This window comes from Streptomyces sp. NPDC029836, assembly GCF_055574495.1.
In genome coordinates this window covers 849,331-964,673 of record NZ_JBVHZI010000001.1, presented here as the reverse complement: position 1 = coordinate 964,673, position 115,343 = coordinate 849,331, and the positions used below count along the sequence as shown (strand labels likewise).

At 71.6% G+C, this 115,343-nt stretch carries 90 protein-coding genes (1 of these 90 running past the window's edge); 54 read left to right on the top strand and 36 right to left on the bottom strand.

Going from position 1 to position 115,343, the window contains the following annotated elements; genetic code table 11:
* Positions 1-702: the 5' portion of a YndJ family protein gene (locus ACZ4XJ_RS04425; protein ID WP_468495279.1), read on the bottom strand. 234 nt of this gene lie to the left of the window's left edge; the window shows 702 of its 936 coding nt (coding positions 1-702); its start codon is at positions 700-702; its stop codon lies beyond the left edge, outside the window.
* A gap of 182 nt (positions 703-884) precedes the next feature.
* Between ACZ4XJ_RS04425 and ACZ4XJ_RS04420 the strand changes: the two genes are divergently transcribed.
* From ACZ4XJ_RS04420 to ACZ4XJ_RS04405, 4 genes are all read left to right on the top strand, one after another.
* Entirely contained in the window at positions 885-2,684 is a 1,800-nt protein-coding gene (locus tag ACZ4XJ_RS04420) for a DUF6777 domain-containing protein (RefSeq protein ID WP_468495278.1), read from the top strand.
* A 7-nt stretch (positions 2,685-2,691) separates the two neighbouring features.
* Entirely contained in the window at positions 2,692-4,755 is a 2,064-nt protein-coding gene (locus ACZ4XJ_RS04415; RefSeq protein ID WP_468495454.1) for a SpoIIE family protein phosphatase, read from the top strand.
* Between the two features lie 76 nt (positions 4,756-4,831).
* The gene (locus ACZ4XJ_RS04410; protein WP_362877017.1) at positions 4,832-5,692 is read left to right on the top strand and encodes an Fpg/Nei family DNA glycosylase; all 861 of its coding nucleotides are present in this window, start codon (positions 4,832-4,834) and stop codon (positions 5,690-5,692) included.
* Between the two features lie 59 nt (positions 5,693-5,751).
* Positions 5,752-6,132: a hypothetical protein gene (locus tag ACZ4XJ_RS04405; RefSeq protein WP_362877018.1), complete on the top strand. Its 381-nt coding sequence runs from the start codon at positions 5,752-5,754 to the stop codon at positions 6,130-6,132.
* Between the two features lie 39 nt (positions 6,133-6,171).
* Here the strand turns inward: ACZ4XJ_RS04405 and ACZ4XJ_RS04400 are convergent, their stop codons facing one another.
* Positions 6,172-6,636: a hypothetical protein gene (locus ACZ4XJ_RS04400; RefSeq protein ID WP_468495453.1), complete on the bottom strand. Its 465-nt coding sequence runs from the start codon at positions 6,634-6,636 to the stop codon at positions 6,172-6,174.
* 255 nt (positions 6,637-6,891) lie between these two features.
* Positions 6,892-7,425 (bottom strand): sigma-70 family RNA polymerase sigma factor, encoded by a 534-nt coding sequence (locus tag ACZ4XJ_RS04395; protein ID WP_468495277.1) that lies wholly within the window; start codon positions 7,423-7,425, stop codon positions 6,892-6,894.
* A gap of 348 nt (positions 7,426-7,773) precedes the next feature.
* Here ACZ4XJ_RS04395 and ACZ4XJ_RS04390 point away from each other — a divergent pair, with 348 nt between their 5' ends.
* The gene (locus tag ACZ4XJ_RS04390; RefSeq protein WP_362877020.1) at positions 7,774-8,988 is read left to right on the top strand and encodes a CapA family protein; all 1,215 of its coding nucleotides are present in this window, start codon (positions 7,774-7,776) and stop codon (positions 8,986-8,988) included.
* A 67-nt stretch (positions 8,989-9,055) separates the two neighbouring features.
* Here the strand turns inward: ACZ4XJ_RS04390 and ACZ4XJ_RS04385 are convergent, their stop codons facing one another.
* Entirely contained in the window at positions 9,056-9,517 is a 462-nt protein-coding gene (locus tag ACZ4XJ_RS04385) for a universal stress protein (RefSeq protein WP_362877021.1), read from the bottom strand.
* 61 nt (positions 9,518-9,578) lie between these two features.
* On the opposite strand from ACZ4XJ_RS04385, the gene lysX reads away from it, so the two are divergent.
* Positions 9,579-12,899, top strand: coding sequence for a bifunctional lysylphosphatidylglycerol synthetase/lysine--tRNA ligase LysX (gene lysX, locus ACZ4XJ_RS04380; RefSeq protein WP_468495276.1), 3,321 nt, complete (start codon positions 9,579-9,581; stop codon positions 12,897-12,899).
* Positions 12,900-12,969: 70 nt separating this feature from the next.
* Positions 12,970-13,854, top strand: coding sequence for a polysaccharide deacetylase family protein (locus tag ACZ4XJ_RS04375; RefSeq protein WP_468495275.1), 885 nt, complete (start codon positions 12,970-12,972; stop codon positions 13,852-13,854).
* Between the two features lie 91 nt (positions 13,855-13,945).
* Here the strand turns inward: ACZ4XJ_RS04375 and ACZ4XJ_RS04370 are convergent, their stop codons facing one another.
* Complete coding sequence (locus ACZ4XJ_RS04370) at positions 13,946-14,611, bottom strand: class F sortase (RefSeq protein ID WP_362877024.1); 666 nt, start codon at positions 14,609-14,611, stop codon at positions 13,946-13,948.
* Between the two features lie 353 nt (positions 14,612-14,964).
* On the opposite strand from ACZ4XJ_RS04370, the gene ACZ4XJ_RS04365 reads away from it, so the two are divergent.
* Entirely contained in the window at positions 14,965-15,465 is a 501-nt protein-coding gene (locus tag ACZ4XJ_RS04365) for a hypothetical protein (RefSeq protein WP_362877025.1), read from the top strand.
* 193 nt (positions 15,466-15,658) lie between these two features.
* Here ACZ4XJ_RS04365 and ACZ4XJ_RS04360 read toward each other — a convergent pair whose 3' ends face one another.
* The 3 genes from ACZ4XJ_RS04360 to ACZ4XJ_RS04350 all read right to left on the bottom strand — a co-directional run bounded on the left by ACZ4XJ_RS04360 (position 15,659) and on the right by ACZ4XJ_RS04350 (position 18,009).
* The gene (locus ACZ4XJ_RS04360; RefSeq protein ID WP_362877026.1) at positions 15,659-16,420 is read right to left on the bottom strand and encodes a hypothetical protein; all 762 of its coding nucleotides are present in this window, start codon (positions 16,418-16,420) and stop codon (positions 15,659-15,661) included.
* 280 nt (positions 16,421-16,700) lie between these two features.
* Positions 16,701-17,471 carry a bestrophin-like domain gene (locus tag ACZ4XJ_RS04355; RefSeq protein WP_362877027.1) on the bottom strand — a complete coding sequence of 257 codons (771 nt, stop codon included), beginning with the start codon at positions 17,469-17,471 and terminating at the stop codon, positions 16,701-16,703.
* A 196-nt stretch (positions 17,472-17,667) separates the two neighbouring features.
* Positions 17,668-18,009, bottom strand: coding sequence for a hypothetical protein (locus tag ACZ4XJ_RS04350; protein WP_468495274.1), 342 nt, complete (start codon positions 18,007-18,009; stop codon positions 17,668-17,670).
* A gap of 611 nt (positions 18,010-18,620) precedes the next feature.
* On the opposite strand from ACZ4XJ_RS04350, the gene ACZ4XJ_RS04345 reads away from it, so the two are divergent.
* Together ACZ4XJ_RS04345 and ACZ4XJ_RS04340 are read left to right on the top strand one after the other, a co-directional pair.
* Positions 18,621-19,451 carry an SAM-dependent methyltransferase gene (locus tag ACZ4XJ_RS04345; RefSeq protein WP_468495452.1) on the top strand — a complete coding sequence of 277 codons (831 nt, stop codon included), beginning with the start codon at positions 18,621-18,623 and terminating at the stop codon, positions 19,449-19,451.
* A 131-nt stretch (positions 19,452-19,582) separates the two neighbouring features.
* Positions 19,583-21,742, top strand: a complete 2,160-nt coding sequence (locus ACZ4XJ_RS04340; protein ID WP_468495451.1) for a putative bifunctional diguanylate cyclase/phosphodiesterase — start codon at positions 19,583-19,585, stop codon at positions 21,740-21,742.
* 216 nt (positions 21,743-21,958) lie between these two features.
* Here the strand turns inward: ACZ4XJ_RS04340 and ACZ4XJ_RS04335 are convergent, their stop codons facing one another.
* Complete coding sequence (locus ACZ4XJ_RS04335) at positions 21,959-23,035, bottom strand: FAD-dependent monooxygenase (RefSeq protein ID WP_468495273.1); 1,077 nt, start codon at positions 23,033-23,035, stop codon at positions 21,959-21,961.
* Between the two features lie 106 nt (positions 23,036-23,141).
* Here ACZ4XJ_RS04335 and ACZ4XJ_RS04330 point away from each other — a divergent pair, with 106 nt between their 5' ends.
* Complete coding sequence (locus ACZ4XJ_RS04330) at positions 23,142-23,786, top strand: TetR/AcrR family transcriptional regulator (RefSeq protein WP_468495272.1); 645 nt, start codon at positions 23,142-23,144, stop codon at positions 23,784-23,786.
* A gap of 201 nt (positions 23,787-23,987) precedes the next feature.
* Here ACZ4XJ_RS04330 and ACZ4XJ_RS04325 read toward each other — a convergent pair whose 3' ends face one another.
* Positions 23,988-24,866 carry a LysR family transcriptional regulator gene (locus tag ACZ4XJ_RS04325; RefSeq protein WP_362877030.1) on the bottom strand — a complete coding sequence of 293 codons (879 nt, stop codon included), beginning with the start codon at positions 24,864-24,866 and terminating at the stop codon, positions 23,988-23,990.
* Positions 24,867-24,961: 95 nt separating this feature from the next.
* On the opposite strand from ACZ4XJ_RS04325, the gene ACZ4XJ_RS04320 reads away from it, so the two are divergent.
* The 4 genes from ACZ4XJ_RS04320 (at position 24,962) to ACZ4XJ_RS04305 (ending at position 29,320) form a co-directional block, all read left to right on the top strand.
* The gene (locus ACZ4XJ_RS04320; protein WP_468495271.1) at positions 24,962-25,666 is read left to right on the top strand and encodes a succinate dehydrogenase cytochrome b subunit; all 705 of its coding nucleotides are present in this window, start codon (positions 24,962-24,964) and stop codon (positions 25,664-25,666) included.
* A gap of 2 nt (positions 25,667-25,668) precedes the next feature.
* Positions 25,669-27,690 (top strand): fumarate reductase/succinate dehydrogenase flavoprotein subunit, encoded by a 2,022-nt coding sequence (locus tag ACZ4XJ_RS04315; RefSeq protein ID WP_468495270.1) that lies wholly within the window; start codon positions 25,669-25,671, stop codon positions 27,688-27,690.
* Positions 27,687-28,427, top strand: coding sequence for a succinate dehydrogenase/fumarate reductase iron-sulfur subunit (locus tag ACZ4XJ_RS04310; protein ID WP_468495269.1), 741 nt, complete (start codon positions 27,687-27,689; stop codon positions 28,425-28,427). Before ACZ4XJ_RS04315 ends, ACZ4XJ_RS04310 begins: the two co-directional genes overlap by 4 nt.
* A 242-nt stretch (positions 28,428-28,669) precedes the next feature.
* Complete coding sequence (locus tag ACZ4XJ_RS04305) at positions 28,670-29,320, top strand: hypothetical protein (RefSeq protein WP_468495268.1); 651 nt, start codon at positions 28,670-28,672, stop codon at positions 29,318-29,320.
* 23 nt (positions 29,321-29,343) lie between these two features.
* On the opposite strand, the gene ACZ4XJ_RS04300 is transcribed toward ACZ4XJ_RS04305, so the two are convergent.
* A complete protein-coding gene (locus ACZ4XJ_RS04300; protein ID WP_468495267.1) occupies positions 29,344-31,749 on the bottom strand; it encodes an excinuclease ABC subunit UvrA in 2,406 nt (801 codons plus the stop codon).
* A 10-nt stretch (positions 31,750-31,759) separates the two neighbouring features.
* Positions 31,760-32,755, bottom strand: coding sequence for an LLM class flavin-dependent oxidoreductase (locus ACZ4XJ_RS04295; protein ID WP_468495266.1), 996 nt, complete (start codon positions 32,753-32,755; stop codon positions 31,760-31,762).
* 149 nt (positions 32,756-32,904) lie between these two features.
* Here ACZ4XJ_RS04295 and ACZ4XJ_RS04290 point away from each other — a divergent pair, with 149 nt between their 5' ends.
* Positions 32,905-33,399, top strand: coding sequence for a phosphatase domain-containing protein (locus ACZ4XJ_RS04290; protein ID WP_362877037.1), 495 nt, complete (start codon positions 32,905-32,907; stop codon positions 33,397-33,399).
* A 111-nt stretch (positions 33,400-33,510) separates the two neighbouring features.
* Here the strand turns inward: ACZ4XJ_RS04290 and ACZ4XJ_RS04285 are convergent, their stop codons facing one another.
* Complete coding sequence (locus ACZ4XJ_RS04285) at positions 33,511-33,729, bottom strand: dodecin (protein WP_362877038.1); 219 nt, start codon at positions 33,727-33,729, stop codon at positions 33,511-33,513.
* A 161-nt stretch (positions 33,730-33,890) separates the two neighbouring features.
* Between ACZ4XJ_RS04285 and ACZ4XJ_RS04280 the strand changes: the two genes are divergently transcribed.
* From ACZ4XJ_RS04280 to ACZ4XJ_RS04270, 3 genes are all read left to right on the top strand, one after another.
* Positions 33,891-35,153 carry an extracellular solute-binding protein gene (locus tag ACZ4XJ_RS04280; protein WP_468495265.1) on the top strand — a complete coding sequence of 421 codons (1,263 nt, stop codon included), beginning with the start codon at positions 33,891-33,893 and terminating at the stop codon, positions 35,151-35,153.
* A gap of 195 nt (positions 35,154-35,348) precedes the next feature.
* Positions 35,349-36,125 carry a GNAT family N-acetyltransferase gene (locus tag ACZ4XJ_RS04275; RefSeq protein WP_468495264.1) on the top strand — a complete coding sequence of 259 codons (777 nt, stop codon included), beginning with the start codon at positions 35,349-35,351 and terminating at the stop codon, positions 36,123-36,125.
* Positions 36,122-37,234 carry a lysophospholipid acyltransferase family protein gene (locus ACZ4XJ_RS04270; RefSeq protein WP_468495263.1) on the top strand — a complete coding sequence of 371 codons (1,113 nt, stop codon included), beginning with the start codon at positions 36,122-36,124 and terminating at the stop codon, positions 37,232-37,234. The genes ACZ4XJ_RS04275 and ACZ4XJ_RS04270 overlap by 4 nt, the downstream gene beginning before the upstream one ends.
* Here ACZ4XJ_RS04270 and egtD read toward each other — a convergent pair.
* Genes egtD through egtA form a run of 4 tightly spaced genes read right to left on the bottom strand, consistent with a single transcriptional unit; the run spans position 37,117 to position 41,538 of the window.
* Entirely contained in the window at positions 37,117-38,091 is a 975-nt protein-coding gene (gene egtD / locus ACZ4XJ_RS04265; protein ID WP_468495262.1) for an L-histidine N(alpha)-methyltransferase, read from the bottom strand. The genes ACZ4XJ_RS04270 and egtD overlap by 118 nt on opposite strands.
* Positions 38,088-38,846 (bottom strand): ergothioneine biosynthesis protein EgtC, encoded by a 759-nt coding sequence (gene egtC, locus ACZ4XJ_RS04260; protein ID WP_468495261.1) that lies wholly within the window; start codon positions 38,844-38,846, stop codon positions 38,088-38,090. The genes egtD and egtC overlap by 4 nt, the downstream gene beginning before the upstream one ends.
* A complete protein-coding gene (gene egtB / locus ACZ4XJ_RS04255) occupies positions 38,846-40,213 on the bottom strand; it encodes an ergothioneine biosynthesis protein EgtB (RefSeq protein ID WP_468495260.1) in 1,368 nt (455 codons plus the stop codon). The genes egtC and egtB overlap by 1 nt, the downstream gene beginning before the upstream one ends.
* Entirely contained in the window at positions 40,210-41,538 is a 1,329-nt protein-coding gene (gene egtA / locus ACZ4XJ_RS04250; protein WP_468495259.1) for an ergothioneine biosynthesis glutamate--cysteine ligase EgtA, read from the bottom strand. Before egtA ends, egtB begins: the two co-directional genes overlap by 4 nt.
* A 107-nt stretch (positions 41,539-41,645) precedes the next feature.
* On the opposite strand from egtA, the gene ACZ4XJ_RS04245 reads away from it, so the two are divergent.
* Positions 41,646-42,479, top strand: coding sequence for a TIGR02452 family protein (locus ACZ4XJ_RS04245; protein ID WP_468495258.1), 834 nt, complete (start codon positions 41,646-41,648; stop codon positions 42,477-42,479).
* A 69-nt stretch (positions 42,480-42,548) separates the two neighbouring features.
* On the opposite strand, the gene ACZ4XJ_RS04240 is transcribed toward ACZ4XJ_RS04245, so the two are convergent.
* Together ACZ4XJ_RS04240 and ACZ4XJ_RS04235 are read right to left on the bottom strand one after the other, a co-directional pair.
* Complete coding sequence (locus ACZ4XJ_RS04240; RefSeq protein ID WP_362877047.1) at positions 42,549-43,013, bottom strand: type II toxin-antitoxin system PemK/MazF family toxin; 465 nt, start codon at positions 43,011-43,013, stop codon at positions 42,549-42,551.
* Positions 43,014-43,177: 164 nt separating this feature from the next.
* Positions 43,178-44,542, bottom strand: a complete 1,365-nt coding sequence (locus ACZ4XJ_RS04235; RefSeq protein ID WP_468495257.1) for an amidase — start codon at positions 44,540-44,542, stop codon at positions 43,178-43,180.
* Positions 44,543-44,758: 216 nt separating this feature from the next.
* On the opposite strand from ACZ4XJ_RS04235, the gene ACZ4XJ_RS04230 reads away from it, so the two are divergent.
* The 6 genes from ACZ4XJ_RS04230 (at position 44,759) to ACZ4XJ_RS04205 (ending at position 51,734) form a co-directional block, all read left to right on the top strand.
* Positions 44,759-45,766 (top strand): LacI family DNA-binding transcriptional regulator, encoded by a 1,008-nt coding sequence (locus ACZ4XJ_RS04230; RefSeq protein WP_468495256.1) that lies wholly within the window; start codon positions 44,759-44,761, stop codon positions 45,764-45,766.
* A gap of 174 nt (positions 45,767-45,940) precedes the next feature.
* Entirely contained in the window at positions 45,941-47,140 is a 1,200-nt protein-coding gene (locus ACZ4XJ_RS04225; protein ID WP_468495255.1) for a thiolase family protein, read from the top strand.
* Positions 47,141-47,305: 165 nt separating this feature from the next.
* Positions 47,306-48,748, top strand: coding sequence for an aldehyde dehydrogenase family protein (locus tag ACZ4XJ_RS04220; RefSeq protein WP_468495254.1), 1,443 nt, complete (start codon positions 47,306-47,308; stop codon positions 48,746-48,748).
* Positions 48,749-48,849: 101 nt separating this feature from the next.
* Positions 48,850-49,272 (top strand): thioredoxin family protein, encoded by a 423-nt coding sequence (locus ACZ4XJ_RS04215; protein ID WP_362877051.1) that lies wholly within the window; start codon positions 48,850-48,852, stop codon positions 49,270-49,272.
* 43 nt (positions 49,273-49,315) lie between these two features.
* On the top strand, positions 49,316-50,746 hold the full coding sequence (locus ACZ4XJ_RS04210) for a dihydrolipoyl dehydrogenase family protein (RefSeq protein WP_468495253.1): 1,431 nt from the start codon (positions 49,316-49,318) through the stop codon (positions 50,744-50,746).
* A 223-nt stretch (positions 50,747-50,969) separates the two neighbouring features.
* Positions 50,970-51,734: a metallophosphoesterase gene (locus tag ACZ4XJ_RS04205; protein ID WP_468495252.1), complete on the top strand. Its 765-nt coding sequence runs from the start codon at positions 50,970-50,972 to the stop codon at positions 51,732-51,734.
* On the opposite strand, the gene ACZ4XJ_RS04200 is transcribed toward ACZ4XJ_RS04205, so the two are convergent.
* From ACZ4XJ_RS04200 to ACZ4XJ_RS04170, 7 genes are all read right to left on the bottom strand, one after another.
* Positions 51,707-52,042 carry a DUF2087 domain-containing protein gene (locus ACZ4XJ_RS04200; protein WP_468495251.1) on the bottom strand — a complete coding sequence of 112 codons (336 nt, stop codon included), beginning with the start codon at positions 52,040-52,042 and terminating at the stop codon, positions 51,707-51,709. The genes ACZ4XJ_RS04205 and ACZ4XJ_RS04200 overlap by 28 nt on opposite strands.
* Positions 52,043-52,135: 93 nt before the next feature.
* Positions 52,136-52,786, bottom strand: coding sequence for a hypothetical protein (locus tag ACZ4XJ_RS04195; RefSeq protein WP_362877055.1), 651 nt, complete (start codon positions 52,784-52,786; stop codon positions 52,136-52,138).
* Positions 52,783-53,217 (bottom strand): DUF6114 domain-containing protein, encoded by a 435-nt coding sequence (locus ACZ4XJ_RS04190; protein WP_468495250.1) that lies wholly within the window; start codon positions 53,215-53,217, stop codon positions 52,783-52,785. Before ACZ4XJ_RS04190 ends, ACZ4XJ_RS04195 begins: the two co-directional genes overlap by 4 nt.
* Entirely contained in the window at positions 53,208-53,789 is a 582-nt protein-coding gene (locus tag ACZ4XJ_RS04185; protein ID WP_468495249.1) for a DUF6230 family protein, read from the bottom strand. Before ACZ4XJ_RS04185 ends, ACZ4XJ_RS04190 begins: the two co-directional genes overlap by 10 nt.
* 191 nt (positions 53,790-53,980) lie before the next feature.
* Complete coding sequence (locus ACZ4XJ_RS04180) at positions 53,981-54,763, bottom strand: MerR family transcriptional regulator (protein ID WP_468495248.1); 783 nt, start codon at positions 54,761-54,763, stop codon at positions 53,981-53,983.
* A gap of 28 nt (positions 54,764-54,791) precedes the next feature.
* A complete protein-coding gene (locus ACZ4XJ_RS04175; protein ID WP_468495450.1) occupies positions 54,792-55,985 on the bottom strand; it encodes a methyltransferase in 1,194 nt (397 codons plus the stop codon).
* Between the two features lie 200 nt (positions 55,986-56,185).
* Positions 56,186-56,536 (bottom strand): tetratricopeptide repeat protein, encoded by a 351-nt coding sequence (locus ACZ4XJ_RS04170; protein ID WP_362877060.1) that lies wholly within the window; start codon positions 56,534-56,536, stop codon positions 56,186-56,188.
* A gap of 117 nt (positions 56,537-56,653) precedes the next feature.
* Here ACZ4XJ_RS04170 and ACZ4XJ_RS04165 point away from each other — a divergent pair, with 117 nt between their 5' ends.
* From ACZ4XJ_RS04165 to ACZ4XJ_RS04150, 4 genes are all read left to right on the top strand, one after another.
* Positions 56,654-57,619 carry a pirin family protein gene (locus ACZ4XJ_RS04165; RefSeq protein ID WP_468495247.1) on the top strand — a complete coding sequence of 322 codons (966 nt, stop codon included), beginning with the start codon at positions 56,654-56,656 and terminating at the stop codon, positions 57,617-57,619.
* 377 nt (positions 57,620-57,996) lie between these two features.
* Positions 57,997-58,449 carry a hypothetical protein gene (locus tag ACZ4XJ_RS04160; RefSeq protein ID WP_468495246.1) on the top strand — a complete coding sequence of 151 codons (453 nt, stop codon included), beginning with the start codon at positions 57,997-57,999 and terminating at the stop codon, positions 58,447-58,449.
* Positions 58,422-58,793: a condensation domain-containing protein gene (locus ACZ4XJ_RS04155; RefSeq protein WP_468495245.1), complete on the top strand. Its 372-nt coding sequence runs from the start codon at positions 58,422-58,424 to the stop codon at positions 58,791-58,793. The genes ACZ4XJ_RS04160 and ACZ4XJ_RS04155 overlap by 28 nt, the downstream gene beginning before the upstream one ends.
* A complete protein-coding gene (locus ACZ4XJ_RS04150; RefSeq protein ID WP_468495449.1) occupies positions 58,790-59,434 on the top strand; it encodes a condensation domain-containing protein in 645 nt (214 codons plus the stop codon). The genes ACZ4XJ_RS04155 and ACZ4XJ_RS04150 overlap by 4 nt, the downstream gene beginning before the upstream one ends.
* Here the strand turns inward: ACZ4XJ_RS04150 and ACZ4XJ_RS04145 are convergent.
* The 3 genes from ACZ4XJ_RS04145 to ACZ4XJ_RS04135 all read right to left on the bottom strand — a co-directional run bounded on the left by ACZ4XJ_RS04145 (position 59,382) and on the right by ACZ4XJ_RS04135 (position 64,582).
* Positions 59,382-60,563, bottom strand: a complete 1,182-nt coding sequence (locus ACZ4XJ_RS04145) for a peptidogalycan biosysnthesis protein (protein ID WP_468495244.1) — start codon at positions 60,561-60,563, stop codon at positions 59,382-59,384. The genes ACZ4XJ_RS04150 and ACZ4XJ_RS04145 overlap by 53 nt on opposite strands.
* Positions 60,556-62,892, bottom strand: a complete 2,337-nt coding sequence (locus ACZ4XJ_RS04140) for an oxidoreductase (RefSeq protein ID WP_468495243.1) — start codon at positions 62,890-62,892, stop codon at positions 60,556-60,558. The genes ACZ4XJ_RS04145 and ACZ4XJ_RS04140 overlap by 8 nt, the downstream gene beginning before the upstream one ends.
* A 64-nt stretch (positions 62,893-62,956) precedes the next feature.
* Complete coding sequence (locus ACZ4XJ_RS04135) at positions 62,957-64,582, bottom strand: AMP-binding protein (RefSeq protein ID WP_468495242.1); 1,626 nt, start codon at positions 64,580-64,582, stop codon at positions 62,957-62,959.
* Between the two features lie 482 nt (positions 64,583-65,064).
* On the opposite strand from ACZ4XJ_RS04135, the gene ACZ4XJ_RS04130 reads away from it, so the two are divergent.
* From ACZ4XJ_RS04130 to ACZ4XJ_RS04115, 4 genes are read left to right on the top strand one after another with little or no spacing between them, the layout of a single operon-like run.
* The gene (locus ACZ4XJ_RS04130; protein WP_468495241.1) at positions 65,065-65,430 is read left to right on the top strand and encodes a hypothetical protein; all 366 of its coding nucleotides are present in this window, start codon (positions 65,065-65,067) and stop codon (positions 65,428-65,430) included.
* 5 nt (positions 65,431-65,435) lie between these two features.
* Positions 65,436-67,955 carry an aminopeptidase N gene (gene pepN / locus ACZ4XJ_RS04125; RefSeq protein ID WP_468495240.1) on the top strand — a complete coding sequence of 840 codons (2,520 nt, stop codon included), beginning with the start codon at positions 65,436-65,438 and terminating at the stop codon, positions 67,953-67,955.
* On the top strand, positions 67,952-68,434 hold the full coding sequence (locus ACZ4XJ_RS04120; RefSeq protein ID WP_468495239.1) for an NUDIX hydrolase: 483 nt from the start codon (positions 67,952-67,954) through the stop codon (positions 68,432-68,434). The genes pepN and ACZ4XJ_RS04120 overlap by 4 nt, the downstream gene beginning before the upstream one ends.
* A 47-nt stretch (positions 68,435-68,481) precedes the next feature.
* Positions 68,482-69,669 (top strand): serine hydrolase domain-containing protein, encoded by a 1,188-nt coding sequence (locus ACZ4XJ_RS04115; protein WP_468495238.1) that lies wholly within the window; start codon positions 68,482-68,484, stop codon positions 69,667-69,669.
* 117 nt (positions 69,670-69,786) lie between these two features.
* Here ACZ4XJ_RS04115 and ACZ4XJ_RS04110 read toward each other — a convergent pair whose 3' ends face one another.
* From ACZ4XJ_RS04110 to ACZ4XJ_RS04090, 5 genes are all read right to left on the bottom strand, one after another.
* Positions 69,787-70,800, bottom strand: coding sequence for a TolB family protein (locus ACZ4XJ_RS04110; protein ID WP_468495237.1), 1,014 nt, complete (start codon positions 70,798-70,800; stop codon positions 69,787-69,789).
* Positions 70,797-72,110, bottom strand: a complete 1,314-nt coding sequence (locus ACZ4XJ_RS04105; protein ID WP_468495236.1) for an MFS transporter — start codon at positions 72,108-72,110, stop codon at positions 70,797-70,799. Before ACZ4XJ_RS04105 ends, ACZ4XJ_RS04110 begins: the two co-directional genes overlap by 4 nt.
* A gap of 17 nt (positions 72,111-72,127) precedes the next feature.
* Positions 72,128-72,865, bottom strand: a complete 738-nt coding sequence (locus ACZ4XJ_RS04100; protein ID WP_468495235.1) for an alkaline phosphatase family protein — start codon at positions 72,863-72,865, stop codon at positions 72,128-72,130.
* Between the two features lie 145 nt (positions 72,866-73,010).
* On the bottom strand, positions 73,011-74,981 hold the full coding sequence (locus ACZ4XJ_RS04095; protein WP_468495234.1) for a prolyl oligopeptidase family serine peptidase: 1,971 nt from the start codon (positions 74,979-74,981) through the stop codon (positions 73,011-73,013).
* Entirely contained in the window at positions 74,971-75,249 is a 279-nt protein-coding gene (locus tag ACZ4XJ_RS04090) for an acyl carrier protein (RefSeq protein ID WP_468495233.1), read from the bottom strand. Before ACZ4XJ_RS04090 ends, ACZ4XJ_RS04095 begins: the two co-directional genes overlap by 11 nt.
* A 540-nt stretch (positions 75,250-75,789) precedes the next feature.
* On the opposite strand from ACZ4XJ_RS04090, the gene ACZ4XJ_RS04085 reads away from it, so the two are divergent.
* The 11 genes from ACZ4XJ_RS04085 to ACZ4XJ_RS04035 all read left to right on the top strand — a co-directional run bounded on the left by ACZ4XJ_RS04085 (position 75,790) and on the right by ACZ4XJ_RS04035 (position 101,780).
* Positions 75,790-76,752, top strand: coding sequence for an ABC transporter ATP-binding protein (locus ACZ4XJ_RS04085; RefSeq protein ID WP_468495232.1), 963 nt, complete (start codon positions 75,790-75,792; stop codon positions 76,750-76,752).
* Entirely contained in the window at positions 76,749-77,516 is a 768-nt protein-coding gene (locus tag ACZ4XJ_RS04080) for an ABC transporter permease (RefSeq protein ID WP_468495231.1), read from the top strand. Before ACZ4XJ_RS04085 ends, ACZ4XJ_RS04080 begins: the two co-directional genes overlap by 4 nt.
* Positions 77,513-78,313, top strand: coding sequence for an ABC transporter permease (locus ACZ4XJ_RS04075; RefSeq protein WP_468495230.1), 801 nt, complete (start codon positions 77,513-77,515; stop codon positions 78,311-78,313). Before ACZ4XJ_RS04080 ends, ACZ4XJ_RS04075 begins: the two co-directional genes overlap by 4 nt.
* 104 nt (positions 78,314-78,417) lie before the next feature.
* Positions 78,418-83,937 (top strand): SDR family NAD(P)-dependent oxidoreductase, encoded by a 5,520-nt coding sequence (locus tag ACZ4XJ_RS04070; protein ID WP_468495229.1) that lies wholly within the window; start codon positions 78,418-78,420, stop codon positions 83,935-83,937.
* On the top strand, positions 83,934-84,758 hold the full coding sequence (locus ACZ4XJ_RS04065; RefSeq protein ID WP_468495228.1) for an SDR family oxidoreductase: 825 nt from the start codon (positions 83,934-83,936) through the stop codon (positions 84,756-84,758). Before ACZ4XJ_RS04070 ends, ACZ4XJ_RS04065 begins: the two co-directional genes overlap by 4 nt.
* Positions 84,755-87,853 carry a non-ribosomal peptide synthetase gene (locus ACZ4XJ_RS04060; protein ID WP_468495227.1) on the top strand — a complete coding sequence of 1,033 codons (3,099 nt, stop codon included), beginning with the start codon at positions 84,755-84,757 and terminating at the stop codon, positions 87,851-87,853. The genes ACZ4XJ_RS04065 and ACZ4XJ_RS04060 overlap by 4 nt, the downstream gene beginning before the upstream one ends.
* Positions 87,850-92,946 (top strand): amino acid adenylation domain-containing protein, encoded by a 5,097-nt coding sequence (locus ACZ4XJ_RS04055; RefSeq protein WP_468495226.1) that lies wholly within the window; start codon positions 87,850-87,852, stop codon positions 92,944-92,946. Before ACZ4XJ_RS04060 ends, ACZ4XJ_RS04055 begins: the two co-directional genes overlap by 4 nt.
* Positions 92,947-92,955: 9 nt before the next feature.
* Positions 92,956-98,451 carry a type I polyketide synthase gene (locus ACZ4XJ_RS04050; protein WP_468495225.1) on the top strand — a complete coding sequence of 1,832 codons (5,496 nt, stop codon included), beginning with the start codon at positions 92,956-92,958 and terminating at the stop codon, positions 98,449-98,451.
* 2 nt (positions 98,452-98,453) lie between these two features.
* Positions 98,454-100,739, top strand: a complete 2,286-nt coding sequence (locus ACZ4XJ_RS04045; protein WP_468495224.1) for a lantibiotic dehydratase — start codon at positions 98,454-98,456, stop codon at positions 100,737-100,739.
* Positions 100,736-101,518 carry a thioesterase II family protein gene (locus ACZ4XJ_RS04040; protein ID WP_468495223.1) on the top strand — a complete coding sequence of 261 codons (783 nt, stop codon included), beginning with the start codon at positions 100,736-100,738 and terminating at the stop codon, positions 101,516-101,518. Before ACZ4XJ_RS04045 ends, ACZ4XJ_RS04040 begins: the two co-directional genes overlap by 4 nt.
* A 10-nt stretch (positions 101,519-101,528) precedes the next feature.
* The gene (locus tag ACZ4XJ_RS04035) at positions 101,529-101,780 is read left to right on the top strand and encodes a phosphopantetheine-binding protein (RefSeq protein WP_468495222.1); all 252 of its coding nucleotides are present in this window, start codon (positions 101,529-101,531) and stop codon (positions 101,778-101,780) included.
* A 50-nt stretch (positions 101,781-101,830) separates the two neighbouring features.
* On the opposite strand, the gene ACZ4XJ_RS04030 is transcribed toward ACZ4XJ_RS04035, so the two are convergent.
* Complete coding sequence (locus tag ACZ4XJ_RS04030) at positions 101,831-102,586, bottom strand: hypothetical protein (RefSeq protein WP_468495221.1); 756 nt, start codon at positions 102,584-102,586, stop codon at positions 101,831-101,833.
* A gap of 112 nt (positions 102,587-102,698) precedes the next feature.
* On the opposite strand from ACZ4XJ_RS04030, the gene ACZ4XJ_RS04025 reads away from it, so the two are divergent.
* The 9 genes from ACZ4XJ_RS04025 to ACZ4XJ_RS03985 all read left to right on the top strand — a co-directional run bounded on the left by ACZ4XJ_RS04025 (position 102,699) and on the right by ACZ4XJ_RS03985 (position 113,762).
* Complete coding sequence (locus ACZ4XJ_RS04025) at positions 102,699-105,863, top strand: non-ribosomal peptide synthetase (protein ID WP_468495220.1); 3,165 nt, start codon at positions 102,699-102,701, stop codon at positions 105,861-105,863.
* 81 nt (positions 105,864-105,944) lie between these two features.
* Complete coding sequence (locus tag ACZ4XJ_RS04020) at positions 105,945-107,324, top strand: glycosyltransferase family 4 protein (protein WP_468495219.1); 1,380 nt, start codon at positions 105,945-105,947, stop codon at positions 107,322-107,324.
* The gene (locus tag ACZ4XJ_RS04015) at positions 107,321-108,016 is read left to right on the top strand and encodes a PIG-L deacetylase family protein (protein WP_468495218.1); all 696 of its coding nucleotides are present in this window, start codon (positions 107,321-107,323) and stop codon (positions 108,014-108,016) included. The genes ACZ4XJ_RS04020 and ACZ4XJ_RS04015 overlap by 4 nt, the downstream gene beginning before the upstream one ends.
* A complete protein-coding gene (galE, locus tag ACZ4XJ_RS04010; protein WP_468495217.1) occupies positions 108,013-108,990 on the top strand; it encodes a UDP-glucose 4-epimerase GalE in 978 nt (325 codons plus the stop codon). Before ACZ4XJ_RS04015 ends, galE begins: the two co-directional genes overlap by 4 nt.
* 7 nt (positions 108,991-108,997) lie before the next feature.
* A complete protein-coding gene (locus tag ACZ4XJ_RS04005) occupies positions 108,998-109,588 on the top strand; it encodes a histidine phosphatase family protein (protein WP_468495216.1) in 591 nt (196 codons plus the stop codon).
* Between the two features lie 26 nt (positions 109,589-109,614).
* Complete coding sequence (locus ACZ4XJ_RS04000) at positions 109,615-111,168, top strand: alkaline phosphatase family protein (RefSeq protein ID WP_468495215.1); 1,554 nt, start codon at positions 109,615-109,617, stop codon at positions 111,166-111,168.
* A gap of 131 nt (positions 111,169-111,299) precedes the next feature.
* Positions 111,300-112,229: an NAD-dependent epimerase/dehydratase family protein gene (locus ACZ4XJ_RS03995; RefSeq protein ID WP_468495214.1), complete on the top strand. Its 930-nt coding sequence runs from the start codon at positions 111,300-111,302 to the stop codon at positions 112,227-112,229.
* Positions 112,226-113,248, top strand: coding sequence for a radical SAM protein (locus ACZ4XJ_RS03990; protein ID WP_468495213.1), 1,023 nt, complete (start codon positions 112,226-112,228; stop codon positions 113,246-113,248). Before ACZ4XJ_RS03995 ends, ACZ4XJ_RS03990 begins: the two co-directional genes overlap by 4 nt.
* A gap of 70 nt (positions 113,249-113,318) precedes the next feature.
* A complete protein-coding gene (locus ACZ4XJ_RS03985) occupies positions 113,319-113,762 on the top strand; it encodes a TIGR03618 family F420-dependent PPOX class oxidoreductase (protein WP_468495212.1) in 444 nt (147 codons plus the stop codon).
* 66 nt (positions 113,763-113,828) lie between these two features.
* Here the strand turns inward: ACZ4XJ_RS03985 and ACZ4XJ_RS03980 are convergent, their stop codons facing one another.
* Complete coding sequence (locus tag ACZ4XJ_RS03980) at positions 113,829-114,728, bottom strand: aminoglycoside phosphotransferase family protein (protein ID WP_468495211.1); 900 nt, start codon at positions 114,726-114,728, stop codon at positions 113,829-113,831.
* Between the last annotated feature and the right edge of the window lie 615 nt (positions 114,729-115,343).

Here is a 115,343-nt window from a genome sequence, read left to right as displayed (position 1 = left end):
GGCCTCGCCGACCGCCCACCACAGGGCGAGCAGCATCGTGGCGACCAGTACGGCCGCCGACACCGCCAACAGGGTGCCCGTGGTCCGGTCGCCGGCGACGGGTCGCAGATCGCGCCAGGTCACGAGCGCCACGGCCCACATTCCCGCCGTCAGCACCATCGCCCCCAGCAGTTCGGCCCAGTCGTCCACGAAATATCCGAGGAGTACCAGCAGCGTGCCGGCGGGCACGCTGTACGCCGCCCAGCGCGCCCACCGCCGCGCACCCGCCGACCGGCAGACCAGCCCGGCGACCAGCGCCGCCGTGAACCCGGCGAAGTGGAAGTGGGGGACGGTCAGGGCCAGGATGTCGAGGTCGAAGCCGAAGAGCCGGTATCCGGCCCGCTCGGCGACCAGGGCGATCCCGGCGACCGAGGGCGAGACCAGCGCCGTGAGCACCGCCACCTCGGCGGGGGCGAGCGAGCGGGTCCGTAGCAACCGGGCCGGTGCGTGGGCGGCCGGTGCCAGCGCCGCGCACGCGTACAACGCGGCGAGCGCCGTGGCGGCCGCGCCGCGCGGCAGCCACAGGCACAGCGCCCCGGGGAGGGCGGCGAGCGGCCACAGCCGGGCGGCGGTGCGCAGCCGGACGGGGTCGATGAGGAGCAGGCCCACGGGGACGACGTAGAACATGCCCAGGATGACGATCAGGTTGACGAGTACCGTCACGGCACTCTCCTTTGAACGTGTTCAAGTTATGGTCGTGACCCTACGGGGTTTGTTGAACATGTTCAAGACCCTGCGTTCGGGCGTCGGTGCCCCACTCGCGGCGCTCCACTTGCGGGGCTCCGGAACATGCGGCAGACAAGAGGTGACAACTCGGGGCGAATAGGGAGATCAGCGTGAAAGACGTGAACGACGCAACCGCACCGATGACACCCCGTCATACGTCGCGCCGTCACCTACCGACCTGCACAACCCTCTTCGCCCTCGTCGGACTGCTCGCCGCGGGATGCACGGGCTCGCCGCCCGAGGTGACGAAGGGCCCGGCCGCGGAGAGCAAGGAGGTGCAGCTCCAGCCCGTCGGCGCCGCCGGCGCCGCGCCCTTCACGGCATCGTTCGCCACCCGCGAGTCCGCCCCGGTGCAGCCCCCGCTGCCGAACCGCAGCGGCCGGGGCATCCGTACGATCGGCGCGGCCACCCCCGGCCTCTACGGCGGCACCCAGCGGTTCGGCAGCTGCGACGTGGAACGACAGGTCGGCTACCTCGTCGCCGACGAGGCCAGGGGCCGCGCCTTCGCCTCGGTCGCCGGAGTCGAACAGGCGAAGCTCCCCGAGTTCCTGCGCGGACTCACCCCGGTGGTGCTCCGCGCCGACACCCGGGTCACCAGCCACGGGTACAAGGGCGGCCACCCCGAGGACTTCCAGGCCGTGCTCCAGGCCGGCACGGCCGTGCTCGTCGACGAACACGGCATGCCGAGGGTCCGCTGCGGCTGCGGCAACCCGCTCGTCGCGCCGCGCTCCGCGAGCGGGAGCCCGGTGACCAAGGGCGACCCCTGGCAGGGCTACCAGGCCAACCAGGTCGTCGTCGTCGAACCGAGCGCCCGGCCCCTGGACAACCTGCTCATCGTCAACGTGGCCGACAACACCTGGATCGAGCGCAGGACCGGGGACGACGGCGCCCAGGACAAGACCCCCCGGGTGCTGCCGCCCTACGACCCGGCCGACGGGATTCCCGACGGGCCCGCCGTTCCGCCCGGCGCCGCCTCCGACCCCTGCACCGCGCCCGACCCCAACAGCCTGGAGCGGACCAGGCCACCGGTGTCCCCGACGGCGCCGCCGGCCGGACCTCCGTCCGACGTCACGGGGGGCCTGCCGGGGGACGGCCCGTACGACGCCCCGTCCGACGTGCCGTTCGACGTCACCGAGGGGGCTCCGGGGAGCCCGCCGTCCGACCCGGCGGCCGGGGCCGTTCCCGGGGAAGCCCCGTTCGACCCGTCCGCCGGTACGCCGCAGGCCGGTCCCGACGAGTTCACGGGCGGCTTCGCGGACGAACTCGCGGAGGACTTCAACGCCGGGCCGACCGGTTCGACCAGCGGTCTCATGCAAGACCCCGGCGCCGGTACGCTTGCCGGCCCCGGTCTCGCCGAGACCGACGACCTCACCGGCGACCCGTCCGCCGGCGCGTCCCTCGACCTGCCGCCGGCCCCGCCGGGCGCCGTCCCGGGCGCCCCCGGAGCCCCCGGCCCGCTCGCCGAAGGATCGTCCGGAGTTCCGGGCACCGCCCCCGGTGGCGTCCCCGGCGAGGCGTCGGCGGGCGTGCCCGCCGACCCGTTCACCGACCCGGCCGCCGGCCTCCCGCTCGCTGGACCGCAGGCGCAGCTGCCCGGCGCGGGCAACGCGACCCCGTGCCCGCCGGCCGCGGACACCCCGCCCGGCAAGCCCGCGCGGCCGCCCGTCACCCCGCAGGCGCCCGGGACCCCGTCGCCGGCCCGGCCCGCGGACCCCGCGCCGAACGCGCCCGGCGACGTACCGTCCGAGCCGTCGGAGCAGGGCCCGGACGACCCGGCCCTGCCCGGCCACCCACAGGACGACGCCCTGCCGGACATGCTCGACCCGTTCCTGCCCGACGCCCCGTACGACGCCCCGTACGACGTCCCGGACCCGCTGACCGAGGGCTCCGACGAGGCCCAGTACCTGGAGAGCGCCTGACCCCCGGCTGTGTCATGGTGGACCGGTGCCGAGCACCACATCGCTGCCGGACGATTGGCCCGCCCACGCGGACCGGTCGCTGTCGCTGAACCGGATGGGCAGTTTCGACTGGGACCTGGTCACCGGGCTCATGCACCTGGACTCAGCAGCTCTCGAAGTCTTCGACACTGCCCCCGACGCCTACGACGGTCACCCCGAATCCCTCTCCCCGCGCGTCCCGCCGGCCGAGGCCACCCGGCTGGACGCGCTGGTCTCCAGCGCCCTCAAGAGCGGCGTCGACAGCTACGGCGCCTACTTCCGGATCCGCTGCCGCGACGGCGAACCGCGCTGGACGCACACCCAGGGCCGCGTCATGCGGGACCCCGACGGGCGCCCGTACCGGATCATCGGCATCGTCCGCGACGCCACCGAGGAACTCAGCCACTCCGCCGAGCGCCTCGGCCTGGACGACGAGCGCCGCCGGCAGACCTCCGTGGTCGAGAGCACCACGGCGGCGCTCGCGCACGCCCGGACCGTGAAGGACGTCATCGACGCCCTCGGCGACGCCCACGGCCTGGAGCGCCTGGGTTCGATGGGCATGGTCATGGGCCTCGTCGAGGCCGGCCGCATCCACCTCGTGGCCGAAGGGCCCCAGGGCAGCTTCGTGCCCGGCACCCGCTACACCCGCATCGACGAGCCGTACCCGATGAGTGAGGTCGTGCGCTCGCTGCAACCGCGCTTCCTCGACTCGGCGGAGGAGTTCGCCCACGGCTATCCGGGGCTCTGGGCGAAGATCTCGCCCATGCGGATCTCCGCCGCCGCCTACCTCCCGCTGATCGCGCAGGCCCGCCCGATCGGCGCCATCGGACTCCTCTACCAGGACAAGGACGGCTTCACCCAGGACGAACGGAACCTGCTGGTCGCGCTGGGCAGCAGCATCGCCCAGAGCCTGCAACGGGCCATGCTGCTGGAGCAGGAGCACGACCTCGCCGAGGGACTCCAGCAGGCGATGCTGCCCCGGCGCATCCCGGCCGTCCCCGGCGCCCGGATCGCGGTCCGCTACCGGTCCGCGCGGATGGGGCAGGACATCGGCGGCGACTGGTACGACGTCATCCCGCTGCCGGGCGGCCGGGTGGGCGCCGTCATCGGCGACGTCCAGGGCCACGACACGCACGCGGCCGCCGTGATGGGGCAGCTGAGGATCGTCCTGCGCGCGTACGCCGCCGAGGGGCACTCGCCGGCCACGGTGATGGCGAGGGCCTCGGTCTTCCTGCACGAACTGGACACCGACCGCTTCGCGACCTGCACCTACGTGGAGGCCGACCTCTCGACCGGGGTCCTGCAACTGGTGCGCGCCGGCCACCTGGACCCGCTGCTGCGCACCCGCGACGGGGACTGCCAAAGGTTGCCGGTGGAAGGCGGGATGCCGCTGGGGCTGTCCGCCGAGTTCGGCCGCCTGGAGTACCCGGTCACCACCGTGGAACTGGATCCGGGAGAAACGCTCCTGCTGTGCACCGACGGACTGGTGGAACAGCCCGGCGCCGACCTCGACGACGGCATCCAGTTCCTCACCGCCCTGGTCCGCAACGGCCCGGCGGACCTTCAGCTCCTGGCCGACCGGCTCTGCGAAGTCGTCGACGACCGGGGCGGCGACGACGACATGGCGCTGCTCCTGCTGCGCCGGCTCGGCGAGGAGGCCCCGCAGGGCCGTGGCCGGCTCCAGCAGCACGTGGCCCCGGGGGACCCCGAAGCCCTCGTCGCGGCCCGGCACATGATCGGTGCGGCGGTCCGCGCGTGGGGCGCGCGCAACCGGGCCGACGAGATCGAACTGATCGCCGACGAACTCATCGTGAACGCCCTCATGCACACCGACGGTCCCGCCATCGTGACCCTGCGCGTTCTGACCGGCCCCGAGCGACGGCTGCGCGTGGAGGTGGCGGACCGCTCCAGCGCCCTCCCCAGACGCCGCGAGGCGGGCGAATCCGGCGTCTCGGGCCGCGGCCTGATGCTCGTCGACCGACTCGCGGACGTCTGGGGCGTGGAACCGCGGGGCAGCGGCAAATGCGTGTGGTGCGAGTTCGTCATGTCCTGACCCCCGGCACACCGACCGGGCCGGCGCCGGGTCGGGTCGGGTCGCGGTTCGGGTGGGGTGGCGGCAGGCTGGGAGGATGCCGGAGTTGCCCGAGGTCGAGGCCCTGCGGGAGTTCCTCGACGAGCACCTCGCCGGGCGGGTCGTGGAACGTGTCCTTCCGCTCGCCGTCAGCGTGCTCAAGACGTACGACCCGCCCCCGACCGCCCTGGAAGGGCGGACGGCCGGGGCCACCGCGCGCCACGGCAAGTTCCTCGCCCTGCCGATCGGCGACCTCCACCTCGTCACCCACCTGGCCCGCGCCGGTTGGCTGCACTGGCGCGACGCGTTCCCCGCCCAGCCGCCGCGGCCGGGCAAGGGGCCGCTCGCGCTGCGCGTCGCACTGGAGGAGGGCGGCGGCTTCGACCTCACCGAAGCGGGGACCCAAAAGCGCCTCGCGGTGTACGTCGTGCGCGACCCCCAGGAGGTCCCGGGCATCGCCCGGCTCGGGCCCGACCCGCTCGCGGAGGGCTTCGACCGCGATTCCTTCGCCGCACTCCTGACGGGGGAGCGCCGGCAGATCAAGGGGGTGCTCCGCGATCAGGGCGTGATCGCCGGGATCGGGAACGCGTACAGCGACGAGATCCTGCACGCGGCCCGCGTCTCGCCGTTCAAACTGGCGGCCTCCTTCGACGAGGACCAGATCACGCACCTCTACGAGGCCGTGCGGGACACCCTGCGCACCGCGGTCGAGCGTGCCCACGGCGTCGCGGCGGGGAAGCTCAAGGCGGAGAAGAAGAGCGGGCTGCGGGTCCACGGCCGCACGGGCGAACCCTGCCCGGTGTGCGGGGACACGGTCCGCTCCGTGTCGTTCGCGGACTCCTCGCTCCAGTACTGCCCCACCTGCCAGACCGGCGGCAAGCCCCTCGCGGACCGTCGGCTCTCCCGCCTCCTCAAGTAGCGGGGCAGGGCGAGGAACCGGGCGGTGCCGGGAGCGGGGCCCCGCGTAGACTCCGGCCCATGGCCGAGCCGCAGCACCCGCCCCGGCGGGAGACCGTCACCGGAGTGCCCCGCGGCACCCGCCGGCGGCCGCCCGCGCACGCCCCGGCCTGCTCCGAGATCTCCGAGCACACCACCCTCGGCACGACCTACGTACGGGCCCTGATGCGCAGCCAGCTGCGCGCCGGCCTGGGCGCGCTGACGGTGCTCGCGCTGCTGCTGGTCCCGCTGCCGCTGGCGTTCCTGCTGCCGCGGTCGACGGCCGGTCCACTGGTCTGGATCGCACTGGGTCTGGCCGCGTACCCGGTGATGTGGCTGATCGCCCGCTGGTACGTGACCCGGGCCGAGCGCAACGAGGCCGCTTTCACGGGCCTGGTGACCGACCCGTCCGAGACGGCGTAGCAGCCGGGCGGCGCAGGCGTCGGCCCGCACCGACCGGCCCTAGAACAGGTGCATCGCGAGGTGTCCGAGGGGGAGGCCGAGTTGCCAGGCCGGCGTCCAGACGCGGGCGTTCTCGTCCAGGGCCGGCGGGGTGTCGGTGTGCTCGTGGCGGCCCGGGCCGAGGTTGGTGGCGAACAGCTCGGTGTGGTCGAGCCAGCGCCAGGCCGCCCGCGCCAGTTCGAGGTCGGGGTCCTCCGCGTCGCCGCGCTCGCGGGCCTCCTCGCCCAGCGCGAGGAAGCGGGTGTGGACCCAGTCGCGCCAGGGGTGCCCGTACGCCGTCAGGGACATCCACTCGTCGAGCTGAGAGACCACCCGGATGCCGGAGAGTTCGCCCGCCGCGTCCGAGAGGTAGATCGTCAGCGCGAGCGTGTCGCGTCCGGCGCGGAACTCCAGGGTGCTGATCGGGATCAGCCGGCCCGTGCGCAGCAGCTCGTCGGCGATGTACTCCGCGTAGAGCCACGCCATGGGCACTGCCAGTCCGCCGTCACTGGTGCCGTTCGAACCCTCGGGCTGCACCGTTCCACCTCTCCCCGCGTCGAGCTTCCCGCCGTCACCCCCGAGCCTTCACCGCACGACTCGTGGAGCGGGGGATGTTTACTCAACTTGAACGCTCTGATGCCGCAATCGATGCGCTCCCTGTCCGGTTCGTGCGCATGACGGGCGATCCTTGAGAGTTTCTCCGGCGTCGTTCGAGGGGGGCGAGCGCGTCCGGGCCGACCGTCAGGCGCCGAGTCCGTATCCCTGGAGGCCCTTCCGGAGGGCGCGCAGGGCGTAGTACGTACGGGATTTGACCGTTCCGGCCGGAATGCCGAGCTCCGCGGCGGCCTCGGCCACCGAGCGGTCCTGGAAGTAGACCTGCACCAGCACGTCCCGGTGTTCCTGCCCGAGGCTGCCGACCGCCCGCCGGATGTCGATCGCGGTGACCGAGCCCGCCACCGCGTCCTGGGGCTCGGGCGCGTGCTCCAGGCCGTGCGGTTCCACCTCCAGCGGGCGGGCGAGGCGGGCCCGGCGGGCGTCGATCGCCAGCCGCCGCGCGACCGTGAACAGCCAGGGCCGCATGGACTCGTGGCTGCTGGCCAGCACCTCCGGGTGCTGCCAGGCCCGTACGAGGGTCTCCTGGACGAGGTCCTCGGCGCGCTGGGCGTCCCCTGCGGTGAGGCCGACCAGGAAACCGAACAGGGCCCGCCCGTGGTCGCGCTGGAGTTCGGCGAGGGCCTGGGGTTCGGTGTGCTGGAGGGTGGGGGAGGGCGGCACGGGTGGCTCCTTCCGGGGGTCGCTGGGGGTCTCGGGTCCCGCGTGGGGGGCCGACCCGCTCACCCTGACCTGCACGGAGCCCGGCCGGAACCGTCCGGCGTCCCCGGTGCGCCCAAGCATCCGGGTCGTCCGGTGGGCGGCCGAGCCGGACGACGAACGGTCGAACGGCGCGATGAACGGACGCCTCGACGCGCGGGCGGCGGGACGAACGCACGGGGGGCCGTCGGAGTGGGGGCCGTCGGAGTGGGACGGCTCAGGCGGACGGCACCGTTCCTTGACTTCGGGCGTCTTCTCCTATGGATTGCGGATCAGATGATCCGATAGTCATACAAAAAGGAGTCGGCGCAGATGAGCACACGTACCCGACGGGCACTCGCACTCCTCTGCGCCGTCCTGCTGCCGGCGGTCGCCGCAGGCTGCGCCGACGGCGGACCCGCCCCGGCCCGGCTCGGCACCGGCGCGGCCGGTCCGTCGTCCGCCACGCCCGCCCCGTCCGGAACCGCCGCCCCCGGCGCCGCCGAGAAGGGCTTCACCCTGGTGGCCAGCGGCGACGTACTACCGCACACCTCCGTCATCAAGCGGGCGGCGGAGGACGCCGGCGGCGACGGGTGGGACTTCCGCCCCATGTTCGCCGCCGTGAAACCCGTGGTCTCGGCGGCCGATCTCGCGCTCTGCCACATGGAGACCATCTACGGCGAGGACGGCGGACCGTTCAGCGGCTATCCGGCCTTCGTCTCCCCGCCCGAGGTCGCCGACGGACTCAAGGCCGCCGGCTACGACGGCTGTTCCACCGCCTCCAACCACACCCTCGACGACGGGGCGGACGGCATCCGGCGCACCCTCGACCGGTTCGACAAGGCCGGTCTCGGCCACGCGGGCTCCGCGCGCACGGCCGCCGAGGCGGCGAGGACGACGATGTACGAGGCGGGCCCCGCCAAGGTCGCGCACCTCGCCTACACCTACGACACCAACGGCTACCCGATGCCGGAGGGCCAACCGTGGGCCGTCAACGAGATGAAGCAGGACCGGATCGTCGCGGACGCCCGGGCGGCCCGCAAGGCCGGCGCGGACGTGGTCCTGGTCAGCCTGCACTGGGGCACGGAGTGGGAGACCGACCCCGACGGGACGCAGCTCTCGTTGGGGAAGGCGCTGACCGCCTCGCAGACCGGCGGCAGGCCCGACATCGACATGATCCTGGGCACCCACGCGCACGTCCCGCAGGCCTACGAGAAGGTCAACGGCACCTGGATCGTCTACGGAATGGGCGACCAGGTCGCCGGCGAGATGTTCAACCCCTCCGGCGCGCGCGACCTGCGCGGCAACTACGGCTCGATCGGCCGCTTCACCTTCGCCCCGCCCGCCGCGCCCGGGCAGCGCTGGCAGGTGACCAAGGCCGAGTTCATCCCGCAGATGATGGACCTCGGCCCCGGCCGGGTGGTCAACCTCCCGGCGGCCCTCGCCGAGGACCCCGGCCGGGACGACTACGAGGAAGCCCAGGAGGCCGTCACCGAGGCCGTCCTCAGCCGCGGCGCCGCCAAGGACGGCCTGGAAGCCGCCCGCTGACACCTGCTGCCGCCCGCTGACGATCCCGGCCACGGCCACGTACACGGCCGCCGCCACCGGCAGGGGGCTACGGCACCACCGTCACCGGCCAGCGGCCCGCCTTGACCAGGCGGACGGCGACCGAGCCGACGATCCGGTGACCCGCCCGCTCGGACGCGCCGACGACGACGGCGTCCGCCGTCAGCTCCTCGGCGGCGCTCACGAGCCCGGAGTACGGGTCCCCGCGGAAGGTGTGGAACTGCCAGCGGACGTCGAAGACGCCCTTCAGGCGTTCCGCGGAGTCACGGATCTCGGCGACGATGCCCTCCGCGATCTCCCCGGTGGTGTCGGCGACGGGCACGCCCATCGAGGCGCCGGCCGGGATGACGGGCTGGACGTACACGAGGGCGAGGAGTGCGTTCTGGCGGCGGGCGAGGCCGGCGGCGTACGCGGCGGCCCGCAAGGAGGAATCGGATCCGTCAACTCCGGCGAGGATGACCTTCGGTCCGTCGGTGCCGCGCTCGAATCCCGTGTTCACGTGCTCTGTCACCCTTCCGAGGGTATGCCGTCTCGCCGCGCGGACCCGCGCGGCCCTCCTTACAGTGCGAACCATGAGTGCCACAGTGGAGGAGACCGGTGGGACCCGTGAGAGCCGTACGACGCACCGCCGGTTCCTGAGCCGGGTCCCGGACGCCTTCGGCGCGTTCTTCGGAACGCTCGGACTGCTGTGCGCCCTGCTGGCCCTCTCCCCGACGCTGAGACGGCTGCTGAGGCCCGTCGTCCGCTTCCTGGACCAGTTCGTGGTGCCCGTCAGCGAGAACCTCGCCTACGCCGTGTTCCTCTTCCTGCTGGCCGCCGCCCTCGGCACCCGCAAGAAGATCGCCTGGTGGATCGTCGTCACCTATCTGGCCCTGCTGATCCTGGTCGACGTCCTGATCATCGCCGACCGGGACTACTGGATCGGCGGCCCGTCCATGGCCGTGGCCGTCGCCGCGATGGTCATCCTGATCGCGGCGCGCGGCGAGTTCTACGCCGCCTCCCGGCACGGCGCCGTCTGGCGGGCCCTGCTCGTGCTCGGCCTCGGACTGCTCGCCGCGGTCCTCGTCGGGTGGGGGCTCGTCGCCCTGTTCCCGGGGACCCTGCCCAAGGGGCAGTGGCTCGACTGGGCCGCGAAGCAGGTGTTCGGCGGGCTCTTCTCCGCCCGGCAGTTCGACGGGCGGCCGCCCCGCCCGCTGTACTTCCTCCTCGGCCTCTTCGGCGCCCTCGCCCTGCTGAACGCGGCCACGACCCTGTTCCGCTCCCAACGGCTGACCGCCGCCCTGCACGGGGACGAGGAACCCCGCATCCGGGCGCTCCTCGGCGCGTACGGCCGCAACGACTCCCTCGGCTACTTCGCGACCCGCCGCGACAAGGCCGTGGTCTTCGCCCCGAACGGCAAGGCGGGCGTGACGTACCGGGTGGAGGCCGGGGTGTGCCTGGCCAGCGGTGACCCGGTGGGCGACCCCGCCGCCTGGACGCCCGCCGTGGACGCCTGGCTGGCCGTGGCCCGCCGCTACGGATGGCAGCCGGCCGTCATGGGCGCCTCCGAGGACGGCGCGACCGCCTACGCCCGGTCCGGGCTCAGCGCGCTCCAGCTCGGCGACGAGGCGATCCTGCAGGTCGCCCACTTCGACCTCGACGGTCGCGACATGCGGGTCACCCGGCAGGCCGTCAACCGGGTCCGGCGGACGGGGGCCACCACCCTCATCCGCCGCCACTCGGCGCTGTCCGAGGACGAGATGCAGATGATCGTCGAGCGGGCCGACCGCTGGCGCGACACCGAGACGGAACGCGGCTTCTCCATGGCCCTCGACCGGTTGGGGGACCGTGCCGACGGCGACTGCCTGCTGGTCGAGGCCTTCGACGAGAAGGGCGAGCTGATCGCCCTGCTGTCCTTCGTCCCCTGGGGCAGGGACGGCATCTCCCTCGACCTGATGCGCCGGGACCGGTCCGCCCCGAACGGCGTCATGGAGTTCATGGTCGCGCAGCTGTGCGCCGCCGCCCCCGGCCTGGGCGTACGGCGGATCTCCCTGAACTTCGCGGTGTTCCGTTCGGCCTTCGAGGAGGGTGGCCGGATCGGCGCCGGCCCGGTCCTGAAGCTGTGGCGCAAGCTCCTGCTGTTCTTCTCCCGCTGGTGGCAGCTGGAGGCGCTGTACCGCTCGAACGTCAAGTACGGCCCCGAGTGGTACCCCCGCTTCCTCTGCTACCAGGACGCCGGATCGCTCGCCCGGGTCAGCCTCGCCTCCGGCATCGCGGAGGGCTTCGTCTCCGTACCGAGCCTGCGCACCCTGTGGGGCAACGGCCACCCCAGGGGCCTCACCAACCCCGCCACCACCGAGGGCCTGCCGTCCATCGACTCGATGGGCCTGGACCTCGTCGGGCAGGACGGGGAACAGGCGCAGGTCGAGCGGCTGCCCGACCAGGTCCGGGTCCGGCACGCCAAGATGGAACGGATCCGGGCGAGCGGCACCGACCCCTACCCCGTCGGGATCCGGCAGCGCACCCACACCGTCGCCCAGCTGAAGGCCGCCCACCCCGGTTACCCGCCGGGCGCCCGCACCGGCGAACAGGTCACCCTCGCCGGCCGGGTGATGGTCGTGCGCGACCTCGGCGGCGTGGTCTTCGCCGTGCTCCGCGACTGGACCGGCGACACCCAGCTGATGTTCACCCGGGACGAGGCCGGGCCCGGCGCGCTGGAGTCCTTCACCGCGCAGGTCGACTTCGGGGACCACGTGGTGGCGAGCGGTGAGGTCGGCACCAGCAGGTCGGGCGAACTGTCCGTGGTCGTCTCGGACTGGCAGCTCACCGGCAAGTGCCTGCGCCCCCTCCCGGACAAGCGCAAGGGACTCGCCGACCCCGAGGCCCGCGTCCGGCGCCGCTACCTCGACCTGGTCGCGAGCCCCGACGCGCGCGACGTCGTACGGGCCCGCTCCAGCGCGGTGCAGGCCCTGCGGCAGGGGCTGCTGGACCGCGGCTACCTGGAGGTCGAGACGCCGATGCTCCAGCAGATCCACGGCGGTGCGAACGCCAGGCCGTTCCGCACGCACATCAACGCCTACGACCTCGACCTGTACCTGCGCATCGCACCCGAGCTGTACCTCAAGCGGCTGTGCGTCGGTGGCATGGAGAAGGTCTTCGAGATGGGCCGCACCTTCCGCAACGAGGGCGTCTCCTACAAGCACAACCCCGAGTTCACGATGCTGGAGGCCTACCAGGCCTTCGCCGACTACGACGTGATGCTCGACCTCACCCGAGAACTCGTCCAGGGCGCCGCGACCGCCGCCTACGGCTCACCGATCGCCCACAAGGCGGGCCCCGACGGCAAGCTCGTCGTCCACGACATCTCCGGTGCCTGGCCCGTCAAGACCATGTACGGGGCGATCAGCGAGGCCCTGGGCGAGGAGGTCGACGCGGACACCGAGGAGGACGTGCTGCGCCGGCTCTGCGACCGGGCCAAGGTGCCGCACGCGCCGGAGGACACCCGCGGCGACGTCGTCCTGGAGATGTACGAGCGGTTGGTGGAGGAGCGGACCAAGCTGCCCACCTTCTACAAGGACTTCCCGACCGACGTCTCGCCGCTCACCCGCCAGCACCGCAAGGACCCGCGGCTGGCCGAACGGTGGGACCTGGTGGCCTTCGGCACCGAACTGGGCACCGCCTACTCGGAGCTGACCGATCCCGTCGAGCAGCGCCGACGCCTCACCGCGCAGTCCCTGCTCGCGGCGGGCGGCGATCCCGAGGCGATGGAACTCGACAACGACTTCCTGGACGCCCTGGAGTACGCCATGCCGCCGACCGGCGGCCTGGGCATCGGAGTCGACCGTCTGGTCATGTTCCTGACGGGCCTGACGATCCGGGAGACGCTCCCGTTCCCCTTGGTGCGGCGCGGCTGAACGAGTGAGCGAACGGGGGCGCGTCCGTGCCTCTCGACAGCTGCCGGGATGTCGTTGATACGTAGTAATAATGAAAAATGACGAGCCGACAGTAGGGCGACGCGTGCTCCTGCGTACCGCCGTCTTCCTCGGAATCGCCGCCGCGTCCACCCTGGTCACCGCGGGCGAGTCACAGCCCCCGATCCCCGGCGCCACCGGTCCCGCCCCGGCCGGGGGACCGCCGCCCGCCGGCGCCGCCGGAGCCCCCGGACTGCGGGCCGCGGGACCGCCCGAAAAGTCCTACCGGCTCCGGCCGATGACCGCCGAGGCACCCGTACGGCCGCCCCTCGCGAAGCCGGCGGTCCGGGCCCGACCCATCCTCGGACTGCCCGACGACGTCGCGCACGCCAGCGCCATGGCCCTCACCTTCGACGACGGCCCCGACCCCCGCTACACCCCGGCCATCCTCGACACCCTCGCCCGGTACCAGGTCCGCGCCACGTTCTTCGTCTGCGGGGAGATGGCCACCGACAACCGCGACCTGCTGCGCCGAATGGTCACCGAAGGTCACGTCATCGGCAACCACACCTGGACCCACCCGCTCATCCCCAAGCTCGGCCGGCCCGCCCTGCTCTCCGAGATCGGCCGCACCAGCGAGGTCGTCCAGCAGACCATCGGCGAGGCGCCCCAGTGGTTCAGGGCCCCGTACGGTGCCTGGAACCGGGCCGCCTTCGAGATCGGCGCCGACCTGGGGATGGAGCCGCTCGCCTGGACCCTGGACACCCTCGACTGGAAGGAACCCGGGACCTCCGCCATCGTCTCCCGCGTGCAGGCGGGCGCCGGACCGGGGGTGATCGTGCTCAACCACGACGCCGGCGGCAACCGCGCGCAGAGCGTCCAGGCCCTCGCCACCTACCTGCCCCAACTCCTCGCGCGCGGCTACCGGATGACCCTGCCCACGCTGCCGCCCCGCTGAGGAGAACCCCCTCGGCGGGGCGGGCGGCGGGCCGGACGTCGGCCGGTCGACGGGGCGGCCGGCGGCCTGTCGGCGGCCGGCTGCGGGTCCGTCAGCGGGAGGCCACCATCCGGGCGAAGACGACCACGTTCCCGTCGTAGCCCTTGTCCTTCGAGTAGCCGCCGCCACAGGTGATCACCCGCAGCTCCGGGTGCCCGGTGTCCCCGTACACGCGGGCACCGGGGAAGGACTCCTTCGAGAACACCTCCACGCCGTACACCTCGAACACGGCCGTACGCCCGTCGTAGCGCTCCACCTCGATCCGGCTGCCCGGCTTCGTCGACCCGAGGCCGTAGAAGACGGCCGGGCCCTGCGCGTTGTCCACGTGCCCCACGATCACCGACGACCCCTGCTGGCCCGGCGAGATGCCGTTGAGGTACCAGCCGGCGAGGTTGCGGTCCTGCGGCGGAGGGGCGTCGATCCACCCCTGCGCGTCCAGCCCGACCGTCATCACCGGCGCGTCCACGCTGATCGACGGAATCCGGATGCGCTGCACCGACGAGTGGTCCAGCACCTCCATGTCCGACGGCGGCGTCGGCGGGTTCGCCGGCAGCTGGTCCGGACGCACGGCGACCGCCGCGGCCGCGGTGGGCTGCGGCGGCCCGCCCTCGATGTTCGCGCCGTTGCGCATCATGGCGAGGCCGCTGAGCATGACCAGCGCGAGCACGCCCCAGGGGGAACGTCTCCTCGGCCGCTGCTCACTCTCGTCCTCGGTCATGGCTCTCCCTTCCCGACGCGGGGGTCCCGACCCGCGTTCCAGTCCCACCCCTGTACGCCCTGCTTCACGCACGCTAAGGGCGCTCGGTCGGGACGGCGATCGGGGAGGGGCGAACGGGTGGTGGGGCCGGAAGGGGTGCGCCCATCCAGGTAATCGTCACATAAATGCCTGACACCTCGTGACCTGCGGATCCGTCAGATCCATTCCGCGATCTTCGGCGTGTCGCTCAACCGGCCGGCCCAAAGGTGGACATGCGCCGGTTGCGGACCGGCCCGAGGGTTCGTCATGGGAGGCGTTCTCGTCGATCTGCCCGGAGCCACCGCTCCGGGGCGCTTTCCGCTGGAGGTTCCACCATGCGTGTTTTCCGCGCTCTCACCGTGACCGCGGCTGCTTGCGCCGCGATCGGTCTCAGTGTCACGTCCGCTCAAGCGAACCCGCAGGGCGGCGGCACCGGGCCCAGCAACGTCACGGTCAACCCGTACTCCGTGCACCAGGGCGCCTCGATGCAGGTCAGCGCGGCCGGTTGCCGCAACGGCGGCACCGTCTGGTCGCACGGCAACTTTCCGCAGACGAACCTTTCGTCGGGCCCCATCGGCTTCGCGACCGTCCGGATCTTCAACCACGCCTCGCCGGGCCACCACACGCTGTCGGTCAAGTGCCACGACAACAACCTGGTCGCCACGCACCGCTTCACCATCCTTCCGGGCCGCGGTGCCCAGGGCGGCATCGGCGGGTCCTTCGGCCCGTCCACCGCCGAGACGGCCATGGGCGCGGGTCTGATCGGTGCCGCGGCACTCGGCGCGGGCGTGCACGTGATGCGCCGCCGTCGTAACGTCCCGGCGGGCCGGGCCTGACCGGCCGAGCGGGCCGGTAGCCCGCCCTGACGATCCGCCGGTCGCCCCGGGCCCGCACGGGCCTCGGGGCCACCGGCGGTTCGCGGGCGGGAAGAGGAACGTCGGTCGCGCGCGGGCGCGCGGGGTGAGGGTCGTACGGGGTCGGCCGTTCGGGTCGGACGGCCCCGGGGTGCCCGCGGCGCGGGCCGTCGGGTCAGTGCCCGTGGGACGTCCGGCGCCGGTACAGGGCGTACGCGGCGCCACCGGAGGCCAGCAGGAAGAGGGCCGCGCCCGCGCCCAGTTCCAGCGGGTCCATCCCGGCGACGCTGCCGCCGAGCCCGCCCCGGACGCCGAGGATGGCACCGGCCGTGGCCGTGGGATTGCCCGTCACGGTACCCGTCGTGGCGCGCGGGGGCGGCGCCGCCGTCGTACGGGGCGCCGGGGGAGCGGTGGTGCGCGGGGGGACGACGGCGGCCGTCGTACGCGGCGGGGACACGACCGCGGCGGGGGATGACGCCGCAGGGGCGACGGGGGCGACGGGGGCGGCGGTGGATGCCGAGGGTGAGGCGTTCGCGCGGGGGCCCGTGGTCGAACTCGTGGTGGGCGTGCTCGTGGCGCCCGCGACCATCACATCGGCCGAGCCGGTCTCACCGTTGCAGGTGAAGGAGACGGAGTACTGGGCTCCGCGGCGGGCGTCGCGGTCCACGGTGACCCGGACGGTCTGGCCGCGCCCGATGCTCACGGTGTCGAAGATCCCGGAGGAGGCGGTGGCGAAGGCCGCGTCACAGCCGGTGACCGACAGCACCGTCTGCCCGCCGGGGGCCACCGTCGAGGGGGTGATGGCGAAGCCGAACGAGGTGATGGGCGCTGCCTCCGCCGCGAGGGCGACGGGCGCGCCGAGGGCGCCGAGTGCGAGGGCCGCGCCCGTGGCGCCGGCGCTGAACAGGGTGGTGACGGAGCTGCGTATCGCACCCATGGCTGGTTCTCCGGATCCCCGAGGAGCAGCCGCGCAGCGTTTCCGCACGTGAGGGGTCGTGCACCTCGATGTCCGCCACGCTAGGTGCGGGGCCGGTCACCCGCGATCAGGAACGGGCGAATGGGGCACACCGGTAGGCCGAACCGGGGACGTGGGGCCCGTTCCCGGTTTGTCCCCGACCGGTCTCCGGCCGTCTCCGGGTGTCTCCGGGGGTCTGCTGATCCCCGTCGTCCCGTCGTCCGCACCGGGCGCCCGTTCGCCGGGCGCCCGGCACGGACGTTCAGTCGCCCAGTCCGAGGTGCGGGAACTGCGCGAGGAAGGGTTCGGCGGTCGCGGAGATGCCCCGCCCGAAGGGGGCGTCGAAGTCCCAGATCAGGAACAGCAGGAAGGCGATCAGCGCGCTGAACAGGCCTGCGAGCAGCATTTCGCGGAACGACCGCCGGATCTGGAGGGTGAAGATCAGCCCCACCGTCACCAGCGCTCCCGCGATCAGCCCGAACCACACCACCCCGGGCATGGTGGCCCCGGCGCTCTGCCCGCGTGAGTTGCGGGCGTCGTCCACCATCGCCGCCTGGTCGACCAGCGGCTGGTAGGCCTGACCCTCGTGGTCGGTCTGCGGTTCGTAGTCCGTCACGTCACGGCGGATACGTTCCAGCAGCTCGCCGCCGCGGTCGGTCAGTTCGCCGTTGTCGGCCATCTCCTTCCACTCGGTGTCCACCACGTACGTCACGTACGCGTCGACGTCCGAGCGGATCTTCTTGCGGACCTCGGCCGGGTAGACCTCGGAGCGGACGCTGATCTCGTGCAGGGCCTGGGCCTCTTGGCGGACGTACTCCTGGGCGGCCCCTCTGCCTTCCCAGACGCCGGCGATGGCGAGACCGAGCACGATGGCGTAGATCACCCCGATCATCATCGTCATGTACTCGATGACGTCCGGGGTTTCGTTCGGATCGTCGTCCTCGCCGATCCTGCGGTGGTTGAAGAAGGCGATGGAAAGGACCACGGCGCACGCCGCGGCCATCGCGAGGGACAGGACGAGCCATTCCGACAAGATGACTCCCAATCGGTGGTCACAGGGGAAGAGGAGAGGGAGCGCGCAGCCGCTGCGGTGAGCCGCCGCTCCGTCGCGCGGGTGTGCCCGGCACGGTCGGTCGGCCTCGCGCGGTCAGCGCGGGCGCAGCGCGACGATCGCGAGCACGGCGGGAGCCGCGGTCATGAGCGTGAAGGTGACCGGTGAGATGTGACGTTCAGCCGGTTTGCGGGTCGGTGCGTGGTAGCTGGGGCGAGCCACCGGCTTGGGGGCGGGCGGCGGGGTCCCCACTGGGGGAGGCGTCGGCTGCGGCGCGGGCTTGGGCGGCGGCGGAGCGGGCGCCGGGTACACCCGGGGCGGTGGCGGCGCCGCCACGGGCGGCTTCGGCACCGGTACGGGGGCCGGCTTGGGCGGAGCGGGAGCCGGTGGAGCGGGCTTCGGGGGCGGCGGTGTGGGCGTCGGGGTCGGGGGCTTCGGAGTCGGCGTGGGGGTGGGCGTCGGGGTGGGCGTGGGGGTCGGCTTCGGTGGGGTCGGGGTCGGGGTCGGCTTCGGCGGGCACGGCGGCGGAGGCGGTGGGCAGTGGTGTCCACCGTGCCCGCCGTGATGCCCTCCGCCGGAGTGTCCGCCGCGGCCCTTGCAGTGCCCCCTGCCGTGATGTCCGCCACCTCGCATGGCCACGCCCACGCCGCCGCCGGCGGTGGCGGACACCGTGAGGGACGCTCCGCCGTCGCCGGATTCGAAGGTCGCGTATGCGCGGCTATCGGCCACGGCCGGCGTGACGGCCAGCGCCGCCCACAGCAGGACCGGGACCGCCAGCAGGCGCCTGGCACAGGCTCTGTTCACCCGGGGAGCATGGGCCCGCGCGCGCCCGCGCACGTGGGGGACGAGCTCGGTTCGCCTGAACGGGCGGAGTTGGGACCATAGAGGTTTGAGCCAGTCGGTGACCGTGTCTGATCAGCCGCTGTTCAATTCCCAAAAGGTATTTGTCGGATTCAGAGACACCCCTGTCCGGACCCGCTCGAACCTTTGGTGTGTGACCAAGAACGGACCGCCAATTTCCGCTTTTACTCGCTCGGTTGGGCAATGATCAGTACATTCGGCTCGGACAGGAGTCCGACCCCCGTCCCGCCCCCGGACGGACCACGGCACGACTACGGCTTGGAGACCCCGATGGAGCGCCCCGCCTGGGCCCCGGCAGGCATCGACATATCGGTGCCGAGCGTGTCCCGCATCTACGATTACTACCTGGGCGGCTCCCACAATTTCGAGGTCGACCGCCAGGCGGCCCGCCGCGCCATGGAATTCATGCCGGGGCTCCCCAAGGTCATGCAGGCCAACCGGGCATTCATGCGCCGCGCCGTCCGGCACGCCGTCGCCGAGGGCATCACGCAGTTCCTCGACATCGGCTCCGGCATCCCGACCTTCGGCAACGTCCACGAGATCGCCCACGCGGCGAGCACCGAAGCGAACGTGGTCTACGTCGACCACGACCCGGTGGCCGTGGCGCACAGCCGCGCCGTCCTCGACGGCGACGAACGCACCGGTGTCGTCGCGGCCGACCTGCGCAAGCCGCAGGAGATCCTCGCCGCCCCCGAGGTCGGCCGACTGCTGGACCTGAACCGGCCCGTCGCGCTGCTGCTCGTCGCGGTCCTGCACTTCATCGAGGACGCGGACGACCCGTACGCCGCCGTCGCCGAGCTGCGCGACGCGCTGGCCCCGGGCAGCCTGCTCGTCCTCACGCACGCCTCGTTCGAGGGGATCCCGCTCACCCAGGAGGTGGCGGGCGGCGTCGTCACCGTCTACCGGGACATCCGCAACCCCCTCGTCATGCGCACCCGGGAGCAGGTCGGCGGCTTCTTCGACGGCTTCGACCTGCTCGAACCCGGTCTCGTGTCCATGCCGGACTGGCGCCCGGACCGCGCCGAGGCGCTCGCCGAGGGCGACGAGCCGGAGGACCCGTACGCCTTCTCGGGCTTCGGCGGCGTGGGACGCAAGGCGTGAGACTTCCCGCTCCCACACCGCCGCCCGCGCCTACCGGTCGGGCCTTCCCGCAGGCCGTCGCCTTCGGTACCGCCCCGGGCCCGCCCGGCGCCTCCGCGCAGCCGACCGGCCCCGTCCCGGGGCGGGAGCCACTGCGCGAGCCGCGCAGCGGGCTGGAGGACCGGATCGGGCGCTTCGCGACCATCTGGGGGCGGGCGATCTTCCCCGTCACGGCCACTTCGCTGACCCGGCCCGAGTTCGAACTGCACCTCGTACCGCTCACCCGCACCCTCACCGAGGCCCTGCACGCCCGGCCCTTCGACGCCTCGGTCGCCCAGCGGGTGGGCGCCGAACTCGTCGCCGTGCACTGCACCGACCCCGAAGCCCTGGCCGGCACTCTCGGCGTGGTCGAGTCCTACCTCGTGCTCTACTGCGGGCCCGACGGCTCCGGGACGGAGGGCACCGAGGAGTACCGGTCCCGGTGTGCCCGCCTCCAGCACGGCATCGCGGCCGGATTCGCCCGCGCGCTGCGCGAGCGGACCCTGAAGGAGCAGGAGGCCATCGCCCGCTCCGCGCTCACGGCCCGCAGCGACGCCCAGCAGGCCCTCCACGCCAGCGAGGAACGCTTCCGGGCGGTCTTCGAGGGGGCGGCCATCGGGATCGGAATCGCCGACCTGGAGGGCAACGTCCTGGAGGTCAACGACACCCTGCTGCAGATGTTCGGCGGTTTGGAGGGGCACGTCCGGGGCCGCAACGTCAGCGAGTGGGGACACCCCGACGACACCCCGCACGTGTGGCGCATGTACGGGGAGCTGGTGCGCGGGGAGCGCGAGCACTACCGGGTGGAGAAGCCGTACTACCGGCACGACGGCACCGTCCTGTGGACCAACCTGACGGTGTCCCTGCTGCGCGACACCGACGGCACCCCGCAGTACCAGCTGGCCCTGATGGAGGACACCACCGAACGCCGGCTGCTGAACCTGCGGCTGCGCTACGAGGCGACCCACGACGCGCTGACCGGGCTGCCCAACCGGACGCTCTTCTTCGAGCGGCTGGAGAAGGCCTTGAGCGCGGGCGGGGCGAGCAGCTTCGGCCTGTGCTACCTCGACCTCGACGGGTTCAAGGCGGTCAACGACAGCCTGGGCCACTCGGCGGGCGACCGGCTCCTGGTGGAGGTCGCCGACCGACTGCAGAGCTGCGCGACCGGACCGGGCGAGGTGGTGGCCCGGCTGGGCGGGGACGAGTTCGTGGCCCTGACCACCGGACCCGCCGCCGACAACGAGGAGAAGGGGACGGACCTGGCGGTGCGGATCCTCTCCGCCCTGTCCACGCCGATCCGGCTGGAGGGCCGGGAGCTGACCGTGCGGGGCAGCATCGGCATCGTCGAGGGCCGGGCCGGCGCACGGACCGCGGCGGAGGTGCTGCGCAGCGCCGACATCACCATGTACCGGGCCAAGGCGGCGGGCGGGAACCGCTTCGAGTTCGCCGACGAGGAGGCCGACGCCCGCGCGATCACCCGGCACGGCCTGACCAACGCGCTGCCCGCCGCGCTGGAACGCGGTGAGTTCTTCATCGAGTACCAGCCCCTGGTGCACATGCACGACGGCAGCGTGCGGGGCGCGGAGGCGCTGGTGCGCTGGTCGCACCCCCAGTACGGGGTCCTCGGCCCCGACCGGTTCATCCCGCTCGCCGAACGGACCGGGCTCATCGTGCCGCTCGGCCGCTGGGTCCTGGAGGAGTCCGTCCGGCAGGCCCGGCGCTGGCAGCTCCAGCACGGCGGCTCCAGCCTGCGCGTCAACGTCAACCTGTCCCCGACCCAGCTCCACCACCCCGGCCTGGTCGCCGACACGGTACGGGTCCTGGAGAGCTCGGGCCTGGCTCCGGGCGCGCTGTGCCTGGAAGTCACCGAGTCGGCGTTGATAGGGGCCGACGACGAGCTCCTCGAACCGCTGCGGCGGCTCGCCGCCCTGGGCGTGGACATCGCCCTGGACGACTTCGGCACCGGCTACTCGAACCTCGCCAACCTGCGCCGCCTCCCCGTCAGCGTCCTGAAGTTGGACCGCTCCTTCACGCAGGGGATGCAGCAGCAGCCGGCCAACCCCGTCGACGTCAAGATCGTGGAGGGCATCGTCGCGCTGGCCCACAGCCTCGAACTGGCCGTGACGGTCGAGGGCGTGGAGACCGGGGTCCAGGCCGCCCAGCTCCGCGACCTCGGCTGCGACACGGCCCAGGGCTGGTACTACGCCCGGCCCGGCTCCCCGGACCGTATCCACACCCTCTCCCTCTCCGACGCGGTCCCCACCCCCACCTGACCGGCACCCCACCTGGCCGGCGCCCTCACGTGGCCGGCTCCATTCCGGCCGAGGCCTGGCGCGGCCCCGGTGCACCGCCGCCCCCGAGGAGCCGAGGGGCGGACGGCCGTTGGCGTGGTGGTCAGCAAGGGTGTTGGGGGTGGCCGGTGGGTTCGGCGTCCCGACGGCCGCCGTCCGTGCTATCCGGGGCACGGTCGGCTTCGCCTTCGGTATCGGTCAGCGCAGAGCCGCCTCCGTTCCCCGGCCCGGCTCGCGCACCGCCGCGAGGACCCGCTCCAGCCGTTCCGTCGTGTCGGCCAGCAGCTCGGCCGCAACCGGTAGCCGCTCCGCCTCGTACCGGGCCAGGAACTCCTCCCGTACCGTTCCGGACGGCGCGCTCAGGCCGGCGGTCAGGGCCCGGCCGAGGGCCGCCGCGTCCTCCACCCCGGTGTTCATGCCCCGCCCGCCGGCGATGGGATGGACGTGCCCCGCGTCCCCGGCGAGGAAGACCCGGCCCTGCCGCAGCCGCGCGGCCACGCGGACGTTGACCCTCCAGGTCGACATCCAGGTGGGATCCGCCAGTTCGACCCCCGGCATCCGGGCGTGCCGGTCGAACAGCCGCTGGAAGCTTTCGAGGAAGGGCGGCAACGGCTCCCCGTCGGGGTCGAGCTCCCGCGAGGCCTGGAGCTGGAAGGAGTCGGTCCCCGGTATCGGACAGAGCAGCATGGCCGCGCCGTCCGAAGTGAACCACTGGTGCCAGTACTCGCGGCTCAGCCCGGGGGCGCTCACGTCACCGAGGACCATCATCGACTGCTCCTCGGTGCTGCCCTCGAAGGGGATGCCGAGCAGCTTGCGCGTCGTGCTGCGGCCGCCGTCGCACCCCGCGAGGTAGCGGCTCCGGAGGGCCGGGCCGCCGGCCGGTTGCGCCGTCACCCCGTCCGCGTCCTGGTGGATCCCGGTGATCCCGGTCCCGTACTCGACCCGCACGCCGAGTTCCGCGAGCCGCTCCCGCAGTACCTCCTCGATCTGCCATTGCCCCAGGAACAGGGCGTCGGTGAAGGGGGTATCGCTGATGTGGGCACCGTCGAAGTACTTGCGGAACACCAGGTCCGCCGTGCCGATGGCCGTCATCCTCGCGGCGACCCCCAGCTGTTCGAGGACCCGCAGGCTGCTCGAATTGAGGCTCTTTCCCCGGGACTCACGGTGCGGGCCGGGGCGTTGGTCGACGACGCGCACGTCAACGCCGTTGAGGGCCAGCCCGCAGGCCAGGGTCAGTCCCGTCGGGCCGGAGCCCACGATCAGTACGTCGGTCATCGGTCGTCCTCTCGTTGTCGCCGGGTTCCAGGAAAGCGCGCCGACGGAGAAAAAGCAACCGGGTAAGGAAAGTTACTTGGTCAATATTTCGTGCTACGGTGTGGGCATGGAAAACACGACGGGTCTGCGCGAGAGCAAAAAACTGCGTACGCGCCGCCAGCTGGCGGCCACGGCGCTGGAACTCTTCCTGGAGCGGGGCTTCGATGCCGTATCGGTGGCCGATGTCGCCGCGGCGGCGGAGGTGTCCAAACCCACCCTGTTCCGGTACTTCCCCAGCAAGGAGGACCTGGTTCTCGACCGGTTCGCCGACCATCAGGACGAGGCGGCACGGATCGTGCGCGAACGGTCCGCCGACCGCAGTCCGGTCGGGGCGGTCCACGCGCACTTCCTGGCCGCCCTCGCCGAGCGGGACCCGATCACCGGGCTCTGCGACCACCCGAACGTCCTCGCCTTCCAAGGGCTCCTCTACAGCACTCCCAGCCTGGAGCTGCGGCTGTCGCACTACTCGGACCGGGAGGTGGAACTCCTCGCCGAAGCCTTGGAATCGGAGGCCGTGGCGCCGCTCACCGCGCGGCTGGCGGCCGTGCACCTGGTCGCGGTGCGTCACGAGCTGGGTCGGGAGAACTGGCGTCGGCTCGCCGCCGGTCAGAGCGCCGACGAGGCCTACCCGGCCGCGGTGGCCGACGCGGACCGCGCGTTCACGATGCTCGCCCACGGCCTCGATTCCGCCCTGCCGATACGCCCGGCCTGACGCGGCAACGGGGCACCTGACGCGGCACCGGGGAACAGCGAGGGCGGAGGGGGTGAGGGCTACCCTGCGCGGCGGGAGGTCGACTGTGGACCCACTTCGGTGGCGGCCGGCCGCAACGGTCCTGGTGTCCGGGGTGGCCCCGAGGACGCCGGCTGGTCTCGGGCGCGGCCCCGGCGCCCGGTTGCCTCGGCCGGGGGGGCGTCAGCCCAGGAGGAGGCGTTTCAGCTCGCGGGCCGCACGCGGGGGTGCGACGTCCGTGCGGTGGGCCAGGGCGATCGTGCGGCGCAGGGGTGAGCCCGCGAGGCGGGTCGCGCGCAGGCCCGGGCCGCCGTGTTCGACGACCATGGCCGGGACCACCGCGATCCCGAGCCCGGCGCGGACGAAGCCGAGGATCGCGTCCATCTCGCCACCCTCCACCGTGAACGTCGGCTCGAAGCCTGCCGCCCGACAGGCGCCCACGGTGAGGTCCCGCAGGTCGTAGCCGTGGCGGAACATCACCATCGGCTCGTCCCGCAGATCGGCGATGGTCAGCTCGCCCCCGCCCGCCGGGGGCGGGAGGTCCGCCGAGGAAACCACCAGCAAGTCCTCGGTGAGCAACTCCACCGTGGTCAGGGCGGGCGCCGACGGCGGCAGCGGCAGGGTGATCAGGGCCAGGTCCAGAAGCCCGCGCGCGAGCTCCCGTACGAGGTCCAGCGAACCACTCTCCTCGATCAACAGCTCGATGCCCGGGTGTGCGGTGTGGAAGGCGCGCAGCGCGGCGGGCAGCATGCCCGTGCACACGCTCGGGGTGGCTCCCAGCCGGACCCGTCCGCGGCGCAGCTGCGCCAACTCCTGCACCTCCAGCCGTGCCGTATCCGCGTCGGCCAGGATCCGGCGGGCCAGCGGAAGCAGGGCCTCGCCCGCGTCGGTGAGGGCGATGTTGCCCCGTACCCGGCTGAAGAGCTCGGCCCCCAGCTCCCGTTCCAAAGCCTTGATCTGCTGCGACAGGGAGGGCTGGGCCACGTGCTCCCGTTCGGCGGCCCGGGTGAAGTGCCGGGTCTCGGCGACGGCCACGAAGTACACGAGCTGTTGGAACTGCATGTCGCCAGACTAGCCCCGTCGATAGGCAATGCCTATCGCGATCAGCTCCACCATGTCTTGGACCTTTCGGGACTTAAGTCCTTACCGTCGACGTCATGGCTCTGGCAACGCGGACGGATCAACGGCCGTCCACCACGCGCACGCTCTGGGACTCCACCGTCGGCAAGAAGTCCGTAATGGCGGCATCGGGCCTGATCATGCTCGGCTACCTCGTCGTGCACATGCTCGGCAACCTCAAGATCTTCTTCGGGGCGGACGAGTTCAACGGCTACGCCCACTGGCTCCGCACCCTCGGGTCCCCCTTCTTGCACCACGAGTGGGCGCTGTGGATCGTCCGCGTGGTGCTCGTCGCCGCGGTCGTCGCCCACGCCGTCTGCGCGTACCAGCTCAGCCGCCGCGACATCAAGGCGCGCCCGGTGAAGTACGCCCACAAGCGCCGGCGGGCGAGCTACGCCACCCGCACCATGCGCTGGGGCGGCGTCATCCTGGCCCTCTTCATCGTCTGGCACCTCCTCGACCTGACCACGCTCACGGTCAACGAGCGCGCCTGGGCCGGCCACCCGTACGAGAACGTCCTCGCCACCTTCTCCACCTGGTACGGCAACACGATCTACCTGGTCGCGATGGCCGCGCTCGGGATGCACGTCCGCCACGGCTTCTGGAGCGCCGCCCAGACCCTCGGCGCGGGCAACGCCCGGCGCGACCGGACCCTGAAGTTCCTGGCCAATGCCCTGGCCCTCGTCCTCTTCGCGGGCTTCGTGTCCGTCCCCGTCGCCGTCATGACCGGAGTGGTGAGCTGACCATGAGCGCACACGAGACCCCCGCGCACACCGGACCCCACGGGTCCCACGACCCCAACGGATCCCACGACCCGCACACGTCGTACGCGGACTACGCCACCGGCGAGCCGATCGCCGACACCAAGGCCCCCGAGGGCCCCATCGCCGAGCGCTGGGACCGGCGCCGCTTCGAGGCCAAGCTGGTCAACCCGGCGAACCGGCGCAAGCACCGGATCATCGTCGTAGGCACCGGCCTGGCCGGCGGCGCGGCCGGCGCCACCCTCGCCGAGCAGGGTTACCACGTCGTCCAGTTCTGCTTCTCCGACTCCCCGCGCCGCGCCCACTCCATCGCCGCGCAGGGCGGCATCAACGCCGCGAAGAACTACCGCAACGACGGCGACTCCGTACACCGCCTCTTCTACGACACCGTCAAGGGCGGCGACTTCCGCGCCCGCGAGTCCAACGTCCACCGCCTCGCGCAGATCTCCGTCGAGATCATCGACCAGTGCGTGGCGCAGGGCGTCCCCTTCGCCCGCGAGTACGGCGGCCTCCTCGACACCCGTTCCTTCGGCGGCGTCCAGGTCTCCCGCACCTTCTACGCCCGCGGCCAGACCGGCCAGCAGCTCCTGCTCGGCGCCTACCAGGCCCTGTCCCGGCAGATCGCCGCCGGCAACGTGGAGATGCACGCCCGCACCGAGATGCTCGACCTGATCACGGTGGACGGCGTCGCCCGCGGCATCGTGGCGCGCGACCTGATCACCGGGAAGATCTCCACGTACTACGCGGACGCGGTGGTCCTCGCGAGCGGCGGCTACGGCAACGTCTTCTACCTCTCCACCAACGCCATGAACTCCAACGCGACCGCCATCTGGCGGGCGCACCGGCGCGGCGCCCACTTCGCCAACCCCTGTTTCACCCAGATCCACCCCACCTGCATCCCGCGCACCGGCGACCACCAGTCCAAACTCACCCTGATGAGCGAGTCCCTCCGCAACGACGGCCGGATCTGGGTCCCCAAGGCCCAGGGCGACACCCGTCCCGCCGTCGAGATCCCCGAGGCGGAGCGCGACTACTACCTGGAGCGGATCTACCCCTCCTTCGGCAACCTCGTCCCCCGCGACATCGCCTCCCGCGCCGCGAAGAACGTCTGCGACGAGGGGCGCGGCGTCGGACCGGGCGGCCAGGGCGTGTACCTGGACTTCGCCGACGCCATCCGCCGCATGGGCAAGGACAAGGTGGCCGAGAAGTACGGCAACCTCTTCGAGATGTACGAGCGGATCACCGCGGAGAACCCGTACGAGGTCCCCATGCGGATCTACCCGGCGGTCCACTACACGATGGGCGGACTGTGGGTGGACTACGACCTCCAGACCACCGTCCCGGGCCTGTTCGCGATCGGCGAGGCCAACTTCTCCGACCACGGCGCCAACCGCCTCGGGGCCTCCGCGCTCATGCAGGGCCTCGGTGACGGCTACTTCGTGCTGCCGTCCACCATCAACGACTACCTGGCCCGGCACCCGCACCACGACGAGGTCGACGACGGCCACCCGGAGGCGGCGGCCGCCGTCCGCGAGACCCGCGACTGCCTCGCCAAGCTGCTCGCCGTCGACGGCGACCGCACCCCCGACTCCTTCCACCGCGAGATCGGTGAACTCATGTGGGAGTACTGCGGGATGGCCCGAACGGAAGAAGGACTGCGCAAGGCGCTCGCCCGGATCCCCGAGATCCGCGAGGAGTTCTGGCGGCGCATCAAGGTTCCCGGGAGCGGCGAGGAGTTCAACCAGTCGCTGGAGAAGGCCAACCGGGTCGTCGACTACCTGGAACTCGCCGAGCTGATGTGCCTCGACGCCCTCCACCGCGCCGAGTCCTGCGGCGGTCACTTCCGCGTCGAGTCCCAGACCCCGGACGGCGAAGCGGCCCGCCGCGACGAGGAGTTCGGCTACGCGGCCGCCTGGGAGTACCGGGGCACCGGAGCCGCACCCGTCCTGCACAAGGAAGACCTCGTCTTCGAGTACGTCCACCCCACACAGCGGAGCTACGCATGAAGCTCACCCTGCGCGTCTGGCGCCAGCGCAACGCCGACGCCCCCGGCGCGATGGCCTCCTACGAGGTCGACGGCATCTCGAAGGACATGTCCTTCCTGGAGATGCTCGACACCCTCAACGAGGAACTCATCCTGCGCGGTGAGGACCCGGTCGCCTTCGACCACGACTGCCGCGAGGGCATCTGCGGCGCGTGCAGCCTCGTCATCAACGGTGACGCCCACGGCCCCGAGCGCACCACCACCTGCCAGCTCCACATGCGGTCCTTCGCCGACGGCGACACCATCGACGTCGAGCCGTGGCGGGCGTCGGCCTTCCCGGTGGTCAAGGACCTCGTCGTCGACCGCAGCGCCTTCGACCGCATCATCCAGGCCGGCGGCTACATCACGGCGCCGACCGGCGCGGCCCCCGAGGCGCACGCCACCGCCGTGCCCAAGCCCGACGCCGACTTCGCCTTCGAGCACGCCGAGTGCATCGGTTGCGGAGCCTGCGTGGCGGCCTGCCCCAACGGGTCGGCGATGCTGTTCACCTCCGCCAAGGTCAACCACCTCAACGTGCTCCCGCAGGGCTCTCCGGAGCGCGAGACCCGGGTGCTGGACATGGTGGCTCGGATGGACGACGAGGGCTTCGGCGGCTGCACCCTGACCGGCGAATGCGCCACGGCCTGCCCCAAGGGCATCCCGCTGCCGTCGATCGCCGCGATGAACAAGGAGTGGCTCCGGGCGATCCGCAAGACCTGACCGCCGTCGCCGTCGCCGTCGCCGTCGCCGTCGCCGTCGGCCCCGCGCCGGCGCGGGGGCCCCGCCCCCGTGTGCCCCACCCCGTGCGGCCCCCGACCCGCCCGCGCCCCATGCCCCCGTACGGGCGCCCGGACCCCCGTTCTGGGCCGATCGGCCGAGCCGATCGCCCGACCGGGCGCTCGTACGGGCCGTACGCCGCGCCGCGCCGCGGCCGTGCCCGGCCGGTCGGCGACAGTGGCCCCATGCCACAAGCCCCCGCCGGGACCGGACCGCGCCGTCGCACCGTACTGGCCGCCGCCCTCGCCCCCCTCGCGGTGGCCGGGTGCTCCGCGCGGGACGAGCCGGCCCCGCCGGCCCCCGGACCGCCGTCCTCCGCGAAGGACGCCCTCGTCATGGTGATCCGGCACGCGGAGAAGCCCTATGCCGGGGACACCGGTGAGGACGACGAGGGCAACGAGGACCCCGGCTTCCTCGCCGGCCGCGGCCGGCGCCGCGCCGAGGAACTGCCCCGCCTCTTCGCGCCGGCCCCGAGGGCCTCGCTGCCCCGGCCCGGCGCCCTGTTCGCGACCGGCGGTCCGGCGACCGCGCCCGCCCGCTGCCGCCAGACCCTGGCGCCGCTCGCCACCGCGCTGAAGACCCCCGTGCGCTCCGGGTTCGCCCTCGGCACGGAACAGGCCCTGATCCACGCCGCGTTGGCCGCCCCGATGCCCGTACTCATCTGCTGGGAACACACCGGACTGCCCGCCCTGATCCGCGGCCTCGGCGCGCAACACGTCCTCGGTGTCCCCGCGACCTGGCCCGACCGCTACGACCTCGTCTGGGTGTTCACCCGCAGTCGTGGCGCCTGGTCCTTCCGCGAGCACCCGCAACACCTGCTCCCGGGCGACGTGTAGCGGCTGCCCCGCGCGGACGTTCCCTACCGGCCCAGGGCGCGCGCCAGGTAGGGGCCGGTCCGGCCGGTGGGGGAGTCGGCCACCTCCGACGGAGTACCCGCCGCGACGATCCGGCCGCCCTCCGCGCCACCGCCCGGGCCCAGGTCGACGACCCAGTCCGCGCCCGCCACCACCTCCATGTCGTGCTCCACGACCACCACCGAATGCCCGGCGTCCACCAGCCCGTGCAACTGCCGCAACAGCACCCGCACATCGGCCGGATGCAGCCCCGTCGTCGGCTCGTCCAGCAGGTAGAGGGTGTGGTCGCGGCGCGACCGCTGGAGTTCCGTGGCGAGTTTGATGCGCTGCGCCTCGCCGCCCGACAGTTCCGTCGCGGGCTGGCCCAGCCGCAGGTACCCCAACCCGATGTTTTCCAGGGCCCGCAGGGCGCGCGCCGCCGCCGGTACCTCCGCGAAGAACGTCCCCGCCGACTCCACGGTCAGGCCCAACACCTCGGCGATGTTCAGACCGCCGTAACGGACCTCCAGCGTCTCGGAGTTGTAGCGGGCACCCGCGCACTGCGGGCACGGGGCATAGGTACTGGGCAGGAACAGCAGCTCCACCGATACGAAGCCCTCGCCCTGGCAGGTCTCACAGCGACCTCCCGTCACGTTGAAGGAGAACCGGCCCGCCTTCCACCCCCGCGCCCGCGCCTCTGGGGCGGCGGTGAACAGCTTGCGCACCACGTCGAACAGGCCGGTGTACGTGGCCAGGTTGGACCGCGGGGTACGTCCGATCGGCTTCTGGTCCACCTCCACCAGCCGCCGGACCGGGAAGTCCGGCTCCGCCAGTCGCCCGGCCACCTCTTCGGCCAGAGCCCGTCCGACCAGCGTCGACTTGCCCGACCCGGACACCCCGGTCACCGCCGTGAAGACGCCGAGCGGGAACTCCGCGTCCACGCCCCGCAGGTTGTGCCGGTCCACGCCCGTCAGCCGTACGGTCCCGGTCGCCGTCCGTACCGGCCGGGGCTCGGCGGGCCCGCGTTCGGCGAACAGGTGCCGGGCCGTCGCCGAGTCGCGCACCCCGGCCAGCTCCCGCGGCGGGCCGCTGTGGAGCACCTGCCCGCCGTGTTCCCCGGCGAGCGGCCCGACGTCCACCAGCCAGTCCGCGTGCCGCACCACGTCCATGCTGTGCTCCACCACGAAGACGGTGTTCCCGGCCGCCTTGAGCCGGTCCAGCACGGTCAGCAGCGCCTCGGTGTCGGCCGGGTGCAGCCCCGCCGACGGCTCGTCCAGGACGTACACCACCCCGAACAGCCCCGACCGCAGTTGCGTGGCGAGCCGCAGCCGCTGGAGTTCGCCCGCCGAGAGCGAGGGCGCGGTCCGGTCCAGGCTCAGGTAGCCGAGACCGAGCTCGGTGACCGGGGCGATGCGCGAGCGCAGGTCCTCGGCGAGCACCCGCGCCGCCTCGTCGCGCAGATCGGCGCCGGCCAGGACGCCGTCCAGCTCGGTCAGTGCCAGCGCCGCCAACTCCGCGATGGTCCGGCCCGCGAACGTCACCGCCAGCGCCTCCGGCCGCAGCCGGCGACCCGCGCACACCGGGCACGGCGAGTCGGTGAGGAACCTCTCGGCGCGCGCCCGCAGGGTGGCGCTCCTGGTGTCGGAGAAGGTCCGCATCACGTAGCGGCGGGCACTCATGTAGGTGCCCTGGTAGGGCCGCTGGATCCGGTCGGCGTCCCGCACCGGGTGCACCGTGACCACCGGCTGCTCCTCGGTGAACAGGATCCACTCACGGTCCCGCTCCGGCAGTGCCCGCCACGGCACGTCCACGTCGTACCCGAGCGCGTCCAGGATGTCCCGCAGGTTCTTGCCCTGCCAAGCACCCGGCCACGCGGCGATGGCCCCTTGACGAATCGACAGATCGGGGTCAGGCACGAGGAGTTCCGCGCGGGTGTGGTGGACGCGGCCGAGCCCCTGACAGGAAGGGCAGGCCCCGACGGCCGTGTTGGGGGAGAAGGAGTCCGAGTCGAGCCGCGGCGCCCCCGGCGGATAGGCGCCCGCCCGCGAGTACAGCATCCGCAGGGAGTTCGACAACAGGGTCACCGTCCCCACCGAGGAACGCGAACCCGGCGAGGAACGCCGCTGCTCAAGCGAGACGGCCGGCGGTAGCCCGGTCACGGAGTCCACCTTCGGGGCGCCGATCTGGTGGATCAGCCTGCGCGCGTACGGGGCCACGGACTCGAAGTAGCGACGCTGCGCCTCCGCGTACAGGGTGCCGAAGGCCAGCGAGCTCTTGCCGGAGCCGGACACGCCGGTGAAGACGGTCAGGGTGTCGCGCGGGATGTCCACGTCGACCCCGCGCAGGTTGTGCTCGCGGGCGCCCCGCACCCGTACGCAGGGGTCGGGCGCGTCCGGCGTCGTACGGGTCTCGGGATCGGGGGAGTGGTGCATTCGCCCCAGTTTAGAGGCCCGCGATCCGGGCCAGCCTGTCGAAGGTGTCCAGCAGGGCGGTGCGGTCGTGGGTGGAGGTGGTGACCAGCAGCTCATCGGCGCCCGTCTGCTCGGCGACCAGGACCAACTCGGCGGCGACCTGCTCCTCCGTACCGGCGATGTGCCCTACGAGGGCACCCTCGTACAGCTCCCGCTCCTTCGGGGTCATCTCCAGCGCTTCCACCTCCTCCGCGGGCCGCAGGGGCGGGAAACTGCCCCGGGTCCGCGAATGGGCCACGGCCCACGCCTCCGGGAGCAGGACGCGCCGCGCGGCCTCCTCCGTGGCGGCGACCGCCACCGTCCCGGAGACCACGACGTACGGCTCGCCGCCAAGGGCGGACGGCCGGAACTCCTCGCGGTACCGCTCGACGGTCTCCACGAGCCGCTCCCGCCCGCGCAGGTCTCCCGCCACCATCGGCAACCCGGCCCGGGCCGCGATGCCGGCGCCCTCACCGGTGGCCAGGACGAAGGCCGGGATCCGCAGCCCTTCGGCCGGTCGGGCGTGCACCGCGGGGTGGGCCCGCTGCGTGCCGTCGATCCAGCCGAGCAGCTCGGCCAGCTGCTCCTCGAAGCGGTCGGCGTCGGTGGTGTCGCGGCCCAGGGCCCGGCGGATCCCGTTGGTGAAGCCGACGGAACGGCCGAGGCCCATGTCGATCCGACCGGGGAACAGGGCCTCCAGCACCCCGAACTGCTCGGCGACCACCAGCGGCTGGTGGTTGGGCAGCATGACCCCGCCGGTACCGACGCGGATGCGGCGGGTGGAGGCGGCCACGGCGGCGGCCAGGACGGTCGGCGCGGAGCCCGCCACCCCGGGCACGCTGTGGTGCTCCGACACCCAGAACCGGTGGTAGCCGAGCCGTTCCGCGGTGCGGGCGAGTTCCACGGTGTCGCGCAGGGCCTGCGGGGCGGGATGCCCCTCGCGGGTGCGGGACCGGTCGAGTATCGAGATTCTTCGGATCACACCCATCTCAACACCGGGCGGCGGCGAGGATTCCCCGGCCCGCGCGCCCGCCTTCCCGGCCCGCGCGCCCGCCTCCCCGGCCCCCCGGTGGCCGCGACGCCCCGGCTGCCGCGAGGGCCTCCTCGGGTGTCGTAGGGGCGGCCTAGGCTGCGGTCATGACCGAGAACGCGTCCCACCGCCCGCTGGCCGTCTTCGACCTCGACAACACCCTCGCTGACACCGCGCACCGGCAGCACTTCCTGGAGGGCCGGCCCCGGAACTGGGACGGGTTCTTCGGCGCCGCTCCGGCCGATCCGCCGCTCGCCCGCGGGGTGGCGCTGGCCGTGGAGAGCGCGACGGACTGCGAGGTCGTGTACCTGACCGGCCGGCCGGAACGCTGCCGGGCCGACACCGTCGCCTGGCTGGCCCGACACGGGCTGCCCGAGGGCCGGTTGTGGATGCGCGGGAACCAGGACCGCCGCCCGGCGCGGCAGACCAAGCTGGAGGTGCTGAAGCGGATCGCGCGCGGCCGCGAGGTGCGGATGCTGGTCGATGACGACGAGCTGGTCTGCCAGGCGGCCCGCGCCGCCGGGTTCCGGGTCGTCCTCGCGAACTGGGCGGCGGACGCGCCGGAGCTGAAGGCCGCCCAGGAGGGCGAGGGCCGCACCTGAGCGGGCCGGGGTACCGCCGCGTACCCCCCCGGCCCGTACCTGAGCGGCCCGCCAGGCTCCGGCGTACGGCCGCCCGCGGGCCCGCTCCTCAGCCCAGCCCCCCGCGCGCGCTCACGCCTCCTCGTCGTCGAGGCGGAAGCCGACCTTCAGGCCGACCTGGTAGTGCGCCACCTCGCCGTTCTCGATGTGCCCGCGCATCTGCGTGACCTCGAACCAGTCGAGGTTGCGCAGCGTCCGGCCCGCGCGCGAGACGCCGTTCCGGATGGCCTGATCGATGCCCTCGGTGGAGGTGCCGACGATTTCGGTCACCCGGTAGGTGTGGTTGGACATGGATTCTCCCGCCGGTCGTCGTGATGCCTTGTTCCAAGGTGCCCCAGTACGGGCAGGTCCGCGAACTTTGCGTGAACAATCCCGGGTGAAAGGCCCTTGACCCACCCATTGGTCTATGCCAATTTCAAGCCATCTGAGAACAATCCCCAGAAGGTGACCCCTTGAAGATGCGCTTCCTTGCCGTGTGCACGGCCCTCGCGGCCGCGACCGCCCTTACCGGCTGCAGTCTGGTGGGAGGGTCGGCCGAAGGGTCCGAGAAGGTGACGCTCTGGCTGATGAAGGGCAGCGCCTCGGAGGACTTCATCGCGAAGTTCACCGCCGATTTCGAGAAGGGGCACCCCGGCGTCGACCTGGAAGTGAAGATCCAGGAGTGGACCGGGATCGGCGAGAAGGTCAACGCCGTGCTCGCCGGCAAGGGCAAGGAGAGCGCCGACGTCATCGAGGTCGGCAACACCCAGGTCGCCCAGTACGTCGAGACCGGCGGCCTCTCCGAGGTGACCCTGGAAGGCCTGCGCGCATGGGGCAGCAAGGACTGGCTCAAGGGCCTTTCCGACCCCGGCAGCGTCAACGGCGCCCAGTACGGGGTGCCCTGGTACGCGGCGAACCGGGTGGTGATCTACCACAAGGACCTCTTCGCGACCGCCGGGATCAAGACCACCCCCAAGAACCGCCAGGAGTGGATCTCCGCCACCCAGAAGCTCGACAAGGGCGACCAGCAGGGCATCTACCTGCCCGGTCAGAACTGGTACGTCCTCGCCGGGTTCATCTGGGACGAGGGCGGCGAGCTCGCCGTCGAGACCAGCGGCCAGTGGATCGGCGCCCTCGACGACGAGAAGGCGCTGGCCGGGATGGAGTTCTACAAGCAGCTCCAAGGGCTCGGCGACGGTCCCAAGGACGCCGACGAGGAGACGCCCCCGCAGTCCGACGTCTTCGCCCGCGGCCAGGTGGCCCAGATCATCGGCCCGCCCGGTCAGGCCGCCCGGATCGAAGCCGCCAACCCGGAGCTCAAGGGCAAGCTCGGCTTCTTCCCGATACCCGGCAAGACCTCGGACAAGGCCGGCGCGGTCCTCACCGGCGGATCCGACCTGATCATCCCGGAGCGGACGAAGAACCGCACCCGCGCCGTGGACCTGATCACCGCCCTGGTCAGCGAGAAGTGGCAGACCGAGCTCGCCCGCAGCATGAGCTACGTACCGAACAAGACCACCCTCGCGCACCTCGTCGACGGCAACGAGGGCGCCGCGAACATGGCCCCCGGCGCCGCCCAGGGCCGGGCCACCCCCAAGTCCGCCCGATGGGCCGAGCTGGAGGCCAAGAACCCGATCAAGCCGTACATGACGGCCGTGCTCACCGGCCAGGACCCCAAGGAGGCGGCGAGGAACGCCTCCGACACGATCAGCCAGGTGCTCAGCTCCGACCGCTGAGCCCCGGCCGGGCGCTCCGGCCGAGCCCTCCCGCCGAGCCTTGCCGTCGCTCACCGTCGTCGAGCGCCGAGTTCAGCGTCCGCACATCCAAGGGCCGCTGAGCGGTCATGTCGAATCCAGCCGGTCACGGAAGAAGTAGAGGAGCCGGGTCCGCCACCTGCGGCCCGGCACCCCGTGCCCGGATCAGGAGCAGCCATGACCATCGCCCCCCTGTCCCCGTCCCCCCTCGCACCCACCGCCGGCGCCCCGCGCTACACCGTCCGCCTCGCCCGCGACGAGGACGAGGTGCGCGCCGCCCAGCGGCTGCGCCACCTGGTCTTCGCCGGAGAGCTCGGCGCCCGCCTGGACGGGCCCGAGCCCGGCCTGGACTCCGACGCCTTCGATGCCCACTGCGACCACCTCCTCGTCGTCGACGAGGAGACCGAGCAGGTCGTCGGCACCTACCGGATGCTGCCCCCGGAACGCGCCGCCGTCGCGGGTCGCCTCTACTCCGAGGGCGAGTTCGACCTCTCGGCGCTCGCCCCGATCCGCCCCGACCTGGTCGAGGTCGGCCGGTCCTGCGTCCACCCCGACCACCGCAACGGCGCCGTCATCGCCCTCGTCTGGGCCGGCCTCGCCCGCTACATGGACCGCGCCGGCCACAACTGGCTCGCCGGCTGCTGCTCGGTCCCGCTCGCCGACGGCGGGGCCCTGGCCGCCGCGACCCGGGAGACCGTCCTGGCCCGCAACCTCGCCCCCGAGGAGCACCGGGTCACTCCGCACCTGCCCTGGACCCCCGACGGCATCACCGTCCCCGGCCGGATGGAACTGCCGCCGCTGCTGCGCGGCTACCTCCGCCTCGGCGCCTGGGTCTGCGGCGAGCCGGCCCTCGACACCCACTTCGGCTGCGCCGACCTGTACGTCCTGCTCTCCCTGCGCCGGACCAACCCGCGCTACCTGAACCACTTCCTCTCGCTCGCCCCGGGCGCATGAGCGTCTGGCTGCCCACCGGGCCCTGTGCCCCCGCTGCCTGCGCCGCCCACACCGGGCGGGCCGCGGGCGTCCCGCGCGCGGTGCTGCGGCTGGCCGCCGCCCTGGCCCTGCTGTTGCTCGCCGTCCTGACCGCCCCGCCGGTACGGCTGCTCCCGGCCCGCTCCCGCCACGCCCTGGTCCGCGCCTGGGCGACCGTCCTGCTCCGGTCCCTCGGCGTACGGATCACCGTGCACGGGGCTCCGGGGCCGGACGGGGGCCGGTTGATCGTCGCCAACCACATCTCCTGGCTGGACGTCCCGCTCGTCGCCGCCGTCCTGCCCTCGCGGATGCTCGCCAAGAGCGACATCCGCGGCTGGCCGGTCGTCGGCGGGCTCGCCGCCCGGGCCGGCACCCTGTTCATCGAACGCGACCGGATCCGGGCCCTGCCCGCCACCGTCGACACCCTCACCCGGGTCCTGCTGGCAGGGAACCGGGTCACCGTCTTTCCCGAGGGCTCCACCTGGTGCGGGCGTGCCCACGGCCCGTTCCGGCGGGCCGCGTTCCAGTCGGCGCTGGACGCGCGGGTTCCCGTACAGCCCGTACGGATCGGGTACCGGCTGCCGGACGGGGAGCTCGCCGGGGCGCCCGCCTTCGTCGGGGACGACCCGCTGACCGCCTCCCTCTGGCGGATCGCCCGGGCCCGCGGCGTACGGGCCGAGGTGTGGTTGCTGCCGCGGATCCCGGCGGGCCGGTACGCCGACCGGCGGGACCTCGCCGCGGCCGCCCGCCTCGCCGTGCTCGCCGGTACGGAGCGGCCGGCCGCGGCGCCCGTCCTCGCGGACGCGCCGGTTCCGCGAGCGGTCCCGGCGGAGCGGCCGGCCCCGAGGCCCCTCCCGCAGGACCTGGCCCCGGCTCCGGAGTCCGTGCCCCCCGCCCGGCCGCCGCTGCCCGCGATCCCGGCGCAGCCGCGGCCGGCCGGCCGCTCACCCGGCCGACCGTCCCACCGGACGGATCAGCCCGCGATACCGTCCGCCACCGACAGGGACAGCGCGAAACGTCCCTCCGCGTCCGTCCACCACTGTGTCAACTCAAGCCCCGCCGCCGCGAGTTCCCTGCGCACCCCCTCCTGACGGAACTTCGCCGACACCTCCGTCAGGATCTCCTCGCCCGCCTCGAACGGCACCACCAGGTCCAGGGCCCGGATCTTCACCGTCACCGCCGACCGGGCGCGCAGCCGCATCTCGATCCACTCCTGCTCCCGGTTCCACACCGCCACGTGCGTGAAGTCGGCGGTGTGGAAGTCCGCGCCCAACTCCCGGTCGATGACGGCCAGTACGTTCTTGTTGAACTCGGCCGTCACCCCTCGGGCGTCGTCGTACGCCGCCACCAGCGTGGCCTCGTCCTTCACCAGGTCCGTTCCCATCAGCAGCGCGTCCCCGGGCGACAGCATCGCCCGGACGGACGCCAGGAACGCGGCCCGCTCCGGCGGCCGCAGGTTCCCGACGGTCCCGCCGAGGAAAACCACCAGCCGCGGGCCCTGCGACTGCGGCAGCCGCAGCGGCTGCGTGAAGTCCGCCAACAGCGCGTGCACGTCCAGCCCCGGATGCTCGGCCAGCAGGGCCTCGGCCGCCCCGGTCAGCGCGCTCTCGCTCACGTCCACCGGGACGTACGTCCGCAGCGCGGGCATCGCCTCGATCAGGTGCCGGGTCTTCTCCGAGGAACCGGAACCCAGCTCCACCAGGGTGCGCGCCCCGCTCACCGACGCGATCTCCTGGGCCCGCTCCAACAGGATCTCCCGCTCCGCGCGCGTCGGGTAGTACTCGGGCAGGCGGGTGATCTCCTCGAAGAGCTCACTGCCCCGGGTGTCGTAGAACCACTTGGGCGGCAGCTCCTTGGGGGAGGCGGTCAACCCCCGCAGGACGTCCGTGCGCAGCGCCGTCTCGGCGGCGTTCTCGTCGAGGGTCCGGGTCAACTGGAAGTCGCTCACGGGGTGGTCTCCTTGAGTGGGGTCAGGGCGACCCTCGTACGGGTGGCGGTCAACAGGGTCCGGTCGGGCACTTCGCACCACCGGGGATCGTCGTCGTACGGTTCCGACGCCACGACGGCGCGGCCGCCCGGCGGATCGGAGAGGTACCAGAGGGAGTCGCCCCAAGCGGTCGCCGCGATGGCCGCGCCGTCGGTCAGCAGCAGGTTCAGCCGGGAGCCCGGAGCGGCCGAGGACACCTCGCGCACCGCCTCGGCGAGTGCCGTGCCCAGGTCGTCGCCCTGCCGCAGCCGGCGCAGGACCAGCGCCCACACCAGGGCCGAATCGGTGCGGGCGGCCAGCTGGAGCAGCTCCCGGGGCGGCAGCGCCGCGGCGAGCCCGGCCACGGAGTCGGGATGGTCGCGGACGGCTCCGTTGTGGCTGAACAGCCAGGGCCCCGAGGCGAACGGCGCCGCCGCGGCCTCCCCGTCCGCGCCCGGGAGCGTGGCGTCGCGTACGGCGGCCAGTACCGCGCCGCTGCGCACGACGCGGGCCAGGTCGGTGAAGGTCAGGTCGCCCCAGACGGGCCCGGCCCGCCGGTAGCGCGCCGGCACGGGGTCGCCCGGCGCGTACCAGCCGACGCCGAACCCGTCGGCGTTGACCGTGCCGTACTGCTGGCGGCGCGGCGCCCAGGACTGCCGTACGAGGGAGTGCTCGGGCTCGTCGAGGAGCCGACCCAGAGCCACCTCCGGCCCCAGGTAGGCGAGGTGACGGCACATCAGGCGTCCCTCGCGGTCCGGAAGCCGGAGAAGATCTGCCGCCGGACCGGCAGGTCCCAGTTGCGGAAGGTGCCCCGGCAGGCGACCGCGTCCACGGCGAAGGAACCGCCGCGCAGCACCTTGTGCTCCGGGCCGAAGAACACCTCGGAGTACTCCCGGTAGGGGAAGGCGCTGAAGCCGGGGTACGGCATGAAGTCCGAGGCGGTCCACTCCCACACGTCGCCGATCAGCTGGCGCACCCCCAGCGGGGACTCGCCGGCCGGATAGGCGCCCGCCGGGGCCGGTCGGAGGTGGCGCTGGCCCAGGTTGGCGTGCGCCGGCGTCGGATCGGCGTCGCCCCACGGATAGCGGCGGGACCGCCCGCCGGCCGGGTCGTGGCGGGCCGCCTTCTCCCACTCCGCCTCGGTGGGCAGCCGACGCCCCGCCCAGCGGGCGTACGCGTCCGCCTCGTACCAACTGACGTGCAGCACCGGCTCGTCGGCGGGTACGGGCTCGGTCACCCCGAACCGGCGGCGCAGCCACTGGTCGCCCTCCCGGTGCCAGAACAGCGGCGCCACGATGGCGTGGGCGCGGATCTGCTCCCAGCCCTCGGGCGCCCACCAGCGGGGCTCCCGGTAGCCGCCGTCCGCGATGAAGGCCTGGTACGCGGCGTTGGTCACCGGAGTCGTGTCGATCAGGAACGCCGCGACGTCGCGGACGTGCGCGGGCCGCTCGTTGTCCAGCGACCAGGGCTCGGTGGAGGTCCCCATCGTGAACGGCCCCGCCGGTACGAGGACCTCGGCCGCGGCCGGGGGCGGGCCCTGTGGGGGGCTCGGCTCCGGGGCGGTCAACACCGGTGCGCCCGCCCTGAGCTGATGAGTGATCAACATGGTTTCGTCGTGCTGCTGCTCGTGCTGGGCGATCATCCCGAAGACGTAGCCGTCGGTCAGCAGCCCGGTGCCCTCCAACGGGACGCTCTCCAGCAGGTCGAAGACCCGGCCCCGCACCTCGGCCGCGTACCGGCGGGCCTCCGCCGGGCCGAGCAGCGGCAGCTTCGGCCGTTCGGAGCGGGGGTGCTCGAAGGCGTCGTACAGCGGGTCGATCTCCGGGCGCAGGGACTCGCGCCCGGCCACGTGGCGCAGCAGCCAGAGTTCCTCCATGTTCCCGATGTGCGCCAGGTCCCACACGAGCGGCGACATCAGGGGGGAGTGCTGGGCGGTCAGGTCCCGGTCGTCCACCGGGTCCGTCAGCGCGGCGGTGCGCACCCGCGCGGCGGTCAGGGCGGCCACGGCGCGTGCGCGCAGGGCCTCGGGGTCGGCGCTCCCGGGCGGGCCGTCGGCGCTCCGGCCCGCGCGGTCGGCGCTCCAGTGCGGGCTGTCGATGCTCATGTGCGGTGTCCCTTCCCGGCGGGCTGCCACAGGTCGTCCTCCTCGGCTTCGTCGGCCGGACAGCGACCGCGCAGGACGTAGCGCTCGGTGAAGGCGCCGACCGTGTCGCGTACGTGCGTGCTCGCACCGAGGCGCGGCAGCGCCTCGCGGGCCGCCAGGAAGCACGCGGCCGCGGCCGACCGCAGTTCGGGGTCGGCGAGCCCCTCCCGGGCGGCGGTGCGCCAGAGCGGATTGCGCGGGGCGGCCCGGCCGCCGTAGGCGTCGGCCAGCGACTTGGACACCCGGTACGCGGTCTCGGCGGCCTCCGGGTCGTCGAAGAGCGCGTGCACGACGGCGGCGGGCACCAGCCAGCCGTCCGTTCCGGGCTGCGCGTCGATCATCCGCAGCTCCAGGTGGCCGCGGGGCCGGACCGGCGGGAAGAGGGTGCTGAGGTGATACTCCAGGTCCAGCGCGGTGGGCGGACGCAGTCCGCCGGGGTGGGCGTCCGCGGGCACGTCGCCGCGCAGCCACTCGCGGAAGGTCAGCCCGCTCGGCACCGGCCACGGCCCGTCGCCCTCGGACCGTACGCACATCACCCCGGTGTCCAGGGCGTGCCGGGTCCAGCCGGTCCGCGGTTCGGCGTCCAGTGGCGGTGCCAGGGAGCGCCGCGTGTCGAGGTCGTTCCAGATGCCCTGCCGGGCGCACCGCCAGCCCCGGTACGGGCCCTCGCGCGCCGGCGAGTTGGCGAACGCGGCGACCAGCACCGCGCCCAGCAGGTGGGCCAGCCGCCAGCGGCGGCCGTAGCCGAGCGGGCCCGGCTCCTCGTGACCGGCGTCCACGCAGACCTGGACGGAGGCGGAGGAGCGCATCATGGCCCGGCCGGCCGGGCCCGTACGGTCGAGGTAGGTCTCCATCGCGTCGTAGCGCGGGCTGTTCAGCAGCCGCCGCAAGGGGCGGCGCGGGTCCTGGCCGACGCCCCACAGGGCCAGCCCCTGGGCGGCCAGGGCGGCGCGTACGGCGGTGAGGTCTTCCTGGAGGTCGTCCACGCACGCGGTGAGGGAGGCGGCGGGCTCCGAGCTGAGCTCCAGCTGCCCGCCGGGCTCGACGGTGATCCGTGAGTGCAGCGGCAGGGCGTAGGCGGCCTCGTGGGCGGCCGCCAGTCGTTCGGGCGGCAGTGGCAGCCAGGGTCGTTCGGCGTCCAGCACGAGCCATTCCAGCTCGGTGCCGATCAGTCGGGGCGGTCCGGTCTTGAAGCATATGCCGTGCACCAGGTGCTCCGCGGCCGGCTCCGTGAGGGGGGCGTGATCGAAGTCCTGGGCGAACGGATCGGGCGGGATTTCCGGCATCACCGTTTCCTCGTCTCCTGTCGTCGGCCTTGATGTCACCCGTGCCTACCCGTCCTCGGGACACAAATTCCTTTGCTTTGGCCCGGGCGGGGCCCGAAGCTTGCGGCGTGAGCAGATTGCGCGAAATCGCGCGGGAGAACGCGCAGATCGTGACGGCCGGTGGGTACCGGACGCGGTCCGGGCGGCAGATTTGCCTTGCCGCCGCCGTGGCGGAAGCCAAGGCGGGAACCACGATATACGGACCGAATCGGGTCATTCCAGACGAACAGTCCGTCAGTGGGGGAGCCCGGACGGTCATCGAGGTGACAGGGGAGAGCAGTACGGTCGCCGCCCGCCGGCTCGCCGCCGACGACGCGGAGGCCGCCTCGACGGCGGTCCTGAACTTCGCCTCGGCCCGCAATCCCGGGGGCGGCTACGTGCGCGGGGCCAAGGCCCAGGAGGAGACGCTGTGCCGCGCCTCGGCGCTCTACGAGACCCTGCTGGAGGCCCGCGCGTACTACGAGGTCCACCGCGCGACCGAGAGCACCTTCTACACCGACCGGGTGATTCACTCGCCCGGCGTGCCCGTCTTCCGCGACGACCGGGGCGCACTGCTGGAGACGCCCTTCCGGGCGGGCTTCCTCACCTCCCCGGCGCCGAACGCGGGCACGATCCGCCGACAGGAACCGGAACGCGTCGCCGAGATCCCGGCGGTCCTGGCCCGGCGGGCGGAACTGGTCCTCGAGGTCGCCGTGCTGCACGGCTACCGGCGCCTGGTCCTCGGGGCCTGGGGCTGCGGGGTCTTCCGGAACGACCCGGCGCAGGTCGCGGAGGCCTTCCGGGCCTTGCTGACCGGACGCTTCACCGGGACGTTCGAGCACGTCGTGTTCGGCGTGCTCGACCGCGACCCGGCCCCGCGCGAAGCCTTCGCCCGCGCCTTCGGAACACCGCTGACGGGCTGACCGCAGGGTCCCCGGCGAAGGGCCGCGGTGGCAGGGTCCCGCCGGCAGGGCCCCGGGGTGGGGGCGCCGTCACTGCCAGCCGTAGAGCTCCCGCAGGCGGTCCACGACCAGCTCGAACCGTCCCCGGTCCAGCGCGCACGCCTCGCGCCGCATCCCCGACTCGTGGACCCGCAGCACCCGGTCCAGGCCCACCCAGGACTCCCGCCCGGCAGAGTCCCACGGCCCCGAGCCGATCGGCACCCACTCCCCGTCGGCGTCGTGCCGCTTGCTCGACAGCTGGACGGCGAGCAGCGTCCGCCCACCCGCCTCCCGGGCCACGACCAGGACGGGGCGGTCCTTGCCCCGGCCGTCGTTCTCCTCGTACGGAACCCAGGTCCAGACGATCTCCCCCGGGTCCGGGTCCCCGTCCCTGTCGGGCGCGTACTCGGTGCGCACCGGCCCGGTGGCACACGGATCCGCCTCCGTGGTGGCGGTGACCCCGTCCCGGCCGGGCTGCTCGACGTGACTGTTGCCGTGATGCGAAAGTGCCGTCATTCGGGCGAGATTACTGGCCCCGGGACCCCGAACGGGAACACGTCCGGTCCGTCACCGCCGCGACGCGCGGACGCGGGCCCGGACGGCGCCGCCGCGCTCGCGCCCCGCCCGTCCCTCCGACGGGCGCCGGGCCGGGGCCGCCGCGTCGGACCCCGACCCGTGGCTCAGCGGGCGGGCCAGTGCGCCGACCAGTCCTCCGCCGCCTCCAACTGCGCCGCCAACGACAGCAACCGGGGCTCCGCGTCCGCCGGCCCCAACAACTGGGCCCCGAGCGGCAGGCCGTCCGGGGTGAAGCCCGCCGGGACGTTGACCCCGGGCCAGCCCAGCACGTTCCACGTCCAGGCGTACGGGCACGCCGCGATCATCGCCCGGTCCGTGGCCATGGCCCCCAGGCCCGCCAGGGCGCCGATCCGCAGCGGGGGAGTGGCCGTGGTCGGCGTGAGCACCACGTCGAAGCGGCCGAACATCTCCCCGACCCGGCGGCGCAGCGCCGGCTCGGCCCACCGGGAGACCCGCAGCGCGGGCCCGCCCAACAGGCGCCCCGTACGCATCGCCCCGTGCGTCCGCGGATCCAGCAGCGCGGGATCGGGCACCCGGGCCGCCAACTCCCGTACTCCAACGGTCGCGCGGGGTACGAAGGTCAGCCCGATGAGGCCGTAGCGGGGATCCTCCGGGACCACCTCGTGGCCCAGCGCCTCCAGCCGTCCGGCCAGCCGCTCCACCGCCGAACGCACCACGGGATCAAGGGCCTTGGGCGTCGCGGTGAAGGCCGTCCGGTAGGACAGCGCGATCCGCAGCCGCCCCGGCGAACGCAGCACGGCCTCCGCCGCGGGGATGCGGGCGGGCCGGTGCAGGTCGCCCGGATCGGAGCCGCTCGCCGCGTCCAGCAGCAGCGCGGCGTCCGCGACCGTACGGGCCAGCACGCCGTTGACGGTCAACCCGTGGAAGGACTCGGGCGCGGGCCAGGTGGAGATCCGCCCGCGCTGCGGCTTCACCCCGACGAGATGGGTCCAGGCCGCCGGGATCCGTACCGAACCCGCCCCGTCCGAACCGAGCGCGGCCGGCACCAGCCCCGCGGCCACGGCCGCCGCGGAGCCCCCCGAGGAGCCGCCGGGGGTGTGGTCCGGGTTCCAGGGGTTGCGCGTCGCCCCGAAGGCGTGGCCCTCGGTGAACGGCCATTGCCCCAACTCCGGCGTCTGCGTCTTGCCGACGATCACGGCCCCCGACGCGCGCAGCCGACGGACCGCCTCGCTGTCGGTGCGCTGCGCCGGGAAGTCCCCCGCGCAGCCGAACGCGGTCGGCTCGCCCGCCAGGTCCATGTCGTCCTTGATCGCCAGCGGCACACCCAACAGCGGCAGTCGCTCCCCCCGGGCGAGGCGCCGGTCCGCGGCGTCCGCCTCGGCGAGCGCGGCCTCGGCGCGCACGAGGCGGAAGGCGTTGAGCGAGGGCTGCGCGGCCGCGATCCGGGCCAGACATCCCTCGACCAACTCGCGTGAGGTGACGGAACCCCGGGCGAGCGCGGTCGCCATGTCCCGCAGTCCCGGTGCCCCGCGAGCCCCCGGCGGTCGCGACGTTTCCGGCGACCCCACCACGTCCAACGAACCCGCCACCGGACCTCCCCTACCCGTCGGTAGCAGGACGGTAGCGGGCAGGACGGCCGCTCGGACACCCCCGGGCGCGCCCGCATTCGGTTCAGGCCATCCGCCGGCCCCCGGGCGCAACAGGTCTGGAAGGATGCGACGGCAATGTCTCAGTCATCGAAATCGCCGAACGTGCCGACCAGCGCGGACGTCGCCCGCCTCGCGGGCGTGTCGCGCGCGACGGTCTCGTACGTGCTCAACAACGCGGCGGCCGTGCGGATCAGCGAACCGACCCGCCGCAAGGTCCGGGAGGCCGCCGAGGAACTCGGCTACGTCCCGCACGCCGCCGCGCGCAGCCTGCGGGCCGGGCACACCCGGATCGTCCTGCTGCCCACCTCCCACGTGCCGGTCGGCCCGCTCTACAGCGCCTTCCTCAACGAGCTGCAATGGGCCCTGCGCCGCTTGGACTACACCGTGGTCCAGTACGGCAGCCTCGGCCTGAACGGGGACGAGGCCGCCCGCGCCTGGGCCGAGCTGCGGCCGGTCGCCGTGATCTCCCTCGGGGAGATCGCCCTGTCGCCGCACGACGTCGCCACCCTCAAGCGGGCCGGCGCGCGCGCCGTCATCACCCTGGGGCCCGCCGGCGTGCCCGGCGCGCACGGGCTCGTCATGGACCAGGCCGAGATCGGCGCCCGGGCCGCCGCCTACCTCGTGCAGCGCGGCCGGCGCCGGATCGGGGTGGTCGTCCCCCGGGAGGCGGGGCTGGAGCTGTTCTCCGGACCCCGCCTGGTCGGGGCCCGTTCCGTCGCGGGCGCGGAGGTGGTCCAGGAGGTTGCGCTGGCCCACACCGAGGAGTCGGCGGCGGAACTCGCCGCCCGCTGGCCCTCGCTCGACCTCGACGCCGTCTTCGCGTACAACGACGAGTACGCGATGCTGCTGATGCGCGCCCTCCAGGACGCGGGCCTGCGGATCCCCGAGGACGTGGCGGTCATGGGGGCCGACGACCTGCTCATCGGCCGGTTGCTGCGGCCCCGGCTGAGCACCGTCCGCCTGGAGATGCCGAGCGGGGACCACCTGGCGTCCCTGGTGGACCGGGCCGTGCGCGAACCCTCGGAGATCACCGAACGGCACGACCTGATGGCGGCCCTGGTGGTACCCCGCGAGTCGACCTGAGGCTCCGGCGGACCCGCCCGGCGCCCCGCCGGCTTCCGGACGGCCGTTGACAGGCGGCGACGGTCGGACGGAAACTGCGGGCGCGCCCCACCCGGGCGTGCGCGGCGGTGTGCCCGGAGCCGAAGCCGGCTCCGACGCGCCGCCGCCCGTACGGATCCGCCCAGGAGAGACCCCATGAGCATCCGCACCGTCCGCGACGTGTACGTCGTCGACGCCGTCCGCACCCCGATCGGCAAGTTCGGCGGGGCCCTCGCCGGAATCCGGCCGGACGACCTGGCCGCCCACGTGGTCCGCGCCCTGGTGGACCGTACGCCGGAACTCGACCCGGCGCGCATCGACGACGTGGTCTTCGGCGACGCCAACGGCGCCGGTGAGGACAACCGGGACGTGGCGCGCATGGCGGTGCTGCTCGCCGGCCTGCCCGTCACCGTCCCCGGGGTCACCGTCAACCGGCTCTGCGGCTCCGGCCTGGAGGCCGTGATCCAGGCGGCCCGCGCCATCGCCCTCGGCGACGCCTCCATCGCCATCGCGGGCGGCGTCGAGTCGATGAGTCGCGCCCCCTGGGTGGTGCAGAAGCCGGAGCGGGCCTTCCCGGCCGGGCACCAGGAGATGTGGTCCACCACCCTCGGCTGGCGGATGACCAACCCCGCCATGCCCGCGCAGTGGACCGGCTCGCTCGGCGAGGGCGCCGAGTTGGTCGCCGAGAAGCACGGCATCAGCCGCGAGGCGCAGGACGCCTTCGCGCTGCGGAGCCACCACAAGGCAGCCGCGGCGTGGACCGCCGGACTGTACGCCGACGAGGTCGTCCCGTACCCGCGGGTGGACCTCGCGCGCGACGAGTGCATCCGCGAGGGCTCCACCCCCGAGGCCCTCGCCCGACTGAAGCCCGCGTTCCGCACGGACGGCTCCGGTACGGTCACGGCCGCCAACGCCTCCCCGCTCAACGACGGGGCCGCCGCCCTGCTGCTGACGGACGAGGCCGGGCTGGCGGCGACCGGACGTGAACCGCTCGCCCGGATCAGCGCCAGTGCCGTCACCGGGATCGAGCCGCAGCTCTTCGGCCTCGGCCCGGTCGACGCGGTCGAGCGGGTCCTGGGCAAGGCCGGCCGCTCGCTGACCGACCTGACGACCGTCGAGCTGAACGAGGCCTTCGCCGCGCAGGCGTTGGGCTGCCTGGCGGCCTGGCCCGAGCTGGACCCGGACGTGGTCAACCCGCGCGGCGGGGCCATCGCCATCGGCCACCCGCTCGGTGCCTCGGGGGCCCGACTGGCCGGTTCGGTCGCCCACCAACTGGCGGCCGCCGGTTCGGGTACGGGCATGGCGGCGCTGTGCATCGGCGTCGGGCAGGGCATCGCGCTCGTCCTGGAGCGGTAGCCCGACGCCACCGCGGGGGCGTCGCCGCCCGCGAGCTGTCGATCATTTCCAGACATGACAGCCCGTCAACTGCCCAATAACCGAACAGAAGTGGTGTCTCCGGTCTGGCACGATGGCGCGTGCTGCCGCCCCCCGCCCCGCACCATCGCCTTCCGGAGGCCCCGCGTGACGCCGCTCCTCGACCCGACGCTCTGGCAGGACGGACCCACCCTCACCGGCGGCACGGCCCCGGTCGTCGAACCCGCGACCGGGCGTACCCTCGCCACGCTCGACCTCGCCGCCCCGGCCGACGTGGCCGAGGCCGCCGTGCGGGCCCGGGCCGCGCAGCGGGACTGGGCGCGCGCCACCCACCCGGAGCGGGCCGCCGTACTGCGCCGCGCCGGCGACCTGTTCGCCGCCCACGCCGACGAACTGCGCGAATGGCTGGTCAGGGAGTCGGGTTCCATCCCCGGCAAGGCGGACTTCGAGCTGCACGTCGCCGCCCAGGAGTGCTACGAGGCCGCCGCCCTCGCCTCCCGGCCGACGGGGCAGGTCCTGCCCAGCGAGGCCCCCCGGCTCTCCTTCACCCGCCGGGTTCCGGCAGGAGTCGTCGGGGTGGTGGCGCCCTTCAACGCGCCGCTGATCCTGTCGATCCGCTCCGTGGCGCCGGCCCTCGCGCTCGGCAACGCCGTGCTGCTCAAGCCGGACCGCCGGACCGCCGTCTGCGGCGGCCTCGCCCTGGCCGCCGTTTTCGCCGCCGCCGGACTGCCCGCCGGGCTGCTCGGCGTGCTGCCCGGCGGGGCGGAGACGGGGGCGGCCGTGGTGGCCGACCCGCGCGTGAGCGTGGTGTCCTTCACCGGCTCCACCGCGGCGGGCCGCGCGGTCGGCGAGCTGGCCGGCCGGCACCTCAAGCGCGCGCACCTGGAACTGGGCGGGAACTCGGCGCTCGTGGTCCTCGCCGACGCGGACGTCGAGGCCGCCGTCGCGCAGGCCTCCTGGGGCTCCTTCTTCCATCAGGGGCAGATCTGCATGACCGCGGGCCGGCACCTCGTCCACGCCTCGCTCTACGACGAGTACGTGGAGCGGCTCGCCGCGCGGGCCGAGGCGCTGGCCGTCGGGGACCCGTACCGCGAGCCGGTGCACCTGGGGCCGCTGCTCGACGAAATCCAGCTGGAGCGGGTCCACGCGCTGGTCGAGGCCAGCATCGGGCAGGGTGCCAAACTCGTCGCCGGAGGCACCCACCGGAACCTCTTCTACCGCCCCACCGTGCTGGCGGGGGTCGCCGACGACACGCCCGCCTACGCGCAGGAGGTCTTCGGGCCGGTGGCGCCCGTACGGTCCTTCGTGACGGAGGACGAAGCCGTCGAGCTGGCCTCGGCGGGCCCCTACGGGCTCTCGCTGGGCATCATCACGCGTGACGCGGGGCACGGCATGGAGCTGGCCGATCGGATACCGACCGGCATCGCGCACATCAACGACCAGACCGTGAACGACGAGGCCGTGGCCCCCTTCGGCGGGGTCGGAGCCTCCGGTACGGGCGCCCGTTTCGGCGGGGAGGCGAACCTGGACGCCTTCACCGAACTCCGCTGGACGACGGCCCGCACCAGCGCGCCCGGCCACCCGTTCTAGGAGTCCGGTCACTCGTTCGACGGATCCGGCGCGGGCGCGGAATTCGACGGGTGGGACGGTCGTTCACACAGGACACGCACCCAACAGGAAGGTCCGGACCCGTGGCTACTGTCGAGCTCACCAAGGAGAACTTCGACCGGACGGTCAGCGAGAACCCGTTCGTGCTGATCGACTTCTGGGCGGGCTGGTGCCGGCCCTGCCTGCAGTTCGCCCCGGTCTACGAGAAGGCCGCGCAGGACCATCCCGACCTGGTCTTCGCCAAGGTGGACACCGAGGCCCAGCAGGAGCTGGCCGCGGCCTTCCAGATCACCTCGATCCCGACCCTGATGATCGTCCGGGACCAGGTGGCGATCTTCTCGCAGCCCGGAGCCCTGCCGGAAGCCGCCCTGACCGACCTCATCGGGCAGGCCCGCGCCCTCGACATGGACGAGGTCAGAGCGAAGATCGCCGCCGAGGCGCAGCAGTCGGCCGGCCCGGCGGCCGGCCCGGGGCCCGAGGAAACCCCCGGCACGCCGCAGCCCTGACCTTGCCGTCCGCCGCCCGTCCGCTGCGGACACACTGGTCCCCATGACTGAAGCGATGGAATACGACGTCGTGGTGCTCGGCGGGGGACCGGCCGGGGAGAACATCGTCGACCGGACCCGGGCCGCCGGGCTGACCACGGCCCTGGTGGAGAGCGAGCTCGTCGGCGGGGAGTGCTCGTACTGGGCCTGCGTGCCGAGCAAGGCCCTGCTGCGCCCGGCGCTGGCGCGGGCCGAGGCGCGGCGGGTGCCGGGGCTGGCGGGCGCCGTGGCGGGCCCGCTCGACGCGGAGGCGGTGTTCGCGCACCGCGACTACTGGACCGGGAACTGGAACGACGACGGCCAGGTCGACTGGATCGACTCCACCGGAGCCGATCTCTACCGGGGTCACGGCCGGCTCTACGGCATCCGCAAGGTGGCCGTGACCAGTCCGGAGGCGGAGCACCACGTCCTGTCAGCCCGGCACGCGGTGGTCGTGGCCACCGGGACCCGGGCCGTGGTGCCGGAGGTCCCCGGGCTCGCCGAAGCCCGACCGTGGACCTCCCGCGAGGCCACCTCGGCGCGGGAGGTGCCGGGCCGGCTGCTGATCGTCGGCGGCTCGGTCGTGGCCACCGAGATGGCCACCGCCTGGCAGGCGCTCGGCTCCCACGTGACCCTGCTGGTACGCGGAGACGGGCTGTTGCCCCGGATGGAGCCCTTCGCCGGGGAGATGGTCGCCGAGGCACTGCGCGAGGCCGGTGCGGTGGTGCGTACCGGGGTGGAGGTCGAGGCGGTGGAGCGCGACGGGTCGACCGGCCCCGTCACGGTGGTGTTGGCGGGCGGTGAGCGGCTGGAGGGTGACGAACTGCTCGTGGCGACCGGCCGGGCGCCGCGGACCGAGGACATCGGGTTGGACACCGTGGGCCTGACCCCCGGCGGCTGGATCGGGGTGGACGAGAGCTGCCGGGTACCCGGCAGCGACTGGCTCTACGCCGTCGGCGACGTGAACCACCGGGCGCTCCTCACCCACCAGGGCAAGTACCAGGCCCGGATCGCCGGCGCGGCCATCGCCGCCCGCGCCGCCGGGACCGGCGACATCGACACCTCCCGCTGGGGCGCCCACGCCGCCACGGCCGATACCGAGGCCGTGCCGCAGGCCGTCTTCACCGACCCGGAGGCGGCCGCCGTCGGGCTCTCCCTGGCCGAGGCGGAGCGCGCGGGATACCGGGTGCGGGCCGTCGACCACGACGTGGGCAAGGTCTCGGGCGCGGGACTCTACGCCGAGGGGTACCGGGGCCGGGCCCGGATGGTGGTCGACCTCGACCGGGAGGTCCTGCTCGGGGTCACCTTCGTGGGCGCGGGCGCCGCCGAACTCGTCCACGCGGCGACCATCGCCGTGGTGGGTGAGGTGCCGATCGACCGGCTGTGGCACGCGGTTCCGGCCTTCCCCACGATCAGCGAGGTGTGGCTGCGACTGCTGGAGGCCTACCGCGGCTAGCCGGTGCGGCCGGCGGCGCCGTCCGGTGGAGGCTCGGCGGGTTGAGGGAGCGGGACCGGCCACCCCGGCATCCGGGCGCGCGGCCCGCACGGCCTGAGGAGGGACGCCGCTCCCACGGGGAGGGGACGAAGGAGGCTGCGGGCGGGCCCTGTTGAATGGGCCGCGCGTAGCCTCCGGCGACCCACGACCGGAGGACGCGGCGACCGAAGGAGCAGCCGCCACCGTGATCGTGATCGCCCACCTCAGCGACGTCCACATCGACGGCGGTTCGCGCGCCGCCGACCGCACCCGCGCCGTCATGGACTACCTGGACGCCCTGCCGTACGACCTCGACGCGGTGGTGGTCAGTGGGGACATAGCCGACGCCGGTACGCCCGCCGAGTACGAGGAGGCCCGCGCCCTGCTCGTCTCCCGTCACCCCACGGTCATCTGCCCCGGCAACCACGATGAGCGCGTCGCCTTCCGCCGGGTCCTGCTGGGGGAGGAGGAGCCGTCGCGGGAGCCCGTGGACCGGGTGCTGCGCGCCGACGGGTTCGCCCTGGCCGTGTGCGATTCCTCCGTGCCCGGCGAGGACCACGGCTACCTGACGGATGCGACGCTGACCTGGTTGGACGGCGTACTCGCGGACACCCCGCACGAGGTGCCGGTCCTGGTGGCGTTCCACCACCCGCCGGTGCCGCTGCACACGCCGTACGTGGACGCGATCCGGCAGTTCGGGGAGGAGCGCCTCGCGGAACTGGCGGGCCGCCATCCGCACCTGCGTGCCTTCCTGTGCGGGCACGCGCACACGGCGGCGGTGACGACCTTCGCCGGCCGACCGCTGCTGGTCGCGCCCGGCGTGGTGTCCACGATCCGGCTCCCGTGGGAGAGGGCGACGGGGCCCGACCACCACGTCCACCTCGACGAACCGCCCGCCGTCGCCTTCCATGTGCTGGGCGACGACGGGCGGCTGACGACCCACTACCGGGTGGTCACCGGACGGCGGTAGCTGCTGCCGTCCCGGGTCCGGGTGAGCCGGCCCGAGGTGATGAGGTGGCGCCGCAGCGCCGAGCAGTCCTCGTGCACGGTGCGCAGTGCCTCGTTGACCTCGGGCTCGGTGTAGTCCCGGTCCGGCGCGAACAGGGTTTCCGTGAGGTGCGTGAGCAACTGCTCGCGCCGGGCCGCCTTGCGCGGGATCACGAGCAGCCGCCCGGCGGAGAAGAGGTCCTCCACGCCGCGCCCGTGCCGGACGGCGGGTACGGAAGCGGGGGTGGAGGCGGTTCCGGGGAAATCGAGATGCTCGGTGCTCTGTGACATGTCAGCGAGCTTCGCCTGTCCCTTCCCCCCGGAGCAACGCAATTTCCACCGCGCGGAGGGACGGGACGGCCCGGTCGGACCGAAGGACTCCGCTCAGGGGCCGACGGTGATCTGCTGCGCCGGGTTCGTGGTGTCGGTGACCTTGTAGACGGCGTTGAAGGTGGAGGTGGTCGCGCTCGTCGGGCAGCCGAAGCCGCCGGTGACCGTGACCGGCACGGTGGCGTTGGTGAAGGTCAGGCTGGGCGGTGCGCCGTTCGTCCAGGTGCCGTTGACACCGGCCGGGGCGGTCGGCGCGGTGGTGACGACACAGTTGGCCAGGCCCGTCGTGGTGACGACGAGCCCGCCGACCGGGACGTTCATCGTCGCGGTGATCGGGGAACCGTGCTGCATCGACACCGACCAGGCGCCGCTGGTGGTGACCGTCGGGGTCACGCCCCAGACGCTGGAGGTACAGGAGCTGTAGGTCGGCGGGGTGATGGGCGAGGAGACCGGCCCGGCCGGGTTCTGGTTGCCGGGGGCGGCCGGCACCGTACCGGTGGACACGGAGACCGTGCAGGTCACCGTGACCGAACCGGCCTTGAGGGTGGCCTTCCCGCTGAGGGTGGCCTTGAAGGCGTGCCCGGCCGGAGTGACGGTGGTCGACCCGGCCAGCGGTAACGGCGAGGCGGTGGCGGTGGCCGAGGCCACCGTCAGGGCGGCCGCGGCCGCCATCCCGAGGGCGAGCGCGGTACGCGTACGGCTCATGGCTGAGCTCCTTGGGGATCGTGGTGCGGGGTGGGAGCGGGGGGTGGGTCGTCCGTCCCGGGGGCGGCGGAGCCCCCGGGACGACGCACCGCGGACGGCTGCCAGGCGAACACCAGGCCGCCGCCGACGATGCCGAGAAGGGTGCCGATCAGGAACCCGCCGAGGTTCGACAGGACCAGCGCGGCGGTGGCGATGAGCGTGGTGAGGACCCCGGCGAGGGAGCGTTGCTGGGGGGAGAACCAGGCGGTGACCCCGAGGACGATCATGACGATCCCCATCAGGACGGACGGAATGCCCGCCACCCCCTGCTGGAGCATGATCTTCAGCGGTGCCAGGGGCAGGACACAGATCCACGCTCCGGCCAGGACGGCGAAGAGCCCGCCCCAGAACGGCCGGCCGCGCCGCCACCGCCGCCAGCGGCTCAGAAGCATTCCTTCTTGCCCTTGCTGATGCTCATGTTCAGCCCGGACAGCTTGAACGTTCCGGCGTTGGTCGCCCACGCCGTCTGCTGGAGACCGGTGATGCTCACCGTGTCCGCCTGTTGGGCGAACAGGTCCTGCATGCCCTGCGCCTCCGCGGGCCCCTTGTCCAGGGTGGAGGCGTCGCGTCCGATCTCGATGTTCGTGAAGACCGCGTCACCCGAGAGCTGTGGCGCGTCGACGAACAGGTTGGTCGCCTCGACCGGCTTCTTCTGCCCGGCGGTCAGGTTGAGCGAGATGTCGCCGATCATCGGAAGGGTGGTCACCACCGACTGGCACAGACTGTTCAACTTCGCCTCCCTGATGGCGGTGACCGCCACCGGGATCAGCTCCTCGCGGGCATTGACGTCGACGCTGCCGTACTGCGCGAAGCCCTCGCCCTCCAAGCTCTTCGCCGACACCTTGAACTGCTGCCCCGACACCGCGAAGGACGCGGCGAGCGCCCCCTGCGCCAGGGCGATGCCGAGTCCCGCCGTCACGGCCACGGCCGGCACCGTCAGCAGGGCGAACCTGCGCCAGCGCACCCGCCCTTCGCCTCTTCCCGCGTCGCCCGTTCCGTCCCCGCCGATCGTGCCGGGGGGCTCGGATAAGTTCGGTGAATCCGCCATGAGATCGTCCCTTATCTCGGCTGTGCACCTTTGTTACCGACGAGTTGAATGTAAGAGTGCCAATGGTGGTTGGCAAGGTTGTGCGAGTGCACCTTTTGAGCCGACTCCTACTGCTCCGTACGCAGCAATTCCGCGACCTCCGCCTCCACCCGCCGCGCCATCGCCCGGGCGAACTCTGCGGCCACGACCTCGCCGGCCACCGGCCGCAGCGCCGCCACCGCCTCCCGGACGTGATCCAACTGGGTGGCCGAAAGTGGCTCCAGGCCTTCCGTACCGATCACATGCCGCCGGAAAAGCCCGACGAAGCGGTCCGCGAGCGCGTCCGCCTGGATCTGTACGAAGTCACCCGCGTCCAGGATGTCCCCCAGCGGCACCCCCTGCCGCACCAACGCCAGCGTCGCCTCCAGCAACCGCCGGTTCGGATACGTCACCAGGTCCCCGTCGACCCGTACGTAACCCAACTCCGCCGCCCGCCGGGTGTGTTGGGCGGTCGCCTCCGGGCCGAACAACTCGCGCAACTCGGCCCGGGTCATCGTCACCGGCTCCTCGTGCACCCAGTCCCGGGTCATCTCCCGTTCCAGCCCGAGGAGTTGGGACAGGCCGTCACCCTGCTCCCAGGCGGTCAGCAACTCCCCGATGCCGTTCACCGTGTACCCGCGCCCCAACAGGTCGCTGATCAGGCGCAGTCGGGTCAGGTGATCGTCGGAGTACCAGGCGATCCGCCCCTCCCGCCGCGGCGGCGGCAGCAGCCCGCGCTCCTGGTAGTAGCGCAGGTTGCGCACCTTCACCCCGGCCGCGCGGGCCACGTCCTCCCGGCGGTAGCGCCGTCCCGGGCCCGCGCCCGCGGCCATGCCCTCGACCGATCCGTCCGTCTCCACCTGGCTGCTCACGCGGCCGAGTGTAGGACGTACCGGCAGGTCACATGGGGCGTGTGCGCTCCTCGCGCTTGATCGCCCGCAGCACCACGAACTTGGGTTCGCTCGCGGCCACTTCACTGTTGCCGAAGAGCCGGCGCAGATGGGTGTGGTAGCCCATGTGCCGGTTGGCCACCACCCAGAGCTCACCGCCGGGCCGAAGCGCCTTGCGCGACTGCGCGAACATCCGCAGCGCCGTGGCGTCGGTCGTCGCCTGGTGCGAGTGGAAGGGCGGGTTGCACAGCACCAGGTCCACGGAACCGGGCGGCAGCATCGCGACGCCGTCGCCGACCAGGAACTCCGCCGTACGCCGACCCGCCGACACGTTGGCCTCGTAGGTGGCGCGCGCGGAGGCGACCGCCTGGTACGACTCGTCGGTGAAGACGACCTCGGCGTCCGGGTCGGCGACCGCGACGGCCGTGCCCACGACGCCGTTGCCGCAGCCCAGGTCCACGACCCGGGCGCCGTCCGTGTTCGTGGGAATGTTCTGGAGGAAGAAGCGCGTACCGATGTCCAGCCGGTCCGCGCAGAAGATCCCCGCGTGGTTGACGACCTTCAGGCCGGCGCCCGAGCCGCCGTCCTCGTCCACCGTGTACGTCAGCGGCCACGGGCCCGGGGTGGTGGGCCGCGCGGCGCCCGGATTCCCCGGGGTGCAGAAGATCAGACGGGCCTTCTTCTCGGCGAGCGAGGTCTTCGTCGGGCCGAGGATCTTCTCGAAGAGGCGCAGCGTCGAGGTGTGGATCTCCTTGACCATGCCGGCGCCCACGACCACGGTGCCCGCGTGCACGTGCGGAGCGACCCGGTACAGCTGGTCCTCCAGCAGCGCCAGACTCTTCGGCACCCGCACGAGCAGCACGTCGATCCGCTCCGGTGGCGCGTCCTGCGTGGTCAGCAGGGACACCGTCGCCTTGGACGTCCCGATCCCGGCCCGGTCCAGGTTCGCCTCGGTGGCGGCCCGGGTCAACGAGGAATCGGTGATCTGCGTGGGACGGTACGAGGCCAGGGCCGTCGTCAGGGTTCCCCAGCGGTCACCGAGCACGGTGATCTGCCCGGCCGCGGCCAGGTCCACGGGGCCCCGCTCGCCGGTACCGGCGTCGAGATGACGCAGCAGGTACTCGTCGGCGGCGTCCCAGGCCTGGAGGTCGCGCGGGTCCGCGGGGAAGCGGGTGAGTTCGTAGGAGCCGAAGGGCGTGGTCAGGCGGTTCATATGGGACCCAGGCTATCCGAGTCGGCCGCCCGGCCCCGCACACGCGGGGCCGGAGGGACGGTACGACTCGACGAGCACACCCGACGGCACGCGTTTGCGCAGGCCGGAGCGCTGCGGGGGAGGGGCGGGGGCGGGTCGGGGACGCGCCTCGGCGAGCCGGGCAGGCCCACCGGGCCCACCCGCTCGCTGACCTACTCGGGGAAGTCGCCCGCCATGGCCGCCGCGATGCGCAGGTGCGGGGCGGCCTCGGCGGCCCGGCCCTGTCGCTGCAGGGTGCGTCCGAGCAGCAGCTGCGCGTAGTCCTCGACCGGCCACCGCTCCAGGATCGCGCGCAGCTCGCGCTCCGCGCGCGTCAGCTGGGCGGAGTGGTAATAGGCCCGGGCCAGCAGCAGCCGGGGGGCCAACTGCTCCGGAGCCTCGTCGGCGACCGTCACCAGGACGCGCGCCGCCGTCGCGTACTCCTTCGCTTCGAAGAACAGCCCGGCGCGCTCCCAGCGCTCCGCCGCCGTGCCGTGCTCGTGGTATGCCGTCGGTGCGTTCATCGCGTCCCTTCCGCTCGCTCCCGGTGGGGTGTCGGTCCGTCCAACACGCCGTCCTGCCGGAACATTCCAGGCAAAGGACCGGCCACATCGCCACCGAGCGGGACTAAGTTGTCCAACATGAGCAATCTCGATCGCCAGCCAGCTCTCTCCGCCTGCGGCGGCCGCGGTTTCGTCGTGGCCGAACCGGTCCGCGAGCTCCTCAGCCCGCGCACCGTCACACTCGGCGGGTCCACCGAGGTCCGCCGACTCCTGCCGAACCTCGGCCGCCGCATGGTCGGCGCCTGGTGCTTCGTGGACCACTACGGCCCGGACGACATCGCGGACGAGCCCGGCATGCAGGTCGCACCCCACCCCCATTCGGGGCTGCAGACCGTGAGCTGGCTGCACGACGGGGAGGTCCTGCACCGCGACAGCGAAGGCAGCCTCGCCACGATCCGCCCCCGCGAGCTGGGCCTGATGACCTCCGGCCGGGGCATCAGCCACTCCGAGGAGAGCCCCCGCCCGCACGCCCGCTTCCTGCACGGCGCCCAACTGTGGGTGGCCCTGCCCGACGAGCACCGGAACGTGGCACCCCACTTCCAGCACCACCCCGAACTCCCGCAGGTGACCGCCCCCGGCCTGACCGCCACGGTGATCCTGGGCAGCCTGGACGGGGCAACCTCGCCCGGTACGGCGTACACCCCCATCGTCGGCGCCGACCTCACCCTCGCCGGCGGCACTGAAACCCGGCTGCCCCTCGACCCGGACTTCGAGTACGCGGTCCTGTCGATGTCCGGCGAAGCCCACGTGGACGGCGTCCCCGTCCTCCCGGGCGCCATGCTCTACCTCGGCTGCGGCCGCACCGAACTCCCCCTCCGCGCCACCTCGGACGCCGGCCTGATGCTGCTGGGCGGCGAACCGTTCGAGGAGGAGATCGTGATGTTCTGGAACTGGATCGGACGCTCCCAGGAGGATATCGCACAGGCCCGAGAAGAGTGGATGAACGGAACCAGATTCGGCGAGGTCAAGGGCTACGACGCCGCTCCGATTTCAGCCCCAGAGCTACCCCCAACTCGCTTGAAGCCTAGGGGAAGGATGCGCTGAACTGTGCTGATGTCGTCACGGTGGGGCCGGGCGCAGTGGCTGTGATTTGGTTCCGCTTCCGGAGGTCTATCAGGAGTCGACGCTGCTTCCGGAATGGCTTCTTGATCTTGAGGTTGAGTCTCATGTGGATCAGGCTGTGGTCAGGTCTAGTCCGATGAACGCTGACCCTTTGCTGACTCTACTGACGAGTAGTTAGATTCCCTGGGGCTCACTGGGAGTGTGTTCCGTCAGGGGAGCATCGCACCGAGGGGTCCGGTCAGGGATCCCTCGGCTGCCGTGGAGGGCTTCCAGGTGGAGCTCTCCTTTGAGCCCGGCAGGACGCTGGCGTTCTGGTGCGAAGGCCGACGCGGCGTGTTGTGGGCAGTGAACAAAGCGGGGTGCTGAAGCCGCGGCTTCGACGCCCCGGAATCGGCTGGCTCGCCGTCCACTACCAGGACACGCCGGTGGTCCAGGGCGTGGTCCTGCTGGGGGCCACGGCCTTCGCCGCCACCAGTCTGCTCGTCGACCTGCTCCACCCCCTGCTCGACTCGCGAGGCAGCGAGTCGTTTCCGCCGCCCACACCTCGCCGGGACTGCTCGCCGTGCTCGACCCGTGAACCCTCGTCCCGGCCGACCCGACGGCCGACGTACCGACTCCGGCCGCCGAGCCCCCAACACCCCCTCGGCACCGACCAGGTCGGCCGCGACCTGCTCGCCCGCGTCATCCATGGGGCCCGTCTATCGCTCACCACGGCCGCCATCGCTGTCGCGCTCGGTCTGCTCGGCGGTAGCGCTCTGGGCCTCGGCGCCGGCTTCCTGGGTGGTTGGTACGACGAGATCGCCATGCGCTGAGGGCCCGCTGGTGCCGACTGGAGGACGGCAGCCACCTGCTGTGCCTGCACCACATTGCCTTCGACGGCCATTCCGAGTCCGTGCTGATGAAGGATCTGGGCACCGCCTACACGGCACGCTCGGCCGGTCGCGCTCCCGACTTCGGCTCGGCCGGTTCCCACGCGGACCACGCGGCCTGGGAACACGAGCGGCTGGGTGACGACCGGTCGCGGCGGGACCTTGCGTACTGGCGCCGGACCCTTGACCGTACCCCGGCTCCAGCGCTGCCCGCCCCGGCCGCCGTGGGCCAAGGGCCCCGGTCGGAGTCGGTCTTCCGGGTGACCCCGGACACCCTGGGGCGCTGACCCGCGCCGCGGCCCGGTACGGTGGTCCGCCCCTCGCGGCCCTGCTCGCAGCGTCCGGCCGCGCCGTCGCCCGGACTTTCGCCGTGGCGGATGTATGCCTGGGTACGGCGACGGCGGGCCGCTTCGACAGCGCGCTCGACCCGGTGGTGGGCTACTTCGTCAACCCCCTGGCGATCCCGCTGAACGGTTCACGGGACCTGGCGGCCGGTGAACTCCTGGCACGGGCCGCCCAGAAGGCGACCGACGCGCTGCAGCCCGCCCGCACCCCCTTCGACTCTGTGGTGCGCGCGCTGAGGCCGGACCGGGAAGGCAGGCACCCCTGGTTCCAGGCCTGGGTGGTGCTTCAACAACTCATCCTGTTCGGCGAGTTCGCGGATGGCGTGGCCATCGAACCGGTCCGGATTCCGCCGCCCACGACGGCGCTGGAGCTGATGATCGAGGCCTTTCCGCAGCCGGACGGCTCGTGGCAGGTCGTTCTGCTCTGGCGGGCCGAACGGGATCGGCGCAGCCGAGGCGGAGGAGCTGCGAGAAGCGGTGGAGGCAGCCCTGGTAGAGCTGGCGGCCCTGGCCTGACGAGCCGGACTCCCGCTATCGTTCGCCCGCATCCATGCTCAGCACACCGCCACCGGCGCCGCGCCTGAAGGCCAGCGCCTGCTCCTCGATCGCGGCCAGCTGGGCGTCGACCGTGTGCGGTGCGCACTGGGCGCGCACCGTCTCCAGCACGTGAGCGGTCCAGGGCCGGATACCCTCACGGGGGAAGACGTCGTCGCCGAGGTAGAGCCCGGTCTGCCAGAGTGGGACGAGCTCGGCGCCCCGGCGGACCTTCGCGGCGAGGTTGGTGGGGCCCATGTGGATACCCTGCAGCCCGCGTTCGTAGCACAGCTCCAGCGGCAGATAGAACTGCAGCTCGAACGAGAGTGACGTGGCGTTGGTACGCAGCTCGTCTGCCATCCCGCACGAGCGCCCCCAGAGCATGTCGCCCCACACGTAGTCCAGGCTGTACCCCAGGAGGGGCCCGGCCGGATCTCTTCGTATCGTGGTCAGGACCTCGTGTTCGGCGGCGTGTTGCGCGGTGCTCCGGATCTCCTCGGTAAGGCTTTCGAGCGAGCGCAGGGAGCCGTGGCGCTGTAGTGACTGCCAGGCGAGCGCCGCCACTTCGTCCACGCAGTCCGCGAGCCGTTCGCGCGCCACGTCGACCCCCGCGGAGGCGGCACGGCGCCGTTCCCGCCGCATCGCGCGGCCACCGCGGCACGACGCGTAGTAGTCGTCCATCGAGGTGCCCGGAGCCGGAACCCAGCTGTCCATCAACGGCGACAGGATGGGGCGGGCCACACCGCTCTCGGCGAGCGCGAACGCCGACTCGGTGGTCAGGTGCAGCGCGTAGGTCCAGTCGGCATGACGGGAGGCGGCTGCCTCCGCCGCTGCCTCGAAGAACCCGCCCACGACCTCGGCTGGAGCGCTATGGCGGACCGGGAGGTGCGCGCGGTAGCCCCGGCGCGGTCCGATGAGGGCGTACGGGGCCTCCGGCCGGTCGGGGAACAACAAATGAGGCGTGTAACCGGTGTTGTCCTCCCGCGCAGGGAACGACATCGGGGCGACACCACACACCTCCCCGTCGGCCACCGCCGTCAGGTAGCTGGGTGCCGCCCCGTCCAATTCCTGGGTCGCCAGCAACCAGGGTGTGCTGCTGTAGAAGCCGAACCGCGGATCGGACAACAGACCCGCGGACCCGGCGGCGCTGAGCCGGTCCACCGTATGAAGATCAACCACTGGAAACCCTTCCGTGTGCTCCACCGTGCGCATCTCGCCCACGGCCGCCGACGCCGTGGCGCACCCCACTGCCGGCCCGCCACGAGGGATGCCAGTTGATCGCCGGGCCCGTGTAGCCCTGGGCCGCTGCCGCGTGCAGCGTCCACAGAGGATCGTGCAGCTGGGCCCGGCCCACCCCACACAGGTCGGCCCGGCCCGCCAGGATGACGGAGTTCACGTCATCGTGGCTGGACAGGGCGCCGACCGCGATCGTGGGAAGTCCCGTCGTGTTGCGGACCAGGTCGGCGTGCGGCGTCTGGTAGCTCCTCCCGTAGGGGGGCCGTTCCTCGGCCACGACCTGACCGGTGGACACGTCCACCGCGTCGGCCCCGCCCTCCGCCAGTGCACGGCAGATCTCCACCACGTCGGACTCCGTGATGCCGTGCTGCGACCAGTCGGCGGCGGAGATGCGAACCACCAGGGCCCGGTCGTCGGGCCACACGGCCCGGACGGCGCGCAGGACCTCAAGGGGGAACCGCAGCCGGTGCGAGGCCGGCCCGCCGTACCCGTCGGTCCGCTGGTTGGTCAGCGGGGACAGGAAGCCCGACATCAAATGCCCGTGTCCGTACTGGAGTTCGAGGACATCGAAACCGGCCCGCAAGGCCCGACGCGCAGCCGTGATGAAGTCCGCGGCGATGACGTCCATGTCAGCGCGGGTCGCTTCCCTCGGTACGGCGCTCAGCTCGTCCCAGCGGACCGGGGAGGCTGCGACCAGGGGCCAGCCGGCGTCGCCGAGCGGTACGCATCGGCCGTCATGCGCCGGGACCGCGGTCGCCCCACGGCGCCCGGCGTGGGTCAGCTGGATACCGAGACGGGCATCGGACTGACCACGTACGAAGGCCACGATGCGGCGCCACGCCTGTTCCTGCGCATCGGTGTACAGGCCGGGACAGCACGGTGTGGCGCGGCCGTCCGCGCTGACGGCCGTCATCCCCGCGAAGACCAGGGCGGGTCCACCCAGTGCCAGCACGCTCAGATGGACGAGCTCGAAGTCGCCGGGGACGCCGTCGCAGGCGGTGTAGAGAGCCATCGGCGGCACGACGACCCGGTTGCGCAGGCGCAGTCCGCCCAGCGAGAAGGGCCGGAACATCGGCGGTGTGGGGGGAGCCTCGTCAGTGGTCGGCCCGGCCGTGCCGAGCGGGCCCGCGAGCGCCACCGAGTCGACGAACTCCCGGTCCCTGGCGCGCAGATTCTCGTAGGTGACCCGGCGGCTGCGGGTGAGAAGGCTGAACGCGAACTGCCGTGGCTCCTGCCGCGTGTAGCGTCCCGTGTGCTCGAACCATTCCAGACTGGCCTGAGCCGCCCGCTGGGCCGATGCCGCGGCGGGCCTGCGTTCAGCCTCGTACGCGGCGAGTGCAGAGTCGACCGAGGTGTGCTCGCGGAGGGAGGACACGAGGGACAGCGCGTCGTCCATCGCCAGTTTGGTGCCCGACCCGATGGAGAAGTGCACGGTGTGCGCCGCGTCCCCGAGCAACACGATGTTGTCGTGCCGCCAGGTGCGGTTGCGCACGGTGGTGAACTTGGACCAGCGTGAGTTGTTGCCGGTGAGCCGGTGGCCGTCCAGGTGCCCGGCGAGGGTTTCCTCGCACCATCGGATGCTGTCCGTGTCGCTCTCACCCGCAGGGAGCGCTCGGGCACCCGGTCCGCCGAAGCCGGTGCGCAGCCAACTGGCTTCGTCCATCTCGACGATGAACGTGCTGCGCTCCTGTTCGTAGGGGTAGGCGTGTACGTTCACCGTACCGAAGTCGTGCGCATCGACGGCGAACGTGAAGGAGTCGAAGCGCTTGTCCGTACCGAGCCACATGTAGCGGGAGGACCGCTCGTCGAGGCGGGTCCCGAACTCCTCCGCGTACCGGGACCGGGTGGAGGAGTGCGCCCCGTCGGCCGCCACCACCAGGTCGTACTCGGCGGCCAGTTCCGCGACCGGTGGCGCGGGGCTGTGGTGGTGCAGTTCTACCCCCAGCTCGGTGCACCGCTCGCGCAGGACGCGTAGCAGGCGGGCCCTGCCCAATGCGGCGAAGCCGTGCCCGCGCGCGGAGACGGACTCGCCCTTGAAGCGGACGTCGATGGTGTCCCAGTGCGCGAAGTCCCGCTGCATGGCGGCGAATACCTTCGCGTCGGCCTTCGCGATGTTCTCCAGGGTTCCGTCGGAGAACACCACGCCGAAGCCGAAAGCGGCGTCGGCCCCGTTCCGCTCCCACACCGTGATGTGCGCCTGCGGGAGCGACTGGCGGGCCAGCGCAGCGAAGTACATCCCGCCCGGCCCCGCCCCCACAACTGCGATGCGCATCCAGAACTCCTCGTGCTTCCACCGCGGCACCGCGCTCCGGCAGCCCGCTGTTGTCGAATTCCTGCTACCGGGCGGCCGCCTGCGCGCCGCGCAGGCGTAGTTCGCCGCGCAGCAGCTTTCCGCTGCTGTTGCGCGGCAGCGTCGGGACGAACTCGACGGCTCGCGGGTACTTGTGGGGCGCGATGACCTGCTTGACATGCGATTGCAGGTCGCGGACGGTGGCCTCGTCGGCGGCGAATCCGGGGCGCAGTACGACGTACGCCTTGATGAGCATGCCGCGCTGCGCATCCGGCACGCCCACGACGCCGGAGTCCTCCACACCGGGGTGGCTGGCGAGAGCCCGCTCCACTTCGGGTCCGGCGATGTTGTAGCCGGACGACACGATCATGTCGTCGCTGCGCGCCACGTACCAGAAGTAGCCGTCGGCGTCCCGGACATAGACGTCTCCGGTGACATTCCAGCCGCCGCGCACGTACGTCGTCTGGCGCGAGTCGGCGAGATAGCGGCAGCCCGTGGGCCCGGTCACGGCCAGCAGGCCGGGCTCCCCGTCCGGAACGGAGCTGCCCGTCTCGTCGATCACGGTGGCGCGGTAGCCCGGGATGGGCCTGCCCGTAGCGCCGGGACGGATGTCGTCGTCGGCGGCGGAGAGGAAGACGTGGAGCATTTCCGTGGAGCCGATCCCGTCGATGATCCGCAGCCCCGTGGCATCGTGAAAATCCCGCCACGCCTGCTCCGGCAAGGTCTCGCCGGCCGACACGCAGCGGCGCAGGCCCTTCAGCCGGTGGACCACACCGGCGGCCAGCATGGTGCGGTACGCGGTCGGCACCGTGAACAGCACGGTGACCTTGTGTTCGTCGACTAGCTCCGCCAGCCGCTCCGGGGATGCCTGCTCCACCAGCAGCGTCGAGGCGCCGGCGTGCAGGGGGAACACGACGAGACCGCCGAGCCCGAACGTGAAGCCCAGCGGCGGGGTGCCCGCGAAGACGTCGTCGGGCCGTGGCCTGAGGATGTGGGTGGAGAAGGTGTCCGCGTTGGCCAGCACATCGCGGTGGAAGTGCAGGGTTGCCTTGGGGCGCCCGGTGGTGCCGGAAGTGAAGGCGATCAGTGCCACGTCATCGGCGGCCGTCGCCACGTTGGCGAACACGCCGACCTTGGCTTCGCACCGTTGGGCGAGGTCCTCCGGGTCCAACCCGCCGTAGGCGATGCTCGTCACATCTGGTGCACCGGAACTGAGTTCATCGAGGTAGCGGTGGTCGCACAGGGCGATGGCCGGCCGGCTGATCTCCGTCAACTCTGACAGCTCCGCAGACCGGAGCAAAGGCATGGTTGTGACGGCGACACCGCCCGCCTTCAGTACACCGAACCAGGCGGCTACCAGCCAGGGAGTGTTGGGGCCGCGCAACAGCACCCGGTTGCCAGTCAGTAGCCCGAAGTCCTCCGTGAGGACCTGGGCGACCTGGTTGGCCTTCCTGAGGAGCTCTCTGTAGGACCAGGTCTCCGTCGGGGTGAGCAGGCAGGGACGGTCGGGCCCCCAGCGCTCGACGCTCTCGTCCAGGAGACGCACCGCGCAGTTCAGCCGGTCGGGGTAGTGCAGTTGAGGCAGGTCGAAGTGGAGATCGGGCCATTCGGACACGGGAGGCAGTTGGTCACGGCAGAACGTGTCGACATGGGCGGACGCGGACAGCTGCATGAGGGGTCACCTGAACCTAGGCGGCAGGAAGAACGGTTCACCGGAACAAGACGGCAGATGGGGAGAGCCAGGCCACTCGGACGGCTGCGAAGAGCTCCGGAAACAGGCGACGCTGCGCCGTGTGCGTGACAGGTCCAGCAGGGATGACCCCCGCTCGCCCCCGCCTCCCGCGGGCCGCCCCGGGTGCTGCCGGAGCCAGTCGAGCGAGAGAGACAGCAAAGGGGCCGTACGGCACCAGGCCGACAGCCAAGATCCAACCGTGCCATCCGGTCCGGCCCCTGTCAATCCTCGCCTCATGTGAGCGAGTTGGCACTTGACGAGACCCAACGGACTGCGCAAGAGTGCCGGGGCGCATTGGTCGGTCACCACGCGGATTCACGATTCATTCTCTTCAGCCGGACGGATCAGAGAGCTATCGGCCCCCTCTCTCCCGTGATCCGGTTCACGTGATGCCAAGTGATTGTGGCTGTATTGTTCGCGAAATGACCACGCCTTCTCGCATTGCATTCCACCGTGTCGTCCTGGCTGTCGCGGGAATATCTGTATTTACCTTGAGCGCCTGCTCTCACGGTTTCTCGGAAGCCGACAAGAAGGGCTGTCAGGCCTTTATCGAGACCTATGAAACCTTTAAAGTGGATCGTGGCAGCGTGTCGCGGGACGATCTGAACAGAGATGCCCTCGCCCTGTTGAATTCAAGCGACAAGGACGTGAGTTTGGCGGCGGCCTCATGGCGTGACATCGACTTCGCGGAAGCCCAGGTCGACATCCACGCCACCCCGATCGTGGACGCCTGCTCCAAAGCGGGCGCGGGCGCCGGCGCAGCGGCTTCGTCCGCCCCGAGCCGGTGACCTCCGTGCGCGACCTCTCGTACACCGAGGCCCGATCGCGATCCCGGCTGCTGAAGGTCCAGGAGTACCGCCTCGAACTGGACCTGACGGCACCCGGCGAGACCTTCCTGTCGCGCACCAGGATCACGTTCACCTGCAGCCGTCCCGGGGAAGGCAGCTTCGTCGAGTGCGCTGCGGCCCGGGTTGACCGCATCGTCCTCAACGGTGTGGAGCTGCCCGCAGACGAGGTGTTCGGCGGCGACCGCATCCGGCTGGACTGCCTGGCCGAGGCCAACGTCCTCGAAGTCGACGCCGTCTACGCGTACACCTCGGACGGTCAGGGCCTGCAGCGGTTCACCGACCCGGTGGACGCAGGGGCGTACGTCTATTCGTACGCCCAGGCCCATGACGCGCACCGCTTTCTCGTCTGTTTCGACCAGCCCGACCTGAAGGCCTCCTTCACGCTGAGCGTCCGTGCACCGGAAGACTGGCTCGTCCTGGGAATGACACCCCGGATCGGCAAGGAATCCGGACAGTGGGACTTCGAGCCCACCGAGCGGCTCTCCACATATCTTTTCGCCGTGGCGGCAGGTCATTTTCACGAAGTGCGGGGAGCGGTCGGCGACATTCCAGCCGGACTTTACGGACGACGTTCACTCGCCTCCCGCCTCGATTTTGACGCGAGGGATGTCTTCACGACGGCAAGCTCCTGCCTCGCCGGCTTCAGTGACCTGTTCGGAATTCCGTACCCCTTCGCGAAATACGACCACGTCTTCGTCCCGGAGTTCAACGCCGGGGCCATGGAGAACCCAGGGCTCGTGATGCTCCGGGACACCTTCCTGCTCGACGCGACGGCCACCTACGAGGACCGCCAGACCCGGGCCGTCGTCCTCGCGCACGAGATGGCGCACATGTGGTTCGGCAACCTGGTGACTCCGCGCTGGTGGGACGACCTCTGGCTGAACGAGGGATTCGCGGAGCTCCTGGCCTTCCTCGTGGTCGCCGAGCAGACCGGGTTCACCTCCGTGTGGACGGCCTTCTGTACAGGCCGCAAGGAATGGGGCCACGAGGCCGACCGGCGGCCCTCGACCCATCCGGTCGTCCCCGAAATCCGGGGAACCGCCGACGTCATGCTCCACCTCGACGGAATCACCTACGCCAAGGGTGCCGCGGTCCTGCGCCAGCTGATGGCCCGGCTCGGCCGTGAGCCCTTCCTGGCCGGTGTACGCGCCGTGCTCCACCAGCGCGCGTACGCGAACCTCTCCCTCTCGGACCTGCTGGCAGCCCTGGAGGAGGCGAGCGGCGAGGACCTGGAGGACTGGACTGACGACTGGCTGTACACCCCGGGTGTCAACACGCTGCGCACCGTGTTGGAGGAGACCCTGGACGGACGGGTCGGCCGCGTCGAGATCGTGCAGGACGCGCCCGCGCCCTATCCGCTGGAGCGCGCGCACACCCTTGAGATCGGCGTGTACGAACAAGAGGGCGCCGCACTGGTCAAGCGCGACAGCCTGCGGCTGGACGTATCGGGCAAGCGGACCGAACTGCCAGGGCTCGTCGGCGGACGGCGCCCGGCGCTCCTGCTGGTGAACGAGACCGACGAGGCATGGGCCACGGTTCGACTCGACGACGTTTCCACGGCCACCTTGCGCCACTCCCTCGGGCGCATAGCGGATCCCACCGCCCGGGGCGTCGCCTGGCAGGCACTGTGGCACACGACCCGTGACACACGGCTGCCCGTTGCCGCATTCCTGGACGCCTCGTGCGCCGCGCTGGAAACGGAGACCGACCCCGCGCTCGCGGGGGCTGCCGTCGACCGGCTGCGGCAGGCCGTGGACCGGCTGGGCAGCCCACTGCTGCGCGAGTCCAGACTGAGACGGCTGGCTCCCTGGTACGCCGGACTCGCCGCGCGTCCCGGCAACCGCTGTCGGCCGGTGTTCGAAGCGGCCGCCGTTGACTGCGCCACGACCGAGCCCGAACTGGCGGCCCTCGCGGCCCGGCTGGACGGGGAGGGCACGGAGCGCGGGGCCTGCCCCACGCACGGCTTGCCGGCCGCCCGATGGCGCATCGTGACCCGGCTCGCGGCCGCCGGGATGTTCGGGCGCCAGGAGATCCTGGCCGAACTGGCCCGCGACGGCACACACGGTGGCGCGACGGCCGCGGCCACCGCTCTCACCACCCGCCCGCTCCCGGCCGCCAAGGAAGAGGCCATCGCCCTGCTGGCGGAACCGGACGGCACTGCGTGGCCGGTCCTCGAGGCGCACGCCCGCGGACTGTTCAGGCCTGATCAGCACGCACTGACCGCGGAATACGCGAACCGGGCACTCAGCCTGCTGCCGGGACTCTGGGAACGGCACGAAGCACGCGCGGCAGCGCGGCTCAGCAGGCTCCTGCTCCCCGAATTTCACACCGGATCCGACGTATTGGAGCAGGTGGGCCGTGTGATTGAGTCGGGGTGCGACGAGCGGCTCCGGTGGCTGCTCGTGGACCACAGGGCCGAACTGGTCACGGTGCGCGACACACGATCGATGGATGGACCACTATGACGGACACGGCTGTACCCGCCCAGGGCGAGGCCGGCCGCTACCGGCTCGGTGCCACCTGCGTCGTATTCGACGACGACGGCAACATCCTGATCCAGCTGCGCCGTTCACCGGTGCGCTGGGAGCTGCCGGGCGGACTCGTGGAATCGGGGGAGCATCTGCACGAGGCCGCGGCGCGGGAGGCCGAGGAGGAGACGGGAGTCACCGTTCGGGTCCAGCGCGTTGCGGGGGTGTACCAGCACCCGAGCAGGAGCATCCTGGCCGCCGTCTTCGTCGCCGTCGCAACCGGCGGCGCACCCCGGCCGAGCACGGAGGCATCCGAGGTGCGTTGGGCGGATCTCGCCATGGCCCGGAAGCTGCTGCACCCGCTCTACCGGCCCCGCCTGGAGGACGCCCTCCACGGTACCGAGGGTGTGCCGCTGTGGGTGCATGAAGGGCAGCGCGTCATCAGCTCGCTGCCGAGCAGGACGGCGCGGACGTGATCCCGCCGATATCGACGACCAGAACAGACGACAGGGTGGAAGACCCCATGACCGAGCACGCGCCGACCACCGACGCACTCCCGGACCCGGAGGCCGTGGTGGTTCCCGAGGTCTTCCGGCGGACCCGGGCGTTCCTGCGCGAGGACTACGGCAAAGACCTGCACCACGGCTTCCAACTCTTCGCTTCCGTGTCCGGGACCCCGATGGCGGACTTCGCGTACGGCCAGGCTCTCGGTCGGGTGCTGGCCCCCGACTCCCTGCTCCACTGGCTGTGCGCTTCCAAGCCGTTGACTTCGGTGGCCGTCGCGCTACTGATCGAGGACGGGGTGCTCGGGCTCGACGACCCCGTGACGCGCTTCGTTCCGGAGTACGGGCAGGAGGGCAAGGCGGGAGCCCGGATCGGCGACCTGCTGGCGCACACCGTTCCCTACCGGGACGGGGCCTCGCAGTACATCGTTTCGCTGGACTGGCGGGAGAACCTCGCCGGAGCCTGTGCGGCCCGGGTCGACGGGGCCATGGAGATCGGCAGTGTCAGGACGTACAGCGCGTGGATCAACTCCCACGTGCTTGCGGAGGTCGTTTCCAGGGCAGTCGGCGAGCCGTTCGGCAATGTCCTGCGGCGCACCGTCCTCGGACCGCTGGGCATGGACCGCACCCGCCTAGGGATGACGGCCGAGGAGTACGCCGCCGTCGAGGACGACCTGCGCGCCATGACGTACGGAGGCGTGCGCAACCCCGACTCCGGCCATGCCAACGATGCCTTCGTCATGGGGGTGCCCGAGCTGCGGTCGGCCTGCATTCCCGGGATCGGCGCCATGGGGACCATGCGCGACCTCGCCCGGCTGTACGAGGCGCTGCTCGGCCACGGGCCGACCGGGGGCGAGGCAGTCTGGCAGGGGGCGTCATCCCTGCTGCGCCGACGGCACGTGGTCCCCGAGCCGCCGGAGGAATGGGAGAACTGGTCGGCCGGCTGGGCGATCAATTCCATGAACTGGTCACGGGGTTTCGTGACGGATCGGGGGATGTACTGCCCCGAGGTCTCCCCGAGGGTGTTCGGCCAGCCGGGAGAGAAGACGGTCATGGCCATGGCGGACGCCGACAGCGGGCTGGTCCTGGCCTTCTCCTTCAACAGCTTCATCAGCTCGGCGGTGGCCGGGTTCCGGATGACCCGGATGTGCCAAGCGGTGCAGGGGGACCTGGTGGAGATGGGGGCGCTCGCCGCACGGCGGGCCTGACCCCGGGCCGCCCGGTGTCGGGAACGGGAGACGAAGACGCGCCGACCGCAATTGCTGTGGTCGGCGCTCCTCCGTGTGCCCTCACCCCCGAAGCCGTCCCGGGCGGGTCCGGGGGACTCAGCGGATCACCACAGGGGAAGACGCGGCCCGTACGGTCAGGCGAGGCCCGCCCGTGCCGTCGGCCGGGACCTGCCAGAGGTCCGAGCCGACGTCCCCCGGCTTCGAGTAGAGCACCGTACGGTCGTCCAGCCATTCGACCTGGTCGTCGACGCTGGCCGGCTCCGCCAGCTCGGTCTCCGCCATGCTGCGCAGGGACAGCACCACCAGCTGCCACGGGCTGTCCGGATCGCGGTGCGGGGCCCGCTTTTTGAAGGCCACCCGGGTTCCGTCGGGTGAGAGCGAAGGGCACTCTGCATTCGTGTGCAGAGTGCGCAGGGTCCGGTCCACCAGGTCGCCGCGCACCAAGTACGTCTTCCCGCCCGTGCCCAGCGTGAGGTAGAAGGTCCGGTCGTCGGCGAACGTCGCCCCCCAGAAGTTGACATCGGGGGAGTTGTACGCCGCCCCGTCCAGGAACAGGGACCAGGTTTCGAGGTCCGGCAGTGCGCGGCCTGAGACGGTGTCGTGGATCGTCACCCGGGTGGAGAACCCGGCGGCGGCGTAGGAATCGCCGGACACGAAGGCGGTCCAGGTGGCGTACCGGCCAGTGGGCGAGACGCGGGCCCGGCTCGGTGTGCCGCTCAGCGGCGTGCGCGCGACCTCACGCAGCGAGGCGTTGAGGATGACTGCCTGGTACGAGCCCGTGAGCCCTTTTGGCGCCTGGAGGCAGACGGCGGTGCCGTTCGCGCTGTAGAACCGCTGACACGACAGTCGGCCTGTGGTGCGCTCGCCGTACGGTGCGGTCAGGGGCGCCGCCGCCAGGAGCGAACGGGTGGGTCCCCAGGCCTCATTGCGAAAGAGAATCTCTCCCGGGGCGTCCGTCCGGATGGCGCCCGCTCGTTCCCCCGGTCCGTCGGCGGCGGACCGCCCCCGGGCGTCTGCCTTCTGCGCGGCCCGGACGACGTAGCCCGCGGCCAGCGCGAGGCAGAGGGCGGTGACGGCAGCGAGGACGCCGAGGCGTACTGCACGGATCACGACGGGCTCCCGGAGGTCTTGGCCGGCTGGCCCGGATGGTCCGCCCGGGGGCGCAGCGCCACGGCGCACAGGACACCGCAGGCAAGCGCGAAAGTTGAGACGAGCAGCGCGACATGCTGCCCCCAAGCCGTCCAGGCGGCGCCGAACAGCAGGGAGCAGACAAGTCGGGCGACTGCCTGCCCGCTCTGGACCAGGCCCATCCCGGTGGCTTTGAGCCGGTCGGGGAGGCAGGGGGCGACCAGTGCCATGAGGACGCCGTCGGTCGCAGCGTAGAAGATCCCGTGCAGGACCAGCACGGTTGCGGTGACGGCGGGTGCACTGCCGCCCCCGATGAGCAGAGCCCCGTACGCGCCGAGCAGGCTCACGTGCCCGGCGAGGAAGACCGGCCACCGTCCGAACCGGTCGGCCAGTCGTCCGACGGGCAGGGCGAACAGCAGGAACCCGGCAGCCGTGCCCAACGGGAGCAGTGGGAACTGCGCGGTGGGCAGCGTGAAGCGCTGCTGGAGCATGAGGTACAGGAAGGCATCGCTGACGGTGACCAGTCCCAGGACGGTGGCACACCACCAGACGCGGACGAAGCCGCGGTGCGTGCGAAGGTGTAGGGGAGCCCGCCAGGACAGCGCCGACTGTGCCGGTCCGGGGACGGCCGCCCGCGTTCCGGGGGTGTCCTCCCGGACGAAGAGCCACAGCAGGACGACGGCGGGCACCGCGACGCAGAAGCTGACGAAGAACACGGCGTGATAGCCGCCGTCGACCTGGCTGAGCAGCACGAAGGCCACCAGGGGTCCCAGCAGGGCGCCGACGGTGTCCATGGCGCGATGCAGCCCGAAGGCGCGGCCCTGGGCATCGGGAGGCGCGGACAACGAGATCAGCGCGTCGCGAGGGGCGGCCCGGATGCTCTTTCCGGCCCGGTCCGCGAAGATCACCAGGCCGATCGTCGACGCCGTGCCCGCCACGAGCAGGCCCAGCTTGCAGACCGCCGAGAGGGCGTATCCGGCGGCTGCCACCGGTTTGCGGCGCTGCCAGCGGTCCGACGCGTAGCCGAACAGCACGCGCAGCAGTGCCCCCGAACCGCTGTAGATACCATCGAGCACTCCGAAGAGGAACGGCGAGAGCCCAAGGCCGAGGACGAGGTACACCGGCAGCGCCGCGCTCGTCATCTCCGAGGAGATGTCCGTGACCAGACTGACCGTCCCGAGCACGAGCACGTTGCTCTTGACGAGGTTGAACGAACTGCCGGGCGACGATGGCGGCTGATCGCGGCGGGCCCGGGCGGCCGGGTCGGCGACCCGGGCGGTGGAGAGGTACATTCCTCAGGTTCCCCGCTTCACTGCCAGATCTCGCTGATCGGTTCCGCGCCCGCTGCGTTGCCGGAGTGCGGGAGCCCGTACATGTCCTCCAGCGTGCGCAGCACGCCGTAGTGGTTCAGCAGCTGGTCGTAGCTGCCGGGTTTGACCATCGGGCCGTAGAAGACGAGCGGGATGCGGGCGTCTTCGCGTGTCCCCTCGTCGAAGGTGACGACGAGGAGACTGTTGTTGGCCGTTGCCCAGCGCGCGTAGGCGTCCAGGTTGGCTTTCAGCCAGCTGTCGCCGACGGCGATCGTGCATCCCTGGTCCTCGTTGTGCATGTCGTTGCACAGATCGGGAACCACGAAGGACACGGTCGGCAGGGTCGAGAAGTCGCTGGGGAACGCGCTGAAAGGCTTGTTCGTCGAGGGCGGCAGATTGGCGAAACCCGCCCACGGATTGTGCTTGCGCGCGTAGTTGCCGGAAGTGCACTCGTCGGAACCTTCGTGGGGCAGTCCCTCCGAATACCCGGCGAAGCCCAGATTCCTGTCGAGCAGGCTCCGGCCCAGATTGGGCGCGTCGACCTTGTTCGGGTAGCAGTTGTTGTCGGTCCTGCCCTGATTGCCCCCCGAGAACATCTGGTAGTAATTCGGCTGGCTTGCGGGAGAGTTCGCGAGCATGCGGGTGAAGCTCGCGCCGTCCTTCGCCAGCTCGTTGATGTACGGGGCCTGCGGGTTGCCGATGATCCGCAGGTACTGCTTGTTCTCGAAGACGACCACGACCGTCTTCTCCGGCCGAGGGAGTGCCTTGACCGGCGCCGCGGGCCCGGATGCGCAACCTGTGAGAGCGAGCCCCGCCGCCACCGCGAGGACCACGAGCCGTCGGGTCGTCGTGGAGCGCTCCGGGCGCCGAGGCAGGGTGTGGTCACTCCGCATGGGTCACGAGCCAGTTCACGATGCGCTCGGCGTAGTCGAGCTGGTGCGAGAGGCGCCCGTTGTACATGAAGAGGTGGCTGGCCTCGGGGTAGCGGACGAACTCGACCTCGCACCCCTGGCGCAGCAGCGCTGTGTGCCACTCCTCCGACTGTCCGACCGGATTCGCGAAGTCGTGCTCTCCGTGCACGATGAGGGTCGGTGTGCGAACGTCCCCGGCGTACGTGAGGGGCGAGGAATCCCGGTAGACCTCGGGAACCTCGTAGGGGCTGCCACCCATCTGGTCCGTGATGAAACCGGATATCCCCGACGACGTCCCGTACAGGCTGAGCCAGTTGGAAATGCAGGCGACGGAGATGCCCGCGGCGAAGCGGTCGGTGCGCGCGGTCAGCCAGGAAGTCATGAACCCGCCGTGGCTGGACCCCATCACGGCGATCCGGGCGGGGTCGGCCAGGCCGCGTTCCACAAGGGCGTCGACTGCGGTGAGGAAGTCCTCCTCCTCGCTGAAGCCGAGGCGGCCCATGGCCGCCCGCATATATACCTCGCCGTAGCCGTCGCTGCCCCGTGGATTGAGCAGCAGGACGTTCCAGCCGCGTTCCGCGAGTACCTGGCGGTAGAGGTAGTACGGGGAGAAATTGGGCCGCCAGGCGTTGTCGGGCCCTCCGTGGATGTCCACCAGCAGCGGTGGCGGGGTGCCGTCGGAGGAGTCGGCTGCTCGGATGAGATAGCCGTGCAGGTCCACCCCGTCGGTGGTGCGTGCCGTGAAGGGCTCGGTCCGGTGGATGCGGGCCCGGTCGAGGGCGGGGTGCAGATCGGTGACGCGCACGACCTCGGACGACGCCGGGTCGATCAGGTGGATGTCGCCGGGGTTCGCGGCGTCAGATACGGCCACGGCGAGCCGCTTCCCCCGCCCCGCCTGGCTGAGGGCGGTGACCACGGTGTCGGGACCCGACAGCAGGGGCAGGGGCAGGGTCTCGCCGGCGGTGAGGCGGTAGACCCAGGTGCAGCCCTGCTCGCGGGCACAGAAGATGAGGTCGCCGTTCTCGGTCCGTATGACGGACCCGGCGCCGCCGGAAGAGGGGACCAGGACGCGACGGTCGAATCCGGGCAGCAGATCCGTCGCCCGTCCGCTGTCGAGGTCGAGGCGGAAGAGCGTGGTGAGCCGGTTCGGGCCCGGCAGGTGCTGGCCGGCCAGCAGCAGGGTGCGGCCGTCCGGCTCCCATCCGGTCCAGCTGACGGTGCCGTTCCACTCGGCGGCCTGGCGGACGGTTCCGTCCGCGACCTCGACGATGAACGGGCTGGTGATCCGGTCGAGTTCGCGTTCCGGATGGAGGGCGGAACTGAAGGCGATGCGGCTGCCGTCCGGCGACCACGAGGGGGCGCGTACGTCGTAGTCGCCCGAAGTGAGCTGTCGCACTTCACCCGTGGAAGCGTCCACGGTGAAGAGGTGGCGGCGGACGTCCGGGACCAGTCCCACGCCGTCGACCTTGTACGACAGCCGGCGTACGACGGTCGGCTCGTGCGGCAGGCGGACCAGTAGATCGGCGGCGGCGAAGTCGGGTGCGAGGAAGGCGATCAGGCGTCCGTCGGGCGACCAACTGGGCTGGCTGACCCCGCGGACACCCGGGAGGAGGGCGCGCGGTTCACCGGCGCCGTCCGAGTGGATGCGCAGGGCGCCGGCGGCGCGGTCGCCGGAGGGCGCCAGGTAGGCGAGGGCGTCGCCGAGCGGGGACCAGCGCGGGGAACTAGCCCCGACCGGCGCGGCGAGCCGGTGCGTCAGACTGCCGTCTGCGTCGGCAAGCCGGATGGTGGTGACGACGCGGTCGAGCGCGGGTGCGGATTCCTTGACGGTGAACGCGATCCGGGTGCCGTCCGGATGGAGCTCCACTTCACCGGGCAACTGGTAGTCCAGCAGGTTGTGCAGGTGCAACGTCTTGGTCCCTTCCCCCGTGCTACTCGTCATCGGCCCAGTCGGGCAACGAGTCGAGAGCGTCAGCCACGGCTCTGGGCGTCGACAGAGTAATGACGTCCAGCAGGCTGATGTCTTTGTTGAATCTCTTACGGATTCTGGCTCGAATCCTGACGGCCTTGAGCGAGGTCCCGCCGTGGCCTTCGAATTCACTGGCCGGGCCGAGGGATTCATCTTTGAGGACGCTCTGCCACATCGCAACCAGTGCGCTCAAGAGCTCGTCGGCCGGAGCGTCTCCGCCGTGGTGCATGGAGTTGGTCATTTGGTGTGCTCCCGGTTCCCGCTCGATTGCGGCAGCAGCCCGTGCAGCGGCTGGAAATAAGGGAATGGAGATCCGGCGGCAGGCGGCCGGAGCGCACCCGGGTCCCCGCGTCTGGCGCGCGTCAGGGGGGTGATCTTGAGGATAACCACAGTTCCTGACCGGTAACAAGCTTGACCTGATCACGCATTAGCGGGAATCTGTGATCAGGGTCACGGCTCTGATCTGCGACTTTGTGCGTAGACTCCGATCGACCAAGTCCACGACTGATGACCGGTTTTCAGTCGAGGGGCGGCGCTTTGGGCGCAACGGGGCCAACCGGACATTCGACTCATTTTTCCTGAGTCTTCTTGTTTCGCCCAAGGAGCCGTCGAGTTCGCTTGGTTGCCGCAGAGGCTGACCACCTCACGTGCAGATCAATTGCGATTTAAACCTTTTCGCGGAGGCATAAGCCTCACGTGTCTTCATTTCTTAAGTAAGCGCTTGGGGGGCGTTGCTGTGCGTGCTGGCCATTCTCGCGAAGAGGGGCCCGGCGGCAGACCTTTGGCGATCGAAGTGCGCGAACTGACCCGGATCTACAAGGACACCGGGCGGAAGTTTCGCAAGCAGGAGCCGAAGGTTGCCCTGGATTCCCTCTCCCTGACCGTGCCGCAAGGCGAGGTACACGGACTGCTCGGTCCCAATGGCGCCGGTAAGACCACGCTGGTGAAGGTGTTGTGCACCGTGCTGCTCCCCACTGCGGGTGAGGTCCGGATCATGGGCCACGACGTGGTGCGGGAAGCCGTGCGGGTTCGCTCGTACCTCGGTGTCACTTTCGGTGGCGACCGTGGGCACCACTTCATGCTGACGGCCCGTCAAACTCTGTCCTTCTGGGGCTCGATGTACGGACTGACCAAGAGCGAGACCGAAGCTCGGGCCGAGGTGCTGCTCGGCCGCTTCGGCCTCCTCGAGCGTGCGGACTCGCGGATCGAAACCTATTCGCGCGGCATGCGGCAGCGCCTGCACCTGGCGCGGGCGTTGCTCGCGGATCCCCAAGTGCTCTTCCTCGACGAGCCGACCATCGGCATGGACCCGGTGGGCGCTCTCGACTTCCGCAAGCTGATCCTCTCTCTCAAGGAGGAAGGCAAGAGCATCGTCATCACCACCCACGACATGGCGGAAGCGGAAGCCGTATGTGACCGGGTCAGCCTCGTCGACAAGGGCAGGATCCTTGCGAGCGAGACGCCGGAGACCCTGTCGCGCTGGCTGTCCGAGTACGAGAACGTGGATGTCGACGACGCCGGTGCGGACGTACTCGCCGAGGTGGAGACGCTGCCGGGGGTCATCGGCGTCCATGGCCGGCCCGATGGCGGGATGCGTATTCAGCTGGGCGCCGACGGTGCCGCGGGCCGGGTCCTGGCCAAGCTCGTTGCCGCAGGCTGCACCCAGCTCCGCACGGTGCGGCCCGATCTGAGTGACGTCTACGTCGCTCTGCTTGAGGACCGGAAGATCGGCGTCAACCGATGAGAGGACTCCGGGCGGGGTTCTGGTTCCAGTGGATGACCTTCCGGGCCCGGATCGGGAGCGTCACGATCCTCCTGGCCATTCCCTTCTATGTCATCAACTTCCTTTCGATCGTGGAGGTTTCAGGGCGCACCGACCTGTATGCGGCGGTCGTCCTGGCACCCGCGCTCTCAGGCATCTGGGCCGTGGCCCTTGAGCTCGGGGCCAACAGCATCACGAGTGAGCGGGGCCATGGCACGCTGGAGCTGATCGTGAGCTCGCAGGCCTCCGTCAAGGCGTACCTCTGGGGGCGGATGCTGGCGTCCTCGGCCGTCGGCCTGCTGGCCTTCGCCGAGTCGTGGTTGTTCGCGATCGCCGTCGTGGACCTTCCTCCGGTGATCTGGCACCCCGTGTGGTTCGCTGCGGCCATCCTTGGAACCGCGTTCGCCACCGTGGCCACCTCTGCCGTGCTGGCAGCCGTCGCGGCCCTGTCGCGGGCGCCGGACGCCCAGCAGAACTTCCTCAACTACCCGATTTTCGTGCTGGCCGGCATCTTCACGCCGGTTGCCCTGCTGCCTGTCTGGGTTCACCCTTTCAGCCGCCTGATCTTCCTGTCATGGGCGGCGGACTTGCTGCGAGAGACGCTGAGCCCGAACGCCCCCGGCAACCCGTGGCTCCAGCTCGGCGCCGTACTCGCCCTCGGAGCAGTCGCGTTCGCGAGTGGCGGATGGCTCATCTCGGTGATCATGACCAGGCTTCAGAAGACCGGAAAGTTGATTGCAGGATGACACGTGCACTCAGTGTCTGGCCCGTGGTGCGCGAGTCCGCGATCGCCGGGTATCAAGAATTTCGTGTCTTCTTCACGCTCCGGCTGTGGCTGGGCGGTTGGGTGGTCCGGCTCTTCTTCCAGGTCCTGTTCTTTTCCCTGGCCGGTCTGTACGTGGCGGGAGACGTCCAGATTTCCTTCCTCCTGGTGGGCAACGCCCTTGCGGTCCTGGCTCTGGAAGGCGCCGTGGTTGCGCATGCCGCAGCCGCCGAGCGTGATCAGGGGACGCTCACCAGTCTGGTTCTGAGTCCGGGGAGCGTTGTTCTGAGCATGTTCTCCCGAGGGCTGCTCAGGATCGTCCTGGCGACCGCCAGCTCCACCATCGTGCTGGTGGCCGTGCTCGCTGTGATGCGTCTGGACTTCCCCTGGGTACGGCTTCCCGCGCTGCTGCCCATTCTGGTGATCGTCGCGTGCTCCTGCTACGGCTATGGCTGGTTCTTCGGCGCCCTCGTCTACAAGTTTCGTAATTTCAGGGATACTTCGACCAATCTCGCCTATCTGCTGATCACCATGATCTGCGGTGTCAACGTGCCGGTCGAGTACTGGCCGGGCCCCATCCAGGTCCTGGCGCAGTTCCTTCCGCTCACCCACGGACTGCTCGCGGTGCGTTCACTCCTGGGGCAGATTCCCCCGGTTGACGTGCCCCTGCAGCTTCTGGCCGAAGCGGCCATCGGCGTGTGCTGGCTGGGCCTTGCGGGCCTGTTGCTGCACCTGTTCGTCGAATCCGACCGGTCCACCGGGCGCCTCGAGCTCTCCTGACCACTCCGGTCCAGGCCCCTCCCTTCCCTCTTTCAGATCGCAGCGAGTTCGGCCTGCCCTCATCCGGCGGGGGATGACTCGCGTTCACATCAAGGAGTCTGATCATGAAACCGCTGGAGCCCATTGCCGTCATCGGCATGGCAGGAAGGTTTCCCGGCGCCAGCGATCTCGATCAGTACTGGAAGAACCTCGTCGAGGGCCGGGACTGCATCGCCGATCTCGACGAAGAGACGCTGCTGGCCGCCGGAGTGCCCGCCGAGGATCTGGCCGATCCCTCCTATGTCCGGCGCCGGCCGCTGATCTCCGACGTCGAGTCCTTCGACGCTCCCGCCTTCGCCATGACTCCGCGCGAGACGGAGATTCGCGACCCGCAGCAGCGGCTCTTCCTGGAGACCGCGCACTCGGTCCTGGAACACGGCGGCTACGACCCGCGCACGTACGGCGGGGGCATCGGTGTCTACGCCGGCACGAACGTCAACCGGTACCGCATCGACCACGTCGAAGAGCCGGACATCGTCGACAGCGTCGGCTGGATCGCCCTGGAGATCGCCAACGCGCCCGACTACCTGTCGACGTTCGTCTCCTACAAGCTGGGCCTCAAGGGCCCCAGCATGACGATCCAGACCGCCTGCTCCACCTCGCTCGTCGCCGTTCACATGGCCTGCTCCGGCCTGCGGATGGGCGAGTGCGACATGGCCATCGCCGGCGGCGCCAACCTGGAGATGCCGCTCAACCGCGGCTACCAGTACATGGAAGGCGGAATCTCCTCCCCGGACGGCACTCCCAGGCCGTTCGACAAGGACGCCGGCGGTACCAACTTCGGTAATGGGGTCGGCGCCGTGCTGCTCAAGCGCCTGTCCGATGCCCTCGCCGACCGGGACACCGTCTACGCCGTGATCCGCGGCTCCGCGATCAACAACGACGGCGACCGCAAGGTCGGCTTCAGCGCGCCCAGCCCCTCCGGCCAGACGGCCTGCATTATCGAGGCCCTCACCAACTCCGAGACGCCCCCCGGGACCATCTCCTACGTCGAGGCACACGGCACCGGCACCGTGATGGGAGACCCCATCGAGGTGGCCGGGCTGACCGAGGCGTACCGGAGCGTGGCCGAGCAGCCCCTTCCGGCCGGCTCCTGCGGCCTCGGGTCCGTGAAGTCCAACGTCGGTCACCTCGGCCAGGCCGCGGGTATCTCAGGACTCATCAAGACCATCCTGGCCCTGGTCAACGAGCAGATCCCGGCGAGCATCAACTACTCCGTGCCCAACCCCAAGCTGGACCTCGCCAATACGCCCTTCTACATCAACTCCGAGCTCCGCCCCTGGCCGCGCAGCGAGGACTCGCCTCGCCGTGCGGCCGTCAGCTCGTTCGGCATCGGCGGAACCAACGCCCATGTGATTCTGGAAGAGGCGCCGACACGGGCCGCCACCCCGGCGCCGGGCAAGCCCGAACTGATCGTCTGGTCGGCCGCGGACGACACCGCTGCCGACGCGCTCAGGGACCGGCTCGCCGGGCACTTCGGCTCCCTCGCCGAGGAACGCTTCGCGGACGCCGCGCACACGCTGCGGGTCGGCAGGTCGGCGCGACGCGTACGCGCCGCCGCCGTGGCGGGATCAGCGGCCGAAGCGGCCGAACTGCTGCAGGACGTCACGCAGATCGTCCGCGGGGACAAGACCAAGCGCGACATCACCTTCCTCTTCCCAGGCCAGGGCGCCCAGTTCCCGGCGATGGGCCGCTCCCTCTACGAGTCCGTGCCGCTGTTCCGCCAGGGCTGTGACCGGGCCTTCGACGAGCTGGAACCCCTCCTCGGCCGGGACCTGCGTGAGGTGTGGCTCTCCGACGCCGGCCAGGACGCGCTCTCGGAGACCTCGGTCGCGCAGCCGTTGCTGTACGTGATCGGCTACACTTGGGCGCACTGCCTCATGCACTGGGGCGTCCGCCCGGACCGGCTCATCGGGCACAGCATCGGAGAGGTCGCGGCGGCCGCCGTCGCCGGGGTCTTCAGCTTCTCCGACGGACTGCGCGCCGTCGCCGCGCGCTCCACCCTGATGCAGGACATGCCCCGCGGCGGGATGCTCGCGGTCGCGGCGCCGCAGGAGGCTCTTGCCTCGTACATCGGTGGCGAGGTCTCGGCGGCAGCCTTCAACGGACCCCGGCAGTCGGTACTGGCCGGGCCGCAGGAGGCGCTCTCCGAGATCGCCGAGCGCCTGCGTGAGGCGCGCATCGCCTGCCGCCCGCTCGGCACCTCGCACGCCTTCCACTCCGCGATGATGGGACCGGCCGCCGAGGACTTCGAGAAGTTCCTCGCGTCCCTCACCCTCAACCCGCCCCGCATCCCCCTGATTTCCAGCGCCACCGGCGTCGAGCTCACCGCCGACGAAGCGGCCTCGCCCGCCTTCTGGGCGCGCCAGCTGGTCGAGCCGGTGCGCTTCTCCGACGCGGCCTCGACGGTCCTCACGGGCGGTCCCACGTTCCTGATCGAGACCGGCCCCGGACATACGCTGTCCGCGCTCCTGCGGTCCCGGCCCGAGGTCCGCTCAGGCGAATCCGTCATCGCCCCCGCCATGGCCCAGGAGGAGTCGGACGAGAGGGACGGCGACCTGCTCCAGCTGTCGCGGACCCTGGGCCGGCTGTGGGTGGCCGGGGTAACCGTCGACTTCGCGCGCTTCGACGCCGGCTCGGGCACCAACCGGGTGGCCGTGCCCGGATACCCGTACCAGCGCAAGCGCCACTGGATCGAGCGGACCTCCGTGCGCAAGGGCCGCCAGACGTCGGCCGAGCCCGACGCGGAGGTGCAGCACGCACCGTCCACCCCCGCCGGAGCCGAAGAGAGCCGGCTGGCAGCCGAACCCGTCATGGAGGCAGTGGTGAATGATCCGGTCTCCGAGACCACGTGGACGCTCGGCTCCCTGGAGTGGATCCGCCGCACCACCGGTGTGAGCCCGGTGGCGGACGCCGAGGCAGACGGCGCGACCGCCGTGGCCGTACTGCCGACGGGCCGCGAGGACGCTGTACTCATGCGCACGGCCCTCCAGCAGGCCAGCTACCACACCGTGCGCGTGCGTCCCGGCGAGAGCGACGGCGAGGGCTTCGACTTCGGGTCCGAGCAGGCGTGGGACGAACTGTTCCAGCGGGCCGACGAGCGCCGCCCGTCGACGGTCGTCGCCTACGGCGCCTTGCTCGACACCGGCGACACGGTCACCCTCGACACCCTCGACGCACAGCTCGAGCGCGGCTTCCACGCCCTGCTCGGCTGCGTCAAGGCGATCAGCCGCGCCCAGCGGCGACACCGGCGTCCGGTGACGCTCGCGGTCCTGGTCCGCCACGCGGTCGACGTCAGCGGCTCCGAATCCGTCAACCCGGCGGCCGCCATGATCGTGGGCCTGACCCGGACCATCGAGCAGGAGTACCCGAACATCCGCTGCGTGTTCCTGGACGTCGCAGCCGACACGCGGGTCGGGGCGCTGAGCGCCCAACTGGCATCGCTTGACGAGCCGTTGCTCGCGTTGCGCGGCACCACGCTCTGGGCCCCGACCCTGCGGCCGCTGGAGCGCACGGCCCGTCCCGGCCGGCTGCGGCTGCGCCAGCGGGGCGTCTACCTGGTGACCGGCGGTCTGGGCGGCATCGGTCTGACCGTTGCCAACGCCCTGGCCGAGACCGGGCTGCGGCCGCGGATCGCCCTGCTCGGCAGGTCCGGCATGCCCGACCCCGGCACCGAGCGGGGCCGCACCGTGTCTGCGGCTGTGACGGAGATGGAGGAAGCGGGCGCCGATGTTCTCGTCGTACGCGGCGACGCGAGCGACCTGGAGTCGCTGCGCACGGCCGTGTCCGAGGTCGAGGCCGCCTTCGGCACCGTCCACGGTGTCGTGCACAGCGCCGGTCTGCCCGGGGGCGGGCTGCTGGAGCGCCGGTCGCGTCGGGACATCGACGCTGTCCTGGCGGTGAAGGTCCGCGGCACCCTGGTCATCGAGGAGGTCTTCGCATCCCGTGCCGAACTCGACTTCCTCACGCTGTTCTCCAGCCAGGCGGGTGTGGTCGGCCTTCCCGGCAGCGGCGATTACGCGGCGGCCAACGCCTTCCTCGACGCTCACGCCCAGGCAGCCACCGGAGACCGGTGGACCGTGGCCATCGACTGGCCTGGCTGGGCCGAGGTCGGCATGGCAGCCCAATCGGATGTGTCCCTCACGCTGCTGACCGGAGCCGACGACCCGCGTCCGGCGGCGAACCGCCGCGAGGAAGAGGGTGAGTTCCGCCGTGTGCTGACTCCCGGCGAGAGCTGGGAGGTCGACGAGCACCAGTTCGACGGCCATCCCGTTCCGCCTGGTACCGCCCTGCTCGAACTCGTGGTCACGGCGGCCCTCGAACAGCGCATCCATGCCCCCGGCACCCCCATCGAGCTACGGGAGAGCGTCTTTCTGGCTCCGGTCAGGCCGAACGGCCCGACCGAGTTCGGCGTCGTCTTCTCGCCCATGGCGGGCATGCACCGGTTCCGGGTCCAGACCCGCCCCGTCGGCACCGACGAGCCGTGGACCCTGCACGCCAACGGCGTCCTGGCCACTGCCTCGATCCCGCAGCCGGCACCGGTGGAGATCTCCGAGCTCACCTCCCGGTTCGAGCCGATCCAGAACGTCGGCCTCACCAACTGGATCAGCTTCGGACCACGCTGGAACACGGTCGGCCCGGTGTCCGGGACCTTCACCGAGCGCGTGGCCCATCTGCGCCTGCCGGAGGAGTTCGAGGCCGATGTGCAGACGCACCCGTTGCACGCCGCCCTGCTGGACGTGGCGACCGCCCTGCTGCCGCTGAGCGAGACGGACGCCAAGTACATCCCGTTCCTCTACCGCCGCCTCACCTTCTTCGGCCCGCTTCCCGCGCACATCGTCGTGCACGCCAAGCTCGGCAACGGGGAGAAGGGCGTTCGGACCATGGACCTGGACCTGTACGACCCGGTTTCCGGGGAACTGCGCGTCAGCGTAGGCAACTTCACGCTGCGCGAGGTGCAGCCGGAGGACTTCGTCAGAGCGCTCGCCGAGCCCGCGAGCCCGGCCGCCCGCCGCCCCGCAGCGCAGAAGAAGGCTCCGGCTCCGACTGCCGTCGTGGCCGCCTCGGTCCCGGCCGATCGGACCGGACCGGGACTGCTGAGCCCGCTCCAGGGCGCCGAGGTCTTCCTGGAGCTGGTGAACGGCTCGTACCCGCCGGCGGTGATCGTCGACGCGCCCGGCCCCCGGATGCGGGCGCGCGCTCTGGCGTGGACCGACGCGGCGCTGCCCGTGGCCACGGCGACCCGTCAGGCACCCGCCGGGTCGGCTCCCGTCGCGCCTCCCGTCGCCTCCGCTCCCCGGGCTGCCGCCGTGCCCGATGCCCCCGTCGTGCCCGCTGCCGCAGCGCAGGCCGGAGGAGTCGAGGCGGTCGTGGCGGGTCTCAAGGAACTGTGGAGCGAGGCCCTCGGCATCGAGCAGATCGACGAGGACGAGGACTTCTTCGACCTCGGTGGAAACTCCCTCGCGGCGGTGCAGCTCATCGCCCGTATGAAGGAGCGCTTCGGCATCGAACTGGGAGCGGGCAGCATGTTCGAGCTCAACACCATCCGTCTGCTCGCGGACGAGATCATGCGGGAGACGGCGTGAACATCCGTCGTTTCTACCCGGCGGACCTCCTCGCCGGTGAGGTGGCCGTGGTGACCGGCGGGGGGTCGGGCCTCGGCTACGCCATCGCCCGGGACCTGGTGGCCTGCGGAGCAGACGTGGTCATCACCTCGCGTTCCGCGCCCCGGCTGGAGGAGGCCGAGCTGCGGATCGCGGAGGAGACCGGCCGACTGTGCGCGGGGTTCCCCTGCGATATCCGCAACGACGACGAGATCGCGCGCCTGCGCGACTACGTCAACAGCCGGTTCGGCAAGGGCAGCATCCTCGTCAACAATGCCGCCGCCAACTTCCACATGCCCGCCGAGCGGATGACGAGGCGGGCCATGGAGACCGTCGTCGACATCGACCTGATGGGCACGTTCGCGGTGACCCGCGCATTCGTGCCCGACATGATCGAAGCGCGCCGGGGCGCCATCCTGAGCATCACGGTCCCCTCGGTGTACCGCGGGTTCCCGGGCTTCTCGCACGCCGGAGCGGCAAAGGCGGGGATCATCTCGCTCACCGGCTCGTGGGCGCGCGAGTGGGGCCGTTACGGCATCAGGGTCAACGCCCTGGCACCGGGCCCCGTCCCCACGGAGGGAGTCACCGTCAACATGCTCGGCAAGGACGTCGCGGACGTACCCGGCGCCTTCGCGGAGCACACCGAGGTGGCAGCGCTCGGCGGCCTGGGGACACCCGAGCAGGTCGCCAGCGCCGCCGTCTTCCTCTGCTCTCCCGCCGCCGGCTGGATCACCGGCGTCAACCTCACCGTCGACGGCGGTATGGAGCTGAGCACCCCCCTGCACGGGCCGGTGACCGGATGAGCCTGAGCTCCACCGCACTCTCCCGCAAGGAGCAGTCGATGTGGCTGTTCCAGAAGTTCTCCCCCGGGCGTGGCGTCAGCAACGTCCCGATGGCCTTCCGCCATCCGGGAGCACTGCGCTGGTGGCCGCTGCAGGAAGCGGTCAACGCGGTCGTCGCCCGGCACGTTGCCCTGCGCACCGTGTTCCCCCAGGGCGATCAGGGACCGACACGCCTGCAGCTCGACGCCCGCGACGTCGTGGTGGACGTGGAGGCCATCGCCTCCACGGAAGCGACTCTCGAAGCCGACATCGCCGCCTTCGCCGCCCGTCCGTTCGAGGTGGACGGCGGGCTGCTCGTTCGCGCGGCGCAGTTCCTCCTCCCCGAGGGCGGAGCCTTCTGCTTCGTCGCACACCATCTCGTCTTCGACCGTGTGTCCGGAGTGGCCGTCGCCCGGGAGATCGCGGCCGCCTACGACACGTGCGCAGCCGGGGCCACGGAACCGCCGTGGCCGGCCGGATCCGGTACGGTCCACCGGGAACCGGAACCCGAAGAGCGCGACGTGCGCTACTGGCGCGAGCACCTGGCGGGCGCGGACGGCACCACGATGAAGCTCGTCGTGGGTCAGGTCCCCCCGTCCGAACCGACCTTCGCCGGCGCCCGCACCGTCCACGTCCTGGAGCCCGCCACCGTGCGGGACCTGGACGAACTGTGCCGGGAGCTGAAGGTCACCGAGAACATCGTCATGCTTGCGGCGTACCTGCTGCTCCTGCTGCGCCACGGCGCCGGCCCCGACCTGGTGGTCGGTGTACCGGTGAACAGCCGACGTCGCAGGGAGCACGCCCAGGCCGTCGGCTACCACGTCACCACTCTCGCCCTGCGGGTCACCGCAGATCCGGCCAAGGGCTTCGCGGAGCTCGTCCGGTCAGTCCGCGATGCGTTCCTCGGCGGACTGGAACACGCGTCGGCGTCCTTCGAGGACGTGTGGCGCAACGACAGCGGCACCGCCGACTGGCGTGCGCCGCTGTTCCGGCACATGTTCAACTTCTTCCCGTCCAGCACCGGCACCCTCACCATCGACGGGCGCCCCCTGGACATGCTGGACATTGATCCGCACAGCCGGATGGACCTCGAGTTCGTCATCACCCCGCACCACGGCCGCAAGGCGGTGACCGCGGTCCACAGCACCGAGGTCTTCCAGCCCGCCCAGGTCGAGGGCCTGCTGCAGCGCTACGAACTCCTGATCCGGGCGGCGGCCGGGGAGCCGGACCGGCCGCTGGCCGCCCTGCCGCTCCTCACCGCATCCGACGCAGCCGTGCTGGCCGCCACCAACGACACCGCGCGGCAGTGGCCCGCGGCGGAGCCCGTCGTGCTCGACCGCGTCCTCGGCGCCGCCGAACGCGCCCCCCACGCCCCGGCCTTCATCGAGTCGGACGGCTCGGGGCTGACCTACGCCCAGTTGCTCGGACACACCGAGCGGCTGCGCGGCAGGCTGGTCGCCGCAGGCGTCCGCGAAGGGGATGTGGTGGCCCTGGCCGCCCCCCGCGGCGGCCTGCTGGGCGCGGCCGTTCTCGCGGTCTGGTCACTGGGCGCCGCCTACCTGCCCCTTGACCCGAGGCACCCGGCCCATCGCCTGTCGTTCCAGCTCGACGAGGCCGCCGTCCGAGTCGTCGTCACCGACGAGGGCCCGCTGCCCGAGGCCGTTCTGGCCGACCGCACCCGGCTGGCCTGGGAGGCCGTCCCCGACGAAGGCCTGCCGGAAGCGGACCCGTCCGGCTGGATGCGCCCGGACCAGGACGCACCCGCGTACGTGATCTTCACATCCGGATCCACCGGACGGCCCAAGGGCGTGCGCCTGTCGCACCGCAACCTCGCCAACGTCGTGCACTCCTTCGGGGAGCTGCTCACGGTGACGGAGGCCGACCGGATGCTGTGGCTCACCACCTTCGCATTCGACATCTCGGCGCTGGAGGTGCTGTTGCCACTTGCCAACGGCGCCTGCGTGGTGACCGCGCCCGACGACGCCCAGACCCGTCCCGACGTGATGGGCGACCTGCTGCGGCGGCACGAGGTGAGCCTGGTCCAGGCGACCCCGACGACATGGCGGATGCTCGCGCCCCGGATGCGCGGCGGGCTCGACGGCGTGCGCGTGCTCTGCGGGGGCGAACCGCTCTCGACGGTGCTCGCGCGCAAACTCCTCGCCACCGGCTGCCGGCTGTTCAACGTGTACGGGCCGACCGAGACCACCATCTGGTCCACAGCGGGAGAACTGAGCGCGCACACGCTCACCGACCCGGTGAGCGTCGGCGTCCCCCTCGCCAACACGGTGGCGCTCGTGGCCGACCCGGCCGGCTCCCCCGTCCCCGTCGGCCTCCCCGGCGAGCTGTGGCTGGCCGGCGACGGTGTGGCCCTGGACTACCTCAACTGCCCGGAACTGACGGCGGAACGCTTCGTCACGGGCTCGGACGGCCGACGCTACTACCGGACCGGCGACATCGCGCGCCTGCGCGCTGACGGGACGCTGGAGCTCCTCGGTCGCGGCGACCGGCAGATCAAGCTGCGCGCCCACCGCATCGAACTCGGTGAGGTCGAGGCCGTCGTCGAGGAACATCCCCGGGTCGCCGCTGCCGCGGTCGTGGCCCGCGGCGACCTCGATGCGGACGGCCGCCTCGTCGCCTTCGTCACGGCGGACGGGCCCGCCGACGGGCTCGCCGACCAGGTGTGGCAGCACCTGCGGGAGCGGCTGCCCGCCTACAGCCTCCCGGCGCGGATCGCCGTGCTCGACCGGCTCCCCACCACGAACAACGGCAAGACCGACTACCGGGCACTACCCGCCGACGCGGCCGGCCGGACCACCGACGCCAAGGATGCGGATGCGGATGCAGACCACGTCGCCCTGATGCTCACCGGACTGTGGCGGGAAGTCCTCGCCAATCCCCAACTGACCGCCCGGGACAACTTCTTCCTCAACGGAGGCCAGTCCCTTCTCGCCGCACAGCTGACGGCGCGGATCGAGGCGACGACCGGAGCGCAGCTGGGGCTCCAAGCGGTGTTTCGGGCACCCACCCCGGCCGCGATGGCGGTCCATCTGCACACGCTCGCGGGACCCAGCCGATGACCGCCGAACCGCGTCCCGTCCTGCACGGACCGTGCACCGCCTCGCCCGCCCCGCAGGGCATCCCGGGCCTGATCCGGGAAGCCGTCGACGCGGGCCCGGACCGCATCGCCTGTGAGGACGGAGACCGCGCCCTCACGTACCGGGAACTCGATCGGCTCAGTGACGCGTTCGCCGAGCAGCTGGGGGTCGCCCCCGGACGACGCCCCGTGGCCCTGCTGATGCACCGCGGTGTGGACGTCCTCGTCGCGATGACTGGCGTACTCAAGGCGGGCCGACCCTACCTTCCGCTCGACCCCGACGAGCCGGAGGCCCGGCTCGCCGGCATGGTGCGCGACGCCCGCCCCGTCGCCGTGGTGTGCGATGCGGACCTGCCACGCAGGGACTGCCTCGCCGCCCTGCCCCACCACACCGTGGGGCGCGACGTCCCCGCGCACGCGAAGCCCCGGCCGCTGCCGCACCCGGAGCCCGACACACCGCTGTACGTGATGTTCACGTCCGGGTCCACGGGTGAGCCCAAGGGCGTGGTCCAGGGCACGTGGGGCGTCGTCAACCGGCTGCGCTGGATGCGCGATCAGTACGCAGTGACCTCCGAGGACCGCATCCTCCACAAGACGCCCTACACCTTCGACGTCTCGGTGTGGGAGCTGTTCCTCCCCCTGGTGAGCGGCGCGCGGTGCGTCATCGCCGCTCCCGGCGCGCACCGCGATCCCGCCGCTCTGGTACGCCTGACGGCTCGGGCGCGGATCACGCTGTGCCACTTCGTCCCGTCGATGCTGGCGGAGTTCCTGCGCCACCCGCAAGCCGCCGAGGGCCTGGCAACGCTGCGCGCGGTCTTCTCGAGCGGCGAGGCCCTGCCGCCGGGCCTGGCACACCGTTTCCACCAGCTGTCCCGCGCCGAACTGCACAACCTGTACGGCCCCACGGAGGCCGCCATCGACGTGACGTACTGGCGGGTGCCCCGCGAGCTGACCCCGGATGACCGCGTCCTGATCGGCGCACCGATCGACAACGTCACGCTGTACGTCCTCGACGCCTCCGGACGTGCCGCGGCCCCCGGCGATCCCGGCGAACTGTGGATTGGCGGCCCGGCCGTCGCCCTCGGCTACACGGGCCGCCCCGACCTCACCGAGGCAGCCTTCCGGACGATGGGCGCCCAGCGCCGCTACCGCACCGGCGACCTGGTACGCGTACGGGACGGGCAGCTCGAGTACCTGGGCAGGCGCGACGAGCAGGTCAAGGTCCGCGGCGTCCGGATCGAACTGCGCGAGGTCGAGGCGGCCCTGGCGGCAGCCCCGGAGGTGGAGCACGCCGTCGCCACCGTCGTCCCGGACACCGAGGAGGGCACCGCCGACCTCGTGGTCGGCGTCACCCTGACCGCCCCGGACCCCGAGGGAAGCGCGGCGGACCCCGAGGAGGTCCGGGAGCGGGTACGCGAGCACCTGGCGCGGCGGCTGCCCGCCGGCTGGCTGCCCAGCGGTATCCACCTCGTGCGGCGCCCGCCAGTCAACCGCAGCGGCAAACTCGACCGGCACGCCGTGCGCGCCACCCTCACTTCATGGTGGCAGGGCCGGCGCTCGGCGGTTCCGGCCCTGCCGGACGACACGATCGCCGTACTGTGGCAGCGTGCCCTCGGCGTCCCCACCGTCACCGAGGAGCAGCGCTTCCTGTCCCTGGGCGGCCACTCGCTCGCCGCCGCCCGGCTGGTCGGCGGCGTACGCGAAGTCTGCGGGGCCGATGTCCCGCTCTCCCTGCTGCTCTCCGACAACGCAACCCTCGCCGACCTGCGCCGCTTCGTTGCCGCGGCCCCCCGCGAGGACCAGCATCCGGCCGAACTGCCCGGCCCCGGCACCCGAGTGCCACTCGCACCCGAGCAGCGCAGGCTGTGGCTGCTGGGACGGCTCTTCCCCGACTCGCCCGCCTACAACGTCGTCGCCGCCCTGCGGCTGCGCGGCGAACTCGACCTGCCGGCTCTGCGCGGCGCGCTGGGAGCCGTGACGGCCCGCCACGACATCCTCTGCTCGCGCGTCGTGCAGGACGTCGACGGCGAACCCCTGCTCGAACACGCACCGGCCGCCACCCTGGCCCTGCACGTCGAGGAAGTCCACGGCGAACTCACGGAACCGGCCGAGGACGCCCTGCTGCGAGACTTCCACTCCAGGGTGCTGCCGGACGACACGGCACCGATGGCCCGGGCCGCGCTGTGGCACGCGCCCGGCACCGGGCATGCGCTGCTCACTCTCGCCTTCAACCACCTGGTCGCCGATCAGCGGACCGTCGACCTCGTCCTGGCTCAATGGGCCGAGGCGTACGCCGAGCTCCGCTCCGGCACCCTGCCCGCCGACATCCAAGGCCCCTCCTACCGGGCGTACGCCGTACGGGCGGCCGCCCGTCAGGGCTCCCCGCGCTGGCAGGCCGACCTGGACTACTGGCGCGAGGCCCTGGCGGACGCGCCGCGTGAGCTGAACCTGCCCTTCCGGGGGCAGCGCCCGCTCGTGCCCGCCTTCAGGGGCGCCGACCACGTCGTGCGCCTTGGCCGCGAGGAGAGCGCCGGGATCGACGCCCGGATCGCCGGCCGAGCAGCCACCCCTGCCGGCTTCTTCCTGGCCTGCCTGGCCGTCGTGCTGGGCAGGTGGGCGGGGGAACGGTCCGTCGTCGTCGGCATGCCCGCCTCACGCCGCCGCTCCGACGAGGAACAGGACCTCGTCGGCTTCCTCGTCGACACCCTGCCGGTACGGATCGACCTCGCGGCCGACCTGGGCTTTGCCGACCTGCTGGGCCATGTGACCGTGCAGTACGCCAAGGCTCTGGACCATGCCGGCCCCACCTTCGACTCCATAGTCGACGCCCTGGACATCGCCTCCCGACCGGACCGAAACCCCCTCTTCCAGGTGTGGTTCAACGACCTGACGCAGGCGGCCCCGGCACCCGCCATGCCGGGGCTGCACAGCTCCTTCCGGCCTGTGCCCACGCAGTTCTCGCTGTTCGACGTCGGCCTGTACGTACACCGTGACGCGGACGGCGGATACGTTTGCCAACTGGTTTGGGACCGCGATGTGTTCCGCCGCGACGTGGCGGTCGAACTCCTCGAAGCCTGTCTGCGGGTGGCATGGCAGGCGGCCCGCGACGACGCGCAGCCACTGGCCTCGCTCAGCCTGCGTACCGAGCGGGCGGACGCGCTGCTCCCGGTCGCGCCCGACGCGGCCCTGCCCCCGGCGGGCCCGCGGACCAGTCCGCTCGCAGACATCCTCGAGGCGACCCGCAGGCATGCCGCGCTGCCCGCCGTGGTCTCCGCCGCCGGCGTCCTGGACCATGCCGACGTGGGCGGGCTCGTCGCCCTGCTGGGCCGCGAACTCGCCGCCCGGGGGATCCGCTCCGGCGACACGGTTGCCGTACACGCCGAACGGCATCCACTCCTCCCGATCGCGCTGCTCGCCGTCTGGTGGGCGGGTGCCGCCGTGTCCGTGGTGGACGCCGCGCTGCCCGCCGCCCGACTGGCGGCCTGCGCGGATCGGGTGCCCGCCCAGGCGGTGCTGGTCTTCGGTGACGACGGACCGGCCGCCGAGACGGTGCTGTCCGTACCGGGGCTGCTGGACGGCGCGGACGGTCCGGAACCTGCCGCCCCCGTGGCCGACGAAGGGGGTACCAGCCACTACCTCTTCACCTCGGGCACGACCGGAGAGCCCTCGGCCGTGGTCGTGCCGCACGGCCCGCTGCGGGACTTCCTCAGGTGGTACGTGCACGAGTACGGCTTCGGCGCCGCCGACCGGTTCGCGTTCCTCGCAGGCCCCGGCCACGACCCGATGCTGCGCGACGCACTGACCCCGCTCCACGTGGGCGCAGCCCTGTACGTGCCCGAGCCGGGGCTGGTCATGGTGCCGGACCGGCTGTTCGGCTGGCTCGCCTCCACGGAGGTCACGGTCGTGCACGCCACGCCGGCCCTGCTGGAACTGCTGGCCGCCGCGCACGCGTCCCGGCCCGCCGACAGGCTCACCGCGCTGCGCCTGCTCGTGGTCGGCGGCGCCCCGCTGAGCGCCGGGCTCGTCCGCCGGGTCCGGGCGTTCACCTCGGCCCGCATCGTCAACGCGTACGGTACGACCGAGACCCCGCAGATCGTCGCCCGGGCGGATGCCGACCCCGGCTCCGACGTCCCGGACGCGGCGTTCCTGCCCGTGGGCGGGGCCGCCCACGGCCAGCAGGTCGTGGTCCTCGACTCCCTTGGGCGGGTCGCCGGACTGGGGGAGCGCGGCGAGGTGGCCGTCCGCGGCCGCAACCTCGCCTCGGGCTACGTCGGGCCCGGCAGGCCACGCCCCGGGTTCGCCGACGACGCGGAAAGCGGTGTGCGGATCTACCGCACGGGAGACCTCGGGCGCTACGACACCAAAGGCGCTCTGCACATCGACGGGCGCGCGGACCGGCAGGTCTCCGTCAACGGACACCGGGTGGAACTCGACGAGATCGAGGCCGCCGCCTTGCGCCACCCGGCGATCCGCCAGGCACTCGCCTCCGTGGACGACACCCCCGCGGGTCCCGCCCTCACACTGCGGGTCATCTCGGTGCCCGGGACGGAGCTGCCCGCCGACAGCGTACGGAGGTACCTGCGCGGCATCCTGCCGCCGCCGGCGGTCCCGGGGGCCGTGCTCGTCGAGGGGCGGCTCGCCCTCAGCGGAAATCTCAAGGCGGCCGCCCCGGCGGGGGACCGGCCCGGTGAACGGCTCCCGCCCGGGCCGGGGCAGGCCGGGGCGACGCCGCTCGCCCGACGGATCTCGGCGCTGGTGCACGAGATCCTGCGACGCGAGATCGGCACCGACGAGAACTTCTTCGACGCGGGCCTCAACTCGATATCCCTGGTCCGGCTGCACGCGCGGATCGCGCAGTCGCTGAACCGCACCGACTTCCCGGTGACCGCGATGTTCCACTTCCCGAACATCCGGTCGCTGGCACGCTTCCTGAGCGGGGAATCCGCCGCCCGGGAAGCAGAGGAAACTCCCGCACGATCCGGTTCCGGTGTCCGCCTGGACGCCGCCTTCATGACTCAAGTCGTGAAGGCACGCCGTGACGTCCGTGAGCGGATTCGTATGGAGAGCAAGGAATAAGGAGTGGCAATGATGCTGGAACCCATCGCGGTCATCGGTCTCGCGGGAAGATTTCCCGGTGCGTGCAACGTGCAGCAGTTCTGGCTGAACCTGCGCGACGGCAAGGAGTCGGTCTCGTTCCTCTCGGACGAGGAGCTGCTGGAGGCTGGAGTCCCGGCCGAGTGGCTCACGAACCCCGCGTACGTCAAGGCCCGGCCCATGCTGCCCGGGATGCGCGACTTCGATGCGTCCTTCTTCGGTATGACGCCCCGCGAGGCGCAGCTGTGCGACCCCCAGCTGCGGCTCTTCCTGGAATCGGCGCACGGCGCGATCGAGAACGCGGGATACGACCCGGCGACGATCCGCGAGAGCGTCGGCGTGTTCGGCTCGGCCACCGCGAACGAGTACGCGGCCCTGAACATTCGGAGCCACCCCGACTACGCGAACAGCCCCGGCGAGATGATCTCGGCGTTCAACAACGTCGACTACCTCGCCACTTTCAGCTCGTACAAGCTGAACCTGCGAGGGCCGAGCATGTCGGTGGTCACCGCGTGCTCCAGCTCCCTCGTGGCCGTCCACCTCGCCTCCCAGGCTCTGCGCCTCGGGGAGTGCGACCTCGCGCTCGCAGGCGGGGCCGGCGTCGAACTTCCCTACGGACACGGCCACTGGTGGACCCCGGGCAGCGTACGGACCAAGGACGGCCACTGCCGCCCCTTCGACGCGCAGGCCACCGGCACCATCTTCGGCAGCGGCGCGGCCGTAGTGATGCTCAAGCGGCTCTCCGACGCCATCGCGGACGGCGACTCCATCCGCGCAGTCATCCGCGGCCTCGCCGTCAACAACGACGGATCCGACAAGGTGAGCTTCAGCGCGCCGAGTGTGGCTGGTCAGGTCGCCTGCATCCAGGAGGCGCTGACCCTCGCCGACCTGCGGCCCTCCGACATCTCCTACGTCGAGGCGCACGGAACCGGTACCGCCCTCGGCGACCCCATCGAGGTCGCGGCGCTGCGCCAGGCCTGGTCGACCTACGACGGCACCGAACTGGAGCCCGGCTCCTGCCCCATCGGTTCGGTGAAGTCGAACGTGGGCCACCTCGGGCCGGTCGCCGGCATCGCCGGAATGATCAAGGTGATCCTCTCGCTGGAGAACGAGCAACTGCCGGCGAGCATCAACTTCACCGAGCCCAACCCCAAGCTGGAACTCAATAAGACCCCCTTCTACGTCAACGACCGGCTGAGCCCCTGGAAACGCGACGCGTCGGCGCCGCGCCGGGCCGCGATGAGCTCGCTCGGCATCGGCGGCACCAATGTGCACGCGATCATCGAGGAAGCACCGGAGACGACCCCGGCCCCCGCGGACGGCCGGCCCCGCGTCGTCGTCTGGTCCGGCAAGTCCGTCGAGGCCGAGGAGGCCCTGCGCGCCAAGCTCGCGGAGGACTTCGGCTGGCACGGCGGCCGCCACTTCGCCGAAACTGTCGCGACCCTGCAGCGCGGTCGCGCCGCCCACAAGGCGCGTGGCGCCGCCGTGGTGCACAGCGCAGAGGCGGCGGCGCAGCTGCTGGCGGCCGACGGCGACGGCGGAGTGCTGCGCACGAGCCCGGAGCGCAGCAAGCCCCGTACCGCCCCCAAGTCGCGCTCCGTGGCCTTCCTCTTCCCAGGCCAGGGCGCCCAGCACCCGGGCATGGCCGCCGGACTGTACGGCATGGACAAGACGTTCACCCAGACGCTAGACACCTGCTTCGAGATCCTGGCGGAACACGGCCTGGAGCTGCGCACGACGTGGCAGGACAACCAGGACGCGGCGATGCTCGCTCGCACCGAGAACGCCCAGCCCCTGCTGTTCGCCGTCGAATACGCGCTCGCGCGGATGTGGCAGTCCTGGGGCGTCGAGCCTGCGGTCCTGATCGGCCACAGCGTCGGTGAGATGGCCGCCGCCACGGTCGCCGGAGTCTTCGAACTCCGGGACGCGCTACGCCTGATCGCCCTGCGCTCGCGTGCCATGCAGAGCATGCCGCCCGGTGCGATGCTCGCCGTCGCGGCGCCCGCCGAGAAGCTCCGCGACCTGCTCGGCGACGAGGTCAGCCTTGCCGCGTCCAACGGTCCCGGCGAAACGGTGCTCTCGGGCACCGCCGAGGCGCTGGTGGCCGTAAGGGAGATCCTGGCCGAGCAGCGCGTCGCCGCCAGTGCGCTGCCCGCCTCCCACGCCTTCCACAGCCCCGCCATGGCACCCGCCGTCGAGGAGTACCTGGCCGGATTCTCCGGCGTCACCCTGAACGAGCCCCGGATCCCGCTCTACTCCGCCGCCGCGGGGGCGCTGCTCACAGCCGATGACGCGCTGCGCCCCGAGTTCTGGGCGGAGCAACTGGTGAATCCGGTCCTGTTCGCACAGGCCCTCGACGCCGTCCTGGCGGACGAGGACCGTGCCCTGGTCGAGGTCGGCCCGGCCCAGACGCTCATCGGACTCGCCCGCAGGCTGCCCGCGCTCCGCGAGAAGCGCAGCATCGCCGTGCCCTCGCTGCCCAGGGACGCCAAGCGCGGCGAGGGCGACCTCACCACCGCGCTCACGTCGCTGGCCAAGCTGTGGGTGGAGGGCCAGGAGGTCGACTGGGCCGCGGTGGACCAGGGCAGTCCCCTCCGACGTGTTCCCGTCCCCGGCTACGCATACCAGCGCACCCGGCACTGGATCGAGTCGCAGCAGCTCAGCGGCCCCGTCGCCCAAATCGCCGGCGTCTACGGCGCGCCGCCCGCAACAGCGCCCGCGCAGGAGCCCGCCGCACCGGCGGCCGCAGCCCCCGAGCAGCCCGCCCGGGACGCGGCCCCGGTCGCCGGACCGGACGCGCCCGCACCGGAGGTGTCTCCCTTCGGCATCCTCAGCTGGGTGGAGGAGTCCCGTGAACCCACCCGGTCGGAGCGCGGCCGGAATGTGCCGGCGCTCGCGCTGCTCCCTGAGAACCCGCAGCGCGCCCTGGCCCTTCAGCTCGTGCTCCAGCGCAGCGGCTTCCGCCCGATCCGGGTCCGCCCCGGCTCGCGCTACGCAGTGAAGGGGGAGGAGTACTGGGTGCGCCCGGGCGAGCCGGAAGACCTTGCCAAGGTGATCGCGGACGTCACCGCGCGGGGCCAGGCGCCCGAGGCCCTGGTTCACGCGTGGTCCGCGGACAGCTGGGAAGCCGCCGACACCAACGCCGACACGGTCGACGAACAGCTCGACCTGACCGTCCACAGCCTGTTCGCGCTGATCCAGCAGGGCACGCGCAGCGCCGTACGCGGCAAACTGCCGTCCGTGCTCACCCTGACCACCCGTTCCGTCGACCTCACCGGCGCCGACGTCACCGATCTGGTCAAGGCCACGCTGCACGGTGTCGTCCGCACTGCCGCCCAGGAACTGCCCGGAGTGCGGTGCACCCTCATCGACGTGGCCCCGGGAACCGCGGACGCCGAACTGGTCGACGAGATCCGCAACGCGACCGGCGGCGTCGTGGCCCTGCGTGGCCTGCGCCGCTGGACCCGCCGCGAACTCCCCTTCACCCCGGCTCCGGAGAACGCCGAGGTCATCCGGTCCCAGGGCGTCTACCTGGTCACGGGCGGACTCGGCGGACTCGGGCTGGAGGTGGCGGCCCGGCTGGCCGGCACCGGCATGCGGCCCCGTATCGTGCTGCTCGGCCGCCGGGGCCTGCCGCAGGACGCCACGGCCGACCCGGCATTCGACACGGCGCGTGCCGCGATAGCGGAGATGGAGGCCCTCGGCGCCGAGGTGCGCGTTCTGGCCTGTGACGTGTCCGACGAGCGCGCGCTGCGCCGTGCCCTGGACACCACCACCGCCCACTTCGGCCGCGTCAACGGCGTGCTGCACCTGGCCGGCCTGCCCGGCGACGGGATGATCCACTTCCGGAGCCGCGCCCAGGTGGCCGAGGTGCTGCGCCCCAAGATCCAGGGCACGCTGCTGCTGGAACGGCTGCTGCGCGAGCAGGGAGCCCTGGACTTCTTCATCTCCTTCGCCAGCCGGGCCGGTGTCGGCGGGCTCGTCGGCAGCGCCGACTATGCCGCGGCCAACGCCTTCCTCGACGCTCATGCGGCGGCTGCCACGTGGACCCGTGCCCTGAGCATCGACTGGCCCAGCTGGGCCGAGGTCGGGATGGCGGCCGACTCCACCGCTGACGTCAGCAGCCTCGCCGACGTCAGCGCCGTATCGGAGCGCATGCGCAGCCAGGGCGTCGAGTGGGAGACCACCGTGGCCGCCGACACCCACTGGGTCCTCGACGAACACCGGGCCGCCGGGGTGGCGCTGCTTCCCGGCACCGGCCATCTCGACCTGCTGCTGAGCGTGTTCCGGGAGAAGGTCGCCCCGAGCACCGAGTGGCAGACCGTGCGCTTCGCGGACGTGGTGTTCCGCCGGCCCCTCGTGGCCCGCGAACCGCGACGGGTCAAGATCACGTACACTCCCGACGGCGCGAGCTGGACCTTCACCGTCGACTCGCAGCCCGCGGCGCAGCCGCGCGGGGCGTGGACCACGCACGTCACCGGGCGGATCGCCACGGCGGAGGCTGGCGCCCGCCGGGTGGACCTGGACGAACTGCGGAACAGGCTGGAGGAGCAGGAGCCGCCGGCCCGCCGCCCGGCCCACAAGCGCCTGTTCACCCTCGGACCGCGCTGGCAGAATGCCGGCCGCACCTGGGTGGCCGACGGCGAGAAGCTCGTGGAGATCACGCTCCCCGAGGCGTTCGCGGGCGACCGAGCCGAACACCCGCTGCACCCCACGATGCTGGACACGGCCACGGCCTCGGCACGGGACGCGGCCGAGCCGTTCCACCTGCCGTTCCTCTACGGCGCCCTCTCGGTGCACCAAGCGCTTCCGCAGCGGCTGCTGAGCCACATCCGCCGCCGCCCCGCGCCGGCCGGAACGATCACGGCCGACGTCACCCTGATCGGTGAGGACGGCCTGGTGGTCGCCGAGATCGAGGGCTTCACCATGCGTCTGGTGGAGGGGAGTTCCTTCCTCGACACCCCGGAACCGGCTGCACCGGCCGGGCCGGTGAGCACCCCGGTGGAAGGGGTCGACCCGCGGCAGGGCGTTCAGCTCCTCTTCGACCTGCTGGAGAGCCGAACCCCGGCCCAGGTGACGGTCCGGCCGTACCGCGACGGCCGGCCGGCCGGGCTCAGCCCCGTCTTCGCCACGTCGGGGACGGCGGCCGAGCCCGGCGCCCCCGCTGCCACCCCCGTTCCGGCCGCCCCGGCGCAACCGGCGCAGGGGCAGGCCCCGGCCGCCGTCCCGTCGGCCCCGCCCGCCCCCGGGGCCGACGAGGCCTCGGTGGAGGACCGGCTGCGCGGAGTCTGGGAGGCGGTGCTGGGCTCGATGACCATCGAGCCCGACGACGACTTCTTCGACCTGGGTGGCAACTCGCTGACCGCCGTCGAGATGATGTCCCGCATCCGGGACGCCTTCGCCGTCGAGCTGAGCATCGGATCCCTCTTCGAGTACCGCACCCTCTCCGCTCTCGCCGGCGTGCTCCGGGACCAGGGAGCGCACTGAAAGTGATCAGCACTGATCAGAGCACGCGGCGGCCCGCCACCGCAGTCGACCACCGGGTGGCGCTCGCCCCCGGCTGGTCGCTGTGGCGGCAGGCCGTCCTGCGCGGCGCCGGACTCCCGTTCGGCTGGCTGGAGGAACTGCGCCCCCAGGGACGCGGCACCGGGCACTTCATCGGCCAGGACAACTTCCTCGCCGCGCTGACCTGGCAGAACCCGACGGTCCTGCGCAACTGGCTGTCCCGCCACGCCGCCGGGAACGGCGCAGCACCCCGAAGCGCCAAGCGAGAAGCACTGCTGGCCCACTACGCGCAGCGCTACTGCGCGAAGAACGACACCATCGGCTTCTTCGGACCGGTGTCGTGGGCCGAGTTCGACCCGTCCGCGGCGGGCCTGATCGCGACCGGCACCGGCGCTGTCGCCCGCAGCGGCGTCTTTTTCGAGACATGGGCGGTCGAAGCCCTCGCGGCGGTATGGGCACGCGACCCCGAGGTGTTCGGCCACCTTCCCGTACGACTGCACCCGACGGTGTCCGTCAGCCCGCGGGGCGTGCACCGCCCGCATCGCGTCCCCGAGCACCTCTCCGGCCTGCGCGCAGCACTCGTCGAGGCGCTGTGGAGCGCCTCGGGCGAGCCGGCCGACGTGCGGCGGCTGACGGCCCGGGTCACGGCAGGTCACCCGGCGGTGGCCGAGGCCGTCCACGACGAGCTGCGCGCACTCGAAGCGCTCGGCATGGTGACGGTCGGCGTCGCGGTCCCGCTCAACGAGCACCCGGAGGCCGCGCTGCAGGACTGGGCGTCCGGCATCGGTCACCCCGCGCTGCGACGCCGTCTCCTCGACGAAATCGGCTCCCTGACCGGGCTGCGGGACGAGGTGGCGCAGTGCACCGACCCGGCGTCGCTCCTCGACGCGCTGACCGCCCTCGACGAGCGGTTCGCCGCGCTCACCGGAGCGACCCCGAGCCGCTCCGGGGCATCGGCCCCGGCAGGCCGCACCCTGGTGTACCTGGACTGCCGCCGGGACCTGGACGTGTCCCTCGGCATCGACCTGCTCCAGGCCCTCAGGGAGCCGCTCGGCCTGCTGCTCGACAGCGCACGCTGGTTCGTCGCGGAGACGGCCCGCGAGGTTTCGGCGGAGCTGGTACGCCGCCATCGGACCCTGAGCCGGAGCACGGCCGGCGAAGTGACGCTCGACAGCCTGCTGTTCGCGGTCAGTGACGTGCTCTCCGGCGCACCGTCCACCGTGGTCTGGGAGATCGCCGAGGACTTCCGGGCCCGCTGGGCCGAAGTACTCGGTTCCGCCACCCCGGACCCGGAGACCGGCGCCCTGCGGCTGGACTGCGCCACGGCCGCGCCGCTGGTGCGCGCGCTGTTCCCGCCGGGGCCGCTCGGCTGGACGCAGGCCCGCTACCACAGCCCGGACCTGATGCTCTGCAAGCGGCCGGACGACGGGCCGTTCTGGGTCCTCGGGGAACTTCACATGGCCCTCAACACGATGGAGAGCCGTGTCTTCCACACCCAGTCCGACGACCCGCAGGCCCTGGTCTCGGCAACCGCCGCCGACCTGACCGACGGCCGGGTCCTGCCGCTCTACCCCAACAGCTCGCCCGAGGTGAGCCCGCGGACCTACCCGCCGGCCTCCGTCCACCTGCCGGGGCAGTACGTCTACTGGTCGTATGCCCAGGACGCCGGAGACCCCGACGGTGGCGCCGGACTGCCCTCCACCGCCCTGGTCGTCACCGAGCGCAACGGCGAACTCCTCGCCGGGCCCCGCGACGGCGGACCCCAGGCCCCGGTGCTGGAGTTCTTCGGAGATTTCCTGACCGCACTCGTCGTCAACCGCTTCCAGGTCACCGGGGACGCCCCCCGCGCAGCGCGCGTCCACTTGGGAGACCTGGTGGTGCGTCGCGCCTCGTGGTCCTTCCCAGTGGCAGAGCTGCCCGGGAGGGGCCGTGGCGGCCCCGCCGCCGAAACGGCGCTGCGGGACCGGCTGATCGCCGCCGGGGTGCCCCGGTCGGTCTTCGTCAAACTGCCCACGGAACCCAAGCCGTTCTACGTCGACCTCGACGCCCCCCTGCTCGTACGGAACCTGCGGCGCGCAGTGGCCCGCGTACCGCAGGACCAGGCGGGCGAAGTGCATCTCAGCGTGGTCGAGATGCTGCCGGGGCGCGACGACCTCTGGCTCACCGACGCCGCCGGTGAGCACTACACCTCGGAGTTCCGGGTCGTCGCCGTGGACGACCGTGACCACGCCCCCGTATTCCGACCGGCACCCCATGGGACAGCACAGTGACATTCGAAACCGACTGGTTCATCCCGCAGTCGAAGTCCGATCAGGCGAGCCTGCGGGTCTTCACCCTTCCGCAGGCGGGCGGCGGCTGCGCCACCTTCGGCGCCGCTGCCCGCGCCATGGGGCCCGGCCTGGACGTGTGGGGACTCAACCTTCCCGGGCGCCAGGCCCGCTTCGCGGAACCTGCCCGCTCCGACCTCTATCCGCTGGTCGAGGAGATCGCCGACGCCTTCCCCCAGTTCGTCGACGGTCCGTTCGCCTTCGTCGGCTACTGCTCCGGCGGCCTCCTCGCGCTCATGTTGACGGCGGCTCTGAAGGAACGCGGCCTGCCGCTGCCCGAGGGCCTCGTGGTGATCTCGTTCCGCGCACCGCACCGCCCGAGCGGCTTCGAGCAGGTGCACACCTTGGAGAGCGAGGACTTCTGGCGGGAGATCCTCTCCTACGGAGGAGTACCGGAGGTTCTGGTCTCGCGCCCGGAGTACCGTGAGCTCTTCGAGCCCTCGCTCCGCGCCGACCACGCCCTGGTCGCGGCGTACCGCGATGAAGGCGTGCGACCGCTCGACGTACCGATCACCGTGCTGGGCGGACGTCGTGACCCGGTGCTTCCGGCGGCCGAACTCCTGGAGTGGCAGGGCTACACCTCGGGCGGCTTCGGCCTCCGGCTGCTCGACGGAGCGCACTGGCTGCTGGAGGAGCCCGCCGCGCGCCTGCCGGAAGCGATCGGGCACGAACTGCGCGGCTTCCTCGCCGACGGAGCGTCCGGCCGGGAACGGGAGGCCTGAGGTGGATGCCGTGACCTCCCGGCTGTACGCAGCCTTCCGCGAGGAGCTGCGCGCCGACGTGGAATTCAGCGAGACCATGGGCTTCTTCGTCGCTGGGCTGACCTCGCTGCAACTGCTGCGGATCAGCGAACGCCTAGTGGCCGACGGCGTGAAGGTCACCCTCAACGACCTCTTCCGCCACCCCACCGTGGAGGATCTGGCCAACGAACTGCGCCGCCGCGAGGGCGCGCCAGGCACGACGGACCTGCCGTGGGAGTCCTGATGGCGAGGGCCCCCGGGACATCGTCCCGGGGGCCCGGCGAACAGTGCCGGTCAGACCTGGGCCGAGGCGAGTCCGGCGAGCACGGCGCGCACCTCGGGGTGCGAGACCAGTTCGGCGCGCGTGCAGTCCACCGGGATCACCCGGGTGGAGCGAGCCCCCGGCCAGGGGCCGCCGAACGCGTGATTCCTGGACATCACCATGAGGACCTCACCGTCCCACTCGGGGAACACCGCGTTGTGGGAGGCGATCAGGTGGGTCAGCCAGGCGATGGTGTGGCCGACCAGATCCGTCACCAGAGCCTCCAGGACATCGTCCTCGAAGTCGTCTTCCGGGTCCTCCTCGCGCAGACTCCGGGCAGCCATCGCCCGCAACTCCTCCTCCATCTCGCCCAGTACCTGCTCCGGACGTCCGGTCAGGTCGTCCGCGGTGAACCGTACTGCCGGAGTGACGTCCCGCTCGGCGAACCGGACGACGGCCTCGCGGTAGGCCTCGCGCACGGAGTCGGCGGGGCACGGCGAGCCGTCGAGCACCACCAGCACGGGAGTCGCCTGCACGCGGGACAGCAGCCGGGCCACGGCGTAGCCGATCGGAGACGCCAGGCAGTACGAGACCACTGCCCGGACGGGCGACTGCGGCGGCCGGTTCTCCAGAAGGCGGCGGGAGTACGCGTCCGCCGAGAGCTCGTGAGGCAGCGGGGTCGACATCAGGGAATGCAGTTCGATTCCCAGTGTGTGACCCGCCAGATCGCTGATGCGCGTCCTTTCCTGATGGCCGGGATAGTCGAGGGTCACCGCTACGGCGTCCATGAAATTCCTAACAAGGATTGAGAATGTGCCGCCGTGTGCGCACCGCTTCGAGCGGTCTGCGCATCCGGACCTGCACATGGTAATTCTTCAGCACCGACGAGGAAAGACGGAAATGAACTTCAGCGCTGTTGCCGGGGGACCGGCCGCCCCTGCCGCCGAGCAGTGGCCAGTGGGCCCCAGAGAGCAGGCCTTCTGGCTGCTTCAGCAGTTGGTCCCCGACGCCGGAGTTTCCAACGTGATTGTCGGCGTGGAATGTGCTCATCCCGTCGACACCGCCGTTCTTGCCGAGGCGGTGAACTGGGTGGTCCGCCGCCAGCCGGCGCTCCGATCGCATTTCGTGGAAGCCGACGGAGTGCCGGTCCGGAGAATCCGCCCGGCCGCAGGCGTCCACGTGAATGTGGAACTTCATGCGGCCCGTGCCGACACCCTCCACGACCAGATCCGGGATTTCGCCCGCCCGGCATTTGACCTCGCGTCGGACCTCCTCTTCCGGGCCGGACAGTTCGTACTGCCCGACGGGGGCAGCACGATCGCCTTCGCGGTGCACCACATCGTCTTCGACGGCGGATCGACCCCGGTCTTCCTGGAGCAGGTCGAGGCCGCGTTCTCAGCGCTCATGGCGACCGGCGAGTTCCCCCGGGGCCTGCCCCCCGTACCGCTGCCCACGCCGGACCCCGAGCCCTCGGAGGCCAGCCTGGCCTACTGGCGCGACCGGCTCGCCGCCGTCGGACCCGGCGCCATGGAGCTGCACGGGGCACGTGAGCTCGGGCAGAACCCGACCTTCGCCGGTGCGCGGCTCGTCCACCAGTGCCGGCCCGGCACCGCCGAGGCGCTGCCCCGGCTGCGCAGAGAGCTTAGGGCGAGCGACAACGCCGTGCTCCTCAGCCTCTTCTACGCGGTGCTCGCCGGCCACGGCGCCGGCCCCGGCCTGGTGGTCGGGATCCCCCTCAACCTGCGCCGACCCCCGTACGCCGACGCGGTCGGATACTTCGTCACGACCCTGGCCCTGACGGCGCACACCACGGAGCGCATGACCTTCCGTGAGCTTGTCGAGCAGGTCCGGGAGGGTCTGGCCGAGGGCATCGGTCATGCGGACGCCCCGTTCGAGACCGTGCGGACGGATGGCCCGGAGGAGGGCCTCTGGCACCGGCCGGTATTCCGTCACATGTTCAACTTCCTGGACCGCTCCGAGGCCGACATGTGGTTCGCCGGCGGCCCGGCGCGGCGGCTGCGGCTGGCCGAGGCGGACACCGGACACAGCCGGCTGGACCTCGAAATGGTCGCGGAACGGTCGGCCGCGGGACTGTCGCTGCAGGCCGTCTACAGCACGGAAGTCCATACGCGGCAGCAGGCACTGGCCATGCTCCTGCGCTTCGAAGCACTCCTCGCCCAGGTGGCCGCGGACCCTGACCGAGCCCTCGGCGACCTGACGTGCGGCACGGCCGAGGACGCGGCTCTGGTGGCCCGGGCGAATGCCACCGCGCGCAGCCGGCCGGGCGCGCCGAACGTACTGGACGCGGTCCGTGGCCGGGCCCTGGCCGCCCCGGACGCCGTCGCGGTGACGGACGGCGAGGAGCAGGTCTCGTACCGGGCCCTGCTGACCGCAGCCGAGCGCATCCGCGACCGCCTGATCGCGGCGGGCGTGGAACCGGGCAGCGCGGTCGCCCTCGCAGGCCCCCGAGGCGCCCGGACCGCCGCCGCGGCACTGGGCGTCTGGGCCGCCGGTGCGCATTACCTGCCCCTCGACCCGGCGCACCCTGTCGAGCGTCTGGCCGACCACTTGGCAGATGCATCGGTCACCTGCGTGATCGACGACGGCGCCCTCGACCCCGCCTGCCTCGTCGGCCGCACGACGGTGGCGACCACGGAGTTTGACGAGGCGGCGGAACTGTCGGCTGACACCCTCGCGCCGGTGGTGCCGCTCGACGCGGGTACTGCCGCGTACGTCATCTTCACCTCCGGTTCTACCGGCAGACCCAAGGGCGTCCGGCTGTCCCACGGCAACCTGCACAACGTCACCGCGTCCTTCGCCGAGCTGCTCGGGATGGCGCGGGGCGAATCGATGCTGTGGCTCACCACCTTCGCCTTCGACATCTCCGCGCTCGAACTGTTCCTGCCGCTGACGGTCGGGGGCAGCGTCCTGGTGGCGCCGGACGAGGCACGGTCGGAGCCGGAAGTGCTCGCCGCGTTGATCGCCCGCCACCGCCCGGACGTACTCCAGGCCACGCCGACCACGTGGCGCTTGGCGGGGGAGGCATGCGCGCCCGGCGCCCTCACGGGGGCCAGAGTGCTCTGCGGCGGGGAGCCGCTGCCCGCGGCCCTGGCCCAGCGGCTGTTGGAGACGGGTTGCCGACTGTTCAACGTGTACGGCCCGACCGAGACCACGATCTGGTCGACGGCCGGTGAGGTCACCGGCTCCGGACCGGTCACCATCGGCACCCCGGTCGCCAACACGCAGGTCCACATCCTCGACGCGGTCGGCCGCAGCCTGGCTCCCGGCCTGCCGGGCGAACTGTGCATCGGGGGCGACGGCGTGGCACTGGGCTATCTCGACCGGCCCGAGCTAACGGCCGAGCGCTTCACGGATCACCCTGAATACGGAAGGCTGTACCGCACCGGCGACCGGGGTCACTGGACGCACGAAGGTGAGCTGCGCCTGCTCGGCCGCTCCGACCGGCAGGTCAAGGTGCGCGGCCACAGGCTGGAACCCGGCGAGATCGAGGCGGTGCTGATGCGCCTTCCCGAGGTGGCCGAGGCGGCTGTGGTGATCGTCACACCCGAGGATGACCCGAGTCTCGTCGCCTTCATCCGTGTGAGCGGCCCGGATTCACCAGCTGACGACTGTATCTGGGAACACATTCAGAAAACACTGCCGTCTTACGCGCATCCTTCCCGTATTGTCCAAGTTGAAGCACTTCCGATAACAGCCAATGACAAGGTAGATTACGGAGCGCTTGCCGAACTGGGGGAAAAAGCGGCCGGCCATCGCGATGAAGCCGTGAGGCAGGAAGTGCTGCCTCGTCCGGGAGAAGTGGACGAGGAACTCCTTTCCCAGCTCGTGGGGCTGTGGCGAACCATTCTGAAGGATCCGGATCTGGGTCCGACGAGCCACTTCTTCCGAAATGGCGGACACTCGCTGCTCGCCACTCGCCTCGCGGCAAGACTGCACCGGAAGGTCGGGGTGCGGGTGAGCATCGTCGAAATTCACGAAGCTCCCACCCCTTTGGAACTGGCCAAGTTCATCGGGGCCGACGCCAGTGTGAATCACGAAGGTTGAGGGTGTGAACCCCGACTCGGGGCCGAGCGCGCACTCCGGCTTCCCGCCATCACAGGACCATGAAAGGCAAGATTCCCGCTGATGCGAATTCTGGTTACCGTTTCCGACCAGGTGTGGGGCGGCAAGCATCGCTACATGTTCGACACCGTCCGCGGCCTGCGGGCGGCCGGACACGCCGTCACGACCGTGGTCGAGCAGCACAGCGCCATGGGCGACAGGCTGCGGGCGGCCGGACTGCCCGTGATCGAGGTGCCGCCCTTCGGCGAGTCGAGAGAGGCCGCGGCCGCCGCTCTCGCCGAGGCGGCAGGTCCGGAGCAGCCCGACATCGTCTGCGTGACGGGTCGTCACGACTCCGCGGCCTGGCTGGCCTGCGAAACAATTCACGAACTGCGACCGGCCCTGGTCCTCTACCGCCACTCCGCGTTCCCATTGGAACCCGGGGCGGACACCGAGCGGCTGCTGGCCCGTACCGGCCTGATCATCGCCACCTCGAAGGAGCAGGCCGAGCGCCAGTTCGCCACCACCGGCATCCCGGGCCTCGAGGGCCGGGTGGAAGTCATCACCAGCGGCGTCAGCCGGGAGTTCGTGGAGCGCGCCGCCGCCGCGAGCCGCTCGGCCGTCCGCAAGGAATTGGGTCTCGACTCAGAGGGCTTCATTCTCGCCGTCGTGGCCCGGCTTTCCTGGGAGAAGAACATCGGCCAGGCGGTCGAGGCCTTCGCCCAAGTCGTCCTGGAAGAGGACGGCATGGCCGCCGGTCTTCTGGTGGTGGGCGACGGCCCGATGCTCGCCGAACTGCAGAAGCAGGCCGCCGACCTGGGCGTGGCGGACCGGGTGAGCTTCGTCGGCCACCGCGACGACATCCCCGAAGTGCTCGCCGCGGTCGACGCCGTCGTCCTGACCAGCAGCGTGCCCGAGACCGGCCCGCTGGCACTCAAGGAAGCCATGGCCGCGGCCCGGCCCGTGATCGCGACGCGCATCGGCGGCATCCCCGAGTTCGTCACGGACGGGGTGAGCGGACTCCTCGTCGAGAACGCCGATCAGCTGGGGCAGGCGATGCGTCGGCTGATCCTGGACGAGGCCTTCGCCGCCGAGCTGGGACGGCAGGGCCGCGATGCGATCCTGACGGAGCATCGGCTCGAGCGACGCACCGAATTCCTCTCCTGGCGCCTGGACTTGCTGGCGATCGAGGCGCTGCCGCTGGACGTCGTACTCACCGAAGCGGAGTGGGACGGCGTACGGCTGCGCACCGAGAGCGAGGGAGGCTTCGTCTTCGTGCCCCGCACCTCGCAGCTCCTGCCGGTCGACGCTCCGGCGCGGGAACTCATCGAGCGGTCGGTCGCCGCCGGTGACCCCCTGCTGCTCGCCGGTTCGGACGAGCCCGCGCACCGGGAGCTGGTGGCCACCCTATTCCGCATGGGCGCACTCGTCCGGCGCGGGCGCTTCGACAGGCAGGAACGATGAGTACGCTCGTCGTCGTCGCCCACCCGGACGACGAGGTGCTCGGCGCCGGAGGGACCATCGCGGCCATGGCCGCCGCCGGCCAGGCGGTCACCATCCTGATCGTCGCGGAAGGCGTCTCGCTCAGGCACCGGGGCATCACCCTGGAGGAGGCACGTGAGACCTGCCGGGAAGCGGCCCGCCGGCTCGGCGTGAAGGACGTACGGTTCGGCGGCTTTACCGCTGACGGGACGCTCATCGCGGACGGCCCGCAGGGCCGGGTCGTCTCGCTGATCAGCGAAGTCATCGAGGATTTGCAGCCCGAGACCGTGTTGACCCACCACGCGGGGGACATCCACGCCGACCACCGGCTGCTGGCCCGGTCGGTCGTGTACGCCACCCGCATCATGGCGACCGGCACCGTCCGGCGCGTCCTTCAATTCGAGGTCCTGTCGTCGACGGAGCAGCAGACGAGGCCGTCCGAGGCCTTCCTGCCGACCGTCTACCAGGATATCGGCGATTTCGTCGAGGCCAAATGCCACGCTCTGGAGGCCTATCGCTACGAGGTCTTCGACGCGCCGCACCCGAGGTCACCCCATGGCGTCCGGGCGCTGGCCGGCTACCGGGGGGTCCAGGTGGGCGTGCAGGCGGCCGAGGCGTTCGTCCTCGGCCGGGAACTCGTCATGGTGCAAGCCGGAAGCGGAGGTAACGCGTGAAGGTGCTGCTCACCGGAGGCGCGGGATACATCGGCTCCTTCGTCGTGCGGGAACTGGCGGCACGCGGCCACGAGATCCAGGTGATCGACAATCTTTCCTCCGGACGCAGGGAGGCGATTTCCGGCACGCCTCTCGTCGTCGCAGACATCCGCGACGAGAAGGCCGTCAAGGAGACCTTCGACCGGTTCCGGCCCGCATGCGTCATCCACCTCGCCGCGCTGAAGTCCCCCGAGGAGTCGTGTCAGGACCCGGCCCGCTACTTCGACGTCAATGTCACCGGGACGGTCAACCTCCTGCGAGCAGCCGACAGTTGTGGGGTCGAGCGCTTCGTGTTCTCCTCGTCGGCAGCCGTGTACGGCACGCCGCAGGTGTGCCCGGTGGACGAGACGGCCCCCGCCGCCCCCCAGAGTCCTTACGGCGAGTCGAAGTACGTCGGGGAGCGACTGGTGGCGAGCCAGTCCGCCGAGACCGGGATGCGGTACGCATGCCTGCGCTACTTCAACGTGGCCGGAGCGGCGCCGGACGTCTCACTCGGGGAGTACTCCAGCGCCGAAGCGCGGCAGCTCGTGCCACGGGCCGTCGCAGTGGCCCGTAACCTGCTGCCGGATCTGAAGGTCTTCGGCACCGACTACCCGACCGAGGACGGGACGGCGCTGCGCGACTACATCCACGTCATGGACCTGGCCCGGGCCCATGTCCACGTCGCCGAGGGGCTGGGCGAAGCCGGGCGCTGCGGCACGTACAACCTCGGCCGCGGGGAAGGAGTCAGCGTGCTCGCCCTGGTGGAACGACTGCGCGGGATCAGCGGCGCAGAGGTACCCCTGGACTTTGCCCCGCGCCGGCCCGGCGACATGGCGGCCTCGTGGGCGGACGCCGGGCTCGTGGAGCGCGCCTTCGGCTGGCGGGCAGAACACGGCCTGCACGAAATCCTCAGCTCCGCATGGGCTTGGCACACCAAACCCGACGCGGGGTGAACGGGCCGTGCACCTTCACCTCGTACGCCATGGCCGAGACACCCGCCGGGGAGACCGGAGGCTGACCGAGGACGGCGTGCGCCAGGCCAGAGCCGTCGCGCAGCGTTTCGCGTGCAGCGGTGTCACCGACCTGCGGACGGCGGCACTGGGCCGGGCGCGGGAGACCGCCCAGGAGATCGCCCGCGCCACCGGCATCGTGGCGGAGGTCGACCACCGGCTGGACGAGATCCGCCCGGGAACTGCCGACGACACCGGACTTTCCGGGCCCCGCGAACGGCTGCGCGCGCCATGGTGCGGCCGGGACACCGGCGGCGCCGAGACCTGGGACCTCTTCCTGGAGCGCGTCTCGGCCTTCCTGTCCGAGCTGTGCAGCGTGAGCGCACCGGGGCGGCAGGTCGTCCTTGTGACCCACAGCGGAGTTTTCGACGCGATGTTCGAGATCCTCTGCGGCACGGGACAGCGCGTCGAACTCGCTGTCGCGCATACCGCGGTGACCCACTGGGAGCATCGGCCGGGCTGCGCCGCCGGCTCCTGGCTGCTGCACAGCCACAACGACACGACCCACCTAGACCACCCGAACCCCCCACCGGCCGCCTAGGCCGACGGAGCTTCCGGAGACGCACTATGCAGGTAACCGAACCGAAGACGCAGCGAAAGCTGCTCATCTTCTGCATCGACGGGGGAGTGCCGGAGATCGTCGACAGGCACGACTTCTTCGCCGTGGACCGCTGGGTACCGGGACTTCGGTCCACCCCGGTCTGCGCGCTGCCCACGGTGTTCCCCTCGTCGACGGCGCCCGCGCACGCCTCGTTCCTCACCGGCCGGCATCCTCAGGACCACGGCATCGTCGGCAACGCCTTCTGGTCCGATGAGCCCGTCGCGGACATCAAGGCGCTGTCCGGCAACCCCTTCACCTCCATTCACCCGTACGAGCGATCCACCCTGACGACCCCCTCCCTGCTCGACTGGTGCGAGGAGAACGGGCTGTCCGCCGCCGCGGTGCAGTTCCCGCACACCTTCTCGGGCGCGGCCAGCGAGGCGGCGCTCCCGAGCGTGTATTGCCTGTACGCTGCGGCCCGCTCGGGAGCCGTCGTGCTGGAGCGTGGCGCCGGGGCCGCGGAGCTGACGTACTTCGACCACACCGTGCGCCTCACGTTCCGCCCGTGCGAGAACGCAACCGGCCAGGTCCTGGTGACCGGCGACCCGCGCGGCAGCGAGGTGATGTTCGAGCTCGGCGTCGCACGGCGCCTGGAGGTCAGGATGGCCGGGACGGGCCATCTCTCCATACCGCTGACGGTTCGCCAGATCACCCCTGAGCGGATTGAGTTCACGGCCGGCACAGCCGTGCTGAGCACCCCGTACGGCGCGGCCATGGAGGATCTCCTGGCCAAGGCGGACCCAGAACACGGGGCGAGCACACTGGCTCCCGACTACACGGCCAACCCCGACCACGACTTCCACGAGTCCCCGCGCGCGCCGTGGGTCAAGGACATCGCTCTCGCGGTGCTCGCCGACATCGACCCGGACGTGCTGTTCGTCCGCTTCAACCAGGCCGACCACGCCCAGGAATACCTGTACTGGCACGCGGTCCGCGGCGACATCGCGCAGCGGGAACGTGCGGAGGAACAGATCCTCGACGCCTACCGGCTGATCGAGCGGCAGGTCCGCGAGATCGCGCTTCAGGTGGGGGACGACGCCGACTACGTCTTCTTCTCGGACCACGGCATCGACTACGTCGAGACGCACCTGCGCCCCAACGCAGTACTCGCCGGGCTGGACCTCGGGCAGGAGATGACCTTCCGCGGGGACAGCAACATCGCCTACCTCTACGCCGACACCCCGCTCTCCCCCGAAGAGGAGCAGCGGCTGACGCAGGCGCTCACGGCAGTGGACGACACGGTGGAAGCCGTCACGCCGGCGACCGCCGAGCTGTGGCAGCTTCCCTGGGGCAGCCCCAGGCTGGGCCGACTGGCGATCACCTGCGGGCCGCATCGCGAATTCCAGTACGGTCCCGGACCAGCTCGCGAGAGCGTCACCTCCGCCTCGCATGGATACTTCCCCGACTCTCCGAGCATGAACGGATTCTTCCGAGCGTACGGCCAGCTGCTGCCGGACGTCCCGCAACCCGCACACCTCGTGGACGTCGGCGGCTTCATCCAGCGCCTGTATCGCGGCTGACCACCGCCTTCCGGTCCTGCATTTAGAACATCTCAGACGTCGGTGCCACCGCACACAGGTGCCGACGGGAAATCCACATGGGGGAACTGACTCATATGCTGCGCCAGATATCGGATGTGAGGAAGGTCCTGGTGACCGGGGGCGCCGGATTCATCGGCAGCCACCTCGTCGCCTTCTGGGAATCCCTGGGGGCGGAGGTCGTCACGATCGACGACCTCCGGGTGGAGCCGCTCACGGAGGTGCGCGGAGAGTTCCGGCAGAAGCCGGTGCTCCACATGGACGCGAGTGATCTGGACGGCGTGGACGTCGTCTACCACCTCGCTTCCCACAAGAGCGTTCCCGAGTCGTTCAGTCGCCCCCTCGAGTACCTGGACAACGTCGCCTCGGTGTCCCATCTCCTGGGTCTGGCAGCGGCTGCAGGCACGTCAAAGGTCGTCATCGCCAGCACCTGCGAGGTGTACGGGGAGGCGGCCGCGCTGCCGTCGGCCGAGGGCGACCCGCTCGCACCGAGGTCACCGTACGCCGCATCGAAGGTTGCCCTGGAGATGATCTCCCGCGCGTACCAGGAGGCCGTCGGCCTCGGCATCGACGTCACGGTGGTCCGCTTCTTCAACGTCTACGGGCCGCACGAACGCCCTGACGCCCTCGTGCCGCGGCTGTGCAAGAGCGTGCTGGAGGGGCAGCCGCTCCCGCTGGAAGGGTCCGCTCGCCAGCGCCGGGACCTCACGTACATCTCGGACCTCATCCCCCGGCTAGCCCGGGTGGCCACCGCTTCCTCGGTGCCCACCATCAACCTGGGCAGCGGCGTCACCCATTCGGTGGCGGAGGTGGCCGACGCCGTGAGCCGGGTGCACTCCGGCGCCGCCGTGCGGCGCCTGCCGGAGCGGAGGAACGAAATCCAGGAATTCCGCGCCGACGTGACGCTGGAGCGCAGGCTCCTTGGACCGCTGACCGACCCGGTGGGCCTCGCCGAAGGCGTGGAACTGACCTACGCATGGTGGGAATCCCGCCTGAGGACCGAGACATTCGTGCAAGACCTCGACAAGGAGTTCGCCCGATGAGTGGGTACCGCGGACCGGTGCGCGCAAGCCTGGACGTCACGTATGCCTGTGACCTCCGTTGCATCCATTGCCGTACGAACACCGGCGAGATCCCGGTGCACATCCGGCGCCGCATGCTGTCCATCGAGCAGATCCAGGAGGTCATGCTCGACCTCGACCGCATGGAGACCTTCGAGATCACACTGACCGGCGGCGAGCCGACGATCCGCAAGGGGTTCTGGGATCTCCTGGACGTCGTCCCCAAGCTCAAGCACTCCACGGTCACGCTCATCACCAACGCGGCCAACCTCAGCCGTGACCAGATGGACAGAATCATCGACAGCGGCATCTCCTCGCTGCGCGTCAGCATGGACGGCACCAGGGAAACCTTCGAGGCGGTCCGCCTCGTCGACCGATACGACCAGGTCATGGAGAACTCGGCCTACCTGCGGGACCGTGTCGACAGCTTCAAGGTGCTGACCACGGTGATGAAGACCAACCAGCACAACGTCTTCGACCTGGCCGACGACCTGCGCAAGCACGGCTTCCGGCGGCAGGACCTGATCCTGGTTCGGTCGCACGGGCGCGGCGGCCGGAACCGGCTGCTGCTCACCGAGGCCGAAACGATGGAGATCCACGAGAAGGTCCAGGAGTTCCGCCGCCGGGTCCCGGCCATCGACTTCGACCTGAACCTCAACGCCCCCTACCTCATCCCGGGGGAGGAGCTCGCCTCGTACCAGGATGTCGTGATGTTCCCCTACCTGGTGAAGGACACCAGCGTTGCGATCTCCGCGACGGGTGACGTCACCATGAGCCGCCTGTACAGCGCCCACCCGCTGGGCAACGTCAAGGATGCGCCTGTTTCCCGGATCTGGGACGAGGGTCAGGAGCAACTCGCCCGTGAACAGGAGGAGTTCAGCGACGCGAAGTTGCGCGAGATCTTCTGGGACTTCGCCGCCGCGGAGACCCCGCAGGACGCCCCGATGGTACTGACCTCCCTCCTTGACCGGCAGCTCTTCGAGGGATACGAAGTCCGCTGACAGCCGCCCTGCTGTCGTGCGTCCCGCAGTCGGCGGGCGCCCCAATCAAGTAGTCGAAGAGAGAAACCCCATGACGACCGCATCGAATGACCACCCCTGGACTCCGCCCGTCCCGCGTGACAAGCAGCGGCTTCCGGAAGAGGTCGGACTCTGGCTCGAAGCCAAGGCATGCGCCACGATCGCCACGGTCGAGCCCGACGGACGGCCGCAGCTCTCGGTGGTGTGGGCGCACTACACCGAGCACGACGTGCTGTTTGCGACCGTCAAGGGCCGCCGGAAATGCGACAACATTCTGCGCAGTTCATACGTCACCGTCCTGATCACCCCTCCGGACAGCGAGGACCACTACGTGGAGATCCGGGGCAGGGCACAGATAGAGGAAGGCGGCCGGGAGCTGATCGATTTCCTCCACGAGCGCCACCGAGGGACCCGCCCCTATCCTTGGGACGCCCCAGGAGACGAGCGTGTCGTCGTACGCGTCGTCCCGGACCGCATCCTCGTCTTCCACGGCTGACCGGGGGATCCCGGACGCACGCGCCGCACAGGGGCCGGCACCGCCGGCCGCCTGCGCTGCCCGTCCTCAGACGAGCAGATTCGCTATTCGGTCGCTCATCCCGATGACCCAGTCCGGGTCGCCGTGCTTGCGGCCCCAGAGCGAGGCCTGTACGGCGCGTGCCTGGGCCCAGCGGCGGCCGCGTTCGGGGTCGATCTCCGCGGCTTCTGAGAACACCGCCAGGCGGCGCAGGAGATGCGCGTCGGGATCAGGGTCCGCAAGGAAGTCCTCGGGTCGGCCGCGCAGGAGCGTGATGCCGTCGTAGGCGGGATCTCCCGCGTAGCCCTTCGGGTCGATGGCCAGCCATGGCTCGCGCTCGGCGCGCAGGACGTTGGTGAAGTGCAAATCGCCGTGGACGAGTGTCTCCGGCTGGTCGACGCCGAGTTCCCGCAAGGTCGCGGCCGCCGCGTCCACGACGCGGCGGGGCAGGGGATGGTGGAGAAGGACCTCGTCGTCGCGGAGTTCCTGCTCCCACTGCCCTGCGGCGTCCCGTAGCCGTGGCACGGCCGCCGGAGCGGGCGTGGCCAGCCGGCGAGCGAGTCGGCCGGCTGCGGCCACTGCATCATCGACCCGCGCCACTGCAGTCAGTGTGTCCTGGCCGGCCGTCTCCAACAGCATGGCGAACAACGCGTCGTCGCGCCGGTACAGCAGAACTGCGCCACGACCTGCCCAGGCCGCGAACGCGTCCGGCTCGTGGACATTGCCTGGGTGCGGGAACGAGATCTTGAGTACGGCGGCTGAACTGTCTCCAACCCGTACCGGAATGACGATCGCGACCTGCCCGTGGAGGGCAGGTGCGGTGGGGGTGAGGTCCCAGCGGGTCAGGAGTTCCTCGGCCAGCCCGGGGAGCGACGCGATCCATTCGGAACCTGCACGCCCTTCACGTGCAACGGTGCCTTGGGCGAGAGCTTTCGGAATCTCGATCACCACGTCATCTTAGGGGCCTGCCCCGACGAGGGTCGATGAAAGCCACTCGGGTGCCTTCGTCGCCGCGGAGAGCCTCCAGGACGCCCCGATGGTGCTGCCCTCCCTCCTTGACCGGGAGCTCTTCGAGGGATAGGAGGCGCGTTGAGCCCCCATCAAGGAGGACGCCGCATGGGCCCCGGGCCGGACAAACACTGTCATCGAGAACGCAGAGGAGTCTTTGTGAAGAAGCCGGTATTCGTTACAGGGTCGCGGGGGTATTGGGCAGCCATACGGCTGAGGAATTTGCGGGGTGAGGCCACGAGGTCAAGGGCATCGACAATCTGCTCGGCGGATACAAGGACAACATTCCGGCGGCCATCGAGTTCAGAACGGCGGATTACCGGGGAGATTGTCGGAGTACGCCGACATGCTGGATGGTGCAGAACTCGTGTATCACTGCGCGACAGCTCCGTATGAGGGCTGAGCGTCTTCTCGCCGTATCTCGTCAACGAGCACACCTGCCATTCGACCATCGCCATCCTCTCGGCATCCGTGGCTGCGGAAGCCAAGCGTTTCGTCCACTGTTCGTCGATGGCCCGCTACGGCGCGTGATCTCCTCCCTTCGCGGAGGACATG

Coding starts and splice junctions, on each gene's coding strand:
- ACZ4XJ_RS04410 (WP_362877017.1), top strand. CDS start 4,832: ATGCCGGAGTTGCCCGAGGTCGAGGCCCTGCGGGAGTTCCTCGACGAG.
- ACZ4XJ_RS04405 (WP_362877018.1), top strand. CDS start 5,752: ATGGCCGAGCCGCAGCACCCGCCCCGGCGGGAGACCGTCACCGGAGTG.
- ACZ4XJ_RS04400 (WP_468495453.1), bottom strand. CDS start 6,636: ATGGCGTGGCTCTACGCGGAGTACATCGCCGACGAGCTGCTGCGCACG.
- ACZ4XJ_RS04390 (WP_362877020.1), top strand. CDS start 7,774: ATGAGCACACGTACCCGACGGGCACTCGCACTCCTCTGCGCCGTCCTG.
- lysX (WP_468495276.1), top strand. CDS start 9,579: ATGAGTGCCACAGTGGAGGAGACCGGTGGGACCCGTGAGAGCCGTACG.
- ACZ4XJ_RS04375 (WP_468495275.1), top strand. CDS start 12,970: ATGAAAAATGACGAGCCGACAGTAGGGCGACGCGTGCTCCTGCGTACC.
- ACZ4XJ_RS04370 (WP_362877024.1), bottom strand. CDS start 14,611: ATGACCGAGGACGAGAGTGAGCAGCGGCCGAGGAGACGTTCCCCCTGG.
- ACZ4XJ_RS04365 (WP_362877025.1), top strand. CDS start 14,965: ATGCGTGTTTTCCGCGCTCTCACCGTGACCGCGGCTGCTTGCGCCGCG.
- ACZ4XJ_RS04360 (WP_362877026.1), bottom strand. CDS start 16,420: ATGGGTGCGATACGCAGCTCCGTCACCACCCTGTTCAGCGCCGGCGCC.
- ACZ4XJ_RS04345 (WP_468495452.1), top strand. CDS start 18,621: ATGGAGCGCCCCGCCTGGGCCCCGGCAGGCATCGACATATCGGTGCCG.
- ACZ4XJ_RS04335 (WP_468495273.1), bottom strand. CDS start 23,035: ATGACCGACGTACTGATCGTGGGCTCCGGCCCGACGGGACTGACCCTG.
- ACZ4XJ_RS04330 (WP_468495272.1), top strand. CDS start 23,142: ATGGAAAACACGACGGGTCTGCGCGAGAGCAAAAAACTGCGTACGCGC.
- ACZ4XJ_RS04325 (WP_362877030.1), bottom strand. CDS start 24,866: ATGCAGTTCCAACAGCTCGTGTACTTCGTGGCCGTCGCCGAGACCCGG.
- ACZ4XJ_RS04320 (WP_468495271.1), top strand. CDS start 24,962: ATGGCTCTGGCAACGCGGACGGATCAACGGCCGTCCACCACGCGCACG.
- ACZ4XJ_RS04315 (WP_468495270.1), top strand. CDS start 25,669: ATGAGCGCACACGAGACCCCCGCGCACACCGGACCCCACGGGTCCCAC.
- ACZ4XJ_RS04310 (WP_468495269.1), top strand. CDS start 27,687: ATGAAGCTCACCCTGCGCGTCTGGCGCCAGCGCAACGCCGACGCCCCC.
- ACZ4XJ_RS04305 (WP_468495268.1), top strand. CDS start 28,670: ATGCCACAAGCCCCCGCCGGGACCGGACCGCGCCGTCGCACCGTACTG.
- ACZ4XJ_RS04300 (WP_468495267.1), bottom strand. CDS start 31,749: ATGCACCACTCCCCCGATCCCGAGACCCGTACGACGCCGGACGCGCCC.
- ACZ4XJ_RS04295 (WP_468495266.1), bottom strand. CDS start 32,755: ATGGGTGTGATCCGAAGAATCTCGATACTCGACCGGTCCCGCACCCGC.
- ACZ4XJ_RS04290 (WP_362877037.1), top strand. CDS start 32,905: ATGACCGAGAACGCGTCCCACCGCCCGCTGGCCGTCTTCGACCTCGAC.
- ACZ4XJ_RS04285 (WP_362877038.1), bottom strand. CDS start 33,729: ATGTCCAACCACACCTACCGGGTGACCGAAATCGTCGGCACCTCCACC.
- ACZ4XJ_RS04275 (WP_468495264.1), top strand. CDS start 35,349: ATGACCATCGCCCCCCTGTCCCCGTCCCCCCTCGCACCCACCGCCGGC.
- ACZ4XJ_RS04270 (WP_468495263.1), top strand. CDS start 36,122: ATGAGCGTCTGGCTGCCCACCGGGCCCTGTGCCCCCGCTGCCTGCGCC.
- egtC (WP_468495261.1), bottom strand. CDS start 38,846: ATGTGCCGTCACCTCGCCTACCTGGGGCCGGAGGTGGCTCTGGGTCGG.
- egtB (WP_468495260.1), bottom strand. CDS start 40,213: ATGAGCATCGACAGCCCGCACTGGAGCGCCGACCGCGCGGGCCGGAGC.
- egtA (WP_468495259.1), bottom strand. CDS start 41,538: ATGCCGGAAATCCCGCCCGATCCGTTCGCCCAGGACTTCGATCACGCC.
- ACZ4XJ_RS04240 (WP_362877047.1), bottom strand. CDS start 43,013: ATGACGGCACTTTCGCATCACGGCAACAGTCACGTCGAGCAGCCCGGC.
- ACZ4XJ_RS04235 (WP_468495257.1), bottom strand. CDS start 44,542: ATGGCGACCGCGCTCGCCCGGGGTTCCGTCACCTCACGCGAGTTGGTC.
- ACZ4XJ_RS04230 (WP_468495256.1), top strand. CDS start 44,759: ATGTCTCAGTCATCGAAATCGCCGAACGTGCCGACCAGCGCGGACGTC.
- ACZ4XJ_RS04225 (WP_468495255.1), top strand. CDS start 45,941: ATGAGCATCCGCACCGTCCGCGACGTGTACGTCGTCGACGCCGTCCGC.
- ACZ4XJ_RS04210 (WP_468495253.1), top strand. CDS start 49,316: ATGACTGAAGCGATGGAATACGACGTCGTGGTGCTCGGCGGGGGACCG.
- ACZ4XJ_RS04200 (WP_468495251.1), bottom strand. CDS start 52,042: ATGTCACAGAGCACCGAGCATCTCGATTTCCCCGGAACCGCCTCCACC.
- ACZ4XJ_RS04195 (WP_362877055.1), bottom strand. CDS start 52,786: ATGAGCCGTACGCGTACCGCGCTCGCCCTCGGGATGGCGGCCGCGGCC.
- ACZ4XJ_RS04190 (WP_468495250.1), bottom strand. CDS start 53,217: ATGCTTCTGAGCCGCTGGCGGCGGTGGCGGCGCGGCCGGCCGTTCTGG.
- ACZ4XJ_RS04170 (WP_362877060.1), bottom strand. CDS start 56,536: ATGAACGCACCGACGGCATACCACGAGCACGGCACGGCGGCGGAGCGC.
- ACZ4XJ_RS04165 (WP_468495247.1), top strand. CDS start 56,654: ATGAGCAATCTCGATCGCCAGCCAGCTCTCTCCGCCTGCGGCGGCCGC.
- ACZ4XJ_RS04140 (WP_468495243.1), bottom strand. CDS start 62,892: ATGCGCATCGCAGTTGTGGGGGCGGGGCCGGGCGGGATGTACTTCGCT.
- ACZ4XJ_RS04135 (WP_468495242.1), bottom strand. CDS start 64,582: ATGCAGCTGTCCGCGTCCGCCCATGTCGACACGTTCTGCCGTGACCAA.
- ACZ4XJ_RS04130 (WP_468495241.1), top strand. CDS start 65,065: ATGACCACGCCTTCTCGCATTGCATTCCACCGTGTCGTCCTGGCTGTC.
- ACZ4XJ_RS04120 (WP_468495239.1), top strand. CDS start 67,952: ATGACGGACACGGCTGTACCCGCCCAGGGCGAGGCCGGCCGCTACCGG.
- ACZ4XJ_RS04115 (WP_468495238.1), top strand. CDS start 68,482: ATGACCGAGCACGCGCCGACCACCGACGCACTCCCGGACCCGGAGGCC.
- ACZ4XJ_RS04105 (WP_468495236.1), bottom strand. CDS start 72,110: ATGTACCTCTCCACCGCCCGGGTCGCCGACCCGGCCGCCCGGGCCCGC.
- ACZ4XJ_RS04095 (WP_468495234.1), bottom strand. CDS start 74,981: ATGACGAGTAGCACGGGGGAAGGGACCAAGACGTTGCACCTGCACAAC.
- ACZ4XJ_RS04090 (WP_468495233.1), bottom strand. CDS start 75,249: ATGACCAACTCCATGCACCACGGCGGAGACGCTCCGGCCGACGAGCTC.
- ACZ4XJ_RS04080 (WP_468495231.1), top strand. CDS start 76,749: ATGAGAGGACTCCGGGCGGGGTTCTGGTTCCAGTGGATGACCTTCCGG.
- ACZ4XJ_RS04075 (WP_468495230.1), top strand. CDS start 77,513: ATGACACGTGCACTCAGTGTCTGGCCCGTGGTGCGCGAGTCCGCGATC.
- ACZ4XJ_RS04070 (WP_468495229.1), top strand. CDS start 78,418: ATGAAACCGCTGGAGCCCATTGCCGTCATCGGCATGGCAGGAAGGTTT.
- ACZ4XJ_RS04060 (WP_468495227.1), top strand. CDS start 84,755: ATGAGCCTGAGCTCCACCGCACTCTCCCGCAAGGAGCAGTCGATGTGG.
- ACZ4XJ_RS04055 (WP_468495226.1), top strand. CDS start 87,850: ATGACCGCCGAACCGCGTCCCGTCCTGCACGGACCGTGCACCGCCTCG.
- ACZ4XJ_RS04050 (WP_468495225.1), top strand. CDS start 92,956: ATGATGCTGGAACCCATCGCGGTCATCGGTCTCGCGGGAAGATTTCCC.
- ACZ4XJ_RS04030 (WP_468495221.1), bottom strand. CDS start 102,586: ATGGACGCCGTAGCGGTGACCCTCGACTATCCCGGCCATCAGGAAAGG.
- ACZ4XJ_RS04025 (WP_468495220.1), top strand. CDS start 102,699: ATGAACTTCAGCGCTGTTGCCGGGGGACCGGCCGCCCCTGCCGCCGAG.
- ACZ4XJ_RS04020 (WP_468495219.1), top strand. CDS start 105,945: ATGCGAATTCTGGTTACCGTTTCCGACCAGGTGTGGGGCGGCAAGCAT.
- ACZ4XJ_RS04015 (WP_468495218.1), top strand. CDS start 107,321: ATGAGTACGCTCGTCGTCGTCGCCCACCCGGACGACGAGGTGCTCGGC.
- ACZ4XJ_RS04000 (WP_468495215.1), top strand. CDS start 109,615: ATGCAGGTAACCGAACCGAAGACGCAGCGAAAGCTGCTCATCTTCTGC.
- ACZ4XJ_RS03990 (WP_468495213.1), top strand. CDS start 112,226: ATGAGTGGGTACCGCGGACCGGTGCGCGCAAGCCTGGACGTCACGTAT.
- ACZ4XJ_RS03985 (WP_468495212.1), top strand. CDS start 113,319: ATGACGACCGCATCGAATGACCACCCCTGGACTCCGCCCGTCCCGCGT.